General features: G+C 60.2%; 116 protein-coding genes, 4 tRNA genes and 1 pseudogene (1 of these 121 only partly in view). 62 read left to right on the top strand and 59 right to left on the bottom strand.

The window, feature by feature from the left end:
- Window positions 1–174: 174 nt before the first annotated feature.
- The gene (locus tag NW812_RS04335; RefSeq protein WP_414394416.1) at window positions 175–1,182 is read left to right on the top strand and encodes an aspartate-semialdehyde dehydrogenase; all 1,008 of its coding nucleotides are present in this window, start codon (window positions 175–177) and stop codon (window positions 1,180–1,182) included.
- Here the strand turns inward: NW812_RS04335 and NW812_RS04340 are convergent.
- Complete coding sequence (locus tag NW812_RS04340; RefSeq protein WP_414394419.1) at window positions 1,179–1,964, bottom strand: hypothetical protein; 786 nt, start codon at window positions 1,962–1,964, stop codon at window positions 1,179–1,181. The genes NW812_RS04335 and NW812_RS04340 overlap by 4 nt on opposite strands.
- Window positions 1,965–2,488: 524 nt before the next feature.
- Between NW812_RS04340 and NW812_RS04345 the strand changes: the two genes are divergently transcribed.
- A complete protein-coding gene (locus tag NW812_RS04345) occupies window positions 2,489–3,262 on the top strand; it encodes a ZIP family metal transporter (RefSeq protein ID WP_414394421.1) in 774 nt (257 codons plus the stop codon).
- 36 nt (window positions 3,263–3,298) lie between these two features.
- Window positions 3,299–4,081 (top strand): alpha/beta hydrolase, encoded by a 783-nt coding sequence (locus NW812_RS04350; RefSeq protein ID WP_414394424.1) that lies wholly within the window; start codon window positions 3,299–3,301, stop codon window positions 4,079–4,081.
- Here NW812_RS04350 and NW812_RS04355 read toward each other — a convergent pair.
- From NW812_RS04355 to murC, 3 genes are all read right to left on the bottom strand, one after another.
- Window positions 4,047–4,823 (bottom strand): DUF3598 family protein, encoded by a 777-nt coding sequence (locus NW812_RS04355; RefSeq protein ID WP_414394425.1) that lies wholly within the window; start codon window positions 4,821–4,823, stop codon window positions 4,047–4,049. The two genes, NW812_RS04350 and NW812_RS04355, sit on opposite strands and share 35 nt — an antisense overlap.
- Window positions 4,824–5,199: 376 nt before the next feature.
- Window positions 5,200–6,207 carry a UDP-N-acetylmuramate dehydrogenase gene (gene murB, locus NW812_RS04360; protein ID WP_414394428.1) on the bottom strand — a complete coding sequence of 336 codons (1,008 nt, stop codon included), beginning with the start codon at window positions 6,205–6,207 and terminating at the stop codon, window positions 5,200–5,202.
- 53 nt (window positions 6,208–6,260) lie between these two features.
- Window positions 6,261–7,733 (bottom strand): UDP-N-acetylmuramate--L-alanine ligase, encoded by a 1,473-nt coding sequence (gene murC, locus NW812_RS04365; RefSeq protein WP_414394431.1) that lies wholly within the window; start codon window positions 7,731–7,733, stop codon window positions 6,261–6,263.
- Window positions 7,734–7,941: 208 nt separating this feature from the next.
- Between murC and NW812_RS04370 the strand changes: the two genes are divergently transcribed.
- From NW812_RS04370 to NW812_RS04380, 3 genes are all read left to right on the top strand, one after another.
- On the top strand, window positions 7,942–9,105 hold the full coding sequence (locus tag NW812_RS04370; protein ID WP_414394433.1) for an ABC exporter membrane fusion protein: 1,164 nt from the start codon (window positions 7,942–7,944) through the stop codon (window positions 9,103–9,105).
- Between the two features lie 8 nt (window positions 9,106–9,113).
- Entirely contained in the window at window positions 9,114–10,292 is a 1,179-nt protein-coding gene (gene devC / locus NW812_RS04375; protein WP_414394436.1) for an ABC transporter permease DevC, read from the top strand.
- A gap of 64 nt (window positions 10,293–10,356) precedes the next feature.
- Window positions 10,357–11,094, top strand: coding sequence for a DevA family ABC transporter ATP-binding protein (locus tag NW812_RS04380; RefSeq protein WP_414394439.1), 738 nt, complete (start codon window positions 10,357–10,359; stop codon window positions 11,092–11,094).
- Here NW812_RS04380 and NW812_RS04385 read toward each other — a convergent pair.
- Window positions 11,091–12,050, bottom strand: a complete 960-nt coding sequence (locus NW812_RS04385) for a GDP-L-fucose synthase family protein (RefSeq protein WP_414394442.1) — start codon at window positions 12,048–12,050, stop codon at window positions 11,091–11,093. The genes NW812_RS04380 and NW812_RS04385 overlap by 4 nt on opposite strands.
- A gap of 48 nt (window positions 12,051–12,098) precedes the next feature.
- Window positions 12,099–14,750: an alanine--tRNA ligase gene (gene alaS, locus NW812_RS04390; RefSeq protein ID WP_414394444.1), complete on the bottom strand. Its 2,652-nt coding sequence runs from the start codon at window positions 14,748–14,750 to the stop codon at window positions 12,099–12,101.
- 238 nt (window positions 14,751–14,988) lie between these two features.
- Here alaS and NW812_RS04395 point away from each other — a divergent pair, with 238 nt between their 5' ends.
- Entirely contained in the window at window positions 14,989–16,632 is a 1,644-nt protein-coding gene (locus NW812_RS04395; protein ID WP_414394446.1) for a protein kinase domain-containing protein, read from the top strand.
- Window positions 16,633–16,641: 9 nt separating this feature from the next.
- On the opposite strand, the gene NW812_RS04400 is transcribed toward NW812_RS04395, so the two are convergent.
- Window positions 16,642–17,118 carry a hypothetical protein gene (locus NW812_RS04400; protein ID WP_414394448.1) on the bottom strand — a complete coding sequence of 159 codons (477 nt, stop codon included), beginning with the start codon at window positions 17,116–17,118 and terminating at the stop codon, window positions 16,642–16,644.
- Window positions 17,119–17,167: 49 nt separating this feature from the next.
- Here NW812_RS04400 and NW812_RS04405 point away from each other — a divergent pair.
- Together NW812_RS04405 and NW812_RS04410 are read left to right on the top strand one after the other, a co-directional pair.
- A tRNA-Asp gene (locus NW812_RS04405) sits at window positions 17,168–17,241 on the top strand.
- Between the two features lie 85 nt (window positions 17,242–17,326).
- A complete protein-coding gene (locus tag NW812_RS04410) occupies window positions 17,327–18,388 on the top strand; it encodes a histidinol-phosphate transaminase (protein ID WP_414394451.1) in 1,062 nt (353 codons plus the stop codon).
- A 369-nt stretch (window positions 18,389–18,757) separates the two neighbouring features.
- Here NW812_RS04410 and NW812_RS04415 read toward each other — a convergent pair whose 3' ends face one another.
- The 4 genes from NW812_RS04415 to NW812_RS04430 all read right to left on the bottom strand — a co-directional run bounded on the left by NW812_RS04415 (window position 18,758) and on the right by NW812_RS04430 (window position 23,395).
- Window positions 18,758–19,540 carry an S-adenosyl-l-methionine hydroxide adenosyltransferase family protein gene (locus tag NW812_RS04415; RefSeq protein WP_414394453.1) on the bottom strand — a complete coding sequence of 261 codons (783 nt, stop codon included), beginning with the start codon at window positions 19,538–19,540 and terminating at the stop codon, window positions 18,758–18,760.
- Between the two features lie 48 nt (window positions 19,541–19,588).
- Window positions 19,589–20,344, bottom strand: coding sequence for a response regulator transcription factor (locus NW812_RS04420; RefSeq protein WP_414394455.1), 756 nt, complete (start codon window positions 20,342–20,344; stop codon window positions 19,589–19,591).
- A 190-nt stretch (window positions 20,345–20,534) separates the two neighbouring features.
- A complete protein-coding gene (locus tag NW812_RS04425) occupies window positions 20,535–21,857 on the bottom strand; it encodes an FIST N-terminal domain-containing protein (protein WP_414394458.1) in 1,323 nt (440 codons plus the stop codon).
- Between the two features lie 86 nt (window positions 21,858–21,943).
- On the bottom strand, window positions 21,944–23,395 hold the full coding sequence (locus NW812_RS04430; protein WP_414394461.1) for a LysM peptidoglycan-binding domain-containing protein: 1,452 nt from the start codon (window positions 23,393–23,395) through the stop codon (window positions 21,944–21,946).
- Window positions 23,396–23,836: 441 nt separating this feature from the next.
- Between NW812_RS04430 and cysS the strand changes: the two genes are divergently transcribed.
- Complete coding sequence (gene cysS / locus NW812_RS04435; RefSeq protein ID WP_414394464.1) at window positions 23,837–25,342, top strand: cysteine--tRNA ligase; 1,506 nt, start codon at window positions 23,837–23,839, stop codon at window positions 25,340–25,342.
- Window positions 25,343–25,360: 18 nt separating this feature from the next.
- On the opposite strand, the gene NW812_RS04440 is transcribed toward cysS, so the two are convergent.
- From NW812_RS04440 to NW812_RS04475, 8 genes are all read right to left on the bottom strand, one after another.
- Window positions 25,361–26,884, bottom strand: coding sequence for a S10 family peptidase (locus NW812_RS04440; protein WP_414394466.1), 1,524 nt, complete (start codon window positions 26,882–26,884; stop codon window positions 25,361–25,363).
- A 129-nt stretch (window positions 26,885–27,013) separates the two neighbouring features.
- Window positions 27,014–27,607 carry a hypothetical protein gene (locus tag NW812_RS04445; protein WP_414394469.1) on the bottom strand — a complete coding sequence of 198 codons (594 nt, stop codon included), beginning with the start codon at window positions 27,605–27,607 and terminating at the stop codon, window positions 27,014–27,016.
- A 211-nt stretch (window positions 27,608–27,818) separates the two neighbouring features.
- Entirely contained in the window at window positions 27,819–28,307 is a 489-nt protein-coding gene (gene sufU, locus NW812_RS04450) for a Fe-S cluster assembly sulfur transfer protein SufU (protein ID WP_414394472.1), read from the bottom strand.
- A gap of 253 nt (window positions 28,308–28,560) precedes the next feature.
- A complete protein-coding gene (locus NW812_RS04455; protein ID WP_414394478.1) occupies window positions 28,561–29,268 on the bottom strand; it encodes a DUF1995 family protein in 708 nt (235 codons plus the stop codon).
- Between the two features lie 13 nt (window positions 29,269–29,281).
- On the bottom strand, window positions 29,282–29,848 hold the full coding sequence (locus tag NW812_RS04460) for a GUN4 domain-containing protein (protein ID WP_414394480.1): 567 nt from the start codon (window positions 29,846–29,848) through the stop codon (window positions 29,282–29,284).
- 287 nt (window positions 29,849–30,135) lie between these two features.
- A complete protein-coding gene (locus NW812_RS04465; RefSeq protein ID WP_414394482.1) occupies window positions 30,136–30,663 on the bottom strand; it encodes a hypothetical protein in 528 nt (175 codons plus the stop codon).
- Window positions 30,664–30,772: 109 nt separating this feature from the next.
- The gene (locus tag NW812_RS04470) at window positions 30,773–32,830 is read right to left on the bottom strand and encodes a bifunctional metallophosphatase/5'-nucleotidase (protein ID WP_414394485.1); all 2,058 of its coding nucleotides are present in this window, start codon (window positions 32,828–32,830) and stop codon (window positions 30,773–30,775) included.
- A gap of 87 nt (window positions 32,831–32,917) precedes the next feature.
- On the bottom strand, window positions 32,918–33,238 hold the full coding sequence (locus tag NW812_RS04475) for an MGMT family protein (protein ID WP_414394488.1): 321 nt from the start codon (window positions 33,236–33,238) through the stop codon (window positions 32,918–32,920).
- A gap of 66 nt (window positions 33,239–33,304) precedes the next feature.
- Here NW812_RS04475 and NW812_RS04480 point away from each other — a divergent pair, with 66 nt between their 5' ends.
- From NW812_RS04480 to ndk, 3 genes are all read left to right on the top strand, one after another.
- Window positions 33,305–33,817: a hypothetical protein gene (locus NW812_RS04480; protein WP_414394490.1), complete on the top strand. Its 513-nt coding sequence runs from the start codon at window positions 33,305–33,307 to the stop codon at window positions 33,815–33,817.
- A 49-nt stretch (window positions 33,818–33,866) separates the two neighbouring features.
- A complete protein-coding gene (locus tag NW812_RS04485; RefSeq protein WP_414394492.1) occupies window positions 33,867–34,538 on the top strand; it encodes a HupE/UreJ family protein in 672 nt (223 codons plus the stop codon).
- Between the two features lie 88 nt (window positions 34,539–34,626).
- Window positions 34,627–35,082: a nucleoside-diphosphate kinase gene (gene ndk, locus NW812_RS04490; RefSeq protein WP_414394494.1), complete on the top strand. Its 456-nt coding sequence runs from the start codon at window positions 34,627–34,629 to the stop codon at window positions 35,080–35,082.
- A gap of 20 nt (window positions 35,083–35,102) precedes the next feature.
- Here the strand turns inward: ndk and NW812_RS04495 are convergent, their stop codons facing one another.
- Complete coding sequence (locus NW812_RS04495) at window positions 35,103–35,528, bottom strand: NfeD family protein (protein ID WP_414394497.1); 426 nt, start codon at window positions 35,526–35,528, stop codon at window positions 35,103–35,105.
- Between the two features lie 70 nt (window positions 35,529–35,598).
- A complete protein-coding gene (locus tag NW812_RS04500) occupies window positions 35,599–35,832 on the bottom strand; it encodes a hypothetical protein (RefSeq protein ID WP_414394500.1) in 234 nt (77 codons plus the stop codon).
- Between the two features lie 133 nt (window positions 35,833–35,965).
- On the opposite strand from NW812_RS04500, the gene NW812_RS04505 reads away from it, so the two are divergent.
- A complete protein-coding gene (locus NW812_RS04505; RefSeq protein WP_414394503.1) occupies window positions 35,966–36,160 on the top strand; it encodes a hypothetical protein in 195 nt (64 codons plus the stop codon).
- Here the strand turns inward: NW812_RS04505 and NW812_RS04510 are convergent.
- Genes NW812_RS04510 through NW812_RS04520 form a run of 3 tightly spaced genes read right to left on the bottom strand, consistent with a single transcriptional unit; the run spans window position 36,136 to window position 38,189 of the window.
- Entirely contained in the window at window positions 36,136–37,227 is a 1,092-nt protein-coding gene (locus tag NW812_RS04510) for an SAM-dependent methyltransferase (RefSeq protein ID WP_414394506.1), read from the bottom strand. The two genes, NW812_RS04505 and NW812_RS04510, sit on opposite strands and share 25 nt — an antisense overlap.
- Entirely contained in the window at window positions 37,206–37,811 is a 606-nt protein-coding gene (leuD, locus tag NW812_RS04515; protein WP_414394509.1) for a 3-isopropylmalate dehydratase small subunit, read from the bottom strand. Before leuD ends, NW812_RS04510 begins: the two co-directional genes overlap by 22 nt.
- 48 nt (window positions 37,812–37,859) lie before the next feature.
- Window positions 37,860–38,189 carry a phasin family protein gene (locus NW812_RS04520; protein ID WP_414394511.1) on the bottom strand — a complete coding sequence of 110 codons (330 nt, stop codon included), beginning with the start codon at window positions 38,187–38,189 and terminating at the stop codon, window positions 37,860–37,862.
- Window positions 38,190–38,490: 301 nt separating this feature from the next.
- Here NW812_RS04520 and NW812_RS04525 point away from each other — a divergent pair, with 301 nt between their 5' ends.
- Window positions 38,491–38,787: a hypothetical protein gene (locus tag NW812_RS04525; protein ID WP_414394512.1), complete on the top strand. Its 297-nt coding sequence runs from the start codon at window positions 38,491–38,493 to the stop codon at window positions 38,785–38,787.
- 122 nt (window positions 38,788–38,909) lie between these two features.
- Entirely contained in the window at window positions 38,910–39,221 is a 312-nt protein-coding gene (locus NW812_RS04530; RefSeq protein ID WP_414394515.1) for a hypothetical protein, read from the top strand.
- Here the strand turns inward: NW812_RS04530 and NW812_RS04535 are convergent.
- The 5 genes from NW812_RS04535 to NW812_RS04555 form a co-directional block, all read right to left on the bottom strand.
- Window positions 39,209–40,561, bottom strand: a complete 1,353-nt coding sequence (locus NW812_RS04535; protein WP_414394518.1) for a serine/threonine protein kinase — start codon at window positions 40,559–40,561, stop codon at window positions 39,209–39,211. The genes NW812_RS04530 and NW812_RS04535 overlap by 13 nt on opposite strands.
- A gap of 113 nt (window positions 40,562–40,674) precedes the next feature.
- Window positions 40,675–41,268, bottom strand: coding sequence for a chorismate pyruvate-lyase family protein (locus NW812_RS04540; protein ID WP_414394521.1), 594 nt, complete (start codon window positions 41,266–41,268; stop codon window positions 40,675–40,677).
- 171 nt (window positions 41,269–41,439) lie between these two features.
- On the bottom strand, window positions 41,440–41,940 hold the full coding sequence (locus NW812_RS04545) for an AbrB family transcriptional regulator (RefSeq protein ID WP_414394523.1): 501 nt from the start codon (window positions 41,938–41,940) through the stop codon (window positions 41,440–41,442).
- A gap of 32 nt (window positions 41,941–41,972) precedes the next feature.
- Window positions 41,973–42,389: a Fur family transcriptional regulator gene (locus tag NW812_RS04550; RefSeq protein ID WP_414394525.1), complete on the bottom strand. Its 417-nt coding sequence runs from the start codon at window positions 42,387–42,389 to the stop codon at window positions 41,973–41,975.
- A 31-nt stretch (window positions 42,390–42,420) separates the two neighbouring features.
- Complete coding sequence (locus NW812_RS04555; protein ID WP_414394812.1) at window positions 42,421–42,744, bottom strand: DUF1825 family protein; 324 nt, start codon at window positions 42,742–42,744, stop codon at window positions 42,421–42,423.
- Between the two features lie 124 nt (window positions 42,745–42,868).
- Between NW812_RS04555 and cobT the strand changes: the two genes are divergently transcribed.
- A complete protein-coding gene (gene cobT, locus NW812_RS04560) occupies window positions 42,869–43,996 on the top strand; it encodes a nicotinate mononucleotide-dependent phosphoribosyltransferase CobT (RefSeq protein ID WP_414394527.1) in 1,128 nt (375 codons plus the stop codon).
- On the opposite strand, the gene clpS is transcribed toward cobT, so the two are convergent.
- Window positions 43,945–44,256 carry an ATP-dependent Clp protease adapter ClpS gene (gene clpS / locus NW812_RS04565; protein WP_414394530.1) on the bottom strand — a complete coding sequence of 104 codons (312 nt, stop codon included), beginning with the start codon at window positions 44,254–44,256 and terminating at the stop codon, window positions 43,945–43,947. The genes cobT and clpS overlap by 52 nt on opposite strands.
- 245 nt (window positions 44,257–44,501) lie before the next feature.
- A complete protein-coding gene (locus NW812_RS04570) occupies window positions 44,502–44,897 on the bottom strand; it encodes a hypothetical protein (protein WP_414394533.1) in 396 nt (131 codons plus the stop codon).
- Window positions 44,898–44,947: 50 nt separating this feature from the next.
- Here NW812_RS04570 and NW812_RS04575 point away from each other — a divergent pair, with 50 nt between their 5' ends.
- The 3 genes from NW812_RS04575 to NW812_RS04585 all read left to right on the top strand — a co-directional run bounded on the left by NW812_RS04575 (window position 44,948) and on the right by NW812_RS04585 (window position 48,233).
- A complete protein-coding gene (locus tag NW812_RS04575; RefSeq protein WP_414394535.1) occupies window positions 44,948–45,646 on the top strand; it encodes a RibD family protein in 699 nt (232 codons plus the stop codon).
- A gap of 543 nt (window positions 45,647–46,189) precedes the next feature.
- Window positions 46,190–46,390, top strand: a complete 201-nt coding sequence (locus tag NW812_RS04580) for a DUF2811 domain-containing protein (RefSeq protein ID WP_414394537.1) — start codon at window positions 46,190–46,192, stop codon at window positions 46,388–46,390.
- Between the two features lie 106 nt (window positions 46,391–46,496).
- Window positions 46,497–48,233 (top strand): tetratricopeptide repeat protein, encoded by a 1,737-nt coding sequence (locus NW812_RS04585; RefSeq protein WP_414394539.1) that lies wholly within the window; start codon window positions 46,497–46,499, stop codon window positions 48,231–48,233.
- On the opposite strand, the gene rpaB is transcribed toward NW812_RS04585, so the two are convergent.
- The 3 genes from rpaB to deoC all read right to left on the bottom strand — a co-directional run bounded on the left by rpaB (window position 48,230) and on the right by deoC (window position 50,990).
- Complete coding sequence (gene rpaB / locus NW812_RS04590) at window positions 48,230–48,970, bottom strand: response regulator transcription factor RpaB (protein WP_414394542.1); 741 nt, start codon at window positions 48,968–48,970, stop codon at window positions 48,230–48,232. The genes NW812_RS04585 and rpaB overlap by 4 nt on opposite strands.
- Window positions 48,971–49,389: 419 nt before the next feature.
- Window positions 49,390–50,292, bottom strand: a complete 903-nt coding sequence (gene recO, locus NW812_RS04595; RefSeq protein ID WP_414394544.1) for a DNA repair protein RecO — start codon at window positions 50,290–50,292, stop codon at window positions 49,390–49,392.
- Window positions 50,289–50,990 carry a deoxyribose-phosphate aldolase gene (gene deoC / locus NW812_RS04600; protein ID WP_414394546.1) on the bottom strand — a complete coding sequence of 234 codons (702 nt, stop codon included), beginning with the start codon at window positions 50,988–50,990 and terminating at the stop codon, window positions 50,289–50,291. Before deoC ends, recO begins: the two co-directional genes overlap by 4 nt.
- 148 nt (window positions 50,991–51,138) lie before the next feature.
- On the opposite strand from deoC, the gene NW812_RS04605 reads away from it, so the two are divergent.
- Both NW812_RS04605 and NW812_RS04610 read left to right on the top strand, forming a co-directional pair.
- Window positions 51,139–51,510 (top strand): YtxH domain-containing protein, encoded by a 372-nt coding sequence (locus NW812_RS04605; protein ID WP_414394548.1) that lies wholly within the window; start codon window positions 51,139–51,141, stop codon window positions 51,508–51,510.
- Entirely contained in the window at window positions 51,507–52,022 is a 516-nt protein-coding gene (locus NW812_RS04610; protein WP_414394550.1) for a hypothetical protein, read from the top strand. Before NW812_RS04605 ends, NW812_RS04610 begins: the two co-directional genes overlap by 4 nt.
- Here NW812_RS04610 and metG read toward each other — a convergent pair.
- Window positions 52,019–53,575 (bottom strand): methionine--tRNA ligase, encoded by a 1,557-nt coding sequence (gene metG / locus NW812_RS04615; RefSeq protein ID WP_414394553.1) that lies wholly within the window; start codon window positions 53,573–53,575, stop codon window positions 52,019–52,021. The genes NW812_RS04610 and metG overlap by 4 nt on opposite strands.
- On the opposite strand from metG, the gene NW812_RS04620 reads away from it, so the two are divergent.
- Window positions 53,553–55,493: an FAD-dependent oxidoreductase gene (locus tag NW812_RS04620; protein WP_414394555.1), complete on the top strand. Its 1,941-nt coding sequence runs from the start codon at window positions 53,553–53,555 to the stop codon at window positions 55,491–55,493. The genes metG and NW812_RS04620 overlap by 23 nt on opposite strands.
- Before the next feature lie 479 nt (window positions 55,494–55,972).
- Complete coding sequence (locus NW812_RS04625; RefSeq protein WP_414394557.1) at window positions 55,973–56,203, top strand: hypothetical protein; 231 nt, start codon at window positions 55,973–55,975, stop codon at window positions 56,201–56,203.
- A gap of 39 nt (window positions 56,204–56,242) precedes the next feature.
- On the opposite strand, the gene NW812_RS04630 is transcribed toward NW812_RS04625, so the two are convergent.
- The 3 genes from NW812_RS04630 to NW812_RS04640 form a co-directional block, all read right to left on the bottom strand.
- Window positions 56,243–56,767 carry an NYN domain-containing protein gene (locus NW812_RS04630; RefSeq protein ID WP_414394559.1) on the bottom strand — a complete coding sequence of 175 codons (525 nt, stop codon included), beginning with the start codon at window positions 56,765–56,767 and terminating at the stop codon, window positions 56,243–56,245.
- 162 nt (window positions 56,768–56,929) lie between these two features.
- Entirely contained in the window at window positions 56,930–57,871 is a 942-nt protein-coding gene (gene glyQ / locus NW812_RS04635; RefSeq protein ID WP_414394813.1) for a glycine--tRNA ligase subunit alpha, read from the bottom strand.
- 88 nt (window positions 57,872–57,959) lie between these two features.
- A complete protein-coding gene (locus NW812_RS04640) occupies window positions 57,960–59,363 on the bottom strand; it encodes a DUF697 domain-containing protein (RefSeq protein ID WP_414394561.1) in 1,404 nt (467 codons plus the stop codon).
- 139 nt (window positions 59,364–59,502) lie between these two features.
- Here NW812_RS04640 and NW812_RS04645 point away from each other — a divergent pair, with 139 nt between their 5' ends.
- From NW812_RS04645 to NW812_RS04670, 6 genes are all read left to right on the top strand, one after another.
- Window positions 59,503–60,084 (top strand): TolB family protein, encoded by a 582-nt coding sequence (locus NW812_RS04645; RefSeq protein ID WP_414394562.1) that lies wholly within the window; start codon window positions 59,503–59,505, stop codon window positions 60,082–60,084.
- 18 nt (window positions 60,085–60,102) lie between these two features.
- Window positions 60,103–61,302 (top strand): LL-diaminopimelate aminotransferase, encoded by a 1,200-nt coding sequence (locus tag NW812_RS04650; RefSeq protein WP_414394564.1) that lies wholly within the window; start codon window positions 60,103–60,105, stop codon window positions 61,300–61,302.
- Between the two features lie 193 nt (window positions 61,303–61,495).
- Complete coding sequence (locus tag NW812_RS04655) at window positions 61,496–62,272, top strand: hypothetical protein (RefSeq protein ID WP_414394566.1); 777 nt, start codon at window positions 61,496–61,498, stop codon at window positions 62,270–62,272.
- Window positions 62,273–62,846: 574 nt separating this feature from the next.
- Window positions 62,847–62,918: transfer RNA gene (locus tag NW812_RS04660), tRNA-Val, on the top strand.
- A gap of 172 nt (window positions 62,919–63,090) precedes the next feature.
- The gene (locus NW812_RS04665; protein WP_414394568.1) at window positions 63,091–63,870 is read left to right on the top strand and encodes a PspA/IM30 family protein; all 780 of its coding nucleotides are present in this window, start codon (window positions 63,091–63,093) and stop codon (window positions 63,868–63,870) included.
- 155 nt (window positions 63,871–64,025) lie between these two features.
- Complete coding sequence (locus NW812_RS04670) at window positions 64,026–64,490, top strand: pentapeptide repeat-containing protein (protein WP_414394570.1); 465 nt, start codon at window positions 64,026–64,028, stop codon at window positions 64,488–64,490.
- Window positions 64,491–64,496: 6 nt separating this feature from the next.
- On the opposite strand, the gene cysQ is transcribed toward NW812_RS04670, so the two are convergent.
- The 5 genes and pseudogenes from cysQ to rpsP all read right to left on the bottom strand — a co-directional run.
- Window positions 64,497–65,300 carry a 3'(2'),5'-bisphosphate nucleotidase CysQ gene (gene cysQ, locus NW812_RS04675; protein WP_414394572.1) on the bottom strand — a complete coding sequence of 268 codons (804 nt, stop codon included), beginning with the start codon at window positions 65,298–65,300 and terminating at the stop codon, window positions 64,497–64,499.
- Between the two features lie 15 nt (window positions 65,301–65,315).
- Complete coding sequence (gene hisF / locus NW812_RS04680; RefSeq protein ID WP_414394574.1) at window positions 65,316–66,077, bottom strand: imidazole glycerol phosphate synthase subunit HisF; 762 nt, start codon at window positions 66,075–66,077, stop codon at window positions 65,316–65,318.
- Window positions 66,078–66,094: 17 nt separating this feature from the next.
- Window positions 66,095–67,198, bottom strand: a complete 1,104-nt coding sequence (locus NW812_RS04685) for an ArsA family ATPase (RefSeq protein WP_414394576.1) — start codon at window positions 67,196–67,198, stop codon at window positions 66,095–66,097.
- Entirely contained in the window at window positions 67,195–67,455 is a 261-nt protein-coding gene (locus NW812_RS04690; protein ID WP_414394578.1) for a KH domain-containing protein, read from the bottom strand. Before NW812_RS04690 ends, NW812_RS04685 begins: the two co-directional genes overlap by 4 nt.
- A 174-nt stretch (window positions 67,456–67,629) precedes the next feature.
- Window positions 67,630–67,875, bottom strand: a pseudogene (gene rpsP, locus NW812_RS04695) (30S ribosomal protein S16); the annotation flags it as partial.
- 148 nt (window positions 67,876–68,023) lie between these two features.
- On the opposite strand from rpsP, the gene NW812_RS04700 reads away from it, so the two are divergent.
- Window positions 68,024–68,536 (top strand): TerB family tellurite resistance protein, encoded by a 513-nt coding sequence (locus NW812_RS04700; protein ID WP_414394580.1) that lies wholly within the window; start codon window positions 68,024–68,026, stop codon window positions 68,534–68,536.
- 28 nt (window positions 68,537–68,564) lie between these two features.
- Here the strand turns inward: NW812_RS04700 and NW812_RS04705 are convergent, their stop codons facing one another.
- The gene (locus NW812_RS04705) at window positions 68,565–68,960 is read right to left on the bottom strand and encodes a metal-sensing transcriptional repressor (protein ID WP_414394582.1); all 396 of its coding nucleotides are present in this window, start codon (window positions 68,958–68,960) and stop codon (window positions 68,565–68,567) included.
- Window positions 68,961–69,074: 114 nt separating this feature from the next.
- On the opposite strand from NW812_RS04705, the gene sds reads away from it, so the two are divergent.
- Complete coding sequence (sds, locus tag NW812_RS04710; protein ID WP_414394583.1) at window positions 69,075–70,046, top strand: solanesyl diphosphate synthase; 972 nt, start codon at window positions 69,075–69,077, stop codon at window positions 70,044–70,046.
- Window positions 70,047–70,053: 7 nt separating this feature from the next.
- Here sds and lepB read toward each other — a convergent pair whose 3' ends face one another.
- Together lepB and NW812_RS04720 are read right to left on the bottom strand one after the other, a co-directional pair.
- On the bottom strand, window positions 70,054–70,740 hold the full coding sequence (lepB, locus tag NW812_RS04715) for a signal peptidase I (protein ID WP_414394584.1): 687 nt from the start codon (window positions 70,738–70,740) through the stop codon (window positions 70,054–70,056).
- A gap of 379 nt (window positions 70,741–71,119) precedes the next feature.
- Window positions 71,120–72,235 (bottom strand): hypothetical protein, encoded by a 1,116-nt coding sequence (locus NW812_RS04720; protein ID WP_414394586.1) that lies wholly within the window; start codon window positions 72,233–72,235, stop codon window positions 71,120–71,122.
- Between the two features lie 111 nt (window positions 72,236–72,346).
- Between NW812_RS04720 and NW812_RS04725 the strand changes: the two genes are divergently transcribed.
- From NW812_RS04725 to NW812_RS04745, 5 genes are all read left to right on the top strand, one after another.
- Entirely contained in the window at window positions 72,347–73,078 is a 732-nt protein-coding gene (locus tag NW812_RS04725) for a pyridoxine 5'-phosphate synthase (RefSeq protein ID WP_414394588.1), read from the top strand.
- Complete coding sequence (locus NW812_RS04730) at window positions 73,075–73,716, top strand: DUF3318 domain-containing protein (protein ID WP_414394590.1); 642 nt, start codon at window positions 73,075–73,077, stop codon at window positions 73,714–73,716. The genes NW812_RS04725 and NW812_RS04730 overlap by 4 nt, the downstream gene beginning before the upstream one ends.
- Before the next feature lie 9 nt (window positions 73,717–73,725).
- Window positions 73,726–74,535 (top strand): biotin--[acetyl-CoA-carboxylase] ligase, encoded by an 810-nt coding sequence (locus NW812_RS04735; protein WP_414394591.1) that lies wholly within the window; start codon window positions 73,726–73,728, stop codon window positions 74,533–74,535.
- Window positions 74,536–74,546: 11 nt separating this feature from the next.
- On the top strand, window positions 74,547–75,473 hold the full coding sequence (locus NW812_RS04740; RefSeq protein WP_414394593.1) for a M23 family metallopeptidase: 927 nt from the start codon (window positions 74,547–74,549) through the stop codon (window positions 75,471–75,473).
- A gap of 46 nt (window positions 75,474–75,519) precedes the next feature.
- Window positions 75,520–75,600, top strand: a tRNA-Leu gene (locus tag NW812_RS04745).
- A 15-nt stretch (window positions 75,601–75,615) separates the two neighbouring features.
- On the opposite strand, the gene NW812_RS04750 is transcribed toward NW812_RS04745, so the two are convergent.
- Window positions 75,616–76,629: a glycosyltransferase family 9 protein gene (locus NW812_RS04750; protein ID WP_414394594.1), complete on the bottom strand. Its 1,014-nt coding sequence runs from the start codon at window positions 76,627–76,629 to the stop codon at window positions 75,616–75,618.
- 201 nt (window positions 76,630–76,830) lie between these two features.
- Here NW812_RS04750 and NW812_RS04755 point away from each other — a divergent pair, with 201 nt between their 5' ends.
- Window positions 76,831–77,982, top strand: a complete 1,152-nt coding sequence (locus tag NW812_RS04755; protein ID WP_414394596.1) for a DegT/DnrJ/EryC1/StrS family aminotransferase — start codon at window positions 76,831–76,833, stop codon at window positions 77,980–77,982.
- Between the two features lie 191 nt (window positions 77,983–78,173).
- Window positions 78,174–79,208 (top strand): DUF58 domain-containing protein, encoded by a 1,035-nt coding sequence (locus NW812_RS04760; RefSeq protein ID WP_414394597.1) that lies wholly within the window; start codon window positions 78,174–78,176, stop codon window positions 79,206–79,208.
- 7 nt (window positions 79,209–79,215) lie between these two features.
- Here NW812_RS04760 and NW812_RS04765 read toward each other — a convergent pair whose 3' ends face one another.
- Window positions 79,216–80,175, bottom strand: a complete 960-nt coding sequence (locus tag NW812_RS04765; RefSeq protein WP_414394599.1) for an NAD(+) kinase — start codon at window positions 80,173–80,175, stop codon at window positions 79,216–79,218.
- 343 nt (window positions 80,176–80,518) lie between these two features.
- On the opposite strand from NW812_RS04765, the gene NW812_RS04770 reads away from it, so the two are divergent.
- The 3 genes from NW812_RS04770 to NW812_RS04780 all read left to right on the top strand — a co-directional run bounded on the left by NW812_RS04770 (window position 80,519) and on the right by NW812_RS04780 (window position 83,398).
- On the top strand, window positions 80,519–81,565 hold the full coding sequence (locus tag NW812_RS04770; protein WP_414394601.1) for a serine/threonine protein kinase: 1,047 nt from the start codon (window positions 80,519–80,521) through the stop codon (window positions 81,563–81,565).
- 339 nt (window positions 81,566–81,904) lie between these two features.
- Window positions 81,905–82,552, top strand: a complete 648-nt coding sequence (locus NW812_RS04775) for a hypothetical protein (protein WP_414394603.1) — start codon at window positions 81,905–81,907, stop codon at window positions 82,550–82,552.
- Window positions 82,553–82,648: 96 nt separating this feature from the next.
- Window positions 82,649–83,398, top strand: coding sequence for a YebC/PmpR family DNA-binding transcriptional regulator (locus NW812_RS04780; protein WP_414394604.1), 750 nt, complete (start codon window positions 82,649–82,651; stop codon window positions 83,396–83,398).
- A 5-nt stretch (window positions 83,399–83,403) separates the two neighbouring features.
- Here NW812_RS04780 and NW812_RS04785 read toward each other — a convergent pair whose 3' ends face one another.
- Window positions 83,404–83,715 (bottom strand): YbjQ family protein, encoded by a 312-nt coding sequence (locus NW812_RS04785; RefSeq protein ID WP_099884462.1) that lies wholly within the window; start codon window positions 83,713–83,715, stop codon window positions 83,404–83,406.
- A 120-nt stretch (window positions 83,716–83,835) separates the two neighbouring features.
- Here NW812_RS04785 and rbsK point away from each other — a divergent pair, with 120 nt between their 5' ends.
- Window positions 83,836–84,753, top strand: a complete 918-nt coding sequence (gene rbsK / locus NW812_RS04790; protein ID WP_414394605.1) for a ribokinase — start codon at window positions 83,836–83,838, stop codon at window positions 84,751–84,753.
- 15 nt (window positions 84,754–84,768) lie between these two features.
- Here rbsK and NW812_RS04795 read toward each other — a convergent pair whose 3' ends face one another.
- Together NW812_RS04795 and NW812_RS04800 are read right to left on the bottom strand one after the other, a co-directional pair.
- Entirely contained in the window at window positions 84,769–86,376 is a 1,608-nt protein-coding gene (locus NW812_RS04795; protein WP_414394607.1) for a B12-binding domain-containing radical SAM protein, read from the bottom strand.
- Between the two features lie 50 nt (window positions 86,377–86,426).
- Window positions 86,427–87,032 carry a uracil-DNA glycosylase gene (locus tag NW812_RS04800; protein WP_414394814.1) on the bottom strand — a complete coding sequence of 202 codons (606 nt, stop codon included), beginning with the start codon at window positions 87,030–87,032 and terminating at the stop codon, window positions 86,427–86,429.
- Window positions 87,033–87,294: 262 nt separating this feature from the next.
- On the opposite strand from NW812_RS04800, the gene NW812_RS04805 reads away from it, so the two are divergent.
- From NW812_RS04805 to NW812_RS04840, 8 genes are all read left to right on the top strand, one after another.
- The gene (locus NW812_RS04805) at window positions 87,295–88,755 is read left to right on the top strand and encodes a TldD/PmbA family protein (protein WP_414394609.1); all 1,461 of its coding nucleotides are present in this window, start codon (window positions 87,295–87,297) and stop codon (window positions 88,753–88,755) included.
- A gap of 15 nt (window positions 88,756–88,770) precedes the next feature.
- On the top strand, window positions 88,771–89,382 hold the full coding sequence (locus NW812_RS04810) for an Rpn family recombination-promoting nuclease/putative transposase (RefSeq protein ID WP_414394611.1): 612 nt from the start codon (window positions 88,771–88,773) through the stop codon (window positions 89,380–89,382).
- 27 nt (window positions 89,383–89,409) lie between these two features.
- Window positions 89,410–89,727 (top strand): DUF4351 domain-containing protein, encoded by a 318-nt coding sequence (locus NW812_RS04815; RefSeq protein ID WP_414394613.1) that lies wholly within the window; start codon window positions 89,410–89,412, stop codon window positions 89,725–89,727.
- Window positions 89,728–89,745: 18 nt separating this feature from the next.
- Window positions 89,746–91,086, top strand: a complete 1,341-nt coding sequence (locus NW812_RS04820) for a TldD/PmbA family protein (protein ID WP_414394815.1) — start codon at window positions 89,746–89,748, stop codon at window positions 91,084–91,086.
- Between the two features lie 4 nt (window positions 91,087–91,090).
- The gene (locus NW812_RS04825) at window positions 91,091–91,888 is read left to right on the top strand and encodes an MBL fold metallo-hydrolase (RefSeq protein ID WP_414394615.1); all 798 of its coding nucleotides are present in this window, start codon (window positions 91,091–91,093) and stop codon (window positions 91,886–91,888) included.
- Window positions 91,885–92,142, top strand: a complete 258-nt coding sequence (locus NW812_RS04830) for a DUF2358 domain-containing protein (protein WP_414394617.1) — start codon at window positions 91,885–91,887, stop codon at window positions 92,140–92,142. Before NW812_RS04825 ends, NW812_RS04830 begins: the two co-directional genes overlap by 4 nt.
- Before the next feature lie 202 nt (window positions 92,143–92,344).
- A tRNA-Ser gene (locus tag NW812_RS04835) sits at window positions 92,345–92,429 on the top strand.
- A gap of 48 nt (window positions 92,430–92,477) precedes the next feature.
- Entirely contained in the window at window positions 92,478–92,951 is a 474-nt protein-coding gene (locus tag NW812_RS04840) for a YbhB/YbcL family Raf kinase inhibitor-like protein (RefSeq protein ID WP_414394618.1), read from the top strand.
- Here the strand turns inward: NW812_RS04840 and NW812_RS04845 are convergent.
- The 3 genes from NW812_RS04845 to cobU form a co-directional block, all read right to left on the bottom strand.
- Entirely contained in the window at window positions 92,927–93,484 is a 558-nt protein-coding gene (locus NW812_RS04845) for a hypothetical protein (protein WP_414394620.1), read from the bottom strand. The genes NW812_RS04840 and NW812_RS04845 overlap by 25 nt on opposite strands.
- On the bottom strand, window positions 93,481–93,969 hold the full coding sequence (locus tag NW812_RS04850; protein WP_414394621.1) for a CRR6 family NdhI maturation factor: 489 nt from the start codon (window positions 93,967–93,969) through the stop codon (window positions 93,481–93,483). The genes NW812_RS04845 and NW812_RS04850 overlap by 4 nt, the downstream gene beginning before the upstream one ends.
- A 69-nt stretch (window positions 93,970–94,038) precedes the next feature.
- Window positions 94,039–94,602, bottom strand: coding sequence for a bifunctional adenosylcobinamide kinase/adenosylcobinamide-phosphate guanylyltransferase (gene cobU / locus NW812_RS04855; RefSeq protein ID WP_414394623.1), 564 nt, complete (start codon window positions 94,600–94,602; stop codon window positions 94,039–94,041).
- 132 nt (window positions 94,603–94,734) lie between these two features.
- On the opposite strand from cobU, the gene NW812_RS04860 reads away from it, so the two are divergent.
- The 3 genes from NW812_RS04860 (at window position 94,735) to ubiE (ending at window position 96,584) form a co-directional block, all read left to right on the top strand.
- Window positions 94,735–95,007 (top strand): hypothetical protein, encoded by a 273-nt coding sequence (locus NW812_RS04860; RefSeq protein WP_414394625.1) that lies wholly within the window; start codon window positions 94,735–94,737, stop codon window positions 95,005–95,007.
- A gap of 61 nt (window positions 95,008–95,068) precedes the next feature.
- Window positions 95,069–95,839, top strand: a complete 771-nt coding sequence (locus tag NW812_RS04865) for a hypothetical protein (RefSeq protein WP_414394626.1) — start codon at window positions 95,069–95,071, stop codon at window positions 95,837–95,839.
- A 31-nt stretch (window positions 95,840–95,870) separates the two neighbouring features.
- The gene (gene ubiE / locus NW812_RS04870) at window positions 95,871–96,584 is read left to right on the top strand and encodes a bifunctional demethylmenaquinone methyltransferase/2-methoxy-6-polyprenyl-1,4-benzoquinol methylase UbiE (protein WP_414394628.1); all 714 of its coding nucleotides are present in this window, start codon (window positions 95,871–95,873) and stop codon (window positions 96,582–96,584) included.
- Here ubiE and NW812_RS04875 read toward each other — a convergent pair.
- The 3 genes from NW812_RS04875 to NW812_RS04885 are packed head-to-tail and all read right to left on the bottom strand — an operon-like array spanning window position 96,581 to window position 99,108.
- Window positions 96,581–97,327: an anti-sigma factor domain-containing protein gene (locus NW812_RS04875; RefSeq protein WP_414394630.1), complete on the bottom strand. Its 747-nt coding sequence runs from the start codon at window positions 97,325–97,327 to the stop codon at window positions 96,581–96,583. The genes ubiE and NW812_RS04875 overlap by 4 nt on opposite strands.
- Window positions 97,328–97,350: 23 nt before the next feature.
- Window positions 97,351–97,953, bottom strand: coding sequence for a sigma-70 family RNA polymerase sigma factor (locus NW812_RS04880; protein WP_414394632.1), 603 nt, complete (start codon window positions 97,951–97,953; stop codon window positions 97,351–97,353).
- A 51-nt stretch (window positions 97,954–98,004) separates the two neighbouring features.
- Entirely contained in the window at window positions 98,005–99,108 is a 1,104-nt protein-coding gene (locus tag NW812_RS04885) for an HhoA/HhoB/HtrA family serine endopeptidase (protein WP_414394816.1), read from the bottom strand.
- A 427-nt stretch (window positions 99,109–99,535) separates the two neighbouring features.
- Here NW812_RS04885 and NW812_RS04890 point away from each other — a divergent pair, with 427 nt between their 5' ends.
- The 5 genes from NW812_RS04890 (at window position 99,536) to NW812_RS04910 (ending at window position 102,869) form a co-directional block, all read left to right on the top strand.
- Entirely contained in the window at window positions 99,536–100,228 is a 693-nt protein-coding gene (locus NW812_RS04890; RefSeq protein WP_414394634.1) for a hypothetical protein, read from the top strand.
- A 144-nt stretch (window positions 100,229–100,372) separates the two neighbouring features.
- Window positions 100,373–100,858: an allophycocyanin gene (locus NW812_RS04895; protein ID WP_414359834.1), complete on the top strand. Its 486-nt coding sequence runs from the start codon at window positions 100,373–100,375 to the stop codon at window positions 100,856–100,858.
- Window positions 100,859–100,911: 53 nt separating this feature from the next.
- Window positions 100,912–101,397: an allophycocyanin subunit beta gene (gene apcB, locus NW812_RS04900; RefSeq protein WP_414394636.1), complete on the top strand. Its 486-nt coding sequence runs from the start codon at window positions 100,912–100,914 to the stop codon at window positions 101,395–101,397.
- A gap of 157 nt (window positions 101,398–101,554) precedes the next feature.
- Window positions 101,555–101,758 carry a phycobilisome linker polypeptide gene (locus tag NW812_RS04905; protein ID WP_011431036.1) on the top strand — a complete coding sequence of 68 codons (204 nt, stop codon included), beginning with the start codon at window positions 101,555–101,557 and terminating at the stop codon, window positions 101,756–101,758.
- Between the two features lie 103 nt (window positions 101,759–101,861).
- Window positions 101,862–102,869 carry an ABC transporter ATP-binding protein gene (locus tag NW812_RS04910; RefSeq protein ID WP_414394638.1) on the top strand — a complete coding sequence of 336 codons (1,008 nt, stop codon included), beginning with the start codon at window positions 101,862–101,864 and terminating at the stop codon, window positions 102,867–102,869.
- Window positions 102,870–102,933: 64 nt separating this feature from the next.
- Here NW812_RS04910 and NW812_RS04915 read toward each other — a convergent pair whose 3' ends face one another.
- On the bottom strand, window positions 102,934–104,583 hold the full coding sequence (locus NW812_RS04915; RefSeq protein WP_414394640.1) for a 2-isopropylmalate synthase: 1,650 nt from the start codon (window positions 104,581–104,583) through the stop codon (window positions 102,934–102,936).
- A 306-nt stretch (window positions 104,584–104,889) separates the two neighbouring features.
- On the opposite strand from NW812_RS04915, the gene NW812_RS04920 reads away from it, so the two are divergent.
- Both NW812_RS04920 and NW812_RS04925 read left to right on the top strand, forming a co-directional pair.
- Window positions 104,890–107,028, top strand: coding sequence for a polyribonucleotide nucleotidyltransferase (locus tag NW812_RS04920; protein WP_414394642.1), 2,139 nt, complete (start codon window positions 104,890–104,892; stop codon window positions 107,026–107,028).
- Between the two features lie 43 nt (window positions 107,029–107,071).
- Window positions 107,072–109,087 (top strand): CHASE2 domain-containing protein, encoded by a 2,016-nt coding sequence (locus NW812_RS04925; protein ID WP_414394643.1) that lies wholly within the window; start codon window positions 107,072–107,074, stop codon window positions 109,085–109,087.
- Between the two features lie 76 nt (window positions 109,088–109,163).
- Here the strand turns inward: NW812_RS04925 and NW812_RS04930 are convergent, their stop codons facing one another.
- Window positions 109,164–109,385 carry a high light inducible protein gene (locus NW812_RS04930; RefSeq protein ID WP_414394644.1) on the bottom strand — a complete coding sequence of 74 codons (222 nt, stop codon included), beginning with the start codon at window positions 109,383–109,385 and terminating at the stop codon, window positions 109,164–109,166.
- Between the two features lie 116 nt (window positions 109,386–109,501).
- On the opposite strand from NW812_RS04930, the gene NW812_RS04935 reads away from it, so the two are divergent.
- Window positions 109,502–109,572, top strand: the beginning of a protein-coding gene (locus tag NW812_RS04935; protein ID WP_414394646.1) for a pyridoxamine 5'-phosphate oxidase family protein. 547 nt of this gene lie beyond the right edge of the window; 71 of the gene's 618 nt are visible here — the first part of the coding sequence; it begins with the start codon at window positions 109,502–109,504; its stop codon lies off the right edge, out of view.

The following is a 109,572-nucleotide window of genomic DNA, read 5'->3' on the forward strand; positions in this document are numbered from 1 at the left end:
GCCAACTTTAGCCTAGGCAAAGTGCCTACCAGAAAAGATGTACTCGCAAGCCTACTAGCTCAGCCCATCTCCGTCAAGGCAGGAGGTTGGTCATGCCACAAAGTGGCCAATTGTCCGGTGAATCAAGGACTAGAGGAGAGCCATAGAATGAGGAAAACCTGAGGACAAGAAAGCATGGGACGGCAACAACGGGTGGCCATCTTGGGGGCCACAGGAGCAGTAGGAGCGGAGCTGCTGAAACTGCTGGAAGAGCGCCACTTTCCGGTGGCAGAGTTGAAGCTGTTGGCCTCGCCCCGTTCAGCGGGCACCTATTTGACCTTCAAGGGGGAACGGATCCCGGTGGAGCCGGTTTCAGAAGCGGCCTTCCGGGGCCTGGATCTGGTGCTGGCCTCTGCCGGTGCTAGTGTCTCCAAAACCTGGGCCAGAACCATCGTCGAGGCAGGAGCGGTGCTGATCGACAACTCCAGCGCCTTTCGTCTGGATCCCGATGTCCCGCTGGTGGTGCCCGAGGTCAACCCCCAGGAAGCCTTCCGTCACCAAGGGATCATTGCCAACCCCAACTGCACCACCATCCTGATGTGCGTGGCCATCTACCCCCTGCATCGCCACATCCCGCTGCGCCGGGTGGTGGCTGCTACCTATCAATCGGCCAGTGGGGCCGGGGCCCGCGCGATGGTGGAGCTAGAGGAGCAAACCCGCGCCTACCTGCAAGGCCAGCCCTTTCAGCCCCAGGTGTTCCCCTACCCCATCGCCTTCAACCTCTTCCTCCACAACAGCCCCCTGGAGGAGAACGGCTACTGTCAGGAAGAGATGAAGATGGTCAACGAGTCGCGCAAGATTATGGGATCCCCCAACCTGCGGCTGACAGCTACCTGTGTGCGGGTGCCGGTGCTACGTACCCACGCCGAGGCCCTCAACCTGGAGTTTGAACAGCCCTTCCCTGTGGAAAAAGCCCGGCAAATCCTGGCCCAGGCCCCTGGGGTGGTGCTCATTGAAGATTGGCAGCAGAACCGCTTTCCCATGCCCATCGACGTGGCCGGCAAGGATGAAGTGGCGGTGGGCCGCATCCGCCAGGACATCTCCGAGCCCAAGGCCCTGGAGCTGTGGCTATGCGGGGATCAAATCCGCAAAGGTGCGGCCCTCAACGCCATTCAAATTGCCGAGCTGCTTTTGAAGGACTAATTCACTACAACTGTCCAGATTACTGGCCCCGCTGTAACAGGGGCAGCCTGAGTGCTGTTCAACGTCACCGGGGAGTTGGTGTAGTTGTAGGTGCCGGGTGAGTCCGTAGCTGCGAATGTGACTTGGACAGGGATGGTCACTGTGCAAGTTTGTGCTGGGGCTACTTGTCCTCCGGTGAATTGAATGGTGTTCCCACCCACCGAGGCTGTGAGGGTAGCTCCAGCACCGCAGGAAGCAGGTAAGGGAGGAGGTGGGGCAGATACGGTTAAAGGAGGCGGCCCTCCCGGCAAGGTGTGGTTAAAGGCCAAGCCCGTCAATGGAATGGCTGCGTTGTTGGTTATCCCAAACGTCAGAGTTCCATTCCCGGTAACGGGACGTGGGCCAATTGGGCCAAGCGGGTTGGGAGCAAAGGCCATGGTAAAGGTGGGAGCTGGCACCGTTACCGTTAAGTTGATAGCCGCAGCGGTGGCATTAGGCGCTTGGTTGCTGCTCAGGGTTACCGCGGGGCTGGTCAGGGATCCCGCTGTCGTGGCTGTAACCTGAAGATCCAGGCTAATGGTGCAGCTAGCGTTGGCTGCCAATGAGCCGTTGACCAGCAAGATGGAAGTTGCTCCTGGTGCAGCTGCCAGAGTCCCGCCACAGCCGTTGTTGAGGTTGTTGGGAGTGGCAACGATCAAGCCGGCAGGCAGGGGATCGGAAAAGGCTAGACCCGTCAGCGGCAGAGCGGCTGTGTTGGTGATCGTGTAGGTCAGGGTTGTTTTGGCAGTGGGGCCAGCAGCCACCGAGGTGGGGTTAAATGCCTTGGTAAAAGTCGGGGCACCCGGCGTGGGTGTTGGAGTCGGCGTAGGTGTCGGGGTTGGGGTGGGTGTTGGAGTTGGGGTCGGTGTGAGTGTCGGTGTAGGTGTCGGCGTGGGCAATATCGTCCCACCGCTTCCGCCTCCACCGCAGCCGGCTAGCCCCAAGCCAACTCCTCCCAGGCTTAGGCTTAGAGCCACAAGCGTTGTAATTGCTCTTCTTGTCATCTCTGCCTCACTTATTTAGTCGTCGCTAACTAGAAGTGCGTTTTCCTCAGGGGTGGCAGCTCGGTTCTAGAGAGCCTAGCACCAAGACGAATCTACTGGGAGTGACGCAAAACATTGACACCTAGTTGTATTCTGCTTAGCAGGTTAACAATTTCCCAAGCGGAGATCCCCAGCCTACGACACATGCAGAGAAGGTCGCAAGCTGCGCCTCAGCAGTCGGGGAGCCATTTTTCAGTCGTCGAGGGGAAAATTGAGAGGCATTGGGCCTTCAGGGAGAGTGATCTGTGCATCCAATTGCAACGGGATCCCTGGCTAGCTTTGTGGCCGGCTTGGCAACGGGGTTGGGGGCTTTGCCGGCGCTGTTTCTTCCCTCACTCTCGGAGAGGGTGCAAGGGATCTTGCTAGGGTTTGGGGGTGGCGTGATGTTGGCAGCCACCTCGTTTTCGCTGCTGGTGCCGGGTACCGAAGCGGCCCTGGCGCTGGGACATTCCCAATTCGAGGCGGCGGTGATTATGGGGGCGGGCCTGTTGTTGGGGGCGATCTTCCTGGAGAGTGCCCACCGCCTCTTTCCTCACGAGCACTTTTTCAAAGGGGTGGAAGGGGAGAACCGCGCCCATTTGAAACGGATTTGGCTGTTCATCATTGCCATCGCCCTGCACAATTTCCCGGAAGGACTGGCGGTGGGAGTGGGTTTCGCTACCGGCCAAGTCGGCGATGGGTTGGCGTTGGCGTTGGGGATCGGCTTGCAGAACATGCCAGAAGGGCTGGTGGTGGCTTTGTCACTGGTGGGCCAGGGGTACTCGCGGCTGTTCGCTTTTGGCATCGCCCTGCTGACCGGACTGGTGGAGCCCATCGGCGGGATCCTGGGAGCAACGGTGGTCTCTCTGGCGCAGCCCCTACTACCCTGGGGCATGGCTTTTGCGGCGGGGGCGATGTTGTTTGTCATTTCCGATGAGATCATCCCTGAGTCGCACCGGCAGGGGTTGGAGCGGGAGGGCACCTTTGGCGTTCTCAGTGGGTTTTTGTTGATGCTGCTGCTCGATATTGCGCTGGGCTAGAAAGGGATCCTCTCCTGTCTTGACGCGAGGTTTTCAATGCTGAGCAACGAGCCTTTTCTGTGGCGGGGATCACGGGAGCACGCCTGCCTGCTGCTACACGGGTTGGGGGGTGGCGTCTACGAGTTGCAGTGGCTGGCGGAGCGGCTGTTGGCAGCCGGCCTAACGGTGCAGGGGTTTAACTACCCCGGCCATGACCGCCCAGCACCCCGCATGCCCCCTTCCCGCTGGACGGAGTGGTACGGGCGGGCTTTGGAACATTACCTAGCTCTGCGCCAGGAGTACCCGCGCCTTTCGCTCGTGGGGTTTTCCACCGGCTGCCTGTTGGCGTTGCACCTGGCCTTTTCCCATCCTGTCCACAAATTGGTGCTGCTGGCGCCGTTTTTTGCCATTCGCCACCGCTGGTACTACCTCTTTCGCCTGGAGCAGTACCTCAACAGCCTGGGCTGGCTTTTGGACGATGTCCCCCGCTTCCGCCTGCCGATCCGGGATGGCAATGTCCGCGCTTTGGCAGAAAAAGTGGCTTATTTTCGCAGCTTCAATCTGACGGCGGTGCGCAGCGCCCTCGAGCTCATCGAGCAGGTCAAGGGGGAGGTAGCCAGCATTCAAGTGCCCACCCTCATCCTGCAACCGCGCCAAGATACGGTGGTGGATCCCGACCAAGCGGTGTGGCTGTATCGGGAACTGGGATCCGCCGAGAAGAGCCTGCAGTGGCTGGAGCGCTCCGACCACGTTCTCACTTTGGACTGCGAGCGGGAGACCGTGTTTGCCCAGGTCTGTGCTTTTCTCACCCAGGATCCCGCTCCAGCCGCACTAGGGTAACCCGCTGCCAAGCGCCGCGCTCGTCGTAGTCACGCACCAGGCGCAGCAGGTGGCGGCCCTCCGGCCCTTCTGGAAACCAGCTTAGGCTGACGGAAAAGCGGCGATCCCGATGAAGGGTAGGGATGGGCAAGGGATCCGGCCCGCCAACCCACAGCCCTCCCGGCAGAGGATCCCGAGTCTCTGTTTCCCCCCAGAACTGAACTTCAGTTTCGCTGGGCAAGCTATCGACCGCAGAAAAGCTCTGGGCAATCCCCCGCCATCTTCCTTGCAGGGCTGCGCTCAGTTGCGCTTGGGTAACCGAGGGAAAGTCGGCAACCAGATCCAGCGCTTGGCCGCGCCGCTCTAAGATGACGGTCACCCGCGCCAGGCAGCCCTGGGCATCCCACTGTTGCACCAGCCGCGCCTTGCGATCTCCCCAGAGAAAGCCTTGCTCAACGGCAAAGTCGCTAAACGGCGCTAGTTGCAGCCGCCCGTTAGAAAAGGAGCCATCGGGGAAAAAGCGCAGTCCGGGCGAGAAATCTCGGTAAACCCAGCTCTGGCGGCTTGTTGGGTTAGGGGATCCCTCCAGGGGGTAGTAGGCATTGGTTTGGCGGATCGCGCCCAACTCCAAAGCCTCAAAGGTAATGAGGCTGCGCTTTTGGCCTACTAGCTCCCAACCACCGTGGGCAGTAGGTCGATAGTCAAAAAAGAGGCCGTGCCATTCTCCCAAGTGTAGGGCTAGGCATTGTATCGGGGTTTTCATGAAGAAGCCTGAAGTGCAACGTTGAAGACAGAGCCGATGGAGAAGAAGCTCCGGGGTGGTATTTTACCTTTTGGGGATAACATCAGCTTTCTGATGAAAGGGTTGTGGTTTACCGCGGCTCAAAAAATGACAATGCAGCCTGCAGTTGCGGAGGCTTTAGTGGAACGAATAGGACACCGAGTACCTTGGATCCTAATGGGGTTATAAAAATGGAGCTTGGAGATAGCTTCTGTGATCCCGCTGCCATAGCGGGAAGGAGTTCTTTCAAGTTTTCGTCGTTTACCAGTCTGAAGTAGGACTCCACATGGTGGCATCGACGCAAAGCAGCCATACCCTAACCCGTAAACTGTTAAGGGGGTAGCAAGAGCAGATTAAGTCAGAAAAAACTAGCTATCGAAGAATCCTCAAAAGATCCCAGAATGCGTACTTCTGGCTCCAGCAGGATCGACCATTGTTGATAGACTTTTTCCTGGGCTAGGCAAATTAGGCGGTAGATGTCATTGGCGCTGGCCTGGCCACAATTGACGATGAAGTTGGCATGGCGCTCGGAGATTTGGGCTCCGCCGATTCGGTAGCCCTTTAGACCCACTCGCTCAATTAACCAGCCAGCGGGATAGGTTTCGGGGTTGCGAAAGACGCTGCCACAACTAGGCAGATGATAGGGCTGAGAGCTTAGGCGCTGGTTGAGGTGGCGCTGGGTTTCCCACTGCACCTGGGCTGGATCTTGGCCCGGGATCAACTGCAATGTTGCCCCTATAACCGTCCAGGGCAAGTCCTGCAGCCGCGAGCGGCGGTAGCCAAATTGCAGGTCGGCGGGTTTCAAGCGGCAGGGCTCTTGCTCTTCATCCAAAATCTGCACCTCCACCACCACGTCTGCCATGGCCTGCCCGTGGGCGCCAGCATTCATCACCACTGCTCCCCCCAGCGTGCCTGGGATCCCAATCGCCCACTCCAGTCCACTCCAGCCTTGCTTGGCAGCCGCCCGCGCCAGGTTGACCAAAGGTTCTCCGGCAGCGGCCCAGATCCTCCCCCCCTCCAGCAGTTGCAGCCCGCGCAAACGCCGGGTGTGGATCACTAGCCCTGGCAAACCGGCGTCACTGATGAGCAAATTGCTGCCTGCCCCCACTAGAGTGGCAGGGATCCCTTCTGCCCGCGCCCAAGCCAAACACTGCCGCAGCTCCAGGTTGCTGCCGGGCTCACAATACCACTCCGCCCTGCCCCCCACCCGCAAAGTGGTCAGAGGGGCCAGGGGGATCCCTGGGCGAATCCGTCCAGACAGCAGCGCTTCTTGCCCAGCAGGAAGAAGCTCCTCGTTACCAGCATGGCCTGCGGCGTCGGGCCCACAGGACCTGTTCTGCTGAGGCACCAGCGGAGCTGTCGTCATAGTGTTGATACCTCAGAAGCAGCCATGTTGAAAGCGTGGGTTCTTTGCCCAGGCTATTCTCCCTCCGGAGGAGTCTGGAGCTGTTCCCCCACCTGGGCTGCATATGCCCGCATCGTAGCCGCTATCTGCTGATTGAGGTCGCCTGCACCCAGAAAGATAGCGAGATCCCCAGCTTGCAAAATGGAGGTCAACACCTGCGGCAGTTGCGCTAAAGAAGACACATAGCGCACCTGGGGATGGTGTTCCGCCACCGCCACGGCCAGCCGCAAGCTGTCAGAATGCTCCGACGCTGGCTCTCCTGCCCCGTAGGTGGGCACAATCACCACCACATCTGCATTCTCAAAGCAGCAGGCAAAATCCTGAAACAGGGCGGCCAAGCGGCTATGGCGATGGGGCTGAAATACTGCCACCACGCGCCGCTGTTGTAGCCGTGCTGCCTGCAGCGTAGCGCGAATCTCGCTGGGATGGTGAGCATAGTCATCGATAAAGGTAACCCCGCCCACCTCCCCTTTGGCCTCAAAGCGGCGCTGCGCCCCTCGAAACTCGGCCAGGGCAGAGGCAATTACCGGAAACTCCAAGCCCAACTGTCGCCCAACGGCAACCGCTGCTAGAGCATTGCTGAGGTTGTGGGATCCCGGCACTTGCAGCCGTAGCTGACCCAGCAGGGATCCCCTTTCCCAGATCTCGGCGGCAGTGGAATTGCCCTTGTAGACAATCTGCCGCGCTTGGTACTGGGCTTGGGGATGTCCGGCCAGGCTGTAGCCCACGTCCACCTTGAGGTGGGTGGCCACGTTGGGGCAATCCAGGCAGGCCACTAGGGTTTGGCTCTGCTGCCCATACTGCTGAAAGGCCCGGATGACCTGCTCCAGATTGGCATAGTGATCTGGGTGGTCTAGCTCAACATTGGTGATCACGCCAATTTTGGGATAGAGACGCACCAGCGATCCGTCTGACTCATCCACCTCCGCCACCAGGTATTCTCCCTGGCCTAGGCGAGCGTTGCCGTCCCACGCCTCCATCTCCCCGCCTATGATTAGGGTGGGATCCCAGCCCGCAGCAAGCAGCATGTAGCCAATCATGCTGCTGGTGGTGGTTTTGCCGTGAGTGCCCGCCACGCCGATGCTTGGGCGATGGTTAAACAAAGCCGCTAGTAAATCGGCTCGGTGCCAAACCTTTAGTCCCTTGTTTAGAGCCGCCGCTAATTCCGGGTTGGTGGGGCGAATGGCGCTGGAGTAGACCACCTGGGGATTCCCAATCAACCCCTCTGCCGTGTGACCTTGAATAACGCGCACCCCCAACGCCTCTAAGCGGCGAGTGCGGTTATTGGCAACAATATCGGACCCCGAAACGCGAAACCCTTTCTTCGCCAAAATATAGGCCAAAGCAGACATGCCGACCCCCCCAATTCCAACAAAGTGATAGGCCGAAAGGGAGGAGTTCGACAGCTCCAAGCTTTGCCCAAGTAGAGATGAAGACGGAGCCTGCACCGAAATGCCGGGATCTTCTCCCCCCGCTGTCTCCACCATTGCAACGTTGCCTCACTCCTCGCACACACCTAAAACCAAAGCTGCTGCAAGGCAGATCATATCAGCAGTTTTTCGCCTTCTGCAGCAGGGAAGCAAAGCCTAAGGAAAAAGAGCTGCTTAAAGTGCAATTTCGAACTTGACACTCTTTTCCACAAAGCTTTAAGCTTCTTAATGAAGGGGTAGCTGTAGGCTTGAAGTTGACGGCAAAATGAGACCCCAACTGCTGTGGTTACTGCCAGGAGCTGGGCTGGTTGGCTGGGCAGCGCTAGCTACCTTAGGGTTGAGCCAACAAGGAGCTACCCAAGGAGCAACGCCGCCGCCAGCCGAAACTCCGGCAGCAGGCGGGGCAACGCCGTTGGCTACCTCGGTCGGGGCTCTGGGCCGTCTGGAGCCGGAGGGGAGCGTTATCCGTGTTGCTGGCCCTCCTGGCGAACGACTGGGGGAGCTGTTGGTAGCCGAAGGGGAGCGGGTGGTGGCGGGGCAGGTATTGGCCCGTCTGGAAAGCTACAGCGAGCGCCTAGCGGAGAGGGAGTACGCTGCCGCCCAACTGCAAGAGGCCCGTGCCCGTCTAGAGGCTGAGACCCGCTTCGGCCAGGCTCAAATTGAAGAAGCACGCACTCGCCTTAGCCGGCTGGACGAGCCCCAACAGTTGCAGATCCGCTCCCAGGAAGCCGTGGTGGAGCGCATTCGGGCGGAGCTAGCCGATGCTGAGGCCAATCTGGCTCGCTTTCAGGCTCTCTGGCAGGAGGGAGCTATTTCGCAGCAGGAACTCGATCAAAAGGCTCTGGTGGTGCGACAGCGCCAGGAGGACTTACAAGCTGCCGAGGCCACCCTCAACCAACTGCGCCTTGCCCGCGAGCGGGATCTGCGCAATGCCCAGGCCCAAGTGCAAGCTGCTGAAGCGGCGTTGAGACGGGCCCAAGCGCAGGTGCAGCTGCAGTCTTTGGCCCGCAACCTGGAACTGGCGGAAGCCCGCTTGGAGCGCACCCTCATCCGTGCCCCCCGGGCTGGCCAGGTGCTGAAAATCCACACTCGGCCGGGGGAAGTGATCGCTGCTAACCAAGGGATTCTCGAGCTGGGCAACACCGACCAGATGATGGTGGTGGCCGAAGTTTACGAAACCGACATCCTGCGGGTGCGACCAGGACAACGAGCTACCATCAGCAACCGCGTGCTGCCAGAAACCCTACAGGGCCGAGTGGAGCGGGTAGGCTTGCAAATTGGCAAGAAAGACGTGCTCAACACTGACCCTGCTGCTGACGTAGATGCGCGGGTGGTGGAAGTGTACATCCGCCTGGATCCAGAAAGCAGTGCCCGCGTGGCCGGCCTGACCAACCTGCAGGTGAACGTGGCCATTGATGCTGAGGGGTAGAGGGGGCGATGTCCAGCCTGTTCAGCTTTATTGGGCGCCGCATTCCCCTAGCCTGGCTGCAGCTGATGCGGGAGAAGATCCGCCTGCTGGTGGCTTTAGCAGGCATTACCTTTGCCTGCATCCTCATGTTCATGCAGCTGGGCTTCCAGGACAGCTTGCTGGAGAGTGCCATCCGCTTCCATGTTGCCCTCAAAGGGGAGATTTTCCTAGTCAGTCCCCAGTCCAACGCCCTTATTGCCATGAACACCTTTTCGCAGCGGCGGCTCTATCAGGCGTTGGGCTTTGAGGGAGTGCGAGCTGTCTCGCCTGTGTATTTGAGCTTTGCCCTCTGGAAAAACCCTGAGACCCGTCGCACTCGCAGCATTTTTGTCGTGGGGGTGGATCCCTCTGCCGACCTTGTGGATTTGCCAGGGCTAACCCCCGACGAGCTGGAGGAGATTAAAAAAGCTGACGTAGTGCTCTTTGACCGCCGCTCCCGCAGCGAGTTTGGTCCAATTGCCCAATGGTTTGAGGCTGGACAAGAAGTCGTTACCGAAGTGGGCAACCGCCGGGTGCGGGTAGGGGGATTGTTTGAGATGGGGGCTACCTTTGGCGCCGACGGTACCATCCTTACCAGTGACCTCAATTTCCTGCGGATTTTTCCTCAGCGCGAGCCTGGCCTGGTGGATATTGGCGTGGTGCAACTCCAGCCAGGGGTAGATCCCAAGCCGCTGCTGGATCAGATGCGGGCTCTGCTGCCCGAGGACGTGCGAGTACTCTCGCGGGCAGAGTTCATTGACATGGAGCGGAGCTATTGGGAGGAAGGCACGGCCATCGGCTTTATTTTCGGCCTGGGGGTGGCTATGGGCTTTATCGTCGGCATTGTGATTGTCTATCAGATTCTCTACACCGATGTATCTGATCACCTAGCGGAGTATGCCACCCTCAAAGCCATGGGCTACACTGACACCTACCTGTTGGGGGTGGTGCTTCAGGAGGCCCTTTTGCTGGCTGTTTTGGGCTACATTCCCGCCTTTGCCTTGGCTGTTTTGCTTTACGATTTGACGGCCAATGCTACCCTATTGCCCATTGCCATGACCTTTAACCGAGCGATGTTGGTCCTGGGGCTAACGGTGAGTATGTGCTTTATCTCAGGAGCCATTGCTGTGCGGCGGCTGCGGGCTGCTGATCCTGCCGACATTTTCTAACTGCTGAAGCAGGAATCCAGAATGGTGGCTTCCTTAGTTAGTCATTTGAGATTCTGAGCTTCCTATGCTGACTTCCCTTCTCAATCAAACTGCCCCTACCTCCACTCAAAATACCGCTGAGCCCGTGGTCAAAGTCGAAGGGCTAAATCACTACTTCGGTGAGGGATCCCTGCGCCGGCAAGTCCTTTTTGACATCAACTTTGTCCTGCACCCGGGGGAGATTGTGTTGTTGACTGGACCCTCTGGCTCCGGTAAGACCACGCTGCTCACTCTCCTAGGAGCCTTGCGCTCGGTGCAAGAGGGCAGCCTGCAGGTGTTGGGGCAGGAGCTGCGGGGAGCCAAGCCCAGCACCCTCGTCCAGGTTCGCCGCAAAATTGGCTATATTTTCCAGGCTCACAACCTGCTGCGATCCCTGACGTCAGCCCAGAATGTGCGCATGGCCCTAGAGCTGCACAACGGCCTGTCTCCCCAGGAGAGCCAACGGCGGGCAGAAACAATGCTGGCAGCGGTGGGTCTTGGGGATCGCGTCCACTACTACCCGGAACAGCTTTCAGGGGGTCAAAAGCAGCGAGTGGCGATTGCCCGCGCCCTCGTCAGCCACCCCAAGTTGGTGCTAGCGGATGAGCCGACGGCCTCCCTCGATAGCAGGTCGGGCCGCGAGGTGGTGACCCTGATGGAGAAGTTGGCGCGGGAGCAAGGTTGCACCATCCTGCTGGTAACCCACGACAACCGCATCCTTGACATTGCTGACCGGGTGCTGCACATGGAGGATGGACGGCTGGAGAGCCAGCCCATTGCCTAGGTTGCTCCCTGGGAGGCGTGACGGCGGTACCAGTCGATGGTGCGCTGCAGCCCTTCCCGCAACCCCACCTTGGCCACAAAACCAATCTTCTCGCGGGCCTTGGAGACATCTAAGCAGCGGCGGGGCTGGCCATTGGGCTTGTCAGTTCGCCAGCGAATCTCTCCTTGAAACCCCATCAGCTCGCAGATGAGGGCAATCAGATCCCGAATGGAGATCTCTTCGCCGGTGCCCAAATTCAGGGGCTCGGGGCTGTTGTAGAGCTGGGTGGCTAGAAGGATCCCCCGAGCTGCGTCTTCGGCGTAGAAAAACTCGCGCGTGGGGCTGCCATCTCCCCACACCTCCACGTAGTTCTGGCCCCGCTGCTGGGCTTCATGCACCTTGCGGATCAAAGCGGGGATGACGTGGGAAGTTTCGGGATCGAAGTTGTCCATGGGGCCGTAGAGGTTGACCGGCAGGAGGTAGATGCCGTTGAAGCCGTACTGCTGCCGGTAGGCCTGCAGTTGCACCAGCAGGGCTTTCTTGGCAATGCCGTAGGGGGCGTTGGTCTCCTCCGGGTAGCCGTTCCAGAGATCCTCTTCTTTGAAGGGGACAGGAGTGAACTTGGGGTAGGCACAGATGGTGCCCACGCAGACAAACTTCTCCACGCCCGCCAGGTAGGCAGCATGGATAAGCTGGGATCCCATGATCAGGTTGTCGTAGAAGAGTTCTGCTGGCTTGGCCTGGTTGAGGCCGATGCCCCCCACGTGGGCCGCCAGGTGGATGACGATGTCCTGTCCCTGCACCACCTCTTGGCAAACTTCCCAGCGGCGTAGATCCTGGGTGCGGGAGCGTGGGATTCGCACCTGCTCCGGCTTGACGCCCAGGAGGTACAACTGTTGCAGGACATGTTTGCCCAAAAAGCCACTCCCTCCGGTCAGCAAGATGCGCTTTTGGCTGAGATCGATGGCAGTGGACATGGCTGGCGCGGAAAATTCCCGGCTTTCATTATGGCAGGGCGGCAGCTCCTAACTGCCCAAGCTTGAAGACAGCTCTGCCTGCAGCCGCTCTTGAGCCGCTTGGAGAGCTTGCGCCAGTTTCTCCGGCTGTTTGCCACCAGCCTGCGCTAGGTTGGGCCGCCCCCCGCCACCGCCGCCGGTGAGCTTGGCAATCTCGCCGATAAAGGAGCCCGCCTTCAGGCCAAGTTTCTGGACAGCCGGGCTAAAAGCCGCTACAAAGCTTACCTTGCCCGCTTCGGGCACCGATCCCAGCACCACTGCCCCTTCCCCCAGCTTGTGGAGTAGGTGTTCGGCGGCGGTTTTCAGCGCCTCCGGGGGAGTGGCTCCCAGTTCCGCCACCAAGATCTGCAGAGGGCCCACGGCTACAGCCTGGGGCAAGAGCTGCTCTGCCTGGAGCAAGGCCAGCTGGCTGCGGGCCTCCTCAAGGGCCTTCTGGGTGGCCTTTAGCTCCGCCTGCAAAGCGGCAACGCGCTCTGGGATCTCCTGGGGCTTGGCCTTAAACTGGGCGCTCAGCTCCCGCACCACCCTGTCGCGCTCGTTCAAGTACTCCAGCACTGCCGGCCCGGCTACAGCCTCGATGCGGCGGATCCCGGCAGCTATGCCCGTCTCAGAGATGATCTTAAATAGGCCAATCTCGGCGGTGTTGCTGACGTGGGTGCCGCCACAGAGCTCCATCGACACCCCCGGAAAGTCGACCACCCGCACCTCGGCGCCGTATTTTTCCCCAAACATGGCGATTGCCCCTCTGGCTTTGGCCTCTGCCAGGGGCAGGATGGCTACCTGAGCTGGATGGGCCTCGGCAATCCAGGTGTTGACCAGATCCTCAACTTGCTGCAGCTCTTCGGGAGTAAGGGGACGCGAGAGGGTAAAGTCGAAACGCAGCCGGTCAAAAGCCACCAGGGATCCGGCTTGGCTAATAGAGGGATCAACCACCTTCTTCAGGGCTGCCTGCAGGAGGTGAGTGGCGCTGTGGTGGGCCTGGGCGCGCCGCCGACAGGCCAGGTCAATTTGGGCCTGCACGGGATCCCCCACCCGCAGGATCCCCCGTTCCACCTGGCCAAAGTGGACAAACAGATCTCCTCGCTTCTGCACGTCCTCCACCCGCACCCGTACTCCATCCCCAGCCAGGTAGCCGCGATCCCCAATCTGGCCCCCGGATTCGGCATAAAAAGGTGTGCGATCCAAAACCACCTGCACCACTTGCCCCGCCTCCACTTGGGGCACGGATTTCCCCTCCACCAGCAGGGCTTCGACCACGCCGCGGGCAGAGGACTGGCTGTAGCCAAGAAACTCCGTCTCGATTAAAAACTCGGCCAGCTCGTCCAGGGATCCCTGGGCCATGACGTCAAGGGTTTGGTGGGCAGCGCGGGCCCGCTGCCGCTGTTTTTCCATCTCTTGCTCAAAGCCCTGCAGATCCACACTGAAGCCGTGCTCCTGGGCAATTTCTTGGGTTAGCTCCAACGGGAAGCCGTAGGTGTCAAAGAGCTTGAAGGCGTCGGCCCCAGAGATCTGCTTTGGCGCGCCACTGGCTGTAACGTCTGCAAACAGATCAAACAGCAGCCGTTCCCCCCGCTCCAGAGTCTTGAGGAACTGCTCCTCTTCCCGCTGCAGCTCGGCTTTGATCACCGCCTCCCGCTCCCGCACCTCAGGATAGGCAGCCTCCGCCAACTGGATGGCCGTCTCCACCACCGGCAGGGTAAAGGGCTCGCCAATCCCTAAGAGGCGCCCGTGGCGCACCATCCGCCGGATCAGCCGCCGCAGCACATAGCCCCGCTCCACGTTGGAGGGGATCACCCCATCGGCAATTAGGTGCATCACCGCCCGCGCGTGATCCCCGATAATCCTGAGGGAGACTTTCTGCTCGGGGCTGGCCTGGAAGTAGTCCACCTGGGCGATCTCGGCCGCCTTCTGCACAATGGGGAAGAGCAAATCCGTCTCATAGTTGTTGGGGACTCCCTGGAGTACCTGAGCCAGACGCTCCAGCCCTAGGCCCGTGTCAATGTTTTGCTTGGCCAAGGGGGTAAGGTGGCCCTCGCTGTCCCGGTTGAGCTCCATGAACACCAGGTTGTAGATCTCGAGAAAGCGGGAGTCGTCCCCTAGGTCGATCTGCTCATCCCCCAGCTCCGGCTTGAAGTCGTAGTAGATCTCCGAGCAAGGGCCGCAGGGGCCAGTGGGGCCGGCAGCCCAGAAGTTGTCTTCCTCCCCCCTGCGCTGGATGCGTTGGGGCGGGATCCCTATCTCATCGCGCCAGAGGGCAAAGGACTCCTCATCCTCCCGGAAGACGCTCACCACTAGGCGCTCTGGCGGCAGGCCAAACACCCCTGTCACCAGTTCCCAGGCCCAGGTGATGGCCTCTTTTTTGAAGTAGTCGCCGAAGCTAAAGTTGCCCAGCATCTCAAAAAAGGTGTGGTGGCGGGCTGTCCGTCCCACGTTCTCGATGTCGTTGGTGCGCACGCATTTCTGGGCAGTTGTCACCCGTGGGTAGGGCGGATCCTGATGCCCTAGGAAGATGGGCTTGAAGGGCAGCATGCCAGCAATGGTTAGCAGCACTGTCGGATCCTCCGGCACCAAGGAGGCGCTGGGCAACACTTGATGGCCCCGCTGGGCATAGAAATCTAGAAAAGCCTGCCGGATGGCGGCCCCGGAGAAGGACGAAGACATGGCCAAGGCAAAGGGTGACTGCATTGATCAATATTCTCCATTCTAGGTTTTCTAGCTCTGGGGCAGTTGAAAGCAGCAAAATCTAAGCGATTTCGCCGATGGACCGCAAGTAGGCAAACGCATAGAATCAGCCTAGTTGAGCTAGATGCGCCAGATTTCTCTTGGGTCTAGCCTAAACGCGCTTGCCTACCTAGCTTTCCTCTCTTGGTTCTCTAGGCGTTAGCCGGTAGCGCGCTAAATGTTGAGCTGCTACTGCCTCAACCCAAACTGTCCGCAGCCAGAAAATCCGCCGGATGCCTCCACCTGTGCTGCCTGTGGACAGCCGCTGCTGCTGCGCAATCGCTACCGGGCCTTCAAGCGCTTGGGACAGGGGGGATTTGGCGCTACTTTCTTAGCTCGAGATGAGGACATGCCCTCCAAGCCCTGGCGGCTGATCAAGCAGTTGCGCCCAGTGGAAAATTCGCCCCAACTGGCCAAGCTGGCGGAGGAGCTGTTTAACCGCGAAGCCGAGGTGTTGGAGCGCCTGGGGGAGCATTCGCAAATCCCCACGCTCTATGCCCACTTCCAGGAAGGCGGCAAGTTTTACTTGGTGCAGGAGTTTATCGAGGGAATCACCCTTGCCCAGGAGGTGCGGCGTAACGGGCCTTTTTCCGAAGAACAAGCCCGGCAAGTGATGCAGGAGGTGCTGCTCATCCTCAGCTATGTCCACAGCCACAACACTGTCCACCGCGATATCAAGCCGGCCAACCTCATTCGCCGCAAGGAAGATGGCCGCCTGGTGCTCATTGACTTTGGGGCCGTGAAGCAGCTTGGGCCCGGCCACAAGGTGTCGGAGGAGGGAACGGCCATCCGCTCCCCGGGCTTTTCTCCGCCGGAGCAGATGGCTGGCCAGGCAGTAGGCCCCGCTAGCGATCTCTACGCGCTGGCTGCTACCTGCCTCAATTTGATGACGCTGGAGTCGCCGGCCAAGTTCTACAACCACAACACAGGCCAGTGGGATTGGTCGGATCGCCTGCAGCTCAGCCCTGAGTTCGACGCCATTTTGCGCCGTATGCTGCAGCCGGCCATCAGCCAGCGCTTTGCCACGGCTACCGAGGTGCTGCGGGCTCTACAAGGAATCGGCTCCACCCCCCAGCCAATCCTCTTGCCCAACTCTCCCCTGGCTGCCCCTTCCAGCCCCTCGCTGATCTCAAACCATTGGGCCAGGCGACCTTTAACCTCTCCTCCTCTACCTCGAACCGATGGGTTTTCGCCTAAGCCACTCCCTCAGCCCGAAGCGGGGGGCCTACTGCCTCCAGGATCCATTCCTACCGGCTCTACCCACGTGGGTCTGACTAGCCGCATTGCCGGCAGCGGGCGCATGAAGCCGGCTACCCCTCCGCGGATCCCGTCTTTGGCTGGAGCGGATCTGCGGGGCAAGTCCTTTGCTAACCGGAACTTGGCCGGCTACGATTTGCGCCGCGCCGATCTGCGGGGGGCCGATTTCTCGGGAGCCAACCTGCAGGGAGCCGATCTGCGGGGGGTTCGCTTCAACACCCCTCAGCCCCGCTGGCTGCGCTTTTTGAGCCGGCTTCTGGGCTCGGCCAAGACCCTGGGCGGAATCCTAGCAGGCCTGGGAGGACTTCTGGGATCGGCGGGCCTGGGGTTTTTGCTTGTCCATCTCACCACGCGCAACGTGGCTTACGCCTTGGGAGCAGCCGGGATCGCGGCGGCAGTGGCCAGCTCCGTGCTCTGGTCTGTAGGCAGCAGGGCCTCGCTGCTGCATCAGTCTGAGGAAAAGGGCAAGCGCTTCACCAACTTCTCCAAAGCCGATCTGCGGGGAGCCCAAATGGATGAGAAGTTGCGTAAGTTTGCCCGCCGCCAGGGAGCCATCTTGAACTGACGTTCTGCCTCAGGCAAGAGGGGGAGGAATGACTTGGCGCAGGGCCTGGTTGATCTGTTCTGCTAAAAGCCGGCAATTGACGGCTTTCCCTTGCCGCCGATCCCCCGCTTGGTCGTAAAAGACAATGCCCTCGGCGTGGGAAAACCCCAGGGACAGGAACAACAGCTCCAAAACCTTGAAAGAGGCCGCCTCCAGCTCCGGTGCCTGCTCCCGCAGCTCTGCCAGCGTCGCCTGGGCATCTTCCAGATGGCCAAAAGCTGGGATCCAAAGATGGCTGATGGGCTCCCTTCCTGGAGAGTTTTCCTCCACTCGTGCCGTTATCCAACCGCCATCGGGGTAGCGCAGGATGGTGTACTGCAGGTGATCCAGATGCTGGGCCACCTGGGTAAGCACCGCCGTTACCCGCTGCATCGCTGCGGCCGGGATCCCGTTCTGCGGGGCTTCCTCCACCAGGGTTGCGGCCTGGGCCGCCAGACTAGGTACCATGATTGACAACCACCCTTACTTAGGTTCAGAATGAGTATTCGCAGCTCCTGGGGCTGTAGTTCAATTGGTTAGAGCACCGCCCTGTCACGGCGGAAGTTGCGGGTTCGAGCCCCGTCAGCCCCGTACCCATTGGGAACACTCTAGCCTACTTTGCCAAGGAGGTCAGCCCTGCTACCATAGGTACCCTGTCCCGTCAGGGAGATGTGCCTTGCGGTATCTGCGCCCAGATTTGCTTCAGCTGCAGCCCTACGCTGCTGTGCCGCCCTTGACGGCCGACAAGCTGGATGCCAACGAGTTTCCTTGGGATTGGCCGGTGGGCTTTAAGCAGAAGCTCTCTCTCCTCTGGGAAGAGGAGATCCTGAGCAACCGCTATCCCGATGCCCAGCATCGGCGCCTCAAGCAGGCCATTGCAGCCTATGCAGGGGCGGCTCCTGAGCAGATTAGCGTGGGCAACGGCTCCGACGAGCTCATCCGATCCCTCTTGATTGCCACCTGCCTGGGCGACAGGGGCGGCATTTTGGTGCCAGAGCCCACCTTCTCCATGTACGCCATCCTGGCGGAGAGCCTGGGGATCCCGGTGGTGCGCGTGCCCCGCCACCCCGAGACCTTTGCCCTAGATCTAAAGCAGTGCCAAGAGGCTATGACAGGGCAGCAGGTGCGGGTGGTGTGTTTGGTGGATCCCAATTCCCCCACCGGCAATGGTCTAACGGCAGCTGAGTGGGAGTGGGTGGAGGGGCTGCCGGAGGAAGTCCTGGTCATCCTAGATGAAGCCTATTTCGAGTTCAGCCAGCACACAGCCCTGCCCAAGTTGGCAGAGCACCCCAACTGGGTTATCCTACGCACCTTCTCCAAAGCCTTTCGCCTGGCAGCCCACCGAGTGGGCTATGCCATTGGCCATCCTCAGCTCATCCAGGTGCTAGAGGCCATCCGCCTACCCTACAACCTCTCGGCCATTTCCCAGTGGGCTGCTCAGCTTGCCTTAGAGCATGCCGACGAGCTTTTGGCGGATGTGGCCCTCATTCGTCAGGAGCGGGAAGCCCTTTACCATGCTTTGCAAGAGCTACCGGGGGTGCGGGTGTGGCCTAGCCAAGCCAACTTTCTCTACTTTCGGGTAGCCGGCTGGGACCCCCAAGAGTTGCAGCGGGCCTGGCAGGAGCTAGGAACCTATGTGCGCTGTAGCGGCGGCGGGCTACGCCTGACAGTGGGTAGTTCTGAGGAGAACCAACGGGCCTTAGAGCGCTTGCGGCAGATTTTACAGTCAGGGAGGTAAGGGGATCCCTAAAACGGCGGTCTTGGAGGATGGAAGTGGATCTGGATCCCACTTGAGGGCAGCACCTTTTCCGACTTCTCTTCTCTAAAGGAGCGGGATCCAAGCGATTGTTTGGCTGACGCAGGGAGGCGTTCTCCCCACGCCACTGCAGGTCTTGGAAAGCGGCGAAGCCTACACTGTTCAAGGGTGGGTGCCGGGAGCTAATCCGGAGCGCTTCCACCTTGAGGCCACCGCTCAGCACTTGGCCATACCCTGCCCAAGGCCGAAGCCGCTCAGGTTGTTAAGGAGGGGTAACTGCGCCAGAGGCTGGGACGGTCGAAAGCCAACCTGCCTAGTCTCCCCTCCCTCGGGAAGCTGACGGTGAGGAAGCTAGCTAAGCCACCCCAAGCGCACTTCCTCCCCTACCTTGAAGTCGAGGGTGCGGCTGGCGTTGCCTTGGTTTTGCACAATCTCCACCCAGCCGGCGCTGCCCACCAAAGCCAGTAGCTCGCCTTCGCTTCCCTCGGCAAAGGTGGTGGCAGAGCGGATGGCGATGCCTTTGATCCAGGCGCTCCAGCGCCGTCCCTCCACCCACTGACCCGGCAGGTTGGTGATGCCATTGCCAAAGTGGTCGATAGCCTGGATGACCCCCCGGCAGCCATTGTCCTCCAGCTGCGGTGGCGGCCAGCTCCAGCGAACCAGCTCGGCCACGTCTAGAGGATCCCCCAGCTCTGCCAAAGGGATCCCGTTGGCCAGATGGGCAGCCACAGGGGCAAAAATGTCCCGCCCGTGGAAGGTGCGGCTGGGAGAGGGAGTGCGCCAGTACTGAGACCGGGTGAGTTCCACAGCAGCTAGAGGCGGAGATTGCTCCAAAATGCCGCTAAAAAGGCCGTTGTCGGGGCCCACCAGGTAGCCAGTCTGGGTTTGGATGGCCACTGCCCGCCGCCGAGTTCCCACCCCCGGATCCACGACCGCCAGGTGAATGCTGCCTGGAGGCAGATAGGGGTAAGCCGTCATCAGGGCAAAACGGGCTGCTGCCACGTCCTGGGGCGGGATTTCGTGGCTGAGGTCGATAAACTGCACCTGGGGTGCAATCCCCCAAATCACCCCCTTGAGAATGCCCACGTAGGGATCCTGAAGACCAAAATCCGTGAGTAAGCTAATGATTTTCATGGGCGGGTCAAGCAGCGCTTGCCTACCCTCTGCTCCTGCAGGGGGTTTTCACGTGGAGGGGGAGTCTTTTGCCAGCTCCGGCTGGGGCGGAAGGGGCTCAGCGATGTTGGGCAACTCCAGGCAATAGCCTGCGCCATAGACAGTTTTGATGTACTGGGGGTGGCGGGGATCCGGCTCCAGCTTGGTGCGCAGGTGGCGGATATGGACACGGATGGTTTCAATGTCGTCGTCGGGATCGTAGCCCCATACCTCCTTGAGGATTTCGCTGGGGGAGACTGTCTGGCCGTGGCGCTGCAAGAGGCAGTGGAGCAGGTCAAATTCGAGGTGGGTGAGCTTAACGGTTTTGCCAAACCACACCGCCTCAAACCGCTCCGGCACCAACGTCAGGGGGCCATAGGTGAGGATCTCGCCGTGCTTGGCCGTTTGCGGGATCCGGTCGGCGCGGCGCAACAGAGCCCGTACCCGCACCAGCAGCTCCTGTACCTCAAAGGGCTTGGTCAGGTAGTCGTCGGCACCGGCGTTGAAGCCCTCGATCTTGTCCCGGGTCTGGCCAAGGGCAGTCAGCATCAAAATGGGAATATCGCTGGTGCGCTCCTCCCGCCGCAGCCGTTGGCAAACTGTCAGTCCATCTACTTGGGGTAGCATCAGGTCGAGAATGATGAGATCGGGGAGAGTTTGCAAAGCCAGCGCCTGACCCCGAACCCCATCCGTAGCCTTGACAACTTCGTAGCCCGCCAACTCCAGATTGATACGCAGAATATCTAGGACTGAAGGATCGTCCTCAATGATGAGTATGCGAGCCATAGAGGATTGCAGCCCGAACTGCGGATAAAACGTTTTGTTAAAGTCGCTAACAAAGAATCGAAGCTTTACAACTCAAAGTTTACTGGCATTCTACGGCCATTGCAGCCGGCAAGCACGGCTAGAGGCCAGAGCTTTTCAACCCAATAGAATGCTGCCTCTGGCCTCCGGTTGGTGGGCACCTGGAGACAAGCTAGCGGGCGGGCCGGAAAATGCCGAAGCAGGAGGTGTAGCCGTGTAAGAAGGTGGATCCCCCCACGGGGCCAATCTCCCCATTGCAAAAAAAGCCTCCTAGCGGCACTTCTCCCAGGATTTCTCGAAACTGCTGCGAGTCAAAGTTGGGGACGCCATACAGCCCCTTGCCTCGCCCCAAACAGGCGAACATCAGCGCCCCACAGGGCTGCGGGCTTAGGGCAGGGTCTTGCCCCAAGTTGCGCTCAAGGCAATAGCGCCTGAGAGCCGACCGCAAGTCCTCTGCCGAGGTCTGGGCATCTCGCAGATGAAACTGCACGGTCTGGCCGGAGCGCACCCGATCCCCAATGGCTATGGCTCCCACCCGCGGATCCACGCCGAGAATCACGCGAATGAGAAAATCCCCCGGCGTTGGATCCAACTTAAACTCATCCATCAGCAGGCCAATGAAGAGAGCGTGGCGAGCCAACTGGCGATCCGCTGGGCTCAGCCGTTCTACCAAATCCTGCAGAACCACTAGGGGAGGTCGCCCCTCCAAGCTGAGGATGACGTTGCCCTCTGCTTCGGTAACGCGCAAGGGATCCCCAATGGGACGGCACCCCTGGGCTACCACTGCATCCAGCACCACGTTGCCGGAGAGAGCTAGCCCCACTGTTCCTTCTCGATACAACTCCCGCCGGGGGGTGGAGGTACGTGCATCCAGCAAAAACAAAGCATTGCCCCGAGGACCGCGGCCACCACTGGCCAATCCCCCCACCTTGACAGCTCCGGGATAGGCAAAATCCAAACCCTGCACCAGCTCGGAGATGCGGGAGGAAAATCCATCGGCTAAGAGCAAGAAATGGGGCTGGGCCTGGGGCGCAACTCCTACCTGCTCAATCCAGGCTGAAGGCGGGGCATCCAAGTCTGGCAGTTGATCCCCGCGCAGATGAAAGGGGTGCAACGCCACATCCGGCAGCACCGCCAAAGAGAGCGACACCGCCGGCCCTTCTTCAATTTCCTGACCGCCGCCAACAATGCCGCTACCCGAGCAGCCAACTAAAACGTCCACCTCGAGCAAGTCAGACAATAAGGGCAGCACGCGAAGGTACTCGCTGGCAAAGGCTGCTGACACAAACAGGATCCCTAAGTTGGGCCGCAGCGGCTGGGGGGGAAGGTAGCCCGTGAGCAATCCTGGCAAGCTGCCGGATCCCACCACCTGCACCTGCCGCGTCAAGGCACTCTTGAGCTGAGCTGCCTGAAGTTTAGCCTTGGCTTCCTCCACCACCTGCTGCAGAGCCGCTTCCAGGGAAGGAAGCTGGGAGAGTGCGTTTGCCCACTGCATCGGCCTGTTCTTAGAGGTTGGGAGCTTGCTCTTTTAGGCTAGCAATTTATACCCGGAGTGGTTGTTCTCAGCTAGCCCCGCTGGGATCAGGGTAGGTAAAGCAAGGGATCCACAGGCGCGCCCCCCCCGGGGCGGACTTCAAAGTGCAGGTGAGGCCCTGTGCTGTGGCCCGTGTTGCCCCGGCTCATGATCACCTGGCCCTGCTGCACGTACTGGCCCTTGGACACGTAGATCTGGTGGCCGTGGGCGTAGCGGGTAACGATCCCGTTGGGATGGCGAATATCCACGTAATTGCCATAGCCATCGCCGGCATTGCCGGCAAAGATCACAACCCCCTCCTGAACGGCCACAACCGGGGTTCCTATCGGGCCGGCAATATCGATCCCCGAGTGGAAGCGACCGCGACGGTAGCCAAAGCCAGAGGTGACCTGCCCTGGGACTGGCCAGATAAAGCCCCTGCTGCGGGCCACGGGAGGCGGAGCTGCCAGCGCTGGCCGAGCTTGGGGCTGTCGCCAGGCTGGGTGCACGGGGGTGGGGAGGGGGAGCTGCCTGCCAGGGGCCGGAATCGTCAGGCGTTGGCCGATGCGTAGCCAATGGGGATTGTGCAGGTTGTTGGCCTGGATGATCGACCGCTGGGTTACCCTATAGCGAGCAGCAATCCGCTCGATGGTGTCACCAGCTTCCACCGTGTGGGTCAGGGATCGCCCCTGCTGGGCGCGGCGTCGCTCCTCGGCTTGGAGTCGAGCCTGTTCTGCAGCTTGGCGCTGGGCTTTCTCTTCGCGGGCCTTCTGGGCAGCGATCATCTCCTTCTCGCGCCGGATCAGCTCGCCCACATCGCCAGGGATGAGCAGCCGTTGACCAATGCGCAGATACTCCGGCCGATCTAGGGGAGTAGCCTCGATGATCCGCTGCTGCGGAACCCCATAGCGCTTGGCAATGTCCTCCAGGGTGTCTCCCTGCTTGACGGTGTAGATCAGCCCCGGCTGGCTGGGGATGAGCAACTTTTGCCCTGGCTGCAGCGGTGTACTCGCTTGAATGCGATTGGAGACCGTAATGGCGGCAGCATCGAGCTGGTACATCTGGCTCAAGCGCCAGAGGGTCTCTCCCGGTTGCACCTCATGCTCGAGAATGCCTCTAGGCCCTTCCCCCGTTGAGATCTGGCCGGCCTCGAAGGCTTGCCGCAGTTGGGCCTTTTTCAGCTCGTAGTTCTGCTGCAGGGCACTAGACAGGGTATACACGGAGGGTGGGATCGGCTCGGCCAGCTTCGCTCCCCAAGGGTGACGAGAAAGCTGGCGTTGCTGCAGACTAGCAGCCCCTGCCAAGCCCAACATCAGCAGAAGACTGGTGGCCCAGGCTGGATACCCTCGCGAGGGAGCCCCTGTCTCTGGAGAGGCTGGCTCCTGAGAGGAACTGGGCAGCGACTCTTGCCAGGCCTCTGCCTCGGGATCCGCCTCCAGCTTCAGGAGCCACACCAGGCCAGCTAAGCTGAGAGAAAGGGCTAGCCCAGGCCACCACTGCCTGGATAGAGCGGAGAGCACCCTGCCTCCTTCCACAGAGGGATCCGGAGCTGGCGGGGTCTCTAACCAATCCTCGGCTGGAGAGAAAGCCCTCGGGATGTCTAGCTCCTCCCTCTGGGAATTGGAGAGCGTCGATTTTGGAGGCATCCTCACACCAACGGCTAGAGTGCAAGAGAAGAAGCCAAAAACAAGGCAATAGGCCCCTGGCAATGAGCTGCCTTTGCAAGCGGCAAGGCTCAAGCCAATGTAACGAAGCTTTGTACTCAGGTTAGGTTACCGTAGTTAGTAAATCTAGACAAGTCTTCGCAGGTAATCTCCGCTAAGATGCTTGTCCTGCAATGATTCCAGCCTTCTACCCCTTGCGATTTTGCCTAGCCTCATCCAAGGGAGGAGGAAAGCGCTTCTTGGAAACAGAGCCCACTTTGCTGTATCTGAAACTACAACTACAAACTGGGACTTTCCATGGCTTTGGTTGTCTATAACACCTTGACCCGGCGCAAAGAAGTATTTCAGCCCCTGTCTGCCGCGGAAACGCCCCCTGGGGAGAAGCCTTTGGTGCGGATGTATGTCTGCGGCGTTACGGTTTACGACCTCTGCCACCTGGGCCATGCGCGCACCTATGTGGTGTGGGATACAGTGCGCCGCTACCTAGAGTGGCGCGGTTACCGGGTCAAGTATGTGCAGAACTTTACCGATGTGGACGACAAGATCCTCAAGCGGGCGCTGGAGCGGGGCGAGTCGATGCAGGCGGTGGCAGAACGCTTCATCGCCGAGTATTTCCAGGACATGGATCGCCTCAACATCAAGCGGGCCGATCTCTACCCCCGGGTAACTCGCTCCCTGCCGGCAATCTTTGAGCTAATCCAGTCCCTGGAGCTCAAGGGCTTTGCCTATCGAGTGCGGGCTTGCCAGGAGAGAATCTCAGGCTATGACGTCTACTACGCCGTCCGTAAATTCCCGGATTACGGTCAGCTCTCCGGTTGCAAGCTGGAGGAGCTGGAGGCAGGGGCCAGTGGCCGGGTAGGAGAGGAAGGAGCCGGCAAACGGGATCCCTTCGATTTTGCCCTTTGGAAAGCGGCTCCCCCCTCGGAGCCGGGGTTTGAGTCCCCTTGGGGCTGGGGGCGGCCAGGGTGGCACATCGAATGCTCTGCCATGGTGCGGGAAAACCTGGGGGATCACATCGACATCCACGCTGGCGGTGCCGACCTCATCTTTCCCCACCACGAGAACGAGCTGGCCCAATCAGAGCCGATTACTGGCAAGCCGCTAGCCAAGTACTGGCTGCACAACGGCTTTGTCAATGTCAACGGCGAGAAGATGTCCAAATCGTTGGGCAACTTTACCACCCTGCGCCAGGCTCTTGCCCTCTACCACCCCATGGCCCTGCGGCTGTTCCTGTTGCAGACTCACTACCGCAGCCCGATTGACCTCACCGAGGCTGGAATGCAGGCGGCTAGCCGCGGCTGGGAAACCCTCGAGAAAGGGATCCACTGCGCCCAGCAGTTCTGCCAAGGGGAGACGGCCTCCCCTGCTGCCGAGGCCATGCAAGCCTTCCAGGAGGCCATGGACGATGACTTTGGCACCCCTGGGGCACTGGCTCTTGCTTTTGAACTGGCCAAGGAACTTATCCGCGAGCACAACCTGTTGACCCACGAGGGCTGCACCCACCTGGAGCCGCAGGTGCTAAGGCAAAAAGGCGCCGCTCTGCTGGAGATCCTGGCCACCCTAGGCTTCTGCTGGACCCAGCCTGGCACTGCGCAGGGATCTGAGAAAGGCGTTGCCAAGGGAGAACTGGCCAAGCTTCCACCTCTTGAAGATGCGCAGATTGAGGAGCTGGTGGCCCAACGCACGGCAGCCCGCAGGGCAAAGAACTTTGCCGAGGCGGATCGGATTCGAGAGCAGCTAAAGGCCTTGGGGATTACCCTCATCGATCAAAAAGATGGCACCACTCGTTGGCTGCGGGAGTAGGAAGCCTGGGGTAGCGGTCTATCTTGAAAGGCTAGCGGTGGCCTGGCGGTAGAACTCGCGCATCTCAGCAAACCACTCAGCCCGCGAGGGATCCCAGGTGTAAAACATGTGGCCGCCGCGGTAGTGGCGCAAGCGGAGGTTGGCCTTGAGGCGGGGATCCAACTTCATCAAATCCACCAAGTGGTTGGAGGCAAAGTAGGGCGTAACCAAATCGTAAAAGCCGTGATGGATGCTCACCTGCATGTGGGGGTTGAGGGCCATGCTGCTGCGCAGCTCGTCCATGGCGCCAATGAAGCCCTGCTTCAGCTCCCCCTTGGGAGTAAAGCGCCACGACTTGAACACCTCCAGGTTGAGGAGGTGGTAAGTTAGCTCCGTCTCCACCTGCAAGGTCTCCCGCAGGTGACTGTTGATGGCAGCAGTAAACAGGCGATCTATCCCATCCAGGGTGGGATCGGATCCCTCGAAGGTAGGTCGATCCGGAAAGGGATCCACGGTGGTTACAGAAGCGTCGTAAAGCCCCAACACCAGCCGCTGGGAGCGCAACAGCTCGCGGGCAAAGCTAGCCGGGTCGATCCGCCCCCCTTTGTGGGCCACATACTCCGCCGACAGGCCGATCCCTGCCGCCATCTCGGCGTAGATAGCCTGCCGCTCTGCCTCCGGCATTGCCTCCCCCATGGCCAGAAGAGGCAACAGACGTTGCCGGGCAAAGTTTTCCGCTTTGGGCAGGAGGATCTGCAAATCCTCCCCCCAGCCACATCGCCCATGATGGGCCGCCGTGGCTACATAGGAAGGGAAAAGCATGGCCCAGGTGCTGAGGTTGTAGTCGTTGGTCTCCAGCAACCCAAACTCAAGCGCTGGCGAAATGAGAATCGCCCCTGAGAGGCCCACGCCAAACTTGGACTGCAGCTCCTTGGCCAGCCGTGCTACCCGGAACCCCCCGTAGCTCTCACCAGCGATAAAAATCGGAGAGAGCCAGCGTTTGTGGCGCGAGAGGAAGCCCTGGATAAACTCGCCCAAGGACTGGAGATCCCGCTCCACATCCCAGAAGGGCGCTTCTTTGGGAGGCTCCTCCTTGTCCTGCGGCTGAGCAGGCTTGGGGGCAGAGGTTGCCGCCGCTTCCTGAGACGCTTTGGAGGATTGGGAGTCTTCGGTGAGGGCGCGGCTAAAGCCGGTTCCTACTGGATCAACAAAAACTAGGTCGGTAAAGGGCAGCCAACTTTCGGCGTTATCCACCAGTTGCACCGGCGAGGGCGGCAGACTACCGTTGGGCCCAAAGCGGATGCGTTTTGGCCCCAGGGATCCCATGTGCAGATAGGCAGAGGCGGCCCCTGGCCCTCCATTGAAAACGAAGGTAAGAGGGCGGTGCTGGGGGTCAGAGTCCTGCTGCAAATAGGCGACGTGGAAGATCTCTGCTACGGGCTTCTCTCGGCGGAAGAGCCTTTGCCAGCCAGCCAAGGCCTTGTAGGGGAAGGGCTCTCCGCCAGCGGTAAAGATGTGCTCAGTAACGTGCAGGGCAGGGGTGGACTTGGGTTCTACTGCCATAGTCTGAGGTTCCTCCATTGGGGCAGAGCGCTGGGCGTAAATGCCGGGGCTTGCGCTGCCTTTAGCTTCCCCCTACCACTGGGCTAGAGGGATCCCCTAGCTGGCTAGATGAAGCAACGTCCACCAATCCTACAAAGCCAGCGGAGCTTCTAAGGTCAAATAAAAAGACTGACCAGGACGCAGCACCACCACCCGGGGAGCGGTAACATTGCCCACCACCACTCCAGCTACCGCGCCCCCCAGAACGTTACCTGGCGAGAGGTTGCCTGTGAGGGCCCCCAGCAGCACGCCGGCGGCTGCCCCGATAGCCGCATCTTCGGCAATGGCCCTAGGTGTGTACTGCCGGGGATCCTTCTCGTCGGGAAGGACACTGGAAGAAGCCCGCAGGCTATAGGTGCGACCGCCAAGGACAATGGAGGTGGCCACAAAGCGGGATCCACCTGGAGCTGGCTCCATTTGTCCGAAAACGCGACTGCCGGCTGGGATTACTAAACGCCCCTGGCTGTCGAAAATGTTCTGAGTAACAGCCACCTCCAGAGGATAGATGGTGTCTGGATAAAAGTACTGCGGTCCTTCGCTGCTGAGGCTGCCGACAGGGATCAGGGTCCCCTGATCAAGGCGGTAGGTCCCCAACTCGAAAAGGGCCTGCGCCTTCACCGGCAAAGAGACTAGCCCCGGGATCCCGGTTAAGCCAATTGCGGCTGCTACTAGAATGGCTCTCATCGCAAAATCCCCTGTTAGATAGAGGCTCACAGCCCTTCCGCGCTAGCCAGCCTGTTTCCTCTACATTTTATCCAGTCAAAGTTCCGGCTCTTTTTCCGAGCCGAGCAGCCTTGCTTTCAACTTTGAGCAGTTCTAGTTGCCTCCTTCTGTGCTCTTGGGGCAGCTAAGGTCTCATTGCAAGTTAAGATTTATCCGTTTGAGCCATGAGGATTCAGTCAATGCTTTCGTTGCTAACAAAACCTGGCTCCTCTGCAGAGTCATCAGTTGCAGGGGATTGCAGCGCATGTTTGAGAGCATGCCAAGCCAGGTTGGCACACTTGATGCGCACTGGGAACTGGGCGACTCCCTTCATGGCATTGAGGGAGCGATACTCCCGAGGGAACTCTTCGCCGCCCCGCATCATGGCCTGGAAGCGCCCCACCAACTGTAGAGCTTCGGGGATGGTACGCCCCCGCACAGCATCAGCCATCAAATCGGCGGAAGCCAGAGCAATAGCACAACCTTCTCCCTCGAATTTGATATCGACGATCCGCTCCTGGTTGGGATCCAGTTGCAAAGTGAGATCAATAGTGTCGCCACAGGAGGGGTTGTGGCCACGTTGGTGGCGATGAACTGGATTTACCCTGCCAAAGTTGCGAGGCTTTTTGTAGCGCTCGAGAATAACTTGTTGATAGAGTCCGCGCAGGTTGTCAAGAGGCATCGTTGTTCCCAGGTCGCCGCTTTGGCCGGAGAGATAAAAACCTCAGGAGCCTAACTTAATCTTAACTTCGCTCCTGGCAAAGTTGGGCTTGCAAAGGGGGCAATCCCCATCTGCTTTAGGCAGGAGCCATGGCGAGGCTACTTTGGGGAGCGTGGCTCCCCCACAAGCTGTGGCCTAAGTCGGTGGCCAAACCAGCAAGGGGCTTACAGTCGGCTAGAACCAGCAGAGGTCTAGTCGGGGCCGCAAACGGCTTTCAGAGGAATCCCAACCAGCGCCGCCAGCTCCACCAGGGAACTCCTTTTCGGCGAGCCTGGAACAGCTCGGCCACTTCTTCGCCACTGGGCCGGGCTCTAAAGGTCTGGAGGACGCTGTAGAGGCCGGACTCCTCCTGCTGCCACACGCTCCAGGGATCCGGATAGGCGCGAAACAGCGCCCCTTCCGCCAGCGAGCGCAGGTAGTAGCTGGTCTCAAAGGTACTCAGGAAGCGTTGGCGCAGCCGCCGACCAGCTAACCCCACTCCCACCGTGGCCGCATCCTGGAGCTGCGGGTTGAGGAGAACAACGGGCTTGGGATCCCTGCTGCTGACCGCCTGGCAAACCCGCTCCACCTGATCCAAGTTGTAGACGGCGGGCATGACGAAGAGAAGGCTCTGTTCTGGGGTGGGCTGGGTACGGGCCGTCAGGCTCTGCAGTTCCACTCCTTCGGGCAGGGATCCCCACTCCCGCTGGGCCAGCGCTGCTCCGCCGGCATCACTAAACAACACCAAGGCCGGTGGCTGGAGCAACTGCAAGAACGGACGAGCCAAGACTTCTGGCTTAATCTCCGGAGCGAGGATCTCGATGAGCAGGCGGCGATACCCTGCTCGTATGGCCAGCTGTGTGGCCTGGATGGCCTGCTCACAGGCCTGGGCTAGGTCGACAGGTAAATTAGGAAATTGGGCTAGTTGTAGGTGCTCGGTCACAGGTCAATCCAACTTAAGATTCTTCCCAAGCCCTGTGGGTGAGTAACTCCTCCAACACCCGCACCCCCCGCAGTTGGTTGGAAAGGGGCAGGTGGCCCTTGGGGGCAGACAGATTCCAGGTAAACTCGTCAGGGTAGCGGGTCCAGTGGTAGCCTCGCTTCCAGCCAATGAGCGACCAAAAGCGCTCCCAATTGCGATTTACCCCCAGCCATAGCTGCCGCTGCACCGAGTAGCCAAAGCGATCTCCGGAAGCTGCCCGCCAGAGGCGATCGATGGTGCGCAGATCCTCTGCCGGGATCCGGCTCACCTCGGAAAAATACAGCCAGCCCCGCCGCACTGCCCCCTCTCCTGCTGCGCGACACAATAGTTGCAGACTTAGGCGATCCGCCTCCCGCCAGGCTCCCGCCGACAACAACTCCTGCAAAGGCCGGTAGTCGATGTTCAGGGCTGAGATCAGAGGGACGGTTACCATGGTGCGGTTGCCACTCTGAAAGATACAACGCTGGACAAAAGCGGACTTTTGCTCCAGGTTGAGGCTTTCTTCCTGCTTCCACGACCCATAGCTAGCAGCAGAGTTCACCTCCACTACCCCACTAGAGGGATCTCCACAGGCGCCACTTCCCGTCGAGCTGACGGTAGTTACTCCTTAGTAGCTCTTGATGAGCACACAGGCTAAAGACGGAACCAACTTTAGCCTAGGCAAAGTGCCTACCAGCAAGAAATGTGCCTGCAAGTCTACTGGCTTAGCCAATCCACGTCAAGGCAGAAGGTGCGTTGGCGAGGTTACCCATTGTGCCACGAAGTAGCAAATTGTCTGGTAAGTCGAGGACTAGAGGAAAGCCCAGTGTCCCTTTTGATCTTAGTCCCTTAGGTTTCGGGCGGGTACTTAGGCGGATTTCCAAAGACAAGGCGATAGCCAATGTAGGCTACCCCCAACAGCCCCGCCAGGATCCACAGGAAAGTCGAGAAGGGTAGGCGGGAAAAGAAGACAACATAAACCCGGCGGCTGAGCCAAGAAAAAATCAGATAGGTTGCCGCTAAAAGGCCGATCCCTTGCAGCGTGCGAAAAGCTGGCACCCGCGAGAGGGGCATGCGCTGGCGGGCCACCCAGATGGAGGCGAGGAAATAGTAAGGAGGAACCAGCAACAGGAACATATTCGCCTGCTTCACCACCGCTGCCCAGCCGGCTGTGTTGGTGGCGTAGGCCAAGTAACCCGCCCAGAGGACAAGGCTTACCGCTGCCAAGCCGAGGTTTAGGCTGAGCAGAAACGGCTCTTCCCACTGCCCAGGGATCCAGTGACAGAGAACCCAAACCAACCAGGGGGCAGCAAAGAGCAAGAGGGCAATCGTCAAGCCGTTGTCGTTGAGCTGAGTAAAAAACGTTTCCAGGGTCATGGGGGCGAGAGGAGGGAAGGTGGGCTTTGCTCGATAGTAGTGTAATTCCAATCCAACGCTAACCCCCTCCCCACCTAGGGAAGGGGCAGCGTGCCTGAACCGGCTCCGACTACAAACCCTGCAGCACCGTATCCTGGCGCACCGAGAGGTTCTGGATGCGGGTATCCTGGGCAGCCGGGGTGTCGGCTTGAGCAAACACGCCGATCTGCCGCAAGTACCGAGCCAGAGCGTCCTGCTCGCTGCCAGGGGTATCGAAGGTGAGGCCGGAGCCGGGGGCCAAGTTCACCCGGTTGGGGTTGGACAGGCGCGGGAAGGGATAGTCATCCCCACCGTTGGCCAAGAAGTCCAGCGTCACCATGCGGAAGGTACGACGGGGATCTCCCTGCAACTGGCCGTTGCGCACCACCACATCCGGGCCCCTGGGCGTATCCACCCGCAGGGAGATGACGCGGGATCCCGGTGGCCGCGAGGGATCGAAGCTGAAGGCAAAGCCGCCAATTTGCGGGAAGCGGCCTGGTGTAGCTCCCGGCTGGGTTTGGGCCACCCCATGTTCTACTATCTGCTTGAGCTCCTCGGCGGTGACAGTCACCAAGGACAGGCCGTTGTTGAAAACAAGGGCAGTTTCAATATCCAATTGCGAAATTTGGCCCGCCTGCTTGCCAGCCTCAGGGTTGGCCACCGGAGGGATCCGCCGTACTGGCTCGCTGCCGCCGCCGCCGGTGGTAGCTCCAATGGGAGCGCGAATGCCGCCGCCGTTTTTGAGGGAGATGACGGTGGTGGGGTCAACAGTTCTGGCGTAGGCCAAGTTGGCATCAGCCGTGAGGTTGCCCAAGTTGGTTTCCTCAGTGCGCACCTCGGCCCGCAAGCCGTTGAGGAATTGGGTGGTAGAGCCAAAGGTACGGCCATCCTTGGCGCGGATGATGCTGCCGATTTCGTTGGCGATCCGCACCACCTCGGGATTGGGAGTGCCGCGCACGGCTGCCATCCCTTGGTCATCGGTGGCATAGGCGCCGCTCACTGGATCGATGCGGGCAATCACCCCGTTGGCATCGAAGCTAACCACCAGGCGGCCCACGTAACGGTAGTTGGCGCCGGTGTTCACCACTGCCACCGGTTGACCGCTAGCCGAGGTGCGCAGAATGGGGTAGTCGCCCGTGCGCACATCCTCAGGGCGCAGGCGGTCAGTGGGCTTGGCAAGGACGCGGTGGGAGCCACCCGCAATGATGACATCGACATCCCGCAGCTGGGTGGCCAGGGTCACCTCATTCTGGAGTTGCTGCAGGTGGGCTAGGAGAATGATCTTATTGATGCCCTGCGCAGTGAGTTGGTTAACGAAGTTTTGGATGAGGGCAGCATTGACCTGGTCGGTGTCGTCCACCCTGCCTTCCACCCTCACCTCAGGGCCGGGGCTAGAAATAGCAGCTAGGCGCGTGGTCGTGGCCCCCACCAGGCCAATTCGCTCTCCTCCCACGGTAATCACCGCTGTCTTGACGATCTTGCCGCGGATGGAGCTGGCCTCTTGGCCATCGGCAGCAAAGTCAGAGCTGGCCAACTCGCCAGTGCCGCTGAAGCTGAGGTTAGCGCTCAAATAGGGAAAGCGGGCACCTGCGTAGCCGCGGCTGGTGTCGGGTCGAATCAAGTCGCGAATTTGGCGCGTGCCTTGGTCAAACTCGTGGTTGCCAAAGGCAGCCGCCTCAAAACCGATAGCGTTGAGGATTTCCATGTCGGCTTTGCCAGGGGTGCGGTCATACCGGCCCCGCAGCGAGGGATCCGCGCTGGCGTTGTAGAAGGGGCTGGGAATGTAGTTGTCGCCGCTGGAGAGCACCACCGTATTTGGGAATTGGGGGCGCAGAGCGTTCACCACCGCCGAGAAGCGCGGCGCATCTTGTACGGCAGCGATCGAGGCTTCCAAGTCGCTGGCATGTAGGATTTGCAGGGTAAAAGTGGGCGGCTGAGAGGAGAGCCTAACGTTGGGATCTGAGGCGATAAACCCTGCCCCGCCGCCGGCTGGAGGAACTGAGCTACTGTCGGTGGTACCGCAGGCGCTGGCCAGGCTCAGCAGCAAGCAGCACAGCCCAACCCGCAGGAACTTGGCCAGAGCGTTCAGCCAAGCTGGAAGCCCTCCCTCAGCAGGGGCAGCCCCTCGAGCACGACAAGCTGGTTTCATGACCACTCAAGACGCATCCGCATTCACGTTGCCAAGGCTGGACAGGAGATTTCGCTATGACCTGTTTAAGGTTAGGTCAAGCGCAGGTTAAGCTTCCCGGGGATCCCAGCCAAACTGCTGCAGATCCACCCGACCTTCGGCGTCAAAGGGGATCCCTTCAGCTTGGAGTAGGACTTTTTGCAAGTCGTCGTAGCCAAGGCGAAAGGGGGAGTAGGAAATGCGCCCTTGGGCGTTGATTACCCGATGCCAGGGGATGTCGGTCTCTTGACCTTGCAGGCGAAACAGGGCATAGCCCACCTGTCGGGCATAGCCAGGACAGCCGGCAAGCCGCGCCACCTGCCCATAGGTAGCTACACGCCCCGGCGGGATCCGCCGCACGACTTCATAGAAGCGCTGGTAGAGGCTCACAGGGATCCCTCCCTAAACTCTGTAGACAATGGAATTGGCTGATGACGGGCACCGACCCTTTAACCTATGAGCTACCTAATTGCGGTACTGCCGGATCGCCTGGCTGCCGAAGCGGCCTACAGCGCCCTGGAACAGGCCGGTTTCCCCCTGGAGCGATTGCACCTACTGGGGCGAGGCTACAAAACAGCAGATGAGTTTGGGCTAATCGACCCGGCCCAAGCCGCGCGCCGCCAGATGCAGCGCCTGGCCATTTGGCTAGTGCCCTTTGGCTTTTTGGCTGGGGTGGGGTTCAGCGTCTTGAGTGGTTTGGATACCTTTGCCTGGGCGGGACCTATAGGCAACCACCTGATCGGCGGCCTGTTGGGCGCGCTGGGCGGGGCCATGGGCAGCTTTTTTGTGGGGGGCGGGGTGGGCCTGACCAGTGGCTCCGGCGATGCCTTGGCCTACCGCAACCGCCTCAATGCGGGTAAGTACGTACTCATTGTGGAGGAAGAGAATGAAACCCGCCTCCGCGAGGCCACGCGGATTTTGCGCCAGTTTGAGCCGGAAAATCTGCAAGGGTACAGAGAGCGCCCCTAGACTGGGAGATCTGGGCAGCTATTGAGAGAACTCAGGGAGGTCCAAAAGCATGTCTTGGCTGTGGCAGCAAGTCCCATCGCCGCTTGGGCGGTGGCGGAAGGAAGGGATCCCCAGCTTTGCCGCTGCTGGGGGTGCACTGGCAGTTACGGGGTTTTTTTCGCCGGCTTTTGCCCACCACGCCCTGGGGGGGAGACTGCCGGCAACGGCCTGGGAGGGATTTCTCTCCGGGCTGGCTCACCCTGTCATTGGCTTGGATCACCTGGCCTTCGTCGTGGCCATCGGTCTTGTGGCAGCGGGGCAGCCCTGGCGCTACGGGATCCCTTTGGGCTTTGTGTTGGCAGGTCTGGTGGGCACTGGGATCCACCTGGCCGGCTGGGATCCCCTGGGACTGACGGAGCTGGCCATTGCCTCTTCCGTGGTTCTCTTCGGCTTGCTGCTGGTGCAACCGCGGCAGATCCCCAGTTGGCTCTTGCTAATAGGGGGATCCCTGGCGGGGCTATTCCATGGCTATGCCTACGCCGAAACCATTATCGGCGCCCAACCCATGCCTTGGGTGGGATATCTACTGGGGTTGAGCACCGTCCAGTATGGGGTAGCTCTCCTGGCCCTTTGGGCAGCAGAACGCTGGGGGTTGCGGATCCCTGGCTTAACTCGCTGGGCCGGCTGGGCGATTACAGTGGTGGGGGCTGCCTTCCTGATCTTGGCAGTGGTGGGCGCGTAAAAAGCGCTAATTTTGCTCCCTTGCGCTTGGGATCCCCGATCCGGTACAAGGATAACGGTGAAGATAGGTAACAACAAGGGGAGATCCCATGGAGCGCACCTTTATCGCCATCAAGCCGGACGGCGTGCAGCGGGGTCTAGTGGGCACCATTATCCAGCGCCTGGAAAGTCGGGGCTACCAATTGGTAGGCCTGAAGCTGGTGCAGGTAAGCCAAGAGCTGGCAGAAGCCCACTATGCTGAACACAGGGAGCGCCCCTTCTTCCCCAGTTTGGTAAAGTTTATTACCTCGGGGCCGGTGGTGGCTATGGTTTGGCAGGGCAAAGGGGTGATTGCTGCTGCTCGTAAGCTAATCGGCAAAACCAATCCCCTAGAAGCCGAGCCAGGCACCATCCGCGGCGACTTTGGTATTGACATTGGCCGCAACCTTGTCCATGGCTCTGATGGCCCGGAAACCGCCCAGCGGGAGATTGCCCTCTGGTTCCGAGATTCCGAGCTGGTGAACTGGATCCCTGCTGCCCAAAGCTGGATTTACGAGGAGCCCTAAATGCCAGAGAGCTCCAAGCCTCAAGATTCAAACAGCTGGGTTGGCATCACAATGAGGGTATTGCCCTTGCGATCGACCACGTATACCTCCTGGCCGGGTTGGATCTCCACGTCAGGAATACTGCATTTGGCGTTCCAGGTGGAGCCAAGATAGGAGACTCGCCCCTGCTTCCCTGGCGGAATGGCTGTAACTGCCCGCGCTTCCCGCGATTCTTGCAGGATATCCTCCAACTGGGCCGGGCCCTTAGGTACCAGGCGTCGGCTGAGGAGGATCAGCGCAATCGAGAGCAGCACCCAGGCCAAGAACTGGGCCCAAACCGGCAGCCCCCAATAAGCCAAAAGAGCAGTTCCCAGCGCCGCCACACCCGTTGGACCAGCCACCAGTCCCGGCAAAAACAGCTCAGAGGCAACCAGAAGCAAGCCAAAGGCAAGCCAAGGCCATACCATAGAGCCCAAGGATCCCACTACGTTTATTATGAGCCGCTATGAGCCGCGGCACCTGGAGGCTGGGCAGGGACTAGCCGCCTAGGCGGTAGTTCTCCAAAAACTGCAAGGGATCTTCCTGGGGAGGAGTCTTGGGCAGGTTCCTGGACTCGGCAAGCCGCATGAGCGTCTCCCAGTCTGTATTCATGATGAAGTCCACCGCTCGACGGGCTGCCTCTCGGTGGGGGCAGGCCTCGCCCAGGACACATCCATCCCGGCACAGCGTGGCGCAGTCGTGCTCAAAGCTTTGGGGATCCGGGCCAGCCATAGGGTCTTCCTCTCCTGCGGTTTCATCTTCTCTTTAGGATACCTGAAGAGAATCTTGCGCTTGCCGGGGATCAGAGCTGGCGGGGATAGGGTAGAGGGGGTGAGGAGAGCCGCTCAAGAGGAGCAGCAATTCCATGGAGTTTGCACAACTGCAGGCCCTAGTAGAGCAGGCCCTAGAAGATAGGAAGTTAACCCGCACCGAGTTGGAGCAAATCGTCAGCGCTATCCGCTCCGATGGCAAAATCTCCCCCGAGGAGCTGCGCTTGCTAGAGTCCATCCGCGAGAAGGTGCTGCACCGGGAAATTCAGGTAGTGGAAACCGCCGATTGAGCTCCCTTTCGCAAGTAGAGGGTGACTTCGCTGCGGTTATGGAACAGGTGGCGTGCCCTCACCACGGCAAAGGTACCGCTTAGGATATCGAGCGTTTGCTGCAGCACCCGCAGGCGGCGGCGGGAGGGAAGTTTTAAGGTCATCAGGGCTGCCCCCTCTGGCTCCAGATGAGGGGCAAAGGCTGTCATCAGGTGGGCAGAGGTGCGGCCATCCAGGCGCATGTCGTTGAGGATGAGGTGAAACCGCTCCCTACAGCGGGCCAGGTAGGCTTGAGCGCTGAGGCGATGGTAACAAATGCCGGCATCGGAGTGGAGACGCTCGTCCAATGCCGCCGGATCCACCGCTGTTACCTCCTGCCCGTAGAGGCGCAGGATGCGCGACCATCCCCCTGGCGCTGCCCCCAGATCTAAAGCCCGCCCTCCTGGCTGCAAAGGGATGTGGAACACCTGGATGGCTTCCAGCAACTTGAACTCAGAGCGGCTAATCTGACCGGGATCGCGGCGGAAGCGATGGATGCCGCCCGCCCAGTTGGAGAGGTTTTGCTCAGCCAGCGACAAGCCTAGCCAAACTCGGATCCCTGTCGAGTTAGCCAGGATCACCACCGAGATCACCTGTTGGGGATCCCTGACCTGCAGCGGCGATCCCACTGCCGCCACTACCTGGGCTGCCAGGGCTTCGTTGATCTGAAAGGGCTTGAAGTTGAGCTTGCCAAATAGGCGCGTCTGTACGGAAAAGCTGAGGGCCGGGTTGATGGCGGCCAGCAGCTCTTCATCTAGGCGGAGTCCTGCCAGGGATCCCTCGTCCAGCCAAAGCTCCCGCTGGATGGGACAGATGTGGCGCAAAAAAATAGGTGGGTTGGCCTGCCAGCTCTGGGCAAGGTCGACAAAGGAACGCCGGCTGCACACCCACATCAACCCCGTGGCCTCGGGGAGGAGCTGGACGACGGCCTCTGGATCCGCAGCCACGATTTCCCGCCTTGCCAGATCCAGAAACTTTGGGTCAGCGCTGCCCAGCCACTGGTGGGTAGCAGGGGAAAGCGACCTGCTCAGCGGGCTCCTCGCTGCCATCGCAGGTAGGGCAAAGAGGCAGCTACCTCCTGAATGCGGTCGCGGGCAGCTAGCAGCTGCGCCGTGGCATCCCAAGTGCCCTGCACCAGCATCTGCCAAGCCCCCTGGGGGATCTCGACGGCGGCGGCTTTGTCTTCCCAGCGCACCTGTTTGTTGAGGAGATCCAGCGTTAACTGGAGCTCTGGGTTTCTGGCCACTGCCTCTTGGAGAGTTTGAATTACGCTCGCAGGCGCTGTGACACAGGGGATCCCCAGAGTCAGGCAGTTGCCGAAAAAGATCTCGGCAAAGCTTTCGCCAATGAGGGCTCGAATCCCCCACTTGGCCAGGGCTTGGGGGGCATGCTCTCGACTGGAGCCACAGCCAAAGTTGGCGTTGACCAGTAGAATCTCCGCACCCTGGTACTGAGGCAGGTCAAAGGGGTGCTGGCCAGCCGCTTGGGCGCGGTCGTCAGCAAACACGTGCTGGCCCAGGCCATCAAAGGTGACGCATTTGAGGAAGCGGGCCGGGATGATCCGGTCGGTGTCAATGTCATTGCCCACCAGCGGGATCCCTCGGCCTGTGATGCTTAAAACTTCGCTTGCCATGCAAACTCTTGCGAGAACTTCAGCCTCAGCTTAGAGACTGGCTAACGGTCAGAAGCGGCGGTAGAGCTGGTTCTCCAAGTTGCGCACTTGTCGCTCCAGGCGATCCAACCGCCCGCGCAGCTCGTCCATTTCCGACTGGCAGGGCACGCCTAAGTCCTGCAAAACGTTGCGCACCTGCCGCTGCACGTAGGATTCCAGGTTGCTCTGTTCAGATTTCACCTGGTTGAGCAGGTTGTTGAGGAGGTTAGAGGCCTCTTCTGAGCTAAGCTGCCCCTTTTGCACCAGCTCATCGGCAGCCTTCTTCAACTGCTCCGCTAGCAGCGTAGTGGTGCCAACGCCCACGAGCAAGAGCTGACGTAAGATACTGTTGTTGTCCAATGCTGCCCTCCCGAGAACGCTTGACCAACGGCACGGGTCTCCATGACCAAAGACCGGATTTCCAGCCCCCTTCTTCGGGACGGTTTCTGCCATCATAACAAATGGCCTCTGCCAACTCAAAAGAGTACTTGGGCTTCGGCCCAGAACTGTTGCTGGCAGCGCGGAGCGCCTGCAGGAATCCTTGCCCTCAGTGAAAACGCCAAAGCGCTGGCAATAGCGTTGAGCATTCCCCAAAAGATGCGGGAAGATCAGGAGTAAGGGACCGGGATCCCACTACTATCTCGTTTGCTGAGGAAACCCAATGCACGACCTGGACAGTTTGCCAGAACCGGTAGCCAATGCCCTGATCAAAAGCCTGCTTACGGATCTGGAACGGTTGATCAACCAGCATGGTTTGTCCGAGGTTTTGGTGGGGTTGGCCATGTATTGCAATGTGCAGTTCAAGGCCAAGCTCAATAAGCCCAACCGCACGGAGAAAGATGAGGAGCTGGGGTTTTACTTCCGCGACGCTGCCAAAGCCCTAGAGGTAGCAGCCAGCCTCACCTACCGCACCATCGATCGCTCCCAGCCTAGCCAGCCGGCCCAACCCAACGCCTAGACACCAGCGATCTTGCCGTCATCCCCAACTGCTCTCCTTGAGGGAGAGGGGAAGGGATTTAGGCTGGCAAGAGATCCCTTGCAGTTTTTATCCTGGTGGGCAAAAGTCTAGCGAGGCCGAGCGTGAAAATTGTCTGGGAACGCAGCATTTACGCGGGCAATGGCCGCGTGCCCTGCATTATCTGCGGCGGATGGGTCACCCCTATCCAGAGGAAGGGGCAGCAGGTGCTGCTGGCGGTAGTCTACAACGACCGCGGCCAAATCTATGGCGAGATCTGCCGCAGTTGCCTTAGTCTGGGGGCCAAGGGCATCAAGGAGTGCCTGCAAGAGCGGATTGCCCGCCTGAGGAGGCAACTGCAAGATCTGGAGGAGCTAGAGCGGGAAGAGGTGCAATTGCCCACCTTGGAGCAGGAGCTGAGCGCTTACCTGGACTGAGGGCTACCCTTTCTGCCGCTCAATCGAGTTAGCCAACGGTTCAGTCCGAAGTCAACCTCTCCAGCTCTAGCTCTTGCAGACCCTTTGGCTTGCCCTTGCGGTTGCCTGCCCGGATGTCCGATCACCCGATCTTGATTGGAATCGCGTCGGGTAAGGATCAGCTCCAGCCGGTCAGTATGGGCTTGCCGACCAGGGGTAACTCCGCGAAAACGAACCACTTCTAGGGATTCGATATTCAGGTGAGTCTTACCGGATAAGCTGGAAAGGATCTTGATCACCATCGCCAACCCCTCCTTCCATAAGGGCAGCATGAGCAGGACAGCCACCCGATTCACCGGAAAAGGGGCAAGCACAACTGCCATGATTGTGAAAAAGGCAATGAAAGCGTTCCAAACGATGGCGAACGCAACCAAGGCGCGGAGTTGACTGGCCCGGATCACCTCCTCATAGATCTGTTCGGGCTTGTGCAGTTGAATCCGGCTGTCTGCCGGCTGTTGAGGAGAAAGGGCGGCTGTTGCTGAAGCAACCGGCAGCGGTCGGCGATCCAACTGCTCCAGGGCCTCCAGGGCCTGCCGGGCGGAGGCGGGACGATTCGCCACCAGAGGCTCCGTCAACCACCGCAGCCAGTCGCGAAAAGGTGGACTCAGTTGCACCACTTGCTCAAACCCAATTCGGGATCCCTCCTGGGGCAAGTCCGCCGGGTGTTGGCCGGTGAGCAGGTGAATCAGGGTGGCACCCAGGCTGTAGAGATCGGAAGCGGGCACGGTTCTGCCGCCAAATTGCTCCAGGGGCATGTAGCCGTAGCTTCCCACCACAGTGTAGGATCCCTGCTCCCGGGGGGCAGCCGCCTGAACCGAACCAAAGTCCACCAGATACACCTGCTGGTCGGATCCCAAGAGAATGTTGCTGGGCTTGAGATCCCGGTGGATGACCGGCGGATGGAGTTCGTGGAGGTAGATGAGGATGCGTAGCAGCTTCTGCGCCAAGTCGCGCACCTCCGGCTCAGCAAAACGCCGCCCTCGCTCCATCCACTCCTGCAGGGAGGGAGCCTCGATGTAGCTTTGCACCAGCGCCAGGCCGCGCCCCCCTTTCAGAGCAATCTCAAAGCAATCGCGGTACCGGGGAATGGCTGGGTGGGAGAGGGTCTGTAGGACTTGGGCTTCCCGCTCAAACAGCTTCAGATTGTCCCAGTTGAAATCCGGCCCAAACAGGAGCAGCTTGATCACAACTGGCTCTGAGGTGAGGAGATCCCGTGCCAGGTAGGTGTGTCTGCCGCTGCGCTTGCTCAGCCGCCGCTCCAGCTGATACCGCTGGCGCAAAACGGGAAGCTCTGAAGCCATACTCCTTTGCTTCTGGGGCCCTTTTTTTGCTCAGCTCCATAGTAGCCGCTCACCCAAACCCACCTGCAGCAGGCTAACGGCACCAAGGGCAGCCGTGTGCCGTTGGATTTGCCCTAGCCGGTCAAAAACTTGGCCCCTAGGCGCGAGGAGAAAACTTCGTAAATAACCGTCAAAGTTTGGCCTCGGTGCAGCAAAAGATAATGCCTAGCCCAGAAAGGGCCAGGACAGTTGAGCAGCCGGGCAATGGGCTCAGCTTCGCCGTAGTAGAGGCGACGCACCTCGCGAAAGGTCTCCAGTTTTTCTTGGATTAGATTTTGGCCGATGGGCAAATCGGGATGGGGCAAGTATTGAGCCAGATGTTCCGCGTTCCACCAAGAGGTGGCATAGAGCAAGGGCTGTTGCGAGGCCGCTCCGCCCAGCCAAACCCGCCGCCGCATCAAGGGGGATCCCAGCCGCGCCAGATCCCTAGCCAGTTGTGGCATGGACTTGGGGACAGCGCTTTGCTCGGCCAGTAGCTCGACCTGGGCCGTATCTAACAGATGGGCCTGAATTGGTTCCAGGGTCAGAGTGGCCAGATTGCGAGTGGTCAAGCCATCCCCCAGCAGCAACAACCGCAACAAGGGATCCACCCCTAGCAGCTCCGGCTGAAGGGGGTCAGCCTCTCCCTGCCACTGCAACCGCAGCGGCCACCACTCGGCTTGACCCATGTTGCCTAGGAAAGTCTCCTTGGCAGAGCAAGCCGAGGGCCAAGGGGATACTGCCCCAGGAGCATGGTCGATGGAGAGAGGGGGAGAAAGTTCCAAGATGGCGGCGCGGTTGTGAAGTTCTGTATCGACCCCTAGTCTAGCCCACTCCCCCTCTCCCCTCCGAGGACTTTCCTAGCTCGTACCCGGCTGAATCAGCAGCCGCACCACCCAGGGGACGACCACGATGACGCTAATCAGGCGAGCTAGGTGCATAACTACCACCGTGCTGGCCTGGGCCCCCATGTCCAGGGCAATTAAGCTCATATCGGAGATACCCCCTGGGGCCGTGCCCAAGATGGCAGTAAGGCGCTCGATCCCCAGCCAGCGGGAGATCAAAAACCCCGATAGAACGCCGGTGCTCACCGCAATCACGGTACACACTAGGGCTGGCCGCCACAGATCCTTGAGGGCGAGCAATGTCTCGGCGGTAAGCTTACTGCCCAAGAGAATACCCAGTATCACCTGCAGGACAAAGCGGATTCCAGGTGGAGGAGTGGGAATCGGGATGGCCCCCCAGACATTGACCAAGCCGACTGCCACCATCGAGCCTACTAGAGCTCCTGCTGGCAGCCTCAGCTTGACTGCAATCAAGGCACCTGCCAACCCAATCAACACCGTCCAGAGATAGCTCATCATTGCGGCTTGGCCTCAAGGCAAGAGGATGACTAGCAGTTGGGGTTGGGCCTGCTCCCTCCACGGCATTCAGCGCAGATGCCGTAGAAGTCAAGCACATGGTACTCGATAACAAATTGGTAACGGCTGGCAATCTGCTTCTCTAGATCCCCCACGGGACAACCTGACAGAGGCACCACCCGCCGACATTCAGTGCAGATCAGGTGATGGCGACTGTGGCCGTTGCTGGGCAGAAGCTGGTAGTAGGTTTGCTGATCCCCCAAGTGGACGGCCTGCAGCTTGCCCTCGTTGCGCAGCGCCTCCAAGACCCGATAGACAGTGGCCAAGCCCACCGTGTGGTTGGCATTGCGCAGCTTCAGGAAAATCTCCTGGGCCGAGAGGGGCCGCTCGCTTTGCTCCAACACCTCCAGGATCAATTTGCGGTTGCGGGTCTGGCGGGAGGAGGACATGAGCCTTTTCCCTTGGGGGTTACTGGGAGAGTCAGCGCTCAGCGTCGGCTTCAGCTTTCATGCGCTCCAGGGTTTGGTGCATTTGGTCAAACATTTGGCTAAGAGAGAGCCCTAACCCTCCCAGTTGGGTTTGCAATTGCTTAATGGTCAGTTGGGCCATAAAATCGTCGGAAAGCTCCAGCCGCTTCATGAAAATGCGCTGGCGCTCCAGCAACTCTTCCATGTGCTGGATGAAGATCTTTTTGCCTTCCCGGTCAAATTGACCGTAGCGCTCGCCAAGTCGCATCAGGTTTTGGAAATCCCGAAACAGTTGCTTAGCTTCTTCCTGAACAATCTCCGAGTCGAAGAAGCCCATGGCTTTCCCCTTGCCCCCAACAAACGACATTCGATATACCTATCCTATCCGATTGCCTTGGGGAATGCAGGCGTTGCTATCTTCTGGCCAGTACGGGATCCCGTCCTGCAGGTAATTATTGGCTATGCTCCTCCTTCCCTGTGTTAAGGCTTACACTCAGCCGGCTTTGGCCCAGCAGTGGTGCCAACGGGTGCAGGGATCCCGGCCTCTGTTTTTGGCCTGCCTGGGGTTTACGGAAACAGCCCTTATTCCAGGCATCTCTGCTGCTGGCGCCACGCCCTCTCTGCGGCGCTACACCGCTCTGGCTGATGGGGAGGTGCTGCTGACCGGCCGTTCTTGCCGCTTGCCCACCTCGCCCGAGGGCTATCCCTCGCCGGTGGTCATCAGCCGCGCCATCTTAAGCGAGCTAGGGATCCCCTGCCGCGTGTTCGACTGTGGTCTGCTAGAGCCTTTGCCAGGCGCAGAGAAGGTGCCTTCTGGAGGGCCAGCCCGCTGTCTGAGCACCGGCCAGGCCTTGTCCGTGGAACAGGTGAGATCCCTGTGGCAGGAGGGGTATGAGTGGGGATCCCAACTGGAAGCCAGCTACTGGGTCGTCGGAGAGTGCGTGGCCGGCGGTACTGCAACAGCGCTGGCGGTGCTGCTAGGGCTGGGCTGGCAGGCAAACGGCATGGTCAACAGCAGCCATCCAGTTTGTAACCACGCCCAAAAGCTGGCCTTGGCCCAGCGGGGTCTAGCCAATCTCTCCCCCACTGCCACTGCGCCAGAGGTAGTGGCTGCCGTGGGGGATCCCGTGCAACCCTTCATCGCCGGGTTAGCCATGGCAGCAGCCCAGCGGGGGCCGGTGCTGCTGGCGGGAGGAACGCAAATGCTGGCAGTGCTGGCCCTAATGCGGCGCTGGGGAGAAGAGGAAGGGATCCCCTGGCCCCCTGAAAACGTGGTGGTAGGCACCACCCGCTGGGTGGCGGAGGATCCCTCTGGCAACACCGTGGCTCTGGCGGAGCTGTTGGGCAATGTCTGCCTCTTGGCCACCCAACTAAGCTTTGCCCAGAGTCGCTACTCCTCTCTTCAAGCCTATGAGCGAGGCTATGTCAAAGAGGGGGCGGGGGCTGGCGGCCTAGCGATTGCCAGTAGCCTGTATGCTGGCTGGGGTCAGGCAGAGCTATTGGCTGCCGTTGAGCGCAGCTACGAGCACCTACTGCTTCAGGCCGGCTCCAGCGGAGCCATCGTCAGACCCTCCCGCAGCAGCTGCTGATGGTAGAGCTCCGCTTGCTCCTGTGGGCCGACCCAGACAACGGCCTGCCCTTCCCTGTCCACCTGCATGGTCAGTTGCCGCGCCAAGGGCAAAGTCATGCCGGGGATGTACTTGAGCAAGCATTCGGTAACGTGTTGGAAGGTGTTGATATCGTCGTCTAGGACGATCACTTTGTAGTTTGGGTAGGGCTTGCGAATCCGCCCTGTTATCGAAGACAACTGCTCCAAAGCACGGGTTGGAGTTTCTGTGATTGCGGTCATAGCAGCTCAGGGTGAGACAACCTCTAGGTGCTTGTAACCAATAGCCCAGCTTCCAGAAGCGGCCGCTTGACCACTCAAGCCAAGCTGCGAAAGCCGCCTGCTTGTGATTACTACTACTAGCTATTTTTAGCCAGTTTTGTAGCTATGGTCAGCCTGCGCCTGCCTGCGGATTCCCGCACCAGTTTGCAGCTAGGGCTCTTGCGGAAGCGCTAAATATCACGCGGATTCTGGCAGCACATCAAGCCCTAAGAGGGCCGTCGTTCTTGGCCTTGGGCAAACTGTTGCAGCTGCCGCAGCATTAGCAGGTGGCCCAAGCCTAGGGGCAGAAGTGAGACGGCCTCTACCCGCAACTGCACCCAGCCGTTCCCCCACCGCCAGTCGCAGTAGCCATCGGCACCACCCCACATCACCAGCCGCAGCCGTTGGGGCAGCAGGATTTCCACCTGGTGCAGGATGGAGATAGGGCCCCACTGGGCGGCAAAGGTGCTGCCTTGCTCTAGCTTGGGGGGAAGGGATCCCTGCAGTTGCTGCGGCCAAATCCACTGCTGCAGAAGTTCCACCTCTGTTAGGCAACGCTGCAGAGTCGAGGAGCTGGCCTCGACAGCGATGCGGATAGTGGAGGACTGGAGCGTTCCTAGCATATAACCCTGGAGCCAGGGCACAGGCTGGTCAATACCCCTGAGTCTATCCTGTGCTGATTGCTAGAGATCTGCCTTTGAAAGCCCCTCGTCCCCACTTGGTGGCCATCTTGGCCCAAAGTTTGGATGGCAAGCTCGCCGCCCACCGCGGGCAAAGGCCCCATTTCCCTAGCCCTGAAGACTATCGGCACCTGGAAACCCAAGCTGCTCGGCAACAGGCTTTAATCATGGGGGCAGCCACGCTGCGGGCCTACGGCACTGCTCTCCGCCTGCGGGATCCGGAGCTCATCCAACGCCGAATTGCACAGGGTCTCCCCCCTCAGCCCCTGACGATCATCTGTTCCGGCAGCGGCGAGATTCCGGAAGAGTTGCCGTTTTTTCGCCAGCCCCTCACTCGCTGGCTGTGGACGACGCCGGCGGGCTCTCGCCAGTGGCAGGGACGGCCCGATTTTGCCGAGATCTGGGTGGCCGCGGATTGGGATTTGACCGCTCGCCTAGCCCGCCTGCGGCAGCGGGGGATCGAACGGGTGGGCCTCCTGGGCGGGGGGCGGCTCTTGGGGGCGTTTTTGCAGGCGCAAGCCTTGGATGAGCTGTGGGTGACGCTGGCACCAGTGCTGCTGAGTGGCTACGCTGATGCCCCGGCTAGCATCGAGGGCTGGCAACTGCAGGGATCCCCGCCCCGCCTGGAGTTGCTTGAGTGCCGCCGCGGTTCCCAAGAGCTGTTTTTGCACTATCGAGTTGAGTGGAGCTGAGGGAGCAGTCGAGAAAATTTTTTTGGACACATTGAGATTTCCCGAAAATCCACAGGTTTTCCCCAGACTTTCCACAGGCAGGCGGGTTGTTTTCCACAACGTCTTTCGCTCTAGAAGCCGCCTCGAAGGGTTCTGTGGAAAAGTTGCCCTTGCTAAGGTTCACGCGATTACACCTTGAGAAACGTAACGGGATCGCGCCGCTTTTTCCGATCCCATCAAGGCCACGGGAGAGCTCTGGTTCTGTTGGATACTCCCGCCTAGGATTGACATCCCCCCTAGGGCAGAGGGCAGAATAGCCCCACCCGAGGTGAGGAGGAGGCTTCCCCGGCAGCTGCTAGGACCTCCCCAGCCGCTTGCAGGCGGCCAATGGGCAAGCCCTTTTACCCCGTTTCTTGAGGAGCCCGTGCGGTCTTTGAGGTACCCAAGTTAGAGGACTGGCTTAGCTTGTTCAATTCCTTCCTAGGCCGGCTTAGCTGTGGCCCAGGGTAGACCCTCTTTTTGCTGCGACTGTTTGAGTGTTGACTTTAGGTAGGTGGTTGAGCTATGGATTCTCCTACCGTCAGCATTTCGAGCGAAATTCCCAAGGAGCTCCACGAGACCCTCAAAAACTACCTCTCTCGTCATCCCGACTGGGATCAAGATCGGGTTGTAACAGCAGCCCTCTCGCTGTTCTTGCTCCAAAGCGGAGATGCCGATCGGCGCGCTGCGCGCATCTACCTAGACAGCCTCTTTCGCCGCAACTAGGCTAAAGCTGTCGGAATCCCAACTTAGGGCTATTGGGAACGTCCTGTTAACCCCGGTAGGTCAAACCGTGCCACAGGGCTTTGGTCGAGGGAAAGGCAAGCGGCAGGTGGCTGGGCCTCAGAACTCAGGACAAGGAGCCAGCCTGCCCTCTTTCCCCTCCCCAGAGGCGGCTCTGGCTTTGGTCGAGCGCCACCGACAAGCAGGGGATCTGGGGGCAGCGCTGCGCCTTTGTCGACAGCTTACCCGCGCCCATCCGCACCTGGCTGCTGCCCAAGCGCTGCTGGGATCCCTCTATCTGCAAATGGGAGATCCCCGTCAAGCCTTGACCCCCCTACAGTTGGCTGTACACCTGAGGAAGGACTGGGTGCCTGCCTGGCAGGAGCTGGGCGATGCTTGGATGCTGCTGGGCAACCCGGCGGAGGCAGCGCGCGCCTATCAGGAGGGATTGGCCTTTGCTCCCGGCAATGGGCAACTGCTGTTTCGGCTGGGCAGTTGTTGGCTGGCCTTGGGGCAGCGGCAGCGGGCAATTGCAGTCCTGCGCCAGGCTGCGGCAGCGCACCCTCCCCAGCCCTATGCTCTAGCCGCCTTAGGCAATGCGCTGATGTTCGAGAACCAGCTTGAGGAAGCTGAAGGCTGGTTTCGCCAAGCCCTTGCCCTGCTGCCCCAGGAGGGGCGGATCCTCGTCAACCTCGCCCACTGCCTCCACCTGCAAGATCGTCTGGAGGAAGCAGCCGACTGCCTGCAACAGGCCATCCTGCTGCTGCCCAAGGATGCTCAGCCCCACAACAACTTGGGCACGGTCCTGCAAGAGCAAAACTGCCTCGAGGCCGCCCTTAAGTCCTATCGGCGGGGCTTGCAACTAGCCCCTGATTCGCCAGAGATCCACTACAACCTGGCCACTGCCCTGCTCACCCTAGGCCGCTACAAGGAGGGGTGGCGGGAGTACGAATGGCGGCTGCAGCGCCAGGGGGCGGCCTACCCCCGCTTTCCCCAGCCTCTGTGGACGGGATCCCCCTTGGGCCAGCAGACTCTGCTCATCTACGCCGAACAAGGTTTGGGGGACACCATCCAGTTTGTGCGCTACCTGCCACTTTTGGCCGCAGCCCATCCGCAGGCCTCCCTCTACTTCCGCTGCCCGCCATCCCTAGTCGAGCTGCTGCGGGCCTCCTTTCCTCAGGTTCAGATTATTTCGGAGACGGATCCCCTGCCTCCCTTCGACTGGCACCTGCCCTTGCTCAGCCTGCCCCATCGCCTAGGCACCACTCTGGAGACAATCCCTGCCTGTCTTCCCTACCTGGTCTGTCCCCCGGAGAGCTCCGGATGGCCAGAAGAATGGCCTGAGGTTCCTCAGAAGGGGATGAAGGTAGGGCTGGTGTGGGCCAGTGGCCGCCGCGCCGATCTTGCCCTCAACCGGGTGCAGAGGTTAAAAAGCTGTCCCCTCAGCCTCTTTCTCGAGTACCTTGATCTGCCCCAGGTGCAGTGGGTTAGCCTGCAGGTGGGTGAAGATCTAAGCCAGGTAGAACCCCTCCTCAAGCAGCACCAGGTGGTGGAGCTGGGATCCCGTTTCCAGAATTTTGTTGATACTGCTAGGGCAGTTGCCCAGTTGGATCTGGTGATTAGCGTCGATACCGCCGTTGCCCACCTAGCTGGGGCGCTGGGCAAGCCCGTGTGGGTTCTACTGCCCTTTGCAGCCGATTGGCGCTGGCTGCTGCAGCGACAAGATAGCCCCTGGTACCCCGGCGTAATGCGCCTATTTCGCCAAGAAGCCCGCGGCAACTGGGTTGAACCGCTGCAGCAGATGCGAAGGGCCCTGCAGGAGCACTTGGCAGGGATCCCTTCTTAGCCCTCTCCTTTTTCTCCCTTGGGCACGATGCGCTGAAACAGATAGCCAGTACCGCGGGCTGTCAGGATAAGCTCAGGGTTGCTTGGGTCATCCTCCAACTTAGCCCGCAGCCGCGAGATGTGGACATCCACCACCCGCGTATCCACATGGCGCTCTGGGGTATAGCCCCATACCTCTTGCAGGATCTGGGCGCGGGAAAACGGCTCCCCCGAGCGGCTGACCAACAGCTCCAGCAAACTAAACTCCATTCCTGTCAGGCGGATGCGCTCGCCCCGCTTGTAAACTTGGCGCTTGTTGGTATCAATGCAAAGATCCCCAACCTGGATAACCCCAGAGCTAGGGATCCCCTCATGGCTAGACCGGGCCACCCGCCGCAGCACCGAGCGAATGCGGGCCTCCAGCTCCTTGGGTGAAAAAGGCTTGACCACGTAGTCATCCGCCCCTAGTTCCAACCCAGTAATGCGGTCGGCCACATCCCCCAGAGCCGTGAGCATGATGATGGGGATGTCGGACTCTTTGCGCAACTCTTGACAGACCCCATAGCCATCCAGCTTTGGCATCATGACATCCAGCACCACCAGGTCGGGATGCTGCTTGCGGAAGACCTGCAGGGCCTCTTCGCCGTCGGCTGCAGTAACCACCTCGTAGCCGATCATCGAGAGGCGAGTTTCCAAAATGCGGCGGATGCTAGCCTCATCATCAACCACGAGAATTCGTTCTTTACGCTGGGCTTCCACGGTGCTGCAACTCCTGTACTTCACTTCTAATAACTTGGCTTGGAAAAGTTAGGATAAAGGCTACCTCCTGCCACCGGCGAGCAGGTGGCTGAGGGATGTTTCTGGACAAGCAGACTCGGCCTCCCCACGGAAAGCTGCCAAACCCATGCTTAGAAACAGAAACTGCAGCCCAGGACACCCCCCACTAAGGAACCCAGAAGGCCTGTTTGGCAATAGGTTGGAAAGACACCGGCTTCCCTTCCCTTTAGCTGTTGCTTTCTCTTCAAACCCTCGCGGCTGACCGCGGCCAAAGCTGAGAAGCCCTTGTTAACCTTGTTAAGAATTTACCTCATAGAACCTAATGTATCATCTGGAAGCGGCTACTTAATCCACCCCAGAGCTCTATTCTGCCGCCATTCGGCTCAACTTGATACATGTCTTCACAACTTCTTCAGCCGGCCGCCAATTCTTTTGGAATTGCCCTCAGAAAAGGTTGGGGCAAGGGGGGATCCCTGCTCGTTTGCAGTGGGGAAGACAACTGCAGCGCCGGCAGTAGGGTAACAGCCAGCTAGCAGGCGGGCAGACCGGATTTCTCGCTCGGCATGCTGCTCCAAAATTTGGCGCAGCAAGCGCTCTGCCCCTAGCCAAGCGGTCAAAGGCAACGTTCTGTCGGCCAGCGGTGGCAAGGTGGGGTTGGGCAGGGATCCCAGGGCCTGCAGGACGGCACTGGAGAGCCGGGCAAGGGAGGTGGGCTGCTGGGCTCTCTGACAGGGCTCGCAGATCAGGCCGCCCAGGTTGGGACAGAAGAAGACCTCGTCCGCCAACTCCCACCCACAGGAGCAACAGGCTTGTAGCGAGGGGGCAACCCCCCCCACCGCCAAAAGGTGGTAGAGCCCATGGACAAGGAGCGGCAGAACTGCCTCTTGTGTAGGGGCCTGCTCGATGCGCTGCAAGTGTTCTACCAAAAGCACAAACAGCTCTTCCTGAGCCTGATCTGGCAGGGCCAACAGCAAAGCCACCTCTGCCAGGTACTGGGCGGCTGTGAGGTGGGCCAAGCTGCGGCCCAGACGGGGAAAACTCTGCAGGGTTTCTGCCTGGACAATGCGCTGCAGACGCTGGGAGGCATCGGCTTGAGCTGACCACCGCCCCCGAACAAGCAGCAGGTCGTTAATGACAAAGGGCTCCAGTCGCCCTCCCCACTTGGAAGACGGCTTGCGGGATCCCTTGGCTACTGCCCGCACCAACCCCTGCTCGCGAGTTAGGATGGTAATGACCCGATCCGACTCCCCCAAGGGGATGCCTTTGAGAGTGATGCCGGTAACCCGGTAGGTTTGCCCGCTCATGCTCTGCCAGCTTCCCTAGCCTGCAGCTCTTGCATTAGCTCCAACCCCCAAGAGGTGCCGATCCGGGTGGCTCCTGCGGCAATCATTGCCTCTGCCTGAGCCAGAGTGCGAATGCCGCCTGAAGCTTTTACCCCCACTCGGCCCCGGCTAAGCTGCGCCAGCAGTTGCACATCCGCCAAGGTTGCCCCTCCCATCCAGCCGGTGGAGGTCATCAAAAAGGCAGCTCCTGCATCCATGCAGATCTCCGCAGCCAGCTTTTTTTCCTCCTCATCGAGCTGGGCCGTCTCCAAAATGGCTTTGACGCAAACTCCCGTCTCCTCCACAATTTGGGCAATCTCGGCATGGAGCCAATCCAGCTCCCGCGCCTTGAGCCAGGCTAGGTTAATGCGAACATCCAGTTCCTGGCATCCCTGCTCCACAGCCAGTTGAGCTTCGTAGAGTTTGGCCTCCGCTGTGTTGGTACCCAGGGGAAACCCCACCACCGTGCTCACCCGTACTGGCGACCCGTGTAGCCGCTCAACCACTCGCGGCACATAGCAGGGAGGTACGCAAAAGGTGGGGAAGCCGTAGCGCAGGGCAATTTCGCACCCCTCCTCAATTTCCTCCGGGGTAACCATAGGCAGCAGCAGCGTGTGGTCGATGTACTCTGCCAAGTTGATTGGCCTTTCCGCCAGGCCTTTGGGCTCCAAAGAGACCATGGGTTGTTGGGTAGTTTCCACAGCGCCATTTCTACTCTAGCCCCCAGCAGCCCAACCGCGACTTGGCCTTTTTGGGCAGAGCAGGGTAGCAGATTTTTTTTGATAGTCTGGTTGGGGGGCCACTTGTATCCACCAACTCTGGCAAGGCATGGCGGAAAACCGGACTGGCGCGTTTATTGGTGGGCTGCTGTTGGGAACGGCGGTGGGCACGCTCATTGGCCTGCTTCTAGCCCCCCGCAGCGGACGGGAGACGCGGCGACTGTTGAAAAAATCGGCAGAGGCGCTGCCAGAAGTGGCAGAGGATGTAGCCAGCAGCTTGCAGTATCAGTCAGAGAAACTGTTCGACGCTGCTCAACGCAGTTTGGATGAGGCCCTGCTGCGGCTACAGCAGGCAGTGGTGGTGGGGAAGGAGGCCATGTTGCAGAAGCGAAAGGAGCTGCTCCAAGCCCAAAACTCGCGTTCCCTTGGGGGGGAAGAAGCTGATTTGGAAGCCGGCGATGGAAAGGAGACGGCGGGATGAGCGATCCGGTCTTTTGGCTTGGCCTCTCGGTAGGCCTGGTGGCAGTGGCCATTTTGGCGGTGATCCTGACCCTGCTGCCTGCCGTCATTCAACTGGGTCGAGCCGCCCAGAGTGTGGAGCGCTTCTTCGATACGCTGCTGCGGGAGCTGCCGCCCACTCTAGAGGCTCTGCGCCTGACGAGCCTGGAAGTGAGCGAGATTGCCGACAGCCTTGACGAGGGGGTGAAAGGGGCGGGTCAGGTGGTGAAGCAGGTCAGCCGCTCCCTGGAAGGAGCCCGCACCCAAGCCCGGGATGCCCAAGTCAATGTTCGCAGCTTTTGGGCGGGAGTACGAGCGGCCTGGCAGACTCTTGCCCATGGAGCTCCTCCTGCTGGGGTGAGCAACCCTCGCTTGCGCTCGGGTGCAGCCCCTCCTCTCTCCCGAAGGGACGCCCCTCCTTTGGCCGAGCGGCTAAGACCAAAGGGAGGACAAGCGGCTGCCCAACCTTCCCAAGCAAATGCTGCCAAGTCCTAGGCGTTCCTGAGGATTTTCTGAAAGACAGGCACAGGGGGCTGAGGCTCTTGACCAGGGGGAAGCTGGCCCCAGCGAGCATCGGGATCCCAGCGCAGTTGGGTAATGTCGGTGAGGGGGAACCCCAGTTGCTGCAGGATCTTGAGGCTGAGGTTGGGAATGATGGGCGAAAGGGCCACCGCCACCCAGCGCACGCTTTCTAGAACGGCATAGAGAATCTCCGCTACCCGTTGGCTTTGCCCCTGTTTATGCAACGTCCAGGGAGCTTGCTCATCTAGGTATTTGTTGCTGGCCTGGGCCAGGCTGAGGGCCTTGCGGGCAGCCGAGCTGAGATCCAGCCGCTCGTAGGCGTCAGCCACTGTCGGGGCTAGGCGCTCAGCCAAGGTTTTGAGGGGATGATCCGGAGGGATCTCGACGGCGGGAATGCGGTAGTCAGGTTGGTATTTTTTGAGCATGGCGAGGGTGCGGTTGAGCAGGTTCCCCAGGTCGTTGGCTAGGTCGGCATTGAGTACCTCGACGAAGCGGCCCTCGCTAAAGTCTCCATCTTTGCCCAGCTCAATTTCGGTCAAGAAATAGTAGCGCACGGCATCGGCGCCGTATCGCTGCACCAGCTCAAAGGGATCCAGCGTGTTCCCCAGGCTTTTGCCCATCTTGAGGCCATCTTTGGTGAGAAAGCCGTGGCCAAAGATTTGCCTAGGCAAAGGCAACCCCGCCGACATGAGCATGGCCGGCCAGTAGATGGCGTGGAAGCGGACGATATCTTTGCCCACCAGGTGCACGTCGGCAGGCCAGTAGCGGCGCAGAGCATTCTCCAGCGTCGGCTCGTCCTCGGGATCTAGAGCGGCGCTGATGTAGTTGATGAGGGCGTCAAACCAGACGTAAAGGGTTTGGCTGGGATCCGCCGGGAAGGGGATCCCCCAGGAGACGCTAGGGCGAGAGATGGAGAAGTCCCGCAGGCCCTGCTTGACAAAGTTAATGACCTCATTGCGGCGGCTTTCTGGTTGAATGAACTCTGGATGCTCCGCGTAGAGAGCTTCTAGTTTTTCCTGGTAGCGAGAGAGGCGAAAAAAGTAGTTTTCTTCGTCTTTCCACTCTACTTTTTTGTTGGGATGGAGCGGGCAAAACCCGCCTTCCAAGAGCTCTGACTCGTCCTTAAACTCTTCGCAGGCAACACAATACCACCCCTGCTGCCGCCCAACAAAGATATCTCCCCGATCCCAAACCCGCTGGAAAAACTCCCGCACAATGGCTTTGTGGCGAGGGTCAGTGGTGCGGATGAAGCGGTCATAGCGGATATCCAGCAACTGCCAAAGCTGGGCAAACTGGGCCGCGATCTCGTCACAGTGCTGCTGCGGGGGAAGGCCGCGCTCTTCAGCGGTGCGCTGGATCTTCTGGCCGTGCTCATCGGTTCCCGTTACCATCAGCACCTCCCTACCCCGCAGGCGGTGGTAACGGGCGATGGCATCGGCTGCCATGGTGGTGTAGGCACTGCCGATGTGGGGGGCAGCGTTGACGTAGTAGATCGGTGTGGTGATGACGAAAGTGGAACCCGGCATGAGCCCTCGCAGCGCTTTCCCCCATGATAAAAGTTGCCGGAAAGTCCGACAGGCTATGTTCACCCTCAAGGGATGGAGCTGCGGCATCCTGGGGGCTGGGATCTTGGGCGCCGGGGCGGCCCTAGCTCAGCCCGTGTCGGCAACCCGCATCCCCTGTGAGATTTTCATCGCTGGGGGCGGGCTGGGAGGCGTGGCAGCGGCCTACGAGGCCCTGCAACTGGGGCGACAGGTGTGCATGACCGAAATTACCGACTGGATTGGCGGCCAGGTGAGCGCCCAAGGGGTCTCGGCTTTGGACGAGCGGCCCCTACAGCGGGAAAACGAGATCTTCCCGCGAGGCTACAGAGAGTTTCGCCGCCGGGTGCGGGAAAAGTATGGCGGGGATCCCAACCCCGGCAAGTGCTGGGTAAGCGTGCTCTGTTTTTCTCCCCAGGTGGGACATCAGGTACTCCGGGAGATGTTGGATCCCTATCTGCGGTCGGGGCAGTTGCGGCTGTTTACGGAGACAGTGGTGAAGGACTTGGAGATTGAGGGCTACCAGATCCGCAGGGTAGTGGCTATCCGCAACCTCCCCAAGCACGCTGGCGTCGCGCCGGAGCAGCGGGGGGATCTCTCTAGCTATTTTTTGGACTTCTACCGCTGGGAGCCCACGAAGGACTGGGATAAGGAGATCCTGCACTTTGAGCCGCCTCCCGAGCGGCAGGGAAAAACCCTGCCTTGGATAGTGATTGATGCTACCGAAACCGGCGAGCTGCTGCCCCTGGCGCGAGTGCCCTACCGTCTCGGCACGGATGGGGAAAGCCGCTGGGAGCCCAGCTCCAAGCCCTACAGGGATCCCTATTGCACCCAGGGGTTTACCTACACCTTTGTCATAGAGCGCTCCGCTGTGCCGCAGGTGCCCATCAAGCCTGAGTTCTACGACGACCCGCTGCACGGCCCCTACTACAGCTTTGAACACCCGCGCTTTAACTTCGGGAGGGTCTTTACCTATCGCCGCATTCGCGGACAGGTGTTTGGCTTTGGGGAAGAGGCCATCCGGGTGGGGGATCAGTCCATGCAGAACTGGACCTGGGGCAACGACTGGCGCATCACCGGGCCAGAGATGAACCTCATCCTCACCCACGAGCAACTGCAGGCCTCGGGCCAACTGCAGCCGGGTGGCTGGATGGGGGGCTTGCGGGTGGAAGCCCTGCGTCGGGCCGAGCAGCATGCCAAGGGCTTCTTCTACTGGCTGGTGGCGGGGAGGACGGACTTTCTGTTGCAGCAGGCGGATCCCAACTTTCAAAAAGACTTTTACTTGCGCTATCGCTACCTCAAAGGGCCCAACAGCCCCATGGGAACTGCCAGTGGTCTTTCCAAGTACCCCTATATTCGCGAGTCGCGGCGCATCATCGGGCAGCCCAGCGTCTCCTATCCAGGAGGGTTCACCATCTACGAGTCGGATATCACCACGCGGGAATCGGAGTTGAATCGCGGTCGCCCCTTCATCTTCTACGACTCGATGGGGGTGGGCCAGTACCCCATCGACTTCCACGAGTGTCTACTGCCGGATTTTTCGCTGCCCCCCAGCCACAACCAAGACGCCCAGGCCCCCAGCTACCCCTACCAGATCCCGCTGCGCGCCCTGATCCCACAGCGCATCGACAACCTCTTGGCCGGCAGCAAAAACATCGCCACTAGCCGCATCGCCAGCGCCTCCTATCGAGTGCACCCCGTGGAATGGGCCATCGGCACGGCAGCCGGCCACACGGCTCACTTTGCCCTGGCGCGGGATCTAGTCCCGGCGGAGATCCTGCGGGAACCGCTCTCGAACCTGCAGCTGTTGCCCGCCCTCCAGGCCCAGATCCAGAGCCTGGGCAACCCCATTCAATTTCCTGGCACCACCATCACTGCCACCGACTGGGCCCAGTCCCGCTAGCTTAGAAAGGCAGGGTTGGAAGCTGGCCGATGGATGCCATTGGGGTTGAACTTTGGAGACTGGAGACGATCCGCCCTTCGCTGTGGGCAGCCACGGCTCTATGGAGCATAGGGCTCTGCTCTAGTCCTTGATTCACCGTTCGCGTAAGCGGGACGGAGTCCGTACAATTGGCCACTTTGTTGCATAACCAACCTTCTGCCTTGACGTAGATGGGCTGAGCTAGTAGGCTTGCGAGTACATCTTTTCTGGGAGGCACTTTGCCTAGGCTGAAGTTGGCTCCGTCTTTAGCCGGTGTGCCCGCTAAGGGCAAGGAGCAACTACCTGCAGCTCGTGGGGAAGTCAAGCCTGTGGAGATTCCTCTGGCGGGGTGGTAGGGGTAAACTCTGCCACTAGCTACGGGTCGTGGAAGCAGGAAGAAAGCGTCAACCTGGAGCAAAAGTCCGCTTTTGTCCAGCGTTGTATAAGTCTTTCAGAGCGGATTGTCGCCACTGCATCAAAAGCTGCAGGAGCACTGGGAAAAGCAATTGCCCTGGGATCCCAGCGGAGCTCTGGCCTCTTTGCTCAGCGTCGTCCCTTTCTTGCTGGCAGCAGCGGTGGTGGTGGCTTTAACCGAGATCTCTTTGGGCAAAAGCTGGGCCGTCTCCTGGGGTCTTATCGCCTGTGTTGGCGGTGGCCTCTGCGAGCTGGGCCGGCGGGGCAATGCTCGCTGACCTCTAGCTCCTTGCCCTGTCTGCCCCCATCCTCAGAGACTACTTGTCCAACTTTTCAATGTAGGGGCGAATGTCGTTGAGGTCGATGTAGCGGTCGGTGGCGTTGCGTAGCTCGCGGGCAATCATCCCTTCGGTGGAGACAACTGTAATCGTAGTGTTTTTGGAGCGCAACAACTCAATGGCCCGCTCGAAATCACCGTCGCCGCTAAACAGGATGAGCCGGTCGTATTGACCGACCGTGTTGAACATATCGATAACAATTTCGATATCTAGGTTGGCCCTCTGGGAGTAACGGCCCGAATCTTCGTCCCGATACTCCTTGAGAAGCTTGGTGCGAACCGTATAGCCCAAGTTGATCAGGGCGTCTCGGAAGGCCCTTTGGTCGTTGGGATCCTTGATGCCGGTGTACCAAAATGCATTGACTAGCTCGACGTTGGGTTGGGACCTGACAAAGTAATCCAAGACCCGGCGGGGATCAAAGAACCAGCCAATTTTTTGTTGAGCATAAAACATATTGTTTCCATCGATAAAGATGGAAACCCGTGTGACAGGGTATCGAAACATAAATTCTCCGGAAAATAGTCAGGTGGACTGGTTAAGAGCGTTGATTAGCTTAACGCAAAAAGAGTTGCACCAGAACAGAGTTGGCTAATGTCAATCTCCTATCATAGCCAAAAGAGGGTTCCCTGGCTTCGATCCCTAGCCCAGCAAAGAGTTAGGTTCCAGCTAGGGCAGAGCATGGCTGGAGGGGGAGCGGCCTGTCTGGCTGAGGTAGAGCTCTGCCAGTTGGCGAGCCAGGTTGCGGATGCGCCCGATGTAGAGAGTGCGCTCAGCCACGGCAATGACGCCGCGGGCATCGAGCAGGTTGAAGGTGTGGGAGCACTTGAGCACGTAGTCGTAGGCAGGCAGAAGCAGCGACACCGGCAGCCGATCGCTCAAGGCCTGTGCTTGGAGCTTCTGCCGCGTGGTTTCGATTAGCCGCTTGGCCTCGGCTTCGTAGAGCCGAAACAGCTCCAACAACATCTCGGGATTCGAATACTCAAAGTTGTAGTAGGATTGCTCCACTTCATTTTGGAAATAGATCTGCCCATAGGTAATCCGTCCCAGAGAAGGGTGCTCACTCCAGCGGAGGTCAAAAACGGAGTCCACCCCCTGCAGGTACATGGCTAGGCGCTCCAGACCGTAGGTAATCTCCACAGAAACGGGGTGGCAATCCTGGCTGCCCACTTGTTGGAAGTAGGTGAATTGGGTTATTTCCATGCCATCTAGCCACACTTCCCAGCCCACGCCCCAGGCGCCCAGGGTGGGGGATTCCCAGTCGTCTTCCACAAAGCGAATGTCGTGCTCTGCCGGGTCGATGCCCAAGGCCCGCAGGCTCTCCAGGTACACCTCTTGGATGTCGTCGGGGGAGGGCTTGAGCAGGACTTGGTACTGAAAGTAGTGCTGCAAGCGGTTAGGGTTTTGGCCATAGCGCCCGTCAGTGGGGCGGCGACAGGGCTCCACGTAGGCCACTCGCCAGGGATCCGGCCCTAGGGCGCGTAGGAAGGTGTGGGGGCTCATGGTGCCGGCCCCCTTTTCCAGGTCGTAGGGCTGCAGGATCAGGCAACCCTGCTCTCCCCAAAACTGCTGCAAGCGAAGGATTAGATCTTGAAAGGTGTGAGCTGCCATGGCAAAGGGCGGCAGAGAGAGCACTCCCTATCCTACCAACGCCTCTCCCTTGCTCAGTCGTTCAGCGCTTCTTGTCAAGGGCGGAGGTTTAGGTGGGGGCCAAGCCGATTTTGGTGCGGATCTCCTCGCGAAGGCGGGCGGTGATTGAGGCTTCGTCCAAATCGGCCAAAATCTGGGCTATGGCGGCTTTGGGTCCCTCCGGCCCCCAACTGGCTCCTTGGGCTAGGTAGCGGCGGGCTGCCTCGCCAATGGCGTAGCAGGAAAAGCCAGCCATCACTGCCTGCGTCAGGGCCACTGACCCGTAGGCTCCTAGAGAAAGTCCGCCGGCAAAGGGCAGGGATCCCCCCAGCAAGGTTTTCAGGGATCCCAATCCCAACAGCGCCACCCATTCTCCCGCCCCCAGGCTGAGCATGCTGAGGACAATCTTCTGCAACAGTTGCATGGCACCGGCGGTGGTCAGGGGCCAGCCGTAGAGGCGGGCCATGCGCAAGATGAGGGCCACATCCAAAGCCAACCCCCCCAGGGTGTCAAGCAGAGTAACGGGGTTGAGGGCAACGGCCAGGGCTTTGGTGCGGGCGGCAGCGGCGATGAGATCTTGGGCTTGCTGGGCGCGGCTTTGCAACTTGCGCTCGATGACCTGCTGGTTGAGGCGATCGGCAAAGAGGAGGGCGTTGAGGGCTAGCAGGGATCGCCCTTCCCGCTGCAAGACTTCTAGGATTTTTAGGCGCAGCGCGTCCACTTGGGGGGGGCCGCTTTCCATCTCCACGCCAAAGCTGCCATCTGGCTTCTGCACCAGGCGCGGCACGCGCGGCGAGGCGGCCACCATGACAACCTCGTCAGGGGAAAGAAGCTGCCGCACCCGTTCGTTGCGGATCTTGTCGTAGATGGCCTGGCGATCCGCCTCGGGGTACTGGTCGATCTTGTTGAACACCAGCAGCATGGGCTTGCCCGCCTCCCGCAGCGTCGCCAGAGCCTCAAACTCCACCCGCGTCAGATCTCCGCAGACCACAAAGAGGATGAGATCTGCCCGCTGGGCCACCTCCTGGGCCAGTCGCGCCCGCTCCTCGCCGTCTACTTCATCCAGGCCAGGAGTGTCGATTAGCTCCAGCCGGGATCCCTGCCAGTGGCTGACCTGAACCGACTGCACCGAGGCCGAGGATAGGAAAGAGCAGGGGGGACGAGTTCCCCAGCATATGTTCCAGGCAGCTACTTGCTGGGTGCGGGTGGTCCCGTGGGTAGGCCCCGTGGCGAAAACCGGCTCCCCCAGGAGAGCGTTGAGCAGGGAGGACTTGCCCCGCCCCACCAGGCCGAAGGCAGCGATGTGGATGATCTCGGCTTCCAGTTTGTCCAGCAGGGCTTGCAAGTTTTCCAGCTCCCCTTCCAGGCCGGCAATCTCCTGGGGGCGCAGATCCAGTTGGGCCACCCACTGGCGCAGGCTGCGCTTGGCTTGTTGGTAATGGAGATCCTCCTGCAGAGTGCTGCGGCAAGCCATAGCCAGTAGCAGCGGAAAACAGCCCCGGAGAGGCAGATTCAACAATAACAATAGCAACGGCAAAGAGTGGCCCCTAGCCCAAGCCGAGTTTGTCAACTGGCTATGATGGATGGGAGAAAGGGGTTGGAAAGGCAATGCCATGCTAACCAAGGGCCGGATTCTGTTCAGCCCAGTCGGGTGGGTGGGGAAGTTGTGCTTGGCCGGCTTGAGCTTAGGGCTGCTGGGCTGCAGCCCCGCAGGTTTTCGTACCCCACCTTCTAGCTTGACCAACAGCGGCCTCAACAGCATTTTCCCCGATGGGGAGCCCGCTTTCAGTGGCGATGGTCGCTACCTGGTGTTTTCCTCAGCCCGCGGCGGCAGTCAGGCCATTTTTCTCTACGACCTGGTGGAACAGCGGCTGGTAGACTTGCCTGGGCTCAATTCCAGCGACGTGGCTGCCAGTTCGCCCGATATCAGCGCTGATGGGCGCTACATCGTCTATGTGTCCAACGCGCTGGGCAAATCGGAGATCTTTCTCTACGACCGCGAAACCCGCCGGGTTGAGAACATCAGCAGCCGGGTGCCAGGGGATGTGCGCAACCCCACCATCAGCGGCGATGGGCGCTTTATCGCCTTTGAGAGTAACGGTCGGGGACAGTGGAACATCGAGATCTTCGATCGCGGCCCGGCGGCCACGCAACCGCCTGCAGCCAACTCTTCCAATGCTGGCAGGAACCCCTAGCCCCTTTGGACTTGCTGCATGCTTGCTGCCTTTGCCCAACGACTTGAGCCCCTGCGCTCTAATGTCTTTGACCAGCTAGACCAGGCCAAGTGGGAGGCGCGCCGCTCCGGCTTGGATGTCATTGACCTGTCTCTGGGATCCTCGGATCTGCCCCCACCTCCAGAAGCGCTGGCAGCCATGCAGGCGGCTTTGGCGGATCCCTCCACCTACGGCTACACCCTCTTCCACGACACGGCTGAGTTTCGCGCCGCCTGTGCCCAGTGGTACCAGAGGAAGTTTGGCCTAGTCATCGATCCAGAAACGGAGGTGCTGCCCCTGATTGGATCCCAGCAGGGGACGGCCCTCCTGCCGCTAGCTTTGCTTAACCCCGGCGAGGTTGCCTTGGTTACCGACCCTGGGTATCCCTCCCATGTGGGGGGGATCCATCTAGCGGGCGGGATCCCTTACTACTTGCCCCTGCGGGCAGAAAACCGCTTCCTACCCCAGTGGGATGAGATCCCGAAGGAGATCTGCCGCCAGGCGCGGCTATTGGTGCTGAGCTATCCCCACAACCCCACCACTGCCACCGTTACCCCGGAGTTTTGGCAGGAAACGCTGCAATTTTGTCAGCGGTACAACATCGTGCTGGCGCACGACTTTCCCTACGTGGACTGGTGTTTCGACGGCCAGGTGGCTCCCTCGGCGCTGCAGGCGGATCCCGACAAGACCCGCACTATCGAGTTCTTTTCCCTCTCCAAGTCCTACCACATGGGGGGGTTCCGGGTGGCCTATGCCATCGGTAGCCGCGAGCTAATCCGAGCCTTGCGGCTGGTGAAGTCCACCATTGACTTCCACCCCTACCAGGGCATCTTGCGGGGAGCAGCAGCGGCCTTGGCGGCTCCCGATAGCTTTTTGGATCACTGGCGGCAGGTATACCGCAAGCGACGGGATCTTGCGGTGGCCGCTCTGCACCGCATCGGCTGGCCCGTGCCCCTGCCGGAGGCCACCATGTACCTGTGGGCACCTTTGCCCGAGTTCTATCGCGGCTCTTCAGCCCAGTTTTGTCTAGACTTGGTACGGGCTACCGGGGTGGCTCTGTCGCCAGGCTCAGGCTTTGGCCCCGGCGGCGAAGGCTATGTCCGCTTTGCGCTGGTGGCAGAGGGATCCCGGCTGGAAGAGGCAATAGAACGAATTGGGGAATTCTTAGGCAAAGGCACTTCTGGTCTCCGGCAGGCCTAGTCGCATAGAGCCAGCCAGGCCTAGTCGCATAGAGCCAGCTTAGAAGCAGCAAGGGGGCAGGCTACAGATGTTCCTCTGAGGCCGGTTGTTGTCCCCGTCCTGGCCTTTTAGGCTGCCAGTATTAGCTGCAGCCAGTGCCGGCTAATCTGAGCCAGGATAGGAGTTGTGTTGGCCCAGTTGGCTCCCAAGGGGCATGGAAAAAGAGACGCTCGAGAGTTTTTTGTCCATCCGCGGGGTGATGGGGGTAGCGCTCCTGAGTCGAACAGGTCGCCCTTTTTTCTACCGCTCTTTTCAGAACTTGGACAGCCGACAGCAGCAGGCCCTCACCGAAGGGCTGTTTCAGGTTTTGCAAACCATGCCCCCAGGACTGGACTACTTTGACTTTCAGTTTGCCGAGCAGCGGGTTTTTGTCTACCCCCTGGGGCCGGAATGGGTGTTGCTGGTGGCAGTCAATGACGAGGTGGTGATGCCGGTTTACACCTTGGCCGTCAACCGCCTGCGAGCCGAGCTGCAACAGGATGCGTCGAAGGGCCTGGCTACCTTTCGCCTTTTGACCAACCAGGCAGAGGCTGCTCGCAACCCCACCCAGCCCAACGCTACTTTGACAGGGGGCCAGCCCAAGGCAACTCAGCCTATGGCGACGGCCAGCCCTAGGAAGGTGGAGGTTTTCGTGCAATCGCTCAACCATATTTGCCAGATGGCTAGTGGCTATCTGGGCAAGGCGGTGATTGTCAACTACTGGAAGGCAGCCCGACAGGAAGTGCTGGAGCAGCAGGGATCCCTAGCCGAGTGGCTCAACGAGTTTGAGATCGAGCGCAGTGGCCAAATTCACTACAAAGGCCTCCTCAAGGAACTGGACGAGTCTCAGCAAAAAGTGCTACGGGACTGGGTGCTGGCTTTTTTTCACCGCTGCGAAGCAGTGATCCGCGACTTTCGCAATTTGATTAAGTCTGCCGAATGGCGCCTGTAAGCTACCCGCTCTGAAAGACTCATACAACCTCGGACAAAAGCGGACTTTTGCTCCAGGTTGACGCTTTCTTCCTGCTTCCACGACCCATAGCTAGCAGCAGAGTTCACCTCCACTACCCCACTAGAGGGATCTCCACAGGCGTAACTTCCCGTCGAGCTGAAGGTAGTTGCTCCTTGGCTCTTGATGAGCACCCAGGCAAAAGACGGAGCCAACTTTAGCCTAGGCAAAGTGCCTACAAGAGAGGTTGGTTATGCCACAAAGCGGCCGATTGTCCGGTGAGAGGAGAGCCCACAGCCATAGCTTGCTTCCGCGAAGCGGCAGCCAGGGGCTCCTCGTAGCCCTACAGCTAGCAAGTCAACCCTGAACCTCTGGGCTGGTTCAATAGGGCAATTCCGTTGGTCGCGTTGGGATCCACCTCCCCCTTCCGCCCCAGGCTGGAGTAACACACCGTTTGCGCTACTCGGAAGCCTCCTTTCCCGTTTCCTTCCCACGGCTCAAGAGGGGGGCTTCCGCGCCGCGTTTTTCGGTGATACGATCAACTACTGACTCTCAGTAGAGGCACGCCTACTCATTGGGGCTGTTAACTCAGAGGTAGAGTACCACCTTGACACGGTGGGAGCCGCTGGTTCGATTCCAGCACAGCCCAGCGCAAGCAAGCCAAAAAAGAGCCAAAGCTGCCAAGCAACCCACCCCCATGCAAAAAGAGGCGGGATCCCCTCTGGCTCGCCCCAGGGATCCCTATACTGGAGTAGAGGCCCTGGAAGGCGCCGGGAGGGCGAGGGTAGCATTAGGTCAAACTGCGAGAGGGGGAAAGACCAATGGGATTGTTTGAGCGGGTCAGCCGAATCATTAGAGCCAACCTCAACGCGCTCATCAGCAGTGCCGAGGATCCAGAGAAGATCCTGAACCAAACCATTCAGGACATGGCTGAGGATCACTACCAAATGCGGCAGGCCGTCGCCCAAGCCATTGCTGCCCAGAAGCGCCTGGAGCGGCAGTACGAGCAGGCCCAGCAAAGCGCGGAGGAGTGGCACAGACGGGCTGAGTTGGCCCTACGCAACAACAACGAGGCGCTGGCCCGGGAAGCCCTGGTGCGCAAGAAAACTTTTGTCGAGACTGCCCAAAGCCTGAAGCGGCAGCTGGATGAGCAGACCCGGCAAGTGGAGATGCTCAAAACCAACATGACCAAGCTGGAAAGCAAGATTGCCGAGGCCAAAACCAAAAAGGACATGCTCATCGCCCGAGCCCGCGCCGCCAAGGCTTCCCAGCAGATCAATCAGGTTATCGGCCGGGTGGATCCCAGCAGCGCCTTTGCCGCCTTTGAGCGCATGGAAGAGAAGGTAAACGCTCTGGAGGCCCAATCCGCAGCAGTGGCCGAGCTGGCAGCCGACAGCCTGGAGCAGCAGTTTGCCGCTCTAGAAGCAGGCGGAGCGGATGTGGATCAGGAGCTGAGGTTGCTCAAGGCAGCCATCCAGGCCCAGTTGCCTGCCGGTGAGACGAAAGCTGTGCAGCAAGGTCAAGCTGGAGCCCCAACCAGGGGCAAAGTAGATGTAGATGCAGAATTGGAAGAGCTGCGCCGCGAAATTGATCAACTCTAATGCCAGGAGTTAGTGCGGGGGATCCATCTTCTTCGCCTAGGGACGTGGGGCTGCTCTAAAAGAGAGCCAAGAGGTGGTAAGCTGCGCAAAGGAGCTCTCTCTGGATAGAGGGGATCAAGGTCGCCTTCTGGCATTTCGGCAAGAAATCACGAGCAATGGCAACGGTGAGTCTCAAGCCTCTTTTGGATCCCAAGCAACTGTTGCAGGCTTATGCCTCTGGCCAGCGAGATTTTTCTGGCTCTAACCTGAGTGGGGCCCAGTTGAGCGGCGCAAGCTTGAGGGGGATTATCCTGCGGGATGCTGACTTAAGCGGGGCAGACTTGCGCGAAGCAGATTTGTCGGGGGCAGATCTAACTGGAGCCAGCCTACGCGGCGCCAAGTTGCGGAGGGTCAATCTCATCGGGGCTAAGCTGGTGAAGGCGGATCTACGGGGGGCCAACCTCTACCGGGCCAAGCTGCTCAGGGCCGATCTCAGCGAGGCCGATCTCAGCCGAGCCGATCTGCGTTTTGGCGCCGACCTGCGCGGAGCCACCATCACCAACACCCGCTTTCGCGGCGCCCTCTACGACGAGTACACCAAGTTTCCAGAGGGGTTCAACCCGGTTGAAATGGGGATGTAGCCTCCCTCAGGGGATCAGGCCTTGCCAGAGGTAGGCTGCGCCTGCAGCCGTCACGATAAAGGGGGGGTTGCGCAAGTCTGGCTTGTTGTAGCGCAAGGGATCCCCTTGCAAGTCTGTGACGCTGCCCCCTGCTTGCTCGACAAGGCACTGGGCGGCGGCAGTATCCCACTCCAGGGTTGGGCCAAAGCGGGGGTAGAGGTGAGCGGATCCCTCGGCCACTAGGCAAAACTTGAGGGCACTGCCCACCGACTTCACCTCAAGGAGGCCGTAGCGGCGCTGCAGCTGCTCCAGAAACCGCTCCGTTTCCGTGTCCTTGTGGGAGCGGCTGGCCACTACCTGTAGAGGGGGCTGGGCAGGCGGGCGGGACCAGATGGGCTCGTCGCCCCTGTAGGCTCCTAGCTTTTGGGCAGCCCTGTAGGTGAGGCCCAACGCCGGGGCATGGACGACGCCCAAGATGGGGATCCCTGCCTCGACAAGGGCAATGTTGACGGTAAACTGGCCGTTGCCCTCGAGGAACTCGCGCGTGCCGTCTAAGGGATCCACCAACCAAAACTGCTGCCACTGTTGCCGCTCCCAGTAGGGGATCCCGCCGGCTTCTTCTGAGAGGACGGGAATCGTGGGGGTAAGCTCCTGCAGTCCCTCGAGGAGCAGGCGGTGGGCAGCCAGATCCGCCTCGGTCAAGGGGGAGGCATCTGCTTTGAGTTCGACCTGCAGCGATTCTTGCCGATAGAAGGGCAAGATGGCCCGCCCTGCCGCTTCTGCTAGGCGGCACACCTCGGGCAAGAGAGCGGCTAGGTTAGAAACCTGCACGGCTTCCTCCCCCAGCTAGCGACGCACGGGAATGCCGTGGGCGGCCAAGTCGGCCTTGATCTGCTCAATCGTCAGCCGGCCGTAGTGGAGCAGCGAGGCCAGTAGAGCTGCTTCTGCCCCCCCCTCCTGGAGAGCTTGGCGGATGTGGGCACATTCCCCTGCTCCTCCGGAGGCAATCACCGGCACCGCCACTGCCTCGGCCACCCGCCGGGTCAGCTCCAGGTCGTAGCCGGCCTGGGTGCCATCAGCGTCCATGCTGGTCAGCAGGATTTCCCCTGCCCCCCGCTCGGCCACGGTTTTGGCCCACTCCACCGCATCCAGGCCTGTCGGCTCCCGCCCACCGCGCACGTACACCTCCCACCCCCCGCCTTGAGGTTTGGCGCGAGCGTCAATGGCCACGACGATGCACTGGGAGCCAAAACGGCGGCTGGCTTGGGTAACCAGATCCGGATCCCGAACCGCTGCCGAGTTAAGGCTGACCTTGTCGGCGCCGGCCCGCAGCAGTTGCCGGATCCCCTCCAGGTCGCGGATCCCACCGCCTACGGTGAGAGGAATGAATACCTGCTCTGCTGTGCGCCGCACCACCTCCAGCAAAATCTCCCGCTCCTCATGGGTGGCGGTGATGTCCAGAAAGACCAGCTCATCCGCCCCTGCCCGATCATAGGCCCGCGCCAGCTCCACCGGGTCCCCAGCCTCCCGCAAGTTCCCAAACTGGATCCCTTTGACCACCCGCCCCCCTGCCACATCCAGACAGGGAATAATCCGCTTGGCCAACATGCCCCCTCCCGGGATTGCTAGGCAAAGCTGATAATCAGAAAGGGCTCCTGAAACTTAGCCCCGGTTACCTGCCGGCCTGCCAAGCTGGGCGGCAAGAACAAATTGCGCCGCTGATCCCCAGCGGTGATGGTCAACTCTGGCCCGGATTGGCTCAGCTCGATTTGGGTCTTGGTAAAGCCAGGAAGAAACAGCTTCACGCTGCGGGAGCCCTCGTCAATGGCTACGGGCGGCGGCACCTCAGGTAGGGCAAAGATCCCACTGACTGCCTCTTCCAACGCCGACCAATCCGATCCCTGGCGCCGTGGCAGGGTGCGCACTGGCAGAGGAGAAAACTCAGCCGCCGACACCTCTCCGGGAACTAGCGGCATGACCCAGAGGCCACCCACGGTCAGCCCCACCATCTGGGCACTGCCCCAGAGGTAGCGGGCAACCTGGATCGCCATGGGATCCGGAGTCGTTACCAAATGCGCTACCACCCGCCGCGGATCGGCAATGGCAGAGCGCCCCTGCTCGAAAAGGTTGGCCATCCCCCCCAGGCGAGCTAGGAGCTCCTCCACCGAGGAAAACTCCAGGGTCGTCACCGACCGCAGCAGCGGTTCAAGAAAGGGAAGGAGAGTTTTGGCCAGATCGGATTGGAGGAAAGCCTGGGAAGCTCGCCGCCAGTACCAACTGGCCACCTCTGGGATCCCAAACGCCCGCAAGGTGGTCAAGTCCCCTGGGCCATCGTAGAGAATGCAGTCGTATTGACCGCTGGCATCGTAGCGGCGCAGGGCTTCCAGAGCCAGGGCCTGGTCCATCCCTGGCAGCACCCCCAGCTCCTGCCCATAGATTTCCCGGAAAAAGGGAGTGCGCACGTATTGGGCTTCCAGCTCCCTGGTTGCCGTCCAGTACTGCTCCAGAAGCTGGGTTGTCCGCAGCTGCACCACGCTTAAGTTGGCGGCAATGGTTACCGGCTCGCCGGAAAGCGGGATCCCACCCAGAAGCATTTCCAACCCCGGCCCCGCCTGATGGCCCACTAGCAGCACTCGCCGCCCCTGCTGCGCTGCTGCCCGCGCCACTGCTACAGCTAGAGTGCTCCGGCCCGTGCCCCCCTTCCCCAAGAAGGTCAGGATCTGGCTCATTCTCGCTCTCCTGATTCTCCGTAGATGTCGATGTACAGCGATTGCCCTGCCAACTGGGCTGCTGCTGTCATCACCTGACGAATTGCCTGCAAGGTACGCCCACCTCGCCCCAACACCCGACCGCGATCCTTGGGGTCAAAGGCTAGCCGCAGCCAGACCTTGCGTCCTCCACAGGTGGTTTCCACATCTGTTTGCAGGGGGCCGCTGGTAAGGAGCGGTTCAATCAAAAGATGAGCAAGGGTCTCGTAGTCCGGCATGGGAGGCAAAACGCAACCTAACCGCAAGCGTAGCTGAGCCTAGGCCTCCGTGGCTGCCTCGGGCTGGGACTTCTCCTCCCCCTGCTCTGATCCCTCGGGAACCTTCTGCTCCTCCCCGGCTTCAGGTTTGGCGATGGCCGGCATGCGAATCGAGGCCACCACACCCCCCTCACCGGCTTTCAACATCTCATAGATGCCCGCTTTTCTGAGGAGGCTGTCCACCGTATCGGTGGGCTTGGCACCGCGCCGCAGCCACTTGAGTAGGCCCGCTGTCTCCAGAACCGTCTCCTTGGTGCGCGGGTTGTAGTAGCCTAACTCCTCCAGCGGGCGACCTTCCCGGCGAGCCCTACTGTCAATAGCGATGATGCGATAGCTGGGTTGGTGCTTCTTTCCAAAGCGCTTGAGCCGCAACTTAACCATTGGAGGTGCTCCGCAAGCTGGGTAGGGTTGTCTAGGAAACGGAAACCGACCGCCTAGCCTCTCCTCCACGTCCCTTCCTGGAGGCTGGGTCCGGCTAGTCGCTAACACAGGCTTCTCATTCTAGTCGATTTTCCCCTACCTGGATAAAGTGCCGACTCAACCCCAAGGGGGGATCTTCGTGGCAAAGTTGAAGAGGAAACCCAAGGCACAACTTCACATGATCACCTACACCGACTTGACTGCAGAGCAGCGCCAGCTCTACCTCAGAGCCCTCATTGCCGTAGCCCGCGTGGACGGCCAGCTCGATGAAGAAGAAGCCGACTTCTTTCTGCAAATTGCTGAAGGCATGGGCATTAACAAAGAGGTAGCTCAAAGCTATCTGGCCGGCGAGACGACTGCAACCCTAGAGCTCAGCGCCATCCCGCCTCTGCACAACGCTGCCGGGGCCTTGATCCTGCGGGATTTGGCGGCGATGGCAGTGGTCAACAACAAGCTGACAGAAAAAGAGGAGGCCCTGATTTTTGAAATTGGCAAGGCCATGCAGTTTAGTCGGGAGGAGATTGACGAATTTCTAGACTGGGCCTTCATGGGCCTACAGTGGCAGCTGAAAAGTGCCGCTCTCCTGCAGCGGTATGCCCAGCCTGCTGCCAGCAACAGCTAGAAGCCCAGGGCCGCCACCAACGGCTGCGCTAGCTGAGGTAGCGATCCAGAGCCCGCTGCAGCTCTTCCAGTTCCACCTCAATATTGCCGCTTTCAACGGCATGGCGAATGCAGTGGCGGATGTGATCGTTGAGGATAATCCGCGCCAGCCGATCTAGCGCCCCCTTGACGGCGGCAATCTGGAGCAGCACATCCGGACAGGGTTGATCCTCTTCGATCATGGAGCGGATCCCACGCACATGCCCCTCAATGCGAGCCAGGCGGTGAATCAGCTTGCGCCGCGATTGCGGATCGTGGCGGTGAGGTTGGGCCCGCCCCGAGAGAGGGGGTCGCTCCAACGCCAGTTCCCACTCTTCCTCCCAATCAGGTTCTTCAGGAAGTGGAGGAATGGAGCCAGTCTGAAGCGGGGGAATAGGATCGGCCATAGGAGGAGTCGAGGACTGTCTGCATGATACCCCCTGCTTTTCTCCGAGCAGGTTGAGGTGCTCTAGAATAGGAAAGGATATGAAATTTTGTAAATCCTCTCCTGGCTTGGCTTCATGACCTCCGTACTCTCCCCCTTTGGCCCCGTAGAAGCGGATCTAGAGCGTTTACGCCAGAACTTGACGCGGCTGGTCAGCGCCAAACACCCCATCCTGGCCATGGCTGCCGAACATCTGTTCTCGGTGGGGGGGAAAGGGATCCGACCAGCAATCGTGCTCCTGATCGCGCGGGCCACTACGCCCGACGGGGAGATTACCCCCCAGCATTGGCGCCTGGCGGAAATTACCGAGATGATCCACACCGCCAGCCTGATGCACGACGACGTCATCGACACTGCTACCGTGCGGCGCGGCGTCAGCACAGTCAACACCCTTTTTGATAACCGGGTGGCGGTGCTGGCAGGGGATTACCTGTTTGGGCAGGCAGCCTGGTATTTGGCCAACCTGGACAACCTGGAGGTGGTGAAGCTGCTGTCCAAGGTCATCATGGACCTGCCAGAGGGAGAGGTGCGCCAGAGCCTCACTCGCTTTGATCCCGACGTCTCCCTGGAAGAGTACCTCGCCAAAAGCTTCTACAAAACCGCCTCCCTTATTTCTGGCAGTGCTAAGGCAGCGGGTCTCCTGAGCGGGGTAAGTCCTGAAGTAGCCGATCGCCTCTTCGACTTTGGCTGCAACCTGGGCATTGCTTTTCAGATTGTCGATGATCTCCTCGACTTTACTGGGTCAGCGGAGACGCTGGGCAAGCCAGTGGGATCCGACCTCATCCAGGGCAACCTGACAGCACCCGTTTTGTTTGCGCTAGAGGAGTTTCCGCAGATGCGGGAGCTCATCCTCAGAGAGTTGGCCGAACCGCAGGATCTCCAGCAGGTTCTAGAGTGGGTCTACCAAAGTGAGGGGATCCCGCGCTCCCGCCAGTTGGCGCGCGACTATGCCCAACGGGCTGCCGAGGCCCTGCAAGTTCTGCCGGACTCTGAAGCGCGCCAGGCTCTGCTGCAGATGGTAGACTACGTCCTCGAGCGGCCTTGCTAGAAGGCTTTTACGGAGATAGACCCGAGGCTCGAGCCGCCGCTGCCGAGAGCTCAGGGTAGGTGGGTGGAGTGAAAAAGCGCAGGCGGTTGGGTGGCCAAAAGCGAAAGATGGTATTGCCGATAATGTTTTCTTTGGGCAAAAACCCCCAGATGTGCGAGTCCTGGCTGTCATTGCGGTTGTCCCCCATTACAAAATAGGAGTTAGGAGGGACAACAAATTCCGATCCCTGGTTGGGCACTCCAGGACAGCGCTCGCCAGGGCAGGAGTAGTCAGGGGGAGCGTAGATGTAGTCCTCCTGCAGAGGAATGCCGTTGACGATCACCTTGCCCTCAGCAATGCGGATGCGATCCCCTGGCAGGCCGATTACCCGCTTGATGTAAGCACCGTTGAAGTTCAAGTGGGCAGGCGGGTAGAAGACAATGATGTCGCCGCGTCTGGGGGCGCTGAAGCGGTAGCTAACCTTTTCTACCACCAAGCGATCCCCTTCTTCTAGGGTGGGCAGCATGGAATCCGAGGGGATCCAGCGCGCCTCCGCCACAAAGGTGCGAATGCCAAGGGCCAGTAGCAGCGCCAGCAGCACCGTCAGCAGGTTTTCCCGCTGCGCCTGCCACCAGGTGCGAGATGGGGAATTGGCAGGGGTTTTGCTGGGCGGCAACTGGGGCTGGGGCAAAGACCTCGGATCTGTGGAGGGCATGGAGGCTAAACGCGCATGACTGCACGATTTCCAGATTATCGCACCCGGCAGGAGCGGAGACCGTCCCCTTTCCTGGCACTAGAAAGGCAAACGTCTGGCAAAACTTGATGGCGATTTCAACAGAAGAACAGCTTGAGCGCTTAGTCGAGAAGTAATCTTGCAGCGGACTGATTGGCTGGCGGGGGATACCGAAAAGCCCTTGGCGCGAGTCGAGAAACTATACAGGGATCTGGTATTGCTTAGAGCAGCGGAGGACGGCTGGAACGTCTTGGCCTTATTGCTGGGGCGACCGTTATTGCCGGCGTCATTTTGACTGCTAGGTTCGCAAAAACGTGGGGAGCTAGCAAAAGCAGGGGGATCCCGCCAAAGGCCTAGCGGATCAACTGCCGGAGGTGAGTTTTTCCCAGTCCTGCTGGTGGATGGCAAGCATCTGGGCCTGGGCCTGGATGGCCGCTAACGTCTCTGCCATCAGGGGCCAGTTGCTGTCAGGGGGAGTGGGATACTGCTTAAGCTTCCCCAGGGTGCTGCTAAGGGCCACTTGCAGCTGCTGCAGCAGTTGGTGGGTTTGTTGGGCCAAAGCCAAGGTCTCGGAGACGCGGAGGCGGTTTTGGCCTTGCTGGTACTTCCGGAGGGCTTCTCCTCGCAGAATGCTGAGGATGGCTCCTTCCCTGGGAGGAGAGCCTGGCCCGCTTTTGGAGGGCTGGGGGATAATGCGCAACTGCAGCACCAGCGGCTCCCCCCGGTACAGCCGCTCCGCTTCTGCCTGCTGCGGCTCCCCGATGAGGCTGGGATCGAGAGCCATCATCCGCTTCATGGCAGCGATTAGCCTAGCCCGGATGGGTTCCGAGAGTTCCTTGAACAGATCCCGCAAGATCCCCTGCTGGCGGTAGCGCACCCGACACAGCACTCCCTCCTGGGGCTCTACAAAAATTTGCTCTGCTTTCTCGTCTAAAGCCCTCCGCAGCATCGAGTTCAGCAACTGCTGCACCGTCTCTTCCGATTCGTCACTAGGAGAGGGCGGAGCAGTTGGCCGTGCCGGCAGCGGCTGGGTGGGAGTTGGGTGGCTGGGCGGCCCGGCTACGGGAGCGGGGACTTCTGGGGTGGTGCGGCTGGCTTGGGCCTGCAGGCGGAGCCGCTCTACCTCTGCTGGGCTGGGGGGATGGCTGAAGTAGTGGGCAATTAACTCCTGCTGCTGCTCCAGCGTAATCGGAACTGGCTCAACCGAGATCTGGGAGTAAGCCAGCATTTTGCTCACGTAGTCCAGGGCTGCCAAATCCTGGGGATCCACCATGCCCAGGATCAAGCTGTCCGTATCCAGTGCCAAAGGCACCACCTGGTAGTAGATACAAATCTCCACCGGCAGGTATTGGGCAATCAGGGCCGCCACCCGCGCTCGGTCAATTAGAGAAGGGTGTCCTACCGCCAAAGAGGCATTGGGATTGGTCATGGCAAGCCTGCAGGGATCCCGGAGGGGAAAAGCGTCGTCTTCGATCATAGGCCCTTGGCCTCCGGGGTTTCTGCCTCGCCTGTCCCTAAGCAGCCCAGATTGAATAATGTAATACTAGGAGCATTCCTTTGGATCTTCTGCCACGAGAGAACGTTAGCCTTGGTCAGCCTTGGAGTCAACATCGACCACGTGGCCACGCTGCGCCAGGCCCGCCGCACCGTCGAGCCGGATCCGGTGGCCGCTGCCGTCATTGCCGAGTTGGCAGGCGCAGATGGGATCACGGTGCACCTGCGCGAGGATCGCCGCCACATTCAGGAGCGGGATGTGCGGCTGCTGCGGCAGACGGTACGCACCCACCTCAACTTGGAGATGGCGGCAACAGAGGAGATGGTGGCCATTGCCCTGGAGATCAAGCCTGACTACGTCACGCTGGTTCCCGAGCGGCGGGAAGAGATTACCACCGAAGGGGGATTGGATGTGGCCAGTCAGGTTTCACGCCTAGGTGAAGTGGTAGATCGACTGCAGGGATCTGGCATTCCCGTCAGCTTGTTTGTCGATCCAGATCCCATCCAGATTGCCGCTGCTGCTCAGGTGGGGGCGCGCTGGGTGGAGCTGCACACCGGGCGGTATGCGGAGGCCTCCTCGGAAGCCCAACGGGAGGCGGAGCTGGCCCAGCTGCAGAAGGCTAGCCAACAGGCCATTCAACTGGGGTTGCGGGTCAATGCTGGGCACGGCCTCACCTACTGGAATGTGGGCCCGGTGGCGCGGATCCCGGGCATAGAGGAGCTGAACATTGGCCACAGCATCATCAGTCGGGCAGTGCTGGTGGGGTTGGAGCGAGCGGTGCGAGAGATGCGTCAGGCAATGGGGTTAGGAGTGGGCCCGGCATGAACTCGGAGTACTACGGCTACGACAACGGCTACGATTACGTTCTCGAGCAGGCTGAGATTGACCGCCTGCTGGATCTGCTGCCGGCCAGCATGCGAGAGAGCGTCAAGATCTTGCCGGCCTCAGAGCGGCAGACGGTCGTAATCAAAGGCCGGCGGCAACTGCCCTGGGAGCGGCAGCTGCGGCTTTTTATTAAACCCTACGAGTGGCGGCAGTTTACCCCCTTGCAGCGGGCGGGGTTGTTCTTGCACAAAGTAGGCTACTACAGCCGGCCAGCCTCGCGGCAAATCGACTTTTACCTGGCTATTGCTGCCTTGGGGGGCTTGAGCCTGATCTTCGAGGTGGTCCAGCAGGATCCGGTGGGGGCAACGGTTTCCGGTGGCTTAAGCGGCTTGGCTCTCTGGCAGTTGCGCCGCGACCAGACCAATGACCGCCGCCTTTTGGCTGCTGATGCCTACGCTGTGGACCGGCTGGTGTTGCGCGGAGTTCCGCGGTTGCAGGCAGTGGAGGCCCTGGGGCAAGCGCTGCACCTGGAGGCTCGCCTGGAGGGTCGCTCTGGCAACGACCTACTGGACATGCTGCGCTACCAAAACCTGAAGCGGCTGGCCCAGCGCCCAGCAGAAGATATTGTGTTGAGCTAGTTTCAAGCCATGCTTTCCCCCGCGCGGCTGGGATCCCTAGTGGGTCGAGGGGGATGGGGGCATCACCTCCTCCAAGTGGCAGTAACCGATTCCACCAACCGGCTGCTCTTGGACTGGGGTCGCCGTTTCCCTCAGCCTCTGCCCCTGGGCACCGTTCTGGTCAGCACTCGCCAGCGGGCAGGCCAGGGCCAGCACGGGCGAGTATGGCACTCGCAGCCAGGGGGGTTGTACCTGTCGGTCTGGTTGGGATCCCCTCCCCTGCGGCATTCCCTGCTGGAATTGACCCTAACCTTGGCCTGGGGCATTGCCGGCAGTTTGCGCCATCGGTTGGGGATCCCGCTGCGGCTGAAATGGCCCAACGACCTGGTGATAGTGGACAGGCAGGGGCCGGCTTTTCTGCGCAAGCTGGGGGGGATCCTGGTGCAAGGCCGCTTTGGGGAAAGGGGACAACTGCTGGGGCTGGTGGCCGGCGTAGGTGTGAATATCAACAATCCCGTGCCCGCCGAGGGAATCAATTTAGCTGAGATCTTGGGATGCCGGCAGGATAGCACCGCCATTGCCGCCTGGGTTTTGCAGGGGATGGAGCGGGGGTTCCAGGTCTGGCTCAAGGAGGGGTTTGCTGCTGTTTGCTGCGAGTACGAGACCTGGACAGTGAAGCCGCAAATCCAATGGCTCCCAGGTGAGGCGTCGGCTACGGTTTTGGGCCTTGCCGAGGATGGCAGGCTGCGGGTACAAACTCAGGGGGGGCAGATCCTCGTCCTCTCTCCCGACCAGGTGCGCCTGAGCTATCAAGTGTCTCTTGCCAGTGGCTGGGAGTGAGGGATCCGTTGGTGGCCACCGATTTTTGGCAGCATCTTTCCTCTTGGCTGGGCAGCAGCTCGGCAGCAAGAGGGCGGCAGCTGCGGCGGCTGGGGCTGAGTCTAGGCGTGGGGCTAAGCCTGCTCTGGTCCTCTCCCACGGCGCTGTTGGCGCAGATGCACTTGCCCCCTCCTCCCCCTGTGGGGCCAGCGCTGGACACCCCTGCCGCAAAGGCGCTGCTGCAAGATGGTGCCCTTCCCCTGCCGCAAGACACCCTGAGAACCCTAGGCTTGACTCCTCAACCAAGCCAGGCTCTTCCGCTGGAGGCGGCAACCCGCACTGGGGTGGGCCGGGAAATTGTTATTGAGCCGGCAAAGGTTACCGAGAGCCAGCCGGAAAGTGGGGTGCCGGTGGTGTTGGTGGAGCGCAGCTCCAGCCGCCGCCTCCTTCTCCTGCCAGGGGGAGAGCTTCGCATTGAGGAAACCCCTGAGCTGCCGCCGCTGACCTTGCCTACCTCGTCCCCCAGCAAAGAGCGACTGCTCTATCCGCTGCCCCACCCCGCGCCGATCACCTCTGGCTTTGGCTTGCGGATTCACCCCCTCAAGGGTCAGCCGGAGTTTCACGCCGGCGTGGATCTGGGGGCCAGCTTGGGCACGCCAGTCCTGGCTGCCTTGAGCGGCAAGGTGGTGAGTGCCGGCTCCCTGGGAGATCTGGGGATCACGGTTGTCCTGGAGCATGCTGGCGGCCGGCGCACCCGCTATGGTCACCTGTCTCAAGTAGCTGTCACCCCAGGAGAAGGGGTTAAGCAGGGATCCCTCATTGGCTATGTGGGGGCAACAGGAGCGGTGACTGGGCCGCATCTCCACTTTGAGCTGTGGCAGCAAACGGCAGGGCAAAGCTGGATGGTTTTGGACGTCACAGAAGAGCTGAAGGTCGCCGCAAGCCAGTTGCCGAGCTAGCCAGAGCCAGCTTGGGTTAGCATAGGTGAGCGGGATCCCACCTCTTGCGGACGTGGCGGAATGGCAGACGCGCTAGACTTAGGATCTAGTGCCGCAAGGCGTAAGGGTTCAAGTCCCTTCGTCCGCATGGCAAGCCCTGCTTCTAGCCGGGGAAGATCACCTCTAGGATTTGCTCAGGGGCAATGGAGTCAATCACCCCATTGGCGGCCTTGACGGCGCGGAACGGCCCCTCGGAAGGCAAAAGCCGCTCTGGGTCAGTAGGGCCAAACAGAGCCACCAGGGGAGTTTGCGTGGCCACCGCCAGGTGCATGGGGGCACTGTCGGTACACAGAAGCAGGGTGGAGCCAGCAATCAAGGCCGCCAGTTGGCCTAGCTGGGGCGGGCGGCTCACCGGCAGATCCGGCAGTTGCGACAGAAAGCCCTCCGCCAGCTTCTCATCCTCTGGACCCAACACCAGCACGAGCGGCAGCTCCGGCCGCTTTTCCCGGAAACCCTTGATCACCCTAACCCACTTCTCTGGGGGATAGATCTTCTGGATGCCTTTCTCCTGGGACAGTTGGCTGGCGCCAGGGTGCAACAGCACATAATCTTGGCTGCCCTCCCCCAGCAGACGCTTGCGTTCCTGCTCAGCCCACTCCAGGGCTGTCTTTTTGAGGCGAAGCTGGGGCAAGCCTGCCGGCGCGGCAATGCCGAACCCCTGCAGCAGGTCATGGTACATGTTGGCGGCGTATTGGGCCAGCTTTAGAGGCACCGGGTCGGTCAGCCAAGGTCGCCCAGGCCCTGGCGGGGCATAGCCAACCCGCTTTGGGATCCCAGTTAGCCAAAGCAACAGCTTGACCCACAAGCTTCTGCCCAGGCTGAGCACGGCGTCGTACTGCCGCTCGCGGATTCGCCCCAGCAGATCGCTGATATCCCCTAGCGAAAGTTGCTCCTTAAATGGGAAGGTCAGCACCCGATTCACCGAGGGGCAGACCTCGTAGGCAGCTGCCGCCCGCGGCTCTACCAACACCTCCAGCTCCGCTTCTGGAAAGCGCTGCCGCAAACTCGCTAGGGTGGGGAAGAAAAGAATTTGGTCGCCAATCCCTCCCGGCACCAAAGCGAGAATTCGGGGAGCCAAAGGGGCTTTGCCGAGAACTGCTTGAGAAGCAATCTCCATAGAACATCCTGTCGATAGCTGTATCCAGCCTAGGGGATCCCTGGCCAGGGATGTACCGCGTTTACTCTAGCTCAGGTTGGGCTCAATTCGGAGCGGGTCTGGCTCCCAGCGGCTTCTCAGCAACTAAGCTACAAAAAGGCCCAATTTTGGAACTCTCATCCTCGATGATGGGCTGTGGCCGCTACCCCAAAAGGCAGCACCATGACGGATGAGCCGATCCCGCTGCTGGATTTGACGTTGCAATACCGCGCTTTGGCTAGGACCCTTTTGCCTCAGGTGGAAGCTTTGCTGGCCTCTGGGCGCTACATTGGCGGAGAGGCAGTGCGGCAGTTCGAGGAGCTGTTTTCGCAGTTTCTCGGCGGCGGCGATCTGGAGACCGTCAGTTGCAACTCCGGCACCGATGCTTTGGTGTTGGCCCTGCGCGCTCTGGGGATCCAACCGGGCGACGAGGTCATCACCACTGCCTTTAGCTTTTTTGCCTCCGCCGAGGCCATCGATTTGGTGGGGGCACGGCCGGTATTTGTGGATGTGGATCCCTGCACCTTCAACCTGGATCCCCAGCTTCTCGAAAGAAGCATCTCCCCGCGCACCAAAGCCATAATCTCCGTGCATTTGTTTGGCCAGGCAGCCAACATGACCCAAATTTTGGCCATTGCGCAACGCCATGGGTTGGCAGTGGTGGAAGATTGCGCCCAGGCCATAGGGGCCTGCTGGGGAGGCAAGCCGGTGGGCACCTGGGGAGATATTGGCTGCTTTAGCTTTTTTCCCACCAAAAACTTGGGGGCTGCAGGGGATGGCGGGGCAGTGGTGACCCGGGATCCGCAACTGGCCCGCAAGGTGCGCATCCTCAAAGACCATGGCCAAGTTGGCCAATACCACCACGAATACATCGGCCTCAACAGCCGTCTGGACGCGCTGCAGGCGGTAATCCTGTCGGTCAAGTTGCCCTACCTGCGGGAGTGGAACTGGCGGCGGCAGGCCATTGCCGAGGGCTATCACCGCCTGTTGCAAGGGATCCCTGGCCTCATCCTGCCCCAGGTGGCAAAGGGGGGAAACTCCGTTTGGCATCAGTACACGGTGCGGGTGCCCGGTTCCCACCCAACCGACTCGCGGCGGCGCGACCGACTGCAGCGGCAGTTGCAGAAGCGAGGCATTGCCAGCCGAGTTTACTACCCTACTCCCCTTCATCTCCAGCCCGTCTACCGCAAGCTGGGATATAAGCCTGGAGATTTGCCCAATGCCGAGCTCTGTGCTGCCCAGGTGTTGTCTTTGCCCTGTTTTCCTGAATTGACCCTCCAGCAACAGGAGCGGGTGGCCCTGGCCATTGCTGAAATCTTGGCAGAAGAACCCTAGCAGCCCTGGAGGAGAGAGCTCAGGTGCTATCGAAGCTCAGCCGAAGATTACTTCAACTATTTCCGTGGTTGCACCAGTTTCCCCAACTCGGAGCTGTCCCTGCAAAGCTGTCATCGAAAGAGCGCGTTCGTTTTCTGCGCCGCCTGCGCTTTACTCGCATCGGGGGCTGGTTTGTTGGGATCACGCTCCTAGTGAGTATTGCCGCCTTTAACACTGGCAACAATCCCCTCTACTTGGTTCTGGGGATGCTGCTTAGCCTCATTCTTCTTAGCGGCCTCCTCTCCGAGCTTACCCTCAAGGATCTGGAGGTGAGCCGGCAGTTGCCCAGCCGCATCTTTGCTGGCCAGCCGGTCTTGGTGGGGCTGACACTGGTCAATCGCAAACGCCGCCTGCCCAGTTTTTCCCTCCAGGTGAGGGAACGCATCGAGGGACTGAAGCGGACGGATTGGCCTTCCAGCTATGTGCTGCGGTTGGATCCTGGTGCCAAGCTGGACACCTTCTATCAGCACACCTTCCCAAGGCGAGGGGTGTGGCAGCTGCAGGGTTTTGAGATTGCCACCAGCTTTCCTTTTGAACTCTTTCGCAAGGCAGTGGCGATCGAGGAGCCGCAGGCGGTGATTGTATTTCCCCAGCCTGCCCCCGTCCAGGGACTGCTGCTGTGGGAGCACTTTGGCGGCAGCAGCCAGTTGCGCCCTCAGCCCGGCCAGGAGGGGGACTACCTCGGCCTACGGCCATACCGTCCCCAAGATGATGTGCGCTCTGTGCATTGGAAGATCTCGGCCAAGCGAGATCAACTGGTCGTGCGGGAGCTGGAGCACCCCCGTTCCCAGGCCATTGTCCTCTGCTTTGAAAATCGCTGGCAGCCGCGGGGAGAAAGCCCTGAAGCGCATCGCAATAAGCTAGAGCGGGCTGTAGAACGCTGCGCTGGGATCCTCACTTATTTGATTCGAGAAGGCTACCCCGTGGCTCTGGCCACCTTGCAGACGCGAACTGCTTTCGGGGCCGATCTGCCCCATCTCGACTGGCTGTTGGCCCTCCTAGCCCAACTGACGTTCGTCGGGGACCCGCAGCTAGGCTCCCAAGGGCCCTCCAACTCCCCTACTGGCTTCAGCCTCACTCCCCAAGATCGCTGCCTGCTCCTAGCTCACCCTCCTCAGGAGGGGGAAGCGGTGCCAGGTCATCTCGTTGAGCCGGGATCCCTGCTGCAATTTATTCCGATTGAGTAAGGCCTCCCTATCTCCCTGGCGGGCAGTGGTTGGTAGTGGGAATGTAGATGCGGCTGCCGGCCCACTGCAGTTTCTCTCGCAGGGTGCGGAAGTAGGAAAGGTCTTTTTCTAAGATCAGCAGCTTGGCTGGCAGGGGAGCGCGTCGAATTTGCACCCACTGGCCAGGGTTGACCGATTGAGCCAAGACACCATCCGTCCAGAGGCGGGTCAGCCCTTCTGGATCGGCAAGGGGCCAGATCTCCACCGTGGCCGTGCCGCTGATAACAATGGGCCGGCTGGACAAGCTGAGGGGACAGATGGGGGTGATGATGATGGCCTCAAAGGTAGGCTCGAGGATAGGGCCGTTGGCTGCCAAGGTGTAGGAGGTGGATCCCGTTGGAGTAGCCACCAGCACGCCATCTCCGTGGTACTGATCCAAGACCTCGCCATTGACTTCGATTTCCATGATGGCGGCGGGCAGGCGTTCCCGGTTGATGGGCTTTAGGCACATTTCGTTGAGGGCGTAGTACACTTCGCTAACCGGGCGGCCCTCCTGCTTTCCCTCCCCAGGGACAGCCCCTTGTCCCAGTTGGGGCTGCTCCCAAATCTGGGCCTGCAACATCATGCGGGCTTGGAGGACAAAGTCTCCTGCCTGAATGCGATCCCAGGGATCCTGGTGCAGCACCTGCTCCGACTGGGCCAAGAACCCCAGCCTGCCTCCCGACTGGATGGGCAAAATGGGGATCCCATGGGGAGCAAGGTGGCGGGCCGCCGCCAACACCGAGCCGTCTCCCCCCAGCACCACCGCCAAATCGATGGGATCCGAGGTGGCCTCCAAAAAGACCGGGTAGGGGTTGTGGTGCAAGCCAGTGGGAGCCGTCAGTACCGTAACGCCGCGCCGACGCAGCTGCTCCGCACACAGCTGGCAGGTAGCCTTGCTCTGGCGATCCCCCTCCTTGTAGGCAATCACCACCAAGCCCAGATCCATGGCTGACCTCGCGCAGGGATCCTTTCCCATATCCCTCTTCAAGCTGGGGGTTGCCCAGACAAATTTCCTCAAGCGTTCTCTTCCGCTTTTTTTCACAATTTACTGGGAATTTTTTGATCTAACGAATGGCAGTGAAACAGCTTGTTACGTCGTTATTGCTGCGCTGTTGCGAACGCGCGAGTGGCCCGGAGCGCTACCCCTACCTCTTGCTCCCAGAGAGAGGGTCTGAGGATGACTATCCCCTTAGGGAGCAAACGGGATCCCTGAGTGAGCGGGTATAAACTCCAGCAATTGGTTTATCGTATGGACATCCCTGCCCAAGCTGCTTTGTGCCTGCAAACCTATGGTCCCCGATCTCACCAATCGCCTCTTGGGTGGCCGCTACCAACTGATTCAAGAAATCGGTGGTGGCGGCATGGGATCCGTCTTTCGGGCTTTGGACTTACACAACAACGGCCAAGAGGTGGCCGTCAAGATCCTGTATGCCCCTACCCTGCTGAGCCGAGGGAACGCCCAGCTCGATGATTTGCGCCGCCGCTTTGCCGAAGAGATCCGCGTCAGCACCCTTTTAGGCCAACATCCTCGCATCGTCAAAGTCCTGGATCACGGCCAAGAGGGGGAGCACGCCTATTTGGTGATGGAGTACCTCAAGGGACAGGATCTGGGGAAGCTAATCCGAGAAAAAGGAGCCTTGCCAGTTCGGCAGGCCATTCGGCTGGCCCTGCAGGCTTGTGAAGGGCTGCACTTTGCCCACACCTTCCGAGCTAACGTGGAAGGCCGCGAGATTCGGGGCGTGATTCACCGCGACATCAAGCCCAGCAACCTGTTTGTCGAGCGCGTTTTTCAAGATGGCCAGCTTACGTCTCAGCTCAAGATCCTCGACTTCGGCGTGGCCAAAACTCTGGCGGATCACACCCTTAGTCTAGGCACCCAAAAAGGGGGCGGATTTATCGGCACAGCTCGTTACGCCTCTCCTGAACAGGTACGCGGCAAATCTCTGGATGCCCGCTCAGACATCTACTCCCTAGGGGTGGTGCTCTACGAGATGCTGACGGGATCCATGCCCTTTCGCTTGGAAACCGACTCATTGCACAGTTGGATCCACGCCCATTGCTATGAAAACCCCCTTGAGATCAACCCGGAGACAGCCCCCCAGCCGATCCCACCCGCCATAGTAGCGGTGGTGATGGATTGTCTGAAGAAAAACCCGGACGAGCGGCCGCAGACCATGCAGGAGCTGGCAGAGCGGCTGTTGCAAGCCTATGAGCTGACGGTGGCCAACCAACTTCCCCCCAGCCAAGCCAGCACCGTCCTCCTCCCCAACACCAAAGCTCCTTCTTCCGCTTCCCAGCCACTGCGCACCCCCCCAGCTCAGGTTCAGGAACCTTAGCTTCTCCAGATTAGACTACAGCCATTTCGGCAAGCTGCAGCGAACGGACTTGGTAATCCAGCAATCCCTCCCCCTGATCCTTTGAGCAGCGACATCCAGCAGGAGCGGCTCCGTTTTAGCCTAGTGCCTCCTAGGCCTATGTCGGGTAGAGTTGGCGGTAGCTATCGACGCCGTAGTGGTTAACCTATGAACAGCCCGCTGAGTAAGAATCGGGATCCCAATCTCCTGCCTTCACAACGCCCTGAGCGAGGCAGCCCAGGCTGGAGCCTTCCCCTTGGAGGTTGGGAACTCGCCTTGTTGTGCGGATCGCTGCTATTGGGAGCTTGGGGTGGCCACCTCTTGACTTGGGCCCAGGAAGCGGAACAGCAGCCAGAGCCAGAAGTCTCACCACCGGTGAGAGACATCGATCCGGCGGTGCAGATCCGAGTTCGGAACGAGCTGGTTAAGCTCTGCGGAGAGTATCGATGCGAAAGCTATCGCTTTCCAGTGCGGGTTTTGGTCAGGCCTGAAGACACTCTGGGAACTCTGCTGGAGCGGCTGGATGCGGAGATGCTGCGGGAGGTGGACCGGGTGTTTCAAACTCGGCCTGACTTGAACCGTGTCATTGTCGATGGCTACGTCTTTGTGGGCACTCCCTCTTTCGCCAGTCGGGAAGTGCTGCTGCAAACCCTGTTTGTGCCCCGTCACCGCTGGGCGGTGGGCCGCTTTGGGCCGGAGCAGGACGGAATCTTCTATGCCGAGCTGCTGGAACAGGTAACGCCCTTTTTAACTCAGCCGCCAACCCCGACCCCTCCGCCTGAGGCTGTGCCTGAAGAGCCTGTACCTCCTCTGCCTCCCACGCCAGCTCCTATAGAGACACCAACGCCTACGCCAGAGACACCAACGCCTGCGCCTCCTATGGAGACTCCAACGCCTACACCTCAAGCAACGCCAGAAGCTCCACCGCCACCAGGGGGTGTAATCGAGCGGCAACCCATCCAGCCTTGACCTGCACCTCTGGGGTTGAGACCTAAGCAGGTGGTGATTTAGGCTTCAAAGTTAGGGGCTCCCTCCCCCTTAGGTTGCTTGACTGGTGTGCACAGCATGGCAGGACACAGCAAATGGGCCAACATTAAGCGGCAAAAAGCCCGTGTAGATGCCAAAAAGGGCAGCCTATTTACCAAACTTTCCCGGGCCATCATCGTGGCAGCGCGCAACGGCCTGCCCGATCCTGACGCCAACTTTCGGCTGCGCTCGGCCGTGGAGAAAGCCAAAGCGGCAGGCATGCCTGCTGAGACCATCGAGCGGGCCATCGCCAAGGGATCGGGCAACTGGACCGACGACAGCCCCCTGGAGGAAATTCGCTACGAAGGCTACGGCCCTGGGGGGGTAGCTGTCTTGATCGAGGCGATGACCGACAACCGCAACCGCACGGCTGCCGAGGTGCGGGAGGCCTTCAGCAAAGTCGGCGGCAGCCTGGGGGAAAGTGGCTGCGTGAGCTGGCTGTTCCGGCAAAAAGGGGTGATTAGCCTAGAGGGGGTGACAGATCCCGAAGCTCTGCTGCTAGCGGTAGCCGAAGCAGGCGGGGAGGATCTCAAGGTAGAGGGAACCGACGCAGAAGTCTACTGCGATTACACCCTGCTGGAGCAGGTGGCTACCTACCTCAAAAAAGAAGGCTACCAGGTGCAAGAGGCGGCCATCCGCTGGATCCCCTCTACGGAGGTGCATGTGGAGGACCCCGAGACAGCCAAGCTGGTACTGACCCTCATGGAGCGGCTGGACCACTTGGATGATGTGCAAAATGTCTACGCCAACTTTGAGATCGACGAGGCATTGATGGAGAGCCTGGCCTAAAGGTTCTAGCGCAGCTTGACGGCGGTGCCGGCGGCGGTAACGAGGATCATTGTCGTGCTCATGTTGGTATGAATGCTAACGCCTAGGATGCCATTTGCTCCCAAACGTTTGGCTCGCTGCTCCAACTCTTCCAAAACCTTTTTCTGGGCATTCTCGAGAACTTCTTCATAGGTTCTTGTGCGTCCCCCGATGATGTTGCGGAGGCTAGCAAGGAAGTCCCGTAGAACATTGGTGCCATAAACTACCTCGGCGGTAACAATGCCCAAGTAACGCTCAACCTCTCTACCTTGGAGCACGTCTGTAGTGGTCAGCAGCATGGCTTGTTTCCGCGTCACCCCCTCACAAGCTAGCCAATCCTCTCCAAGGTGGAAAGCTCTCCAACCAAGTGGTGGGAGCTAGAATGAGCTACCTCTAGGGCACCGTTTTTCAGCTAGCCAATGACAGCCCTAGTTCGCGTAGTGGGGAGCTTGAATCTGGACTTGGTGGTGCAGGTACCACGCCATCCTGGGCCTGGGGAAACGGTGCTGGGATCCGACTACGCCACCTACCCTGGCGGCAAGGGGGCCAACCAAGCAGTGGCAGCAGCACGGGCGGGAGCCCAGGTGGAGATGTGGGGGGCAGTGGGATCTGACAGCTTTGGCCGCCTGCTGAAAGAGAACCTGGAGCAGAACGGCGTCGATACCCACCACCTGCGGGAGCTGGAAGGGCCCAGCGGCATCGCTCTGATCACTGTGGATCCAGCAGGGCAAAACCGGATTGTGGTCAGCCCCGGCGCTAACGGTCGCTACACCCCCGCCCAGCTGCCTCCTTGGACGCCGGCAGCGATGGTTCTGCTGCAACTGGAAATCCCCCTGGCCACGGTGCAGGCGGTGGCAGAGCAAGCCTTTGCCCAAGGGATCCCCATCCTGCTCAATCCAGCCCCTGTGGTGCCCCTGCCGGGATCCCTGCTGCGCCAGGTGCGCTACTTGGCGCTCAACGAAAGCGAAGCCGCTGCTCTTGCCCAATCCCCGGTGGAGACACCCGCGCAAGCCGAAAAAGTGGCCCAAGCCTTGCAACGGCAGGGGATCCCGACAGTGATCGTCACGTTGGGGGGAGCAGGCTTGGTCTGGGCCGATGGCGGAGAAAGCGGCTACCTGCCGGCCCACCCTGTGGCGGTAGTGGATACCACCGCTGCCGGCGACAGCTTCTGCGGCGCTTTGGCCGCCTGCCTAGCTACTGGCAAACCCCTGAGGGAAGCTCTACGGTTTGCCAATGCCGCTGCGGCTTTGTGCGTAACCCGCCCTGGGGCTCAGCCTAGTTTGCCGCGCCGCGCTGAGATCGAGGCGTTTCTGGCCGCTGCAGGCCCCCATCCTTAAGCACAGCTTCCTGCGCTACACGGAAAAGGCCTCTTGGCGGTGCTGCCGCAGCCGCTCCAGGCTAAGAGGGCCCTCAAGGTGTTGCCAGGGAAGGGGATCCGCCGGATCCCAGTTGCTGTGGACGTAGTAGTCCAAGGGCGGAAGCTTTCCTTTGAGCTCTTTGAAGGCGCGCCGGTAGCTGCCCAGGGAGTCGCCAAACTCCCGCGCCAACTGCAAAACCTGCGCTACTCGTCGATCCCCTCTGGAAATCAGAGCCTGAATGACCGACCAACTATAGCTTTCTGGGCGGAACTCAATCCCCAAGGGACGCAGGTGTTTTTGGTACCACTGCAGCTTTTTCTCCGCCTGGGGATCTACCCCCTGCCACTGAAAGGGAGTATGGGCTTTGGGCACAAAGGTGCTACAGCCCAAGGTCAAGCGCAGGCGGGGAGCCACCTTCTTGAGCTCCTTGAAGAGGGCAACCGTGGCCTCGAGATCGGCCTGGGTCTCTGCCGGGATCCCCACCATGCCATAGAACTTGATCCCCCTCAGGCCGCCGGCCTGGGCGTGGGCTGCCGCCGCCAAGATCTCTTCGTTGGCTAGCTTTTTGTTAATGACCTGGCGCAGCCGCTCCGAGCCACTCTCGATGGCCACGGTGATGGACTGGCTGCCGCGACGGGAGAGAACTTGCGCCAGGCGAGGCGTGACCGTGCCCGTGCGCACCGAAGCCAGGCTGAGGCGCACCTGCTCAAAGCGATCCTGGGCCAGGTACTCCAGCAGCTGCTCAAATTGGGGGTGCTGGGTTACCGAGGCCCCCAAAAGGCCAATCCGCTGGGTCACCTGCAGCCCCCGCTCCACTGCTGGGATCAGATGCCCCTCCACCTCAGCAGCGCGGAAGGGCAGGGTCAGGTAGCTGGCCAGGCAAAAGCGGCACATCTCCGGACAACTGCGCACCACCTCCACCATGTAGATGTTCTCCCAGGCTGCCTTGGGGGTAACCACGGTGGAAACCGAGAGGGTGTTGCCGCGGAAGGTATGCTTGCGGATGGAGCTGGGGATCCCGTCCAGCTTGGGAATGACTTTCTCCACCGGGCCCTCGGGCTCGCGGTAGTGCACCTCGTAGAGGCTGGGCACGTAGATCCCTGGTACCTGGGCCAGCGCCTGCAGCTTTTCCGCTCGGGAGCCCTGCCGCACCTGGCGGTAGGCTTGGATCATCTGTTCCACCAGCCCTTCCCCGTCTCCCAGCAGGACGAAGTCGAAGAACGCAGCAAAGGGCTCAGGGTTGGCCGTCAACACCGGGCCACCGCCGAAAACCAAGGGATCCGCTTCCCCCCGCGCCTCGGCCTGGAGGGGGATCCCCTGTCGCTCCAGCAGATCCAGGATATGGACGTAGTCCAGCTCCCAAGACAGGGAAAAGCCCATCAGCTCTGGATCCCGCGGCAGAGGTTCGGCCAGATCTGTAAAGAGGCGGGAGACGACCACATCTTGACGGCTGGCCAGCAGGCTCCAGATGACCTGGTAGCCAAGGCTGGTGATTCCTACTGAGTAAGTGTTGGGAAAGGCGTAGATGACCCGCACGGCGTCCGGGTCGGGTGTGGCCGGGGTGAAAAGAAGCTGCTCGAGGGCAAACTCCGAAGGGGTCAAGGCAAGACGGCAAGGAGCTCCTTTCCCAGCTTAGTCGGGTTTTGCAGGATTCACCGCGCTGCGCCGGCAAGCTCCAGGTACTTTTGCTTTACCGCCTGAATATCTTGCCACATCAGCCACTTGGGACTGCCGGGGGTGCGGTCGGGGTTACGCAGCAGATAGGCTGGGTGAAAAATCGGCATGCACCAGCGCCCCTGCCACTGGATCCACTCGCCGCGAATCTTGGTAATGCCCCGCTTATCCCCCAGAAGGGAGCGCACCGAGGTAGCGCCGGTCAACAAAATGATCCAGGGATCCACCAGGCGGATCTGCTCCAACAAGTAGGGCCGGCAGGCGTCCATCTCCTCCTGGGTGGGCACGCGGTTGTTGGGGGGACGGCACTTGACGACATTGCAAATGTAGGTGTCCCGTTCGGAATCTAGCCCCACGGAGGCCAAGATCTTATCGAGCAACTGCCCCGACTTGCCCACGAAGGGCAGCCCTTGCAGATCTTCCTGTTCCCCCGGCCCCTCGCCGATGATGAGAATCCTTGCCTTGGGGTTGCCTCGGTGCACCACCACATGGGTACGGTTGGCCGCCAACTCGCAGCGCTGGCAGACTCGGCAGTGCTGCTCCAGTTGTTCCAGATCCCGATAGGTACCGGGGGGAATGGGCACCTGGGCCGAGAGCGGGATCTGATCCCATTGGGGAAGAGTCTCCGCAGTGGGGGCAGGCGGCTCTAGGGGATCGTCAAACAGGCTGGGCTGAAGCTCCGAGGCTCTTTTCTTGGCAGCCATTGCAAGCTGGGGGTTCCTTGTGCAGCGATCTTCGGCTGCTCCTTTGCCCTTGTCAAGCTGGGAGGCTCTTTCCCCCAAAAGGCAGCCTTTACGTCTTGTTAAACTGAGGAAACAAAAACCGGCCCCAGCCCCATAGGCCTGTATGCTGCTTCTATCCAAAGACCTGCCCAACCTCGACTACCGCCCCACCCTGCAGCGCTTCGGCGAGGACTGGCGGGATCCCCTTTCAACTCTCTTGGGCTGGGGGCGGGCTGCCGGCGCCGATTTGGTGGAGATCTTCCTGGAGCGGGTCAACTCCATCAGCTGCCTGGCGGAAGACGACGCCATCACCAGTATCACCCCTCGGCTTTCCACCGGCGCAGGGGTGCGGGTGTTTCGTGGCCTGGCTGACTGCTACGTCAGCACCAACGATCTCTCCTTTGCCGGCCTCAAAGCTGCTCTGGAAAAAGGCCTGCTGCTTATGGGCCTTACCCCCCCTGGCCCTGCCGCTTTGGTCTCCCCTGCCAACCTAGGGCTGCTCCAAGACTACGCCGAGCGCCGCAGCAAAGACGGCTGGCTCAAGGAATGCAGCCCTATCGGCGAAATGGGGGAGATCCTGCTGCGGGCCAACGCAGAGCTGAAGCGGCAAGCTCGCCACGTCCAGTCCCGCCGCACCAACTACTTCCGCGACTGGCAGGAGATCCTGGTGGCCTGCAGCGATGGCACCTTTGTGCGTGACATTCGCCTCACCCAGTCGGTCAGTTCTACCCTGCTCTGCGCCGACGGCGACCACCGGGCTTCCGTTAGTCAACGGGCGGGGGGCACCGGGGATCCCGACTTTTTGCGCCGCTGGGATCTTGTAGCCCACAGCCAGGAGCTGGCAGAGGCTGCCGGCCAGATGCTCTATGCCGACTACGTGGAATCGGGCACCTACCCCATCGTCATGTCCAACGCCTTTGGCGGCGTGATCTTCCACGAAGCCTGTGGGCATCTACTGGAAACCACTCAGATCGAGCGCAAAACCACCCCCTTTGCCGACAAAAAAGGCCAGAAAATTGCCCACAAAAACCTCACCGCCTGGGATGAGGGGCTCTCCGAGGGGGCCTTTGGCAGCCTGGATGTGGACGACGAGGGCATGCCGGTTCAGCGCACCCTGCTCATTGAAAAGGGCATTCTGAAGAACTTCCTGGCCGACCGCGCTGGCTCCATGCGCACTGGCCACCCTCGCACCGGCAGCGGTCGCCGCCAGAACTACACCTTTGCCCCCGCCAGCCGCATGCGCAACACCTATATCGCTCCCGGCGATGCCGAATTGGACGATCTTTTTGCTTCTATTGACAAGGGCATCTACTGCAAGCGCATGGGGGGAGGCAGCGTCGGCCCCACGGGACAATTCAACTTTGCCGTTGAAGAAGCCTACCTCATCGAAAACGGCAAAATTACCAAGCCCCTCAAGGGGGCTACCCTAATCGGGGAAGCCAAGGACATCCTGACCAAGATCTCCATGTGCTCCAAGGATCTTCGCCTAGCCCCTGGCTTCTGTGGTTCTGTCAGCGGCAACATCTACGTCACCGTGGGTCAGCCCCACATCAAGGTGGACGCCATCACCGTGGGCGGGCGCTAGATCCAGGGATCCCCCATGGCCTACGACAACGTCTGCAAATACCTAGCAGAGCGCTTCCCGGAGCAGTTTGCCGCCTGGCTGGTAGGAGAAGTGGCTGCGCCGGTGCAGATGCTGCCTACGGAATTGTCAGAGGAGCCCATTCGGGCAGACTCCGTGATTTTGTTGGGGCTTTGGCAGAGCATTTTGCATCTGGAATTTCAAACAGATCCAGATCCTGAAATCCCCTTTCGCATGGCTGACTACCGGCTTCGCCTCTATCGGAAATATCCCCAGCTACCGGTGCGGCAGGTGGTCATTTATCTTCGCAAAACGCGCTCGGAGAGGGTTTTCCAAACCTTTTTCCGCCTAGAAAGGCTCAGCCATGAGTTCGAGGTCATTCGCTTGTGGGAATGCAACTTGCCGGCCGGAGCCGTTCGCGTGAGCGGTGCGGAGCACATTCGCGTGAGCGGTGCGGAGCACGTTTGGCAAGCCCTGCTCCCTTTTCGCGTCCTGAGTCCGGTGGAGGATCCGACAGAAACCTTGCGGGGAGTGGTCAGTGAGCTAGAGCGCTTGCCAGACCTCAACGAGCGACGGGAACTGGCAGCGGCAACAGCCGTTTTGGCAGGACTAGCATTGGATCGGTGCTGAATTCGACAAATCATGAGGTCTTTGGATATGAGGGAGTCGGTGATCTACCAGGAGTGGCGGGCAGAAGATCTGCGCGAGGGCCTGGAAGCAGGGCGCAAAGAAGGTCTGCAACTGGGCCTGCAACAAGGACTGCAACAAGGATTGCAACAAGGACTGCAACAGGGATTGCAGCATGGAGAAGCAACGCTGGTTTTGCGGCTTTTGCGGCGGAAGCTGGGATCCCTTGACCCGGCTCTGGAAAACAGGATTTGGACTTTGCCAACGTCGCAACTGGAGGCGCTGGGGGAAGCGCTGCTGGATTTCAACAGCGTGGAGGACTTGACCGCCTGGCTGGCCCGTCGGTAGGGGAGAGAAGGAGTGGCGATACTGCAAGTTGAGGCCTTGGCCGAACGGGTGCAAAGCTGTGCCAAACGTTTGGGGATCCCCCAGTTTGATCTCTACGGGGCTCAAGTGGACGAGACCAGCGTGCAGGTAGATCACGGGGAGCCTCGCCAGGTCAAGGCTTCCCACCGCTGCAGCGTAACGGTGCGGGCCTGGAACGACCAGGGTCAGGTGGGAGTGACCTCCACCACCGATGTCGATGAGGCGGGGCTGGAACTGGCTCTGCAGATGGCCTTTGAAGCCAGCCACTTCGGTGTGCGGGAACATGCGCCCCAATTTAGCCCAGAGGCCAAGCTGCCCATTCTCCAGCCCTGCAACGACAAAAGGCCCCTGGCGCCGGCTAGCGAGCTCCTAGAGCAACTGGTGGCTGCTGAGAAGGCTTTGCTGGGATCCCATCCCGCCATCCAGGGGGTGCCCTACAACAGCTTGGCCCAGCGACAGATCGACCGCTTTTACCTCAACAGCGACCAAGCCCTGCGCCAAGAGGGCCACACCCTGGCCTCAATTTTTCTCTACGGCAAAGCAGAACAAGAGGGCCGCAAACCCCGCAGCGCCGGCGCCATGCGGGTGGCTCGCAGCCTGGAGGAGCTGGATATTCAAGGTTGCACCAAAGAAGCTGCCGAGAAACTCATCAGCCACCTGGAGTACGAGCGGATCCCTTCTGGAAAATACACGGTGGTTTTTTCTGGGGAAGCTTTTTTAAGCCTCTTGGGAGCTTTCTCCAATCTCTTCAACGCCCAGAATATCCTCGACAACCAAAGCCTTTCCACCCCCGACTCGCTGGGCAAGCAGATTGCCTCACCTCTCCTATCGGTGTGTGATGACGCTCTCCACCCAACCAACGTAGGAGCGATCAGCTTTGACGGCGAAGGCACCCCCACCCGCCGCGTTCCCCTCATCACCAACGGTGTCCTAACCCACTTCTTGCACAGCGCCGGCACTGCCAAACGCCTGGGGGCCCAGCCCACCGGCCATGCCAACATCGGCGCCAAAGTGACGGTTGCCGCCCACTACTATCACGTGTTTGCTGGCGCACCGCCGGAGAGCACCTATGACTTGGCCACGGCTGAGAACGTGGTCTGGATTGACGAGTTGCAGGCCCTCCATGCTGGAGTTAAGCCTCTACAGGGATCCTTCTCCCTGCCCTTTCAGGGCTGGTGGGTGCGCCAGGGAGAGCGCATCAGCATCGAGGCGGCCACAGTAGCCGGGGACTTTCTGGAGCTGTTGAAGTCGATTTTCTACGTCGAGCCGGAGCCACAGGTCACTCCTGCTGGCCTGTGTCCCCGCATTTGGGTAGCTGACCTCTCCATCACCGGCCAGTAGCTCCATGAAACTCACCCGCCTCGACCTTAACAGTTGGCTCGTCCAGACCCAGAGGCAGACCTTCCTCCTGGATCCGTGGCTGGTGGATCCTTTGGTCTTCTTTGGCCTGCCCTGGTTCCTCCGCCTGGAGCACCGCCAGCCGCCCCCCTTTACCCCGGAGACTCTGCCCAAAATTGACGGGATCCTCCTCAGCCAGGGCCAGCCGGATCACTGCCACCCGCCTACCCTGCAAAGGTTGGACAAGCAGATCCCGGTTTTGGCTTCACCGGCTGCAGCTAGGGTAGTGAAGCGTCTGGGATTTGCAGCGGTTCAAGCTCTGGATCCCTGGCAGGGGGTGCAGTGGGGGGATCTGCGCATCACAGCAGTTCCCGGCGCGCCTTTGGGGCCGGTGCGGGAGCTGGGCTTTTTGCTGGAAGAGCTATCCACCCAGACGCGGCTTTACTATGAGCCTCATCTTTCCCAACCCGATGTCCGCCCGCGGCTGCAGCAGGAGTTTTCTCCCATCCACACTCTGTTGATTCCGGTGGTGGGGCAAATCTTTCCCCTCTTGGGCGAGGTCATCATGGGGCCGGAGCGAGCCCTGCAGGTGGTGGCAGCCCTGCGCCCGCAGCAGGTGATCCCGACGGCGATGGGAGAGGTGAACTACCAGGGCTGGTTGGCCGCACAGATCCGCCCTCTGGGGAGCCTAGAGGAGTTTCGGGAAAAGCTGGGATCCCTGAACGCTGCCACCGGCCGATCAATCCGACTATGCTGCCCTGCTCCTGGGGAAACGGTGTCTCTTTCTGTTGCAGCCAAGGCATGAGCATTCCTTCCCAAGTCCCGCCTGGCCCTGATCTGGTGGCTATTTGGCGGGCAGATTACGCTCGCTTTCCCAAAAATCGAACTTACTCAATTTACGATCCCCAAGTTTACTTCCGGGATCCCCTCAACGAGTTTTGCGGCCTGGATCGCTATCGAGCCATGATCGACAGCCTGGGGCGGTGGCTGAAAGATATCCATCTCGAGCTGCACGACATCCAACAGGTCGGCGCTGTATCAGCACCGAGTGGACGCTAAGGGGATCCCTGTCTTTTTTGCCCTGGCGTCCCCGCCTGTGCATCCCTGACTAGACAGCAATGCAACTCAACGCCACCCTCAATCCCTAGCGCTGCTCTCGCTGGCAGGTACTGCTGCAAGCTTTAGAGGGCGGGGAGTTTCTTTGCTAGAATTAGAAAGCTCACTTTTCGGCGCTGCTGAAAAGTAGTTGCATAGGTGCACTGGAGAGATGGCCGAGTGGTCGAAGGCGCAGCACTGGAAATGCTGTGTGGGGCAACTCACCGTGGGTTCGAATCCCACTCTCTCCGTCACAGAATCGTTTCCCTAGCTGCTGAGGTTTCCTAAGCTCCGGTCGTATGACTCTGCAGCTTGTTAGCTCCGCTTTTGCCCCCTCAGAACCCATCCCCTCCCGCTACACCTGTGAAGGAGACGACCTTTCTCCCCCCTTGAGTTGGTCGGGGGCACCTGCAGGAACCCAAAGCTTTGCCCTGATCATGGATGACCCAGACGCCCCTAGAGGCACCTTTGTCCATTGGGTAGTCTACAACTTGCCTGCCAGGGTCACGAGTCTGCCAGAAGGGATCCGCTCCGACAGCGATCTCCCCCAAGGGGCCGTCCACGGGCAAAACAGTTGGGGTCGGAACACTTATGGTGGCCCTTGCCCTCCCAGCGGCACCCACCGCTACTTCTTCACCCTCTACGCCCTGGACAGGCAGCTAGCCTTAGCTCCAGGAGCCACCAAAGAGGCCTTGCTACGGGCCATGGAAGGCCACATCCTCGCCCAGGCGCAGCTGATGGGCACCTATCAAAGGAGGGGAAGCTCGGGGTAGGCCCCCCATCCCTGCGTAGATCTTAGACTGAGGAGATCCCACAGCTCTTCTCTCCACACCACCGAGCCAGCCACTGCTTTTCTACCCAAAACGGGGATCCCTACCTGGGCCGGCAACTGCCAGACCAAGGCAGGCTCTAGTCGGGAGGAGAGGGCTGGTGCCGCTTCCAGGAGCACCCACCCTAGGCAGTCGGCCTTGGTTTGCCGCAGCAAAGCTGCAAAGGCGGCTGCTTGGCTAAGGGCAGCTTCATCAGGCAGCGTCAGAAGTACCTTGAACCCCCACGCAGCAGCTAGGTCAGCCCAGGTTTGGCCAGGCCCCAGAGGGTCGGCAAGGCTTCCGGGCACCACCAGCAGCGGGGCCTTCTCTCCCTCCCAAGCAACCATCTGCCGCCAGAGGGTTCTAAGCTGGGCTTCAGAAGGGCTGGGATCCACCTCGAGCAGGCCCCAAGGGGCTTGCACCGCCTGCTGCCAGGCCTCTGCCACTCCTGGCGCTGCCCGACTTCCAGGCCAGGTGTCTGCCACCATCACTCTCATGGCTCCCCTGTCTCAGCTTCCCAGAGGCTTAGAAACTCGGGTTGCACCTCAAAGCCAAACACCAAGGCCATGTCGCGCAGCATCGAGACCGATCCCAGTTTCTGCTGCTTAAACCAGCGCATCAGCACAAAAATCTTCTGGTAGACGAAGATCTCTAATGCCTCCGGGTTGTAGACGATCCCTTCGCGGGGGTTGAATTGGTGAGGCACCAGCATGGCGGCGTAACGGGCCAGCTCACCACTGCGCCAGTCGAGAAAGTAGGGCATCCAGGGGTAAACCGTGTCCCAGCGGATGAACCACAGGCGCACTTCTGGGATCTCTGAGAGCTCGCGCGGATCGTCGGGGCTGCGCGGCCAATCGATGGCGCACTGAACCTGCTGAGCGGCGCCAACGGGATCCGCCATCAGGGTTTTCACCAACTCATGGCCCGGCGTTAAATCCAGGGTTTGAATGGCTTTGGCCGGCAAGTAGAAGGTAATCGGCACGACGACAAGCGGTTACCTTAACGCCTTGAATCCTGGTCAGGGCTGTGGATAGCATCAACCTCTTGCAGCTTATCTCAGCTCTGGGCTATTCACCCCTGCCAGCGGGATCCCCAGCCGAGTTAGGTCGAGGACAAAGCCTGCCGCCACCAGGAACACCTGGTCTGCCAGCGGGGCCAGCTTCTGGGTGAGCTCCCCCATCCGATCGCGAAACTGACGCCCCAGCGGATAGGCAGGCACCACTCCCCAGCCTACTTCTTCGGAAACCAGGATCACTTTTCCTCGGCAGCCTTGCAACGCTCTCAAGAAGGATTGCGCCAAGGGATCCCATTCCCCAGGCGAGCAGTCCAAGCTCTGGGCCACCCAGCCCCCCAGCGAATCCACTAGGGCACAGCAGGGCTGAGGTAGCTGCTGCAGTTCGGCGCCCAGGTCAGGCCCCGTTTCCCAGGTTTGCCAGGTGGGAGGACGCCGCTGCCGATGCTGTCGAACCCGCTCCGCCCACTCTGGGTCAGCCTCAGGATCCGGCTTGGGCCCCGTGGCCAGGTAGAAGACCGGCAGGCCGGAAGCGGCAGCTAGGCTCTCCGCCAGCCGACTTTTACCGCAGCGGGCAGGGCCGCAGATAAGTACAATCGCCATCAGGCAGGAGGAGGGAAGTCCATTGCCTTAGCTTAGCGGTTGAAAACCCCTGCGCGGAGCTCGGGCACATTCTCTGGATCTGTGAGTTTGGAGCTAGGATAAAGCTCAATTAGGAGCAGTTTTACAAGAGGCATGACGGATCCCAAGCCAGCATCTTCCCCTGGCCAAAGTGCTGCTTCAGCCCCCTCGCCAACCTTTCCTCCCCTTTGGCTGAGCCTGGCGTTGGGGATCACCACCGCGCCGGTTTTGTTGGGCTTGGTCTTGGCGGATCGGGCGGGGAAATGGCTGGGATCTCTGAACTGGGAGGATCCGGGCTGGTGGTTGGGGGAACGGCTGCCCAACCTCGACAGCGCCTCTCTCGGCTGCCAGGCGCAAGAGCACCCTGATTCTGAGCCGGTGAAGTAGCTGGCCTGTTGCCTGCATATCATCATAGGTAGAACAGGTTCCTAGCAGGAGTGAGCAGTCTTTGCGGAGATCGCTTAGGCCAGCCCGAGATTTCACCTCCAGCTTCTTGGGAGAGGTGGGTTGGCTAGTGGCTTTTTTCTTTACGGCAGTGGTGAGCGGCTGCGTGGGTTACCTCTTCGGCCAACGTGCTCTCTCGGGGGTCTCCTCCCCAGTTACCGAAACCAGCACTTCTTCTGCCTCGCGGGTCATTCGCGATCCCCGCACTGTGCCCCTCCTCAACGAGGCGGAGGTGATTGCAGCAGCGGAAGCCCTTCTTCGCCCGCCTCCCCCTCTTACTCCGCTTTTCACACCCCCACCCGTAGCCATTGCCCCTCCTACCCCCACTCCTCCACGCCGCTTGTCTCCCGAGTTGGCTTCGGCTCCCTCTCCCTTGCCTACCCCGCAGCCTGTTTCCCCCTCTCCGCCGCCGCGTCCTTCGCCACCACCTCCGCCTCTCCAAGTGGCTGCCAGCGGGCAGGTGGCCATGCAGGTGCTCTCCGTGCGTCGCGAGGGAGGGCAGGTGGTTTTAAAAGTTGCCCTACAAAACAATTCGCCGGAAGCGGTGCGCTTTCTCTACAGCTTCCTCAACGTTACCGACGACAACGGCCGGCCAATCGACGCTCTCATCCAGGGCTTGCCTGGAGAGCTGCCTCCCAACAGCCAAGTTTTCCAGGGAACGATCCGCATCCCTGCTTCCACCTTAGCTGGCTCCCGCTCATTGTCTTTGAGCCTAGCGGATTATCCCAGCCGCCGCCACCAAGTTGGGGTCAGCGGGATCCCCGTGCCACCCTAGCCTCTTCTTCTGCCCGTGGAGTTGAGAACCGGTGCCCAGCCCAGCCTTTGAGCGCCCTGAGCAAATCCGGGAGCTCTTTGACCGCATTGCTCCTCACTACGACGCCCTTAACCAAACTCTAAGCCTGGGGCTACATCAGGTTTGGAAGCGCATGGCCGTACGCTGGTCGGGTGCGGCTGCGGGGGAGCGGGTGTTGGATCTCTGCTGTGGCACTGGCGACCTGGCCCTGCAACTGGCCCGGAGAGTGGGACGAGGCGGACAGGTGGTGGGACTGGATTTCTCCCCAGCCATGCTGGCCATTGCCCAGCGCCGGGCCCGGCAATTGTTCCCCGACTACTCCCTGGAGTGGGTCTTGGGCGATGCTCTGGCCTTGCCTTTTCCGGATGGCAGCTTTGACGCCATTACGATGGGCTACGGCCTGCGCAACGTAACCGACATTCCTCAGGCCCTGCGGGAGATTTGCCGGGTGCTCAAACCTGGCCGCCGCGCTGCCATTTTGGATTTCCATCGCCCCAGGGGGATCCCTTTCCTGGAGAGCTTTCAGCGCTGGTACCTCAACAGCTGGGTTGTGGCTCAGGCCAAAGCCCTGGGATTGGCAGCCGAATATGCCTACATTGACCCTAGCTTGGATCGCTTTCCCTCCGGAGAACAACAGCGGCAAATGGCCTTGCAGGTGGGATTTTCTGCTGCCAAGTTCTATCCTCTCGCCGGCGGCATGATGGGGGTGCTGCTGGTGGCCCGCTAGTCTTCCACCACCCTAGCGCTGAGGAGAACCCTGCTGCCAAGTTCTGGCAGGGCAGGGGCGGCCGTAACCAGCACTTCTTGGACGCGCGCCTCCTCGGAGGGGGGTTGCGCCAGGCGCAAGGCAACAATGGCACTGCCCTGGGCATCTACCTGAAAGCTGCCGCAGTAGAGCATCTCCTCAGTGTCCAGCTTGAGCCAAAGGTGGTAGCGCTCCCCTTCAGGCAAAGGGGGCAGATCCCTTGCTGCCAAAACCACCGCCTGCCACTCCCTCGGGCGAAACAGCAAGTTAGCTGACCCTGCCTCCCCTTGCAAGGTAACTAGGCGAGATCCCGGCTGTTGGAGCAACTGGGCCAGCGCCTGCCCCGCTTCTAGGGGAGCTGGCTGCGGGGTCTGCCGTAGCCGCCAGTTATCGAAAGCCAGCAACAGCAGGGCCACTGCCCCTAGGCCCCTCAACCAGCGCTTTTTGAGGCAAGCCAGCCCTAGAGAGGGCAAGGCTGGCTGGGGGGGGATGGGCGGGGCGCCCGCTTCTGCCATCACCTGGCTTCGCACGCTGGCTGACGGGATCACCCCCGGCAGCCCATAGGGCAACAGATGCAGAGCTTCCTGGAGGGCTTGCAATTCTGCCGCTAGCTGGGGCTCTTGAGCCAAGCGCGCCTCTAGGGCCCTTGCCTGCTCGGGTGGCAAGATCCCCAGCAGATAATCGGCTAGGATTTCTTCTCCCAGCTCAGAGGAACGTGTAGACATGGCCATCCCAAAGCCCCGCCGCCTTACTGGTCAAGCAGAGGCCGCAGGGATCTCCGCAACTTGCAGAGGGCTTGGCGAGAGCGGGCTTGGACGGTTGCCAGGGGCATCCCCAGCTCCTGGGCAATGTCTGCCGCGCTTAGGCCTCGATAGTAGAGTAACTCCAGCAGCTGGCGCTGGCTTTCCGACAGCTGACTGAGAGCCTCCTGAACGGGCTGCCGCCGCTCTTCGACGGAGAGCTGCTCAAAGGGGGCTGGGGATCTATGGCTGGCAATCAGCAGAGGCTGCCAGGGTTTCCCGAGGCGGCGCTGGCTGCCTCGAGAGCGCAGACGCTCAAGGGCCTGCGCCCGGGTCAACCTACACAGAAGACTGTTGATGGATCCCTGCCTTGGATCGTGGCTGGGCTTCCGCCAGAGAAGGGTAAACACCTCCTGAGTCAGATCCTCCGCCTCAGTCATACAGCCCAGGATCTGGAGGGCCAGGCCATAGACCAAGCTGGCGTAGCGATCATAAAGAGCCGCTAGAGCAGCAGGCTGCCCCGCTTTGAGGCCTTCCATCAGCTCCAAATCGGTGCAGGCTGGCCAATTCCTCACCCGCTTGCGCCAGAGGAAACCGACCTGCTTGTCCATCATTTGCCCCCCTGCCGCCGAAGTTGACAAGCAGTACGCCTAGGCCTCCGCCTAGCTGCGCTTCGGGGTTGGGAAAGATCCGGTGACCGCCTGGATCTTTTGCCGCCGCCCACCGCGCTCAATCTCCAGCTCCAGCTTGCTGCCTACCTCCATTCGCTCCACCTCTTGCTGCACCTGGTCGGCAGTGGTTACAGGGCGGCCATTGATGGAGAGAATGATGTCGCCAGCGCGCAGCCCGGCCCGCTCGGCTGGGGATCCCTGAACAACCTCGCCGATGAGCACCCCCCGATCCACCGTTACGAAAATGCGGCTGTTGGGATCCTGGTTGAGGCGTTCCTTCAGCTCAGGAGTGAGGGTAAGCATGCGGATGCCCAAGTAGGGGTGATCCACCCTGCCCCGGGCAATCAACTGCTTGGCCACCCGCTGGGCTGTCTCAATAGGGATGGCGAAGCCCAGCCCCTGCGCTCCCTGGATGATAGCGGTATTGACCCCAATCACTTCCCCTTGGGCGTTGAGCAGCGGACCGCCAGAGTTGCCGGGGTTAATGGCTGCATCGGTCTGGATGAAAGACACCCGCTTGTCGGGCACGCGGATTTCGCTGCTGGAACGGCCCAAGGCACTGATGATCCCAGCGGTTACCGTGTTGTCTAGCCCTAGCGGGTTGCCAATGGCAATGGCCCACTGGCCCGGCTCGAGAAGCTCGGAGCGGCCCAGCTTCACCGTTGGCAGGTTTTGGGCGTCAATCTTCACCACAGCAATGTCCGTAACTGGATCCGTGCCAATGACCTTGCCCTCAAAGCTCCGGCTATCTTTCAGCGTCACCGTTACTTTGTCAGATCCCTCCACCACGTGGGCATTGGTGATGATCTGGCCGTCCGGGCTAATGATAAAGCCGGAGCCGGTGCCTTGCTGTCGTCGCTGTCGTGGCAGGGGAGGGATCACCTGGCCAAAGAACTCGCGGAAAAACGGGTCGCTAAAGAACTCCTCTGGGAAAGCCCCAGGAACGTTCACTGTCCGCTCCGCGTCGATGCGCACTACTGCCGGCCCCACCTTCTGGGCCACCTCGGCAATAAAGTTCAGGTTCGGCTGGGGCGGAGTTGCCGTCGTCTGAGCCAATACCCCCTTGCCTCCCACCAGAGCTGCCCCCAGACCCATGCCCAAGAGCACCAGCAGCACTGACAAGAGAAGAGACCTTAGCCCCGAGACAGCCCAAGGCCGCAAAAAGGGAAAGCCTCTTTCCCCCTGCGACAAACAGTGCGGTTGGGTAGAAGTGCCTGAACTGGGAGAGGGTTGCTCTGGCGTGGAGGGGCTGCGCTTCATGGCCACAGGAAAAGGGTGTAAGCCCTACCTGAAGGGAGAAACCTAGGGCTAATCTAGCACGGACAGCAGAGTTCCCAAAGCGGCGACGGCAGCGCTTTTCCGCACCTCTATTAAGGCCAAAGAGCAGCAGAATCTACTGGTTTGGAGTAGTCCACCCCACTTTTGGACGGGGTTTGATGGAGGGGGAATGCCAAAGTAGCTCTTGCCCTTGGCTTTGGCCAGCTTGCCGCTAACGTAGAAGTGGAGCTCAGGGATTGAGACCATGACCAATCTAGCCCGTCGCCTGTTGGTCCCTCTAGTGGGGGGGATGCTCTGGCTACCGGTGGCTACGCCGGTTCTGGCGCAGAGGGATCCCTTGCCACCTCCGCCCCGTGGCGAGGGATGGCGGCCTGTAAATCCAGGGACAGGCGGAAACGGCTTTGGCCAGCCCTTTCAACTGCGAGCCACGCTGCTGTTGCGCTCCGGAGACTTGATCCAAGCAGTGCACCGCTCTGCTGAGCCCCTTTTCTTGGCCCCTGGCGAAACTCGCACCGTCAGACTCACTCTGGAAACCCCCCTGCGGGATATCTACGGCAACACGGTTGTTCCGGCAGGAGCCCTCCTAGAAGGCCAATTCCAGCCAGTAAGCGGCGGCGCCCAGTTTGTCTCGCGAGCTTTGATTTTCAATGGCCGATCCTACCCCCTCTATGCGCAAAGCCAGGTGGTCCCGCTGCGCAAGGATCCCCGTCACACCTCCGCGGAAGCAATTGTCCAAGATGCCCTGATTGGGGCAGCCGCAGGGGCTCTCTTGGGGGGCCTTTTGGGCGACCGGGTGATCTCAACCGAGAAAGTGCTGGGCGGGGCAGCCGCAGGGGCGGTGATTGGCAATGTAACAGCGCCAGAAGTGGCGGTGATTGAGGCCAACGCCAGCCTGACCTTGAGGGTTACGCAAGACTTTCAACCCTATCTGCCCTAGCGGCGAAGGGAGAGCTCCTTTCCTGGGAAAGATTTTAAGAAGTGTGAAGATCTAAGATGGCAGACGGCAGGCATATCGGAAAATAGCATGCGGGTATGCCTGCCATACTCCTTTTTTAAAAAAGCGACTTGAGGATGGATATCCATGAGCGTTATCACGAAGTCGATTGTGAATGCGGATGCGGAGGCCCGCTACCTCAGCCCGGGAGAACTGGATCGGATTAAGTCCTTTGTTACCTCGGGGGAGAAGCGGCTGCGCATCGCTCAAGTCTTGACGGAGTCGCGCGAGCGCATCGTTAAGCAAGCAGCTGATCAGCTCTTCCAGAAGCGTCCCGACATTGTCTCTCCAGGGGGCAACGCCTATGGGGAGGAAATGACGGCAACTTGCCTGCGGGACATGGACTACTACCTGCGCCTGATTACCTACGGGATCGTTGCCGGCGACGTTACCCCGATTGAAGAGATCGGCTTGGTGGGTGTGCGGGAGATGTACAACTCTCTGGGCACGCCCCTCCCGGCAGTGGCGGAGAGCATCCGCCTCATGAAGCAGGTAGCCATGGGTCTTTTGTCTCCCGAGGACGCGGCTGAAGCGGCCTACTACTTCGACTTTGTCGCGGGAGCCATGAGCTAGGCTCTTTTTTCGACTGCCCTCTGTTTAAGGTTGTTTGATTTAGGAAGCTCATCATGCAAGACGCCATTACTGCTGTTATCAACAGCTACGATGTCCAAGGCAAGTACCTCGACAGCTCGGCCATGGACAAGCTAAGGGCTTTCTTCGCCACGGGCGAGCTGCGGGTGCGAGCGGCTGCCACTATTGCCGCCAACGCTTCCAACATCATTAAGGAGGCTGCTGCCAAGGCCCTGCTCTACTCCGATCTCACCCGCCCTGGTGGCAACATGTACACCACCCGTCGCTATGCTGCTTGCATTCGCGACATGGACTACTACCTGCGTTACGCCACCTATGCGATGTTGGCGGGGGATCCCTCCATCCTCGACGAGCGGGTGCTCAACGGCCTCAAAGAAACCTACAACTCGCTGGGGGTGCCAATTGGGGCAACGATTCAGGCCATCCAAGCTATGAAAGAAGTAACCGCTGCTTTGGTGGGCCCTGAAGCCGGCAAAGAAATGGGTGTGTACTTCGACTACATCTGCTCTGGCCTCAGCTAACTGCCAGCCTCGTGGCCTTGGTGTGAAGTTCATCTAACAAGCACGACAGGCGACTTGCCCCAGGGATCTGGTGTGCTAACTAAGGTACGCGAGCTTTCTGAGGTGGGTCGCCTGTGTTGCTGGTCAAGTTAATCCTTGCCAGGGGGGATCCTCCACCATGCGCATGTTTAAGATTACCGCTTGTGTGCCTAGCCAAACCCGAATTCGCACCCAACGGGAGCTGCAGAATACCTACTTCACCAAGTTGGTGCCCTACGACAACTGGTTCCGCGAGCAGCAGCGCATTCAGAAGTCGGGTGGCCGCATCTTGAAAGTAGAGCTCGTTGCCGGCAAGCCAGGAATAGACGTGGGGCTGCTGTAGGGCCCCTGCCCATCTGCGGTGGCCTCCTTGCCAGATCTGGCAGACTCAGCTTCAGGGCACTTGGCTCTGGGGTTGGGGAGGCCAGGCTGGCTATTTTGTGGGGATGAGGTTGACGGAGCGGGAGCCGGTCATTACTGTTAACAACCTGAGCAAGGTTTACCCCGTAGCCATCAAGGAGCCGGGGGTGGTGGGTACCTTACGCCACTTTTTTCGCCGCACCTATCGCTACATCCCGGCAGTGCAATCCTTGAGCTTTCAAATTCAAGCGGGGGAGGTGGTAGGCTTTCTGGGGCCGAACGGGGCTGGCAAGACCACCACCCTTAAAGTGCTGACGGGTCTCATCTACCCCTCCAGTGGCACGGTACAGGTGGTCGGTCATTTGCCCTACCGGCGCGAGCCAGCTTTTTTGCGGCAGATTACCCTGGTGATGGGGCAAAAGCAGCAGCTCCTCTGGGATCTGCCGGCGATGGACTCCTTGCGCATTAACGCCGCTGTTTACGAGATCCCGGAGAAAGTGTTTCAGGAGCGGGTGGAGGAGTTGGCGGAGCTGCTCAACCTGAAGGACAAGCTAAAGCAGCCGGTGCGCAAGCTTTCCCTAGGGGAGCGGATGAAGGCAGAGCTGCTGGCGGCCCTGCTCCACCGCCCGCAGGTTTTGTTTTTGGACGAGCCCACCTTGGGGTTGGATATCAACGCCCAGGCTGCGGTGCGGCAATTTCTGCGCGACTACAACCGCCGCTATGGGGCAACAGTGCTCCTGACCAGCCACTACATGGCCGATATTACCGCCCTCTGTGAGCGGGTGTTGGTGATTAGCGGCGGGCGGCTTATCTACGATGGCGGCCTGGAAGAGCTGCGGCAGCGCTTTGCCCCCTACCGAGAGGTAAAGCTGGAATTGGCCCACCCCTGTCCCCTGGCGCAACTGCAGTCCTATGGCGAGCTGCGCAGCGAGGGGGATCCCGGCAGCAGCTGTGAGGTGCGGCTGTGGGTACGGCGGGAACACCTCACCCAGACGGTAGCCAGGCTCCTGGCGGAGCTGGAGGTGTTGGACTTGGCGGTAACCGATCCGCCCCTTGAAGAGGTCATCGGGCGAGTGTTTGCCGGAGAGATCTAGGCCGCTCCCCCGCCAACTCCTCTTCCTCTTGGGGAGGAGGCAGCCGGGAAGCCTAGCCTTGCGCTCAAACCTTCTGAGTGGCAGCCTCCCGCTGGGCAGCCGTTGAGCGAGCTGCGTGCAGAGCGGCGTAGAGCTTATTGAGGGCATTCATATAGGCTTGCGCAGAGGCAACAATAATGTCCGTGTTGGCAGCATGTCCTGAGAAAATGCGATCCTCATGGCGCAGGCGGATGGTGACTTCCCCCATGGCGTCAATGCCGGCGGTAACCGACTGGACGGAAAATTCAATGAGCTGGTTAGGAATGTTAACAATGCGGTTGATGGCTTTGTAAACTGCATCTACCGGTCCCGTGCCCACCGCTGCATCCACCTTTTCCTCGCCTTCAGGGGTAATCAGGCGCACGGTAGCTGTGGGCGTCTCGTGATTGCCACACACCACTTGCACATGCTCCAGCCGGTAGAGATCCGGCACTGGCCGGGTTTCGTCGTTAACAATGGCCTCCAGGTCGAGATCGGTGATCTCTTTCTTCTTGTCGGCCAGCTCTTTAAAGCGCAAGAAAGCCTTGTTGAGCTCTTGCTCTGACAACTCGAAGCCCAGCTCCTTGAGGCGGGTACGGAAGGCATGGCGGCCTGAGTGTTTGCCCAACACCAAGGTGCTCGATTGCAGACCGATGGTTTGGGCGTCCATGATCTCGTAAGTCTGGCGGTTTTTGAGCATCCCGTCTTGATGGATGCCGGACTCGTGGGCAAAGGCGTTGGCCCCAACAATTGCCTTGTTGGGCTGCACCAACATGCCGGTGAGGTTGGAGACAAGGCGAGAGGTGCGGTAGATCTCCTGAGTCTTGATGTGAGTAAGGGGTTTTTCAGAGTCCACTGGCAGGCCAAAGTAGGGGTTAAAGTAGCTGCGGCGCACATGCAGGGCCATCACTAATTCTTCCAGCGCCGCGTTACCGGCCCGCTCGCCAATGCCGTTAACGGTTACTTCCACCTGGCGCGCGCCCTGCTTGATGGCCTCTAGGAAGTTGGCTACTGAGACTCCCAGGTCGTCGTGGCCGTGGACAGAGATGATGGCCTGCTTGATGTTGGGCACGTTCTCACGGATGCCTTTAATCAGTTGGCCGAATTCCTCGGGCATGCTGTAGCCGACCGTGTCAGGGATGTTGACGGTTTTGGCCCCGGCCCGGATGGCTGCTTCAAGAACCTGGTAGAGGAATTCGGGATCGGAGCGGGTGGCGTCCATGGCGGAGAACTCCACATCGTCGACGAAGGATTTGGCATAGGCCACCATCTCCTCGGCAATCTGCAGCACCTCAGCGCGGGTTTTGCGCAACTGATATTTGAGGTGGATGTCAGAGGTGGAGATGAAGGTATGGATGCGGGGCTTGGCAGCAGGCTTGAGGGCTTCAGCTGCCGCTTCAATATCAGCCTTGCAGGCACGAGCCAGGCTGCAGATGACGGGGCCATCGGGGGTGCCCACGTGTTCCGCTATCTTCTGCACCGCCTCAAAGTCGCCGGGGCTGGCGTAGGCAAACCCCGCCTCAATGATGTCGACCCCTAGCCGAGCCAATTGCCGGGCAATGGCCAGTTTCTCCTCAGCGTTGAGGGTTGCGCCAGGACACTGCTCCCCATCGCGCAGAGTAGTGTCGAGAATGAGCACATGATCTAAAGCTTGGCCATCGAATGAAGAAGAGGGAGAAGATGCGGCAGCGTTCATAACTTGTTCGATTGAAGAAGGGGACAGTAGGCAGTGCTTTTTATTTTGGCATCCCTAGAAGCGGCGTAAAGAGCCACCGGGGACAGGTCAGCGGCTGGCAAAGGCAAAACCCGTTGGGTGGCCTCGGGAGGAGGCATTGCCGACTGCCTTTGGCGGTATCTTGACCGAGGGGGAAGGGGGTGAGGCTGAGCTAGCCAATGCAAAAGAAGTAGCTGCAGACCAACTCCTGGCTGGACAAGGGTTGCCTTCTCCAGCAAGCCAAAATGCTACGATAGCGGCAAGGAAAAAAGGAAGGCAAAGCGTTACATGGCAGAATATACTCGGTCGATTTCCTTTTACGGACGGGAAATTGACATCAATATTGGCTTGATGGCCCCCCAGGCAGGCTGTGGAGTCTGGTTAACCTGTGGGGAAACTTCCGTCTTGGTCACGGCTACCCGCCAGGAAAATCGCGAGGGGGCTGACTTTTTGCCGTTGCTGGTGGACTACGAGGAGCGCCTCTACGCTGCCGGTCGGATCCCAGGGAGTTATCTGCGGCGCGAGGGTCGGCCCCCGGAGCGGGCTACTTTGATCTCGCGTCTCATCGACCGACCCCTGCGGCCCTTGTTCCCGGGGTGGCTGCGGGATGACGTACAAATTGTAGCCACTACCCTCTCTGTGGACGACAAGGTGCCCCCTGACGTGCTGTGCATCTTGGGAGCCTCGCTGGCCCTCCACGGCGCCCGCATTCCCTTCAACGGCCCGGTGGCAGCGGTGCGGGTGGGCTTACTTCAAGATGAGTTTATCCTCAACCCCACCTACGCCGAAATCGAGGCTGGCGACCTGGATCTGGTGGTAGCTGGCTGCGCCGACGGCGTGATCATGGTCGAGGCAGGCGCCAAGCAGCTGCCGGAAAAGGACATGGTCGAGGCTATCGAGTTTGGATTCGAGGCTGTTCAGGAGCTCCTCAAAGCTCAACAGCAAGTCCTTGCCGATCTCAACATCCCTCGTGTAGAGCTACCCCCACCCCCCGTCAATGAGGAGCTGGTTGCCTTCGTAGCAGAACAGGCCCAGGAGGAGATTCGCGCTGTCCTCAAGCAGTTTTTGGACAAGACCAGCCGCGAGCAGCAACTGGAGGCCATCAAGGCCAAGCTGGCGGCCCAAATCCAAGAACGGCCCGAGGGGGATCCCTTGCGGCTTTACCTGCTGGAAAACCCCAAGGAGTTGGACAACCAGTTCAAGGCTCTCCTCAAGAAGCTGATGCGCCGACAGATCCTGGAAGAGGGGGTGCGGGTAGATGGGCGCAAGCTGGATGAGGTGCGGCCAGTCTCTTGCCGAGTGGGCTTGATCCCGCGAGTCCACGGCAGTGCTCTGTTCAACCGCGGCCTCACTCAGGTTCTTTCCATTACCACTCTTGGCACCCCTGGCGATGCCCAGGAGTTGGACGACCTCCACCCCGTAGACGAAAAGCGCTACATGCACCACTACAACTTCCCTGGCTTTTCCGTGGGAGAGGTGCGGCCCTCTCGTTCGCCAGGGCGGCGGGAGATTGGCCATGGGGCGCTGGCGGAGCGGGCCCTGGTGCCCGTGTTGCCCAAGGAGGAGGAGTTTCCCTACGTGGTGCGGGTGGTCTCGGAGGTGCTCTCTTCCAATGGCTCCACCTCAATGGCTTCGGTCTGCGGCTCTACCCTGTCTTTGATGGATGCCGGGGTGCCGATCAAGGCACCGGTCAGCGGCGTGGCCATGGGCCTCATCAAAGAAGGGGATGAGGTGCGCATCCTCACGGACATCCAAGGGATCGAGGACTTTTTGGGCGACATGGACTTCAAGGTGGCCGGCACGCGGGCAGGGATCACCGCCTTGCAAATGGACATGAAAATTACCGGCATCACTGTTGACATCCTCGAGAAGGCTCTCCTGCAAGCCAAGGCTGGGCGCGACTCCATCCTCGACAAGATGCTGGAGGTCCTTCCTGCCCCCCGGCCGCAGTTGGCCAAAACGGCTCCCCGTCTGCTCACCTTCAAGGTGGATCCAGAAGACATCGGCAAGATCATCGGCCCTGGCGGCAAGATGGTGCGCAGCATTACTGAAGCCACAGGAGCCAAGGTAGACATTAGCGACGACGGCACGATCACAGTGTCTTCCACCGTCAGCGGCCAGGCCGAAGCGGCGCGGGCGATGATTGAAAACCTGGTGCGGCGAGTGGAGGAGGGGCAAGTTTACCTGGGCCGGGTGACCCGCATCCTCCCCATTGGCGCTTTTGTGGAGTTCCTGCCCGGTAAGGAGGGCATGATCCACATCTCGCAGCTGGCGGAGTACCGTGTCACCCGAGTAGAAGATGAAGTTGCCGTGGAGGACGAAGTGGTGGTCAAGGTTCGCAGCATTGATCACAAGGGCCGGGTCAACCTCACTCGGCTTGGCATTAGCCCTGAGGAAGCGGCGCGGGTGCGCAGCCACCGCCGTTGAGGCTAGGGTTTCTCCCCAGTCCCGTAGGGGCCAAGGTTCTGGCTTGCCCGCTCAACTAGCTGCCTCCCGCGGCGAAGTGGGCTGGGCCTTGACTTGGGGGCTGGGGTGGGCTGCCTTGCTCAACCTTTCCGCTCAGCACCCCTTGCTGGTGCGGCTTGAGAGCGATGCCCAAGAATGGCTCTATGCCCTGCGCGGCCCCCAGCAGCCTTCCCCGGAGGTGGCAATCGTCGGCATCGATGGCCGCCTCGAAGGACAGGGGGAAAGTGGGGAGAGCAAGCCTCATCCCCATGTTGACTTTCTCCTGGAGCGCTCCAACTACGCTGCCCTGACCCTGCGCTTACTGGAAGAAGCAGAAGCCAGGGTGGTGGTGCTGAATCTGCCCAGTAGCTTTGTGGTCCCCCAGACGCTGGGTGACGAGGACCTGGATGCTCCCCTGCGTCAGGTAGTCCAGCGCTACCCAGATCGCGTAGTTTTGGCTACCCGCAGCAGTGAGAGCTTTGGCCGCCCTGAGATCACCATCTACAACCACTTCTTGCCTTTTTCCTCCCTACGGCTGGAGTATTTGGTAGCACCAGAACATGTTCAGGGAGTGGTGCAACACCGCCTGGATGGGGCTGGGATCCTGCGCCAGGCCCAGTTGCGAGGGCTCTACCTGCGCCGCGACAGCCAAAAGGAGCAGATGTTTGCCTCGGTGGAGGCCTTGGCTTTTGCCAAGTACGATCCAGAGCGGGCCAGCCGCTGGCTGCGCGAGCGGGGCTTCCGGCCGGTGCAATTCAACCCTCTCGGCGCCCAACACTCCATTCCCATCCTCCCTATCGAACAGGTTTGTCCGCCCCTCCCGCTCAACCTCGGCCAGACTTGCGGCGCTCATGAAGGGATCCCTCCCCTCAAGCCCGAGGTAGCTCGTCAACTGCAGGACAAGATTGTTCTGGTCGGCTTTGTGGGCGGCTACCCCGAGACCTTTCCCGTGCGGACAGCGGATGGATCCCAGATTGCGGCAGTAGAACTCCAGGCGCAAATCCTGTCCAGCCTGCTCACTGGCCAGGTGTACCGATCCCTGCCGGCGGAGCTAGCAGCGGGAGTTGTCTTCCTCCTAGGCGTGGCAACGGGCCTGCTCTTGGTGCGCTATCGCTCCTCTTCGCGCGAAAACCGCTGGAAACAGGCGCGCTCTCTCCTCTTGCCGCTGCTAGGGCTAGCCGTTTACGAGGGCTGGGCTGTGGCCCAATTTTTGCTGGGGCGTTGGATTTGGCCGCTGACCTTGCCAGCTTTGGCCGTTGGCCTGACGGGGGTGAGCTTGCTGCTGACCCTGGTGATCTTGGAAAACCACCAGCAGCTTTTGGCTCAACAGCAGGAACTGGAGCGCCTGCGCCGGGCTGAGCAGGAGGCAGCCATTGACCAAGCCCGTAAGCTCCTTTACCGGGTAGCCACCGACATTCACGATCGCGAGCTGCAGGAGCTGAAGGTGGTCATGGACGAGCTGGAGAGCTTGCAATGGCAACAGCAGCAGGGCAGGGCTCCCGATCCGGCTATTTACGATCGTCTGCTGGAGCAACTGGAGCAAATTGGGCGGGGCATTCGCGCCCAGCTCAATGACGTGCGCACCCTGGCCACCAAGCTGCACATTTCCCCTAGCTTGCGGGAAGGGCTGCACCGGGGCATCGACACCTACCTAGACGAGCTTATCCAAACGGGCAGCCTGACTTTACCTGTAGAGCGCCACCTACAGCCCTTAGCGGAGCCCAATACCAGTGAGTGGTTTGACCAACGGGAGGACATCTTGCGCTTTTTGCGAGAGGCCATCGGCAACGTCATTGCCCATGTCCAGCCTCCCAAGGGCAACGCCTCCTTTGTCAAGGTGTCGCTGGTTCAAAGGGATCGCCTCTGCTGTCTGTCAATTATCAACGACGGCATAGAGTACGCCCCCACCCCGGGCGGCGGCTACGGCAGCAAGGCCATGAATACCATCGCCCGCTACCTGCCTAAGGGCTCTTGGCACCGCACCCAAACCCCGGAAGGCTACACCCACGTAGAGCTGCACTGGGAGATGCCTGGTCCCTAGCTACAGTCAGGAAAGCAAGGGAAGCTCTTCGGCAAGCCTCTTGCTCCCTACAAGCTCCCGCCTGCCTTCCCTTCTCCTAGCGACCCAAGGCCTGTAGCCAGCCGATGAGGGTGGTGCCGGACAACGCTTCAAACAAAATCAGCGCCACAAAGCCAATCATCGCCAAGCGCCCGTTCAAGCGCTCCGCATACTCGGTAAAGCCCACCCGTGGAACGGGATCTACGTACATCTCTGGCTCAATGGCGTAGTTGTTGAGGCGGCCACCGTCTTCGACAACCACGGAGCGATATCTGCTCATGGAGTTCTCCTTATCCCTTCTTTATGGAGTGTAGCCTGCTCTATGGAGGATTGTAAAGTTTTGTTGAGGAAGCTGGGTAAGCAGGGTTGCGGCTTTCGTGAAGAGGTGCGAGCTCGGTGACTGAGACGCGGGATTTTGCTCCCCTGCAACCCGAAGACTACATCCCACTCTTCTCAAGCCAAGCCAG

The sequence above is a fragment of the Synechococcus sp. O70.2 genome, from assembly GCF_047462135.1.
In the GTDB taxonomy this organism is placed as follows: Bacteria; Cyanobacteriota; Cyanobacteriia; order Thermostichales; family Thermostichaceae; genus Thermostichus.

Excerpts from the sequence above, each read along its gene's own strand:
- NW812_RS04920 (WP_414394642.1), top strand. The coding sequence starts at position 104,890 with ATGGCAGAATATACTCGGTCGATTTCCTTTTACGGACGGGAAATTGAC.
- NW812_RS04400 (WP_414394448.1), bottom strand. The coding sequence starts at position 17,118 with ATGGTACCTAGTCTGGCGGCCCAGGCCGCAACCCTGGTGGAGGAAGCC.
- NW812_RS04750 (WP_414394594.1), bottom strand. The coding sequence starts at position 76,629 with ATGGAGATTGCTTCTCAAGCAGTTCTCGGCAAAGCCCCTTTGGCTCCC.
- lepB (WP_414394584.1), bottom strand. The coding sequence starts at position 70,740 with ATGCCCTCCACAGATCCGAGGTCTTTGCCCCAGCCCCAGTTGCCGCCC.
- NW812_RS04690 (WP_414394578.1), bottom strand. The coding sequence starts at position 67,455 with ATGCCGGACTACGAGACCCTTGCTCATCTTTTGATTGAACCGCTCCTT.
- NW812_RS04885 (WP_414394816.1), bottom strand. The coding sequence starts at position 99,108 with ATGGGTCTGGGGGCAGCTCTGGTGGGAGGCAAGGGGGTATTGGCTCAG.
- NW812_RS04465 (WP_414394482.1), bottom strand. The coding sequence starts at position 30,663 with ATGACCCTGGAAACGTTTTTTACTCAGCTCAACGACAACGGCTTGACG.
- NW812_RS04915 (WP_414394640.1), bottom strand. The coding sequence starts at position 104,583 with ATGAACGCTGCCGCATCTTCTCCCTCTTCTTCATTCGATGGCCAAGCT.
- cysS (WP_414394464.1), top strand. The coding sequence starts at position 23,837 with ATGGCTTTGGTTGTCTATAACACCTTGACCCGGCGCAAAGAAGTATTT.
- apcB (WP_414394636.1), top strand. The coding sequence starts at position 100,912 with ATGCAAGACGCCATTACTGCTGTTATCAACAGCTACGATGTCCAAGGC.
- NW812_RS04755 (WP_414394596.1), top strand. The coding sequence starts at position 76,831 with ATGACGGATGAGCCGATCCCGCTGCTGGATTTGACGTTGCAATACCGC.
- NW812_RS04830 (WP_414394617.1), top strand. The coding sequence starts at position 91,885 with ATGAGCATTCCTTCCCAAGTCCCGCCTGGCCCTGATCTGGTGGCTATT.
- rbsK (WP_414394605.1), top strand. The coding sequence starts at position 83,836 with ATGACAGCCCTAGTTCGCGTAGTGGGGAGCTTGAATCTGGACTTGGTG.
- NW812_RS04525 (WP_414394512.1), top strand. The coding sequence starts at position 38,491 with ATGCACGACCTGGACAGTTTGCCAGAACCGGTAGCCAATGCCCTGATC.
- NW812_RS04805 (WP_414394609.1), top strand. The coding sequence starts at position 87,295 with ATGCTGCTTCTATCCAAAGACCTGCCCAACCTCGACTACCGCCCCACC.
- NW812_RS04840 (WP_414394618.1), top strand. The coding sequence starts at position 92,478 with ATGACTCTGCAGCTTGTTAGCTCCGCTTTTGCCCCCTCAGAACCCATC.
- NW812_RS04415 (WP_414394453.1), bottom strand. The coding sequence starts at position 19,540 with ATGAAAATCATTAGCTTACTCACGGATTTTGGTCTTCAGGATCCCTAC.
- NW812_RS04540 (WP_414394521.1), bottom strand. The coding sequence starts at position 41,268 with ATGGGTCAAGCCGAGTGGTGGCCGCTGCGGTTGCAGTGGCAGGGAGAG.
- NW812_RS04480 (WP_414394490.1), top strand. The coding sequence starts at position 33,305 with ATGAGCTACCTAATTGCGGTACTGCCGGATCGCCTGGCTGCCGAAGCG.
- NW812_RS04355 (WP_414394425.1), bottom strand. The coding sequence starts at position 4,823 with ATGAAAACCCCGATACAATGCCTAGCCCTACACTTGGGAGAATGGCAC.
- NW812_RS04470 (WP_414394485.1), bottom strand. The coding sequence starts at position 32,830 with ATGAAACCAGCTTGTCGTGCTCGAGGGGCTGCCCCTGCTGAGGGAGGG.
- NW812_RS04895 (WP_414359834.1), top strand. The coding sequence starts at position 100,373 with ATGAGCGTTATCACGAAGTCGATTGTGAATGCGGATGCGGAGGCCCGC.
- murB (WP_414394428.1), bottom strand. The coding sequence starts at position 6,207 with ATGACGACAGCTCCGCTGGTGCCTCAGCAGAACAGGTCCTGTGGGCCC.
- ndk (WP_414394494.1), top strand. The coding sequence starts at position 34,627 with ATGGAGCGCACCTTTATCGCCATCAAGCCGGACGGCGTGCAGCGGGGT.
- NW812_RS04640 (WP_414394561.1), bottom strand. The coding sequence starts at position 59,363 with ATGGCTTGCCGCAGCACTCTGCAGGAGGATCTCCATTACCAACAAGCC.
- NW812_RS04570 (WP_414394533.1), bottom strand. The coding sequence starts at position 44,897 with ATGCTAGGAACGCTCCAGTCCTCCACTATCCGCATCGCTGTCGAGGCC.
- NW812_RS04705 (WP_414394582.1), bottom strand. The coding sequence starts at position 68,960 with ATGGCCGATCCTATTCCCCCGCTTCAGACTGGCTCCATTCCTCCACTT.
- NW812_RS04730 (WP_414394590.1), top strand. The coding sequence starts at position 73,075 with ATGAACTCGGAGTACTACGGCTACGACAACGGCTACGATTACGTTCTC.
- NW812_RS04890 (WP_414394634.1), top strand. The coding sequence starts at position 99,536 with ATGACCAATCTAGCCCGTCGCCTGTTGGTCCCTCTAGTGGGGGGGATG.
- sds (WP_414394583.1), top strand. The coding sequence starts at position 69,075 with ATGACCTCCGTACTCTCCCCCTTTGGCCCCGTAGAAGCGGATCTAGAG.
- NW812_RS04535 (WP_414394518.1), bottom strand. The coding sequence starts at position 40,561 with ATGGCTTCAGAGCTTCCCGTTTTGCGCCAGCGGTATCAGCTGGAGCGG.
- NW812_RS04685 (WP_414394576.1), bottom strand. The coding sequence starts at position 67,198 with ATGAGCCAGATCCTGACCTTCTTGGGGAAGGGGGGCACGGGCCGGAGC.
- NW812_RS04380 (WP_414394439.1), top strand. The coding sequence starts at position 10,357 with ATGCTGACTTCCCTTCTCAATCAAACTGCCCCTACCTCCACTCAAAAT.
- NW812_RS04630 (WP_414394559.1), bottom strand. The coding sequence starts at position 56,767 with ATGTTTCGATACCCTGTCACACGGGTTTCCATCTTTATCGATGGAAAC.
- NW812_RS04335 (WP_414394416.1), top strand. The coding sequence starts at position 175 with ATGGGACGGCAACAACGGGTGGCCATCTTGGGGGCCACAGGAGCAGTA.
- NW812_RS04545 (WP_414394523.1), bottom strand. The coding sequence starts at position 41,940 with ATGAGCTATCTCTGGACGGTGTTGATTGGGTTGGCAGGTGCCTTGATT.
- NW812_RS04385 (WP_414394442.1), bottom strand. The coding sequence starts at position 12,050 with ATGTCCACTGCCATCGATCTCAGCCAAAAGCGCATCTTGCTGACCGGA.
- NW812_RS04650 (WP_414394564.1), top strand. The coding sequence starts at position 60,103 with ATGCTTGCTGCCTTTGCCCAACGACTTGAGCCCCTGCGCTCTAATGTC.
- NW812_RS04930 (WP_414394644.1), bottom strand. The coding sequence starts at position 109,385 with ATGAGCAGATATCGCTCCGTGGTTGTCGAAGACGGTGGCCGCCTCAAC.
- NW812_RS04735 (WP_414394591.1), top strand. The coding sequence starts at position 73,726 with ATGCTTTCCCCCGCGCGGCTGGGATCCCTAGTGGGTCGAGGGGGATGG.
- NW812_RS04655 (WP_414394566.1), top strand. The coding sequence starts at position 61,496 with ATGGAAAAAGAGACGCTCGAGAGTTTTTTGTCCATCCGCGGGGTGATG.
- NW812_RS04860 (WP_414394625.1), top strand. The coding sequence starts at position 94,735 with ATGACGGATCCCAAGCCAGCATCTTCCCCTGGCCAAAGTGCTGCTTCA.
- NW812_RS04605 (WP_414394548.1), top strand. The coding sequence starts at position 51,139 with ATGGCGGAAAACCGGACTGGCGCGTTTATTGGTGGGCTGCTGTTGGGA.
- NW812_RS04350 (WP_414394424.1), top strand. The coding sequence starts at position 3,299 with ATGCTGAGCAACGAGCCTTTTCTGTGGCGGGGATCACGGGAGCACGCC.
- NW812_RS04880 (WP_414394632.1), bottom strand. The coding sequence starts at position 97,953 with ATGGACAAGCAGGTCGGTTTCCTCTGGCGCAAGCGGGTGAGGAATTGG.
- leuD (WP_414394509.1), bottom strand. The coding sequence starts at position 37,811 with ATGGCAAGCGAAGTTTTAAGCATCACAGGCCGAGGGATCCCGCTGGTG.
- alaS (WP_414394444.1), bottom strand. The coding sequence starts at position 14,750 with ATGTCTTCGTCCTTCTCCGGGGCCGCCATCCGGCAGGCTTTTCTAGAT.
- NW812_RS04810 (WP_414394611.1), top strand. The coding sequence starts at position 88,771 with ATGGCCTACGACAACGTCTGCAAATACCTAGCAGAGCGCTTCCCGGAG.
- NW812_RS04875 (WP_414394630.1), bottom strand. The coding sequence starts at position 97,327 with ATGTCTACACGTTCCTCTGAGCTGGGAGAAGAAATCCTAGCCGATTAT.
- NW812_RS04580 (WP_414394537.1), top strand. The coding sequence starts at position 46,190 with ATGGATTCTCCTACCGTCAGCATTTCGAGCGAAATTCCCAAGGAGCTC.
- NW812_RS04620 (WP_414394555.1), top strand. The coding sequence starts at position 53,553 with ATGACGAAAGTGGAACCCGGCATGAGCCCTCGCAGCGCTTTCCCCCAT.
- NW812_RS04645 (WP_414394562.1), top strand. The coding sequence starts at position 59,503 with ATGCTAACCAAGGGCCGGATTCTGTTCAGCCCAGTCGGGTGGGTGGGG.
- NW812_RS04550 (WP_414394525.1), bottom strand. The coding sequence starts at position 42,389 with ATGTCCTCCTCCCGCCAGACCCGCAACCGCAAATTGATCCTGGAGGTG.
- NW812_RS04395 (WP_414394446.1), top strand. The coding sequence starts at position 14,989 with ATGTTGAGCTGCTACTGCCTCAACCCAAACTGTCCGCAGCCAGAAAAT.
- murC (WP_414394431.1), bottom strand. The coding sequence starts at position 7,733 with ATGGTGGAGACAGCGGGGGGAGAAGATCCCGGCATTTCGGTGCAGGCT.
- NW812_RS04720 (WP_414394586.1), bottom strand. The coding sequence starts at position 72,235 with ATGATCGAAGACGACGCTTTTCCCCTCCGGGATCCCTGCAGGCTTGCC.
- NW812_RS04780 (WP_414394604.1), top strand. The coding sequence starts at position 82,649 with ATGGCAGGACACAGCAAATGGGCCAACATTAAGCGGCAAAAAGCCCGT.
- NW812_RS04485 (WP_414394492.1), top strand. The coding sequence starts at position 33,867 with ATGTCTTGGCTGTGGCAGCAAGTCCCATCGCCGCTTGGGCGGTGGCGG.
- NW812_RS04420 (WP_414394455.1), bottom strand. The coding sequence starts at position 20,344 with ATGGCTCGCATACTCATCATTGAGGACGATCCTTCAGTCCTAGATATT.
- NW812_RS04765 (WP_414394599.1), bottom strand. The coding sequence starts at position 80,175 with ATGGATCTGGGCTTGGTGGTGATTGCCTACAAGGAGGGGGATCGCCAG.
- NW812_RS04555 (WP_414394812.1), bottom strand. The coding sequence starts at position 42,744 with ATGGGCTTCTTCGACTCGGAGATTGTTCAGGAAGAAGCTAAGCAACTG.
- NW812_RS04425 (WP_414394458.1), bottom strand. The coding sequence starts at position 21,857 with ATGCAGTGGGCAAACGCACTCTCCCAGCTTCCTTCCCTGGAAGCGGCT.
- NW812_RS04785 (WP_099884462.1), bottom strand. The coding sequence starts at position 83,715 with ATGCTGCTGACCACTACAGACGTGCTCCAAGGTAGAGAGGTTGAGCGT.
- NW812_RS04440 (WP_414394466.1), bottom strand. The coding sequence starts at position 26,884 with ATGGCAGTAGAACCCAAGTCCACCCCTGCCCTGCACGTTACTGAGCAC.
- NW812_RS04510 (WP_414394506.1), bottom strand. The coding sequence starts at position 37,227 with ATGGCAGCGAGGAGCCCGCTGAGCAGGTCGCTTTCCCCTGCTACCCAC.
- deoC (WP_414394546.1), bottom strand. The coding sequence starts at position 50,990 with ATGGTCTCTTTGGAGCCCAAAGGCCTGGCGGAAAGGCCAATCAACTTG.
- NW812_RS04910 (WP_414394638.1), top strand. The coding sequence starts at position 101,862 with ATGAGGTTGACGGAGCGGGAGCCGGTCATTACTGTTAACAACCTGAGC.
- NW812_RS04845 (WP_414394620.1), bottom strand. The coding sequence starts at position 93,484 with ATGAGAGTGATGGTGGCAGACACCTGGCCTGGAAGTCGGGCAGCGCCA.
- NW812_RS04815 (WP_414394613.1), top strand. The coding sequence starts at position 89,410 with ATGAGGGAGTCGGTGATCTACCAGGAGTGGCGGGCAGAAGATCTGCGC.
- NW812_RS04505 (WP_414394503.1), top strand. The coding sequence starts at position 35,966 with ATGGAGTTTGCACAACTGCAGGCCCTAGTAGAGCAGGCCCTAGAAGAT.
- NW812_RS04905 (WP_011431036.1), top strand. The coding sequence starts at position 101,555 with ATGCGCATGTTTAAGATTACCGCTTGTGTGCCTAGCCAAACCCGAATT.
- NW812_RS04495 (WP_414394497.1), bottom strand. The coding sequence starts at position 35,528 with ATGGTATGGCCTTGGCTTGCCTTTGGCTTGCTTCTGGTTGCCTCTGAG.
- NW812_RS04665 (WP_414394568.1), top strand. The coding sequence starts at position 63,091 with ATGGGATTGTTTGAGCGGGTCAGCCGAATCATTAGAGCCAACCTCAAC.
- metG (WP_414394553.1), bottom strand. The coding sequence starts at position 53,575 with ATGCCGGGTTCCACTTTCGTCATCACCACACCGATCTACTACGTCAAC.
- recO (WP_414394544.1), bottom strand. The coding sequence starts at position 50,292 with ATGAGCGGGCAAACCTACCGGGTTACCGGCATCACTCTCAAAGGCATC.
- NW812_RS04825 (WP_414394615.1), top strand. The coding sequence starts at position 91,091 with ATGAAACTCACCCGCCTCGACCTTAACAGTTGGCTCGTCCAGACCCAG.
- NW812_RS04770 (WP_414394601.1), top strand. The coding sequence starts at position 80,519 with ATGGTCCCCGATCTCACCAATCGCCTCTTGGGTGGCCGCTACCAACTG.
- glyQ (WP_414394813.1), bottom strand. The coding sequence starts at position 57,871 with ATGGCAGCTCACACCTTTCAAGATCTAATCCTTCGCTTGCAGCAGTTT.
- NW812_RS04445 (WP_414394469.1), bottom strand. The coding sequence starts at position 27,607 with ATGAGAGCCATTCTAGTAGCAGCCGCAATTGGCTTAACCGGGATCCCG.
- hisF (WP_414394574.1), bottom strand. The coding sequence starts at position 66,077 with ATGTTGGCCAAGCGGATTATTCCCTGTCTGGATGTGGCAGGGGGGCGG.
- clpS (WP_414394530.1), bottom strand. The coding sequence starts at position 44,256 with ATGACCGCAATCACAGAAACTCCAACCCGTGCTTTGGAGCAGTTGTCT.
- NW812_RS04370 (WP_414394433.1), top strand. The coding sequence starts at position 7,942 with ATGAGACCCCAACTGCTGTGGTTACTGCCAGGAGCTGGGCTGGTTGGC.
- NW812_RS04670 (WP_414394570.1), top strand. The coding sequence starts at position 64,026 with ATGGCAACGGTGAGTCTCAAGCCTCTTTTGGATCCCAAGCAACTGTTG.
- NW812_RS04610 (WP_414394550.1), top strand. The coding sequence starts at position 51,507 with ATGAGCGATCCGGTCTTTTGGCTTGGCCTCTCGGTAGGCCTGGTGGCA.
- devC (WP_414394436.1), top strand. The coding sequence starts at position 9,114 with ATGTCCAGCCTGTTCAGCTTTATTGGGCGCCGCATTCCCCTAGCCTGG.
- cobT (WP_414394527.1), top strand. The coding sequence starts at position 42,869 with ATGCTCCTCCTTCCCTGTGTTAAGGCTTACACTCAGCCGGCTTTGGCC.
- cobU (WP_414394623.1), bottom strand. The coding sequence starts at position 94,602 with ATGGCGATTGTACTTATCTGCGGCCCTGCCCGCTGCGGTAAAAGTCGG.
- NW812_RS04500 (WP_414394500.1), bottom strand. The coding sequence starts at position 35,832 with ATGGCTGGCCCGGATCCCCAAAGCTTTGAGCACGACTGCGCCACGCTG.
- sufU (WP_414394472.1), bottom strand. The coding sequence starts at position 28,307 with ATGCCTCTTGACAACCTGCGCGGACTCTATCAACAAGTTATTCTCGAG.